91 protein-coding genes, 7 tRNA genes, 1 pseudogene and 1 riboswitch (2 of these 100 cut by a window edge) are annotated in these 115,343 nt (G+C 44.6%); of the genes and pseudogenes, 73 read left to right on the plus strand and 26 right to left on the minus strand.

Going from position 1 to position 115,343, the window contains the following annotated elements; all coding sequences use genetic code 11:
* Positions 1–358: the 5' portion of an IclR family transcriptional regulator gene (locus tag F461_RS0107840; protein WP_020000605.1), read on the minus strand. Its footprint begins 422 nt before the window's first position; 358 of the gene's 780 nt are visible here — the first part of the coding sequence; its start codon is at positions 356–358; its stop codon lies beyond the left edge, outside the window.
* A gap of 692 nt (positions 359–1,050) precedes the next feature.
* Here F461_RS0107840 and F461_RS0107845 point away from each other — a divergent pair.
* The 11 genes from F461_RS0107845 to cobI all read left to right on the plus strand — a co-directional run bounded on the left by F461_RS0107845 (position 1,051) and on the right by cobI (position 15,649).
* Positions 1,051–2,076: a sigma-54 interaction domain-containing protein gene (locus tag F461_RS0107845; protein ID WP_020000606.1), complete on the plus strand. Its 1,026-nt coding sequence runs from the start codon at positions 1,051–1,053 to the stop codon at positions 2,074–2,076.
* Positions 2,077–2,169: 93 nt separating this feature from the next.
* Positions 2,170–5,094 carry a tetratricopeptide repeat protein gene (locus F461_RS17445; RefSeq protein WP_020000607.1) on the plus strand — a complete coding sequence of 975 codons (2,925 nt, stop codon included), beginning with the start codon at positions 2,170–2,172 and terminating at the stop codon, positions 5,092–5,094.
* A 44-nt stretch (positions 5,095–5,138) separates the two neighbouring features.
* Positions 5,139–5,972 carry an AmmeMemoRadiSam system protein B gene (amrB, locus tag F461_RS0107855; RefSeq protein ID WP_020000608.1) on the plus strand — a complete coding sequence of 278 codons (834 nt, stop codon included), beginning with the start codon at positions 5,139–5,141 and terminating at the stop codon, positions 5,970–5,972.
* A 53-nt stretch (positions 5,973–6,025) separates the two neighbouring features.
* Positions 6,026–7,621, plus strand: a complete 1,596-nt coding sequence (locus F461_RS0107860; protein WP_073020993.1) for a hybrid sensor histidine kinase/response regulator — start codon at positions 6,026–6,028, stop codon at positions 7,619–7,621.
* 3 nt (positions 7,622–7,624) lie between these two features.
* Positions 7,625–9,316, plus strand: a complete 1,692-nt coding sequence (locus F461_RS0107865) for a sigma-54-dependent transcriptional regulator (protein WP_020000610.1) — start codon at positions 7,625–7,627, stop codon at positions 9,314–9,316.
* Positions 9,317–9,823: 507 nt separating this feature from the next.
* The gene (locus F461_RS0107870; RefSeq protein WP_020000611.1) at positions 9,824–10,906 is read left to right on the plus strand and encodes a hypothetical protein; all 1,083 of its coding nucleotides are present in this window, start codon (positions 9,824–9,826) and stop codon (positions 10,904–10,906) included.
* Positions 10,907–10,941: 35 nt separating this feature from the next.
* Positions 10,942–11,118: riboswitch (cobalamin riboswitch) on the plus strand.
* A gap of 173 nt (positions 11,119–11,291) precedes the next feature.
* Complete coding sequence (locus F461_RS0107875; protein WP_020000612.1) at positions 11,292–12,176, plus strand: sirohydrochlorin cobaltochelatase; 885 nt, start codon at positions 11,292–11,294, stop codon at positions 12,174–12,176.
* Positions 12,177–12,179: 3 nt separating this feature from the next.
* A complete protein-coding gene (locus tag F461_RS0107880) occupies positions 12,180–13,247 on the plus strand; it encodes a FecCD family ABC transporter permease (protein ID WP_020000613.1) in 1,068 nt (355 codons plus the stop codon).
* Complete coding sequence (locus F461_RS0107885) at positions 13,247–14,044, plus strand: ABC transporter ATP-binding protein (protein ID WP_020000614.1); 798 nt, start codon at positions 13,247–13,249, stop codon at positions 14,042–14,044. The genes F461_RS0107880 and F461_RS0107885 overlap by 1 nt, the downstream gene beginning before the upstream one ends.
* The gene (locus tag F461_RS17450) at positions 13,956–14,936 is read left to right on the plus strand and encodes an ABC transporter substrate-binding protein (RefSeq protein ID WP_235633759.1); all 981 of its coding nucleotides are present in this window, start codon (positions 13,956–13,958) and stop codon (positions 14,934–14,936) included. Before F461_RS0107885 ends, F461_RS17450 begins: the two co-directional genes overlap by 89 nt.
* Positions 14,936–15,649 (plus strand): precorrin-2 C(20)-methyltransferase, encoded by a 714-nt coding sequence (cobI, locus tag F461_RS0107895; protein WP_020000616.1) that lies wholly within the window; start codon positions 14,936–14,938, stop codon positions 15,647–15,649. The genes F461_RS17450 and cobI overlap by 1 nt, the downstream gene beginning before the upstream one ends.
* A 242-nt stretch (positions 15,650–15,891) precedes the next feature.
* On the opposite strand, the gene F461_RS0107900 is transcribed toward cobI, so the two are convergent.
* Both F461_RS0107900 and F461_RS0107905 read right to left on the minus strand, forming a co-directional pair.
* Positions 15,892–17,190 (minus strand): Y-family DNA polymerase, encoded by a 1,299-nt coding sequence (locus F461_RS0107900; RefSeq protein WP_020000617.1) that lies wholly within the window; start codon positions 17,188–17,190, stop codon positions 15,892–15,894.
* Positions 17,187–17,627, minus strand: a complete 441-nt coding sequence (locus F461_RS0107905) for a LexA family protein (protein ID WP_020000618.1) — start codon at positions 17,625–17,627, stop codon at positions 17,187–17,189. Before F461_RS0107905 ends, F461_RS0107900 begins: the two co-directional genes overlap by 4 nt.
* Before the next feature lie 127 nt (positions 17,628–17,754).
* Here F461_RS0107905 and F461_RS17455 point away from each other — a divergent pair, with 127 nt between their 5' ends.
* From F461_RS17455 to F461_RS0107920, 3 genes are all read left to right on the plus strand, one after another.
* Entirely contained in the window at positions 17,755–18,480 is a 726-nt protein-coding gene (locus F461_RS17455; RefSeq protein WP_020000619.1) for an energy-coupling factor transporter transmembrane component T family protein, read from the plus strand.
* 152 nt (positions 18,481–18,632) lie between these two features.
* The gene (locus F461_RS0107915) at positions 18,633–19,532 is read left to right on the plus strand and encodes a sulfite exporter TauE/SafE family protein (RefSeq protein WP_020000620.1); all 900 of its coding nucleotides are present in this window, start codon (positions 18,633–18,635) and stop codon (positions 19,530–19,532) included.
* Between the two features lie 12 nt (positions 19,533–19,544).
* Positions 19,545–19,958 (plus strand): MarR family winged helix-turn-helix transcriptional regulator, encoded by a 414-nt coding sequence (locus F461_RS0107920; protein ID WP_020000621.1) that lies wholly within the window; start codon positions 19,545–19,547, stop codon positions 19,956–19,958.
* Between the two features lie 271 nt (positions 19,959–20,229).
* On the opposite strand, the gene F461_RS0107925 is transcribed toward F461_RS0107920, so the two are convergent.
* Together F461_RS0107925 and F461_RS0107930 are read right to left on the minus strand one after the other, a co-directional pair.
* Positions 20,230–22,542, minus strand: a complete 2,313-nt coding sequence (locus F461_RS0107925) for a methyl-accepting chemotaxis protein (protein WP_020000622.1) — start codon at positions 22,540–22,542, stop codon at positions 20,230–20,232.
* A 206-nt stretch (positions 22,543–22,748) separates the two neighbouring features.
* A complete protein-coding gene (locus tag F461_RS0107930; protein ID WP_020000623.1) occupies positions 22,749–23,492 on the minus strand; it encodes a TlyA family RNA methyltransferase in 744 nt (247 codons plus the stop codon).
* 342 nt (positions 23,493–23,834) lie between these two features.
* On the opposite strand from F461_RS0107930, the gene rpmE reads away from it, so the two are divergent.
* From rpmE to F461_RS0108050, 24 genes are all read left to right on the plus strand, one after another.
* Positions 23,835–24,044, plus strand: coding sequence for a 50S ribosomal protein L31 (gene rpmE, locus F461_RS0107935; protein WP_020000624.1), 210 nt, complete (start codon positions 23,835–23,837; stop codon positions 24,042–24,044).
* Between the two features lie 110 nt (positions 24,045–24,154).
* Complete coding sequence (locus F461_RS0107940; protein WP_020000625.1) at positions 24,155–25,165, plus strand: DUF1385 domain-containing protein; 1,011 nt, start codon at positions 24,155–24,157, stop codon at positions 25,163–25,165.
* Entirely contained in the window at positions 25,165–26,235 is a 1,071-nt protein-coding gene (gene prfA / locus F461_RS0107945; RefSeq protein ID WP_020000626.1) for a peptide chain release factor 1, read from the plus strand. The genes F461_RS0107940 and prfA overlap by 1 nt, the downstream gene beginning before the upstream one ends.
* 14 nt (positions 26,236–26,249) lie before the next feature.
* Entirely contained in the window at positions 26,250–27,128 is an 879-nt protein-coding gene (gene prmC, locus F461_RS0107950; protein WP_020000627.1) for a peptide chain release factor N(5)-glutamine methyltransferase, read from the plus strand.
* A 145-nt stretch (positions 27,129–27,273) separates the two neighbouring features.
* The gene (gene lpxC, locus F461_RS0107955) at positions 27,274–28,188 is read left to right on the plus strand and encodes a UDP-3-O-acyl-N-acetylglucosamine deacetylase (protein WP_020000628.1); all 915 of its coding nucleotides are present in this window, start codon (positions 27,274–27,276) and stop codon (positions 28,186–28,188) included.
* Positions 28,189–28,643: 455 nt separating this feature from the next.
* Positions 28,644–28,719: transfer RNA gene (locus F461_RS0107960), tRNA-Thr, on the plus strand.
* A gap of 5 nt (positions 28,720–28,724) precedes the next feature.
* Positions 28,725–28,810, plus strand: a tRNA-Tyr gene (locus F461_RS0107965).
* Positions 28,811–28,865: 55 nt separating this feature from the next.
* A tRNA-Gly gene (locus tag F461_RS0107970) sits at positions 28,866–28,941 on the plus strand.
* A 40-nt stretch (positions 28,942–28,981) separates the two neighbouring features.
* Positions 28,982–29,057 (plus strand) — tRNA-Thr (locus F461_RS0107975).
* 50 nt (positions 29,058–29,107) lie between these two features.
* The gene (tuf, locus tag F461_RS0107980; RefSeq protein ID WP_020000629.1) at positions 29,108–30,301 is read left to right on the plus strand and encodes an elongation factor Tu; all 1,194 of its coding nucleotides are present in this window, start codon (positions 29,108–29,110) and stop codon (positions 30,299–30,301) included.
* Between the two features lie 3 nt (positions 30,302–30,304).
* Positions 30,305–30,454 (plus strand): 50S ribosomal protein L33, encoded by a 150-nt coding sequence (rpmG, locus tag F461_RS17460; RefSeq protein ID WP_020000630.1) that lies wholly within the window; start codon positions 30,305–30,307, stop codon positions 30,452–30,454.
* 15 nt (positions 30,455–30,469) lie between these two features.
* Positions 30,470–30,546 (plus strand) — tRNA-Trp (locus tag F461_RS0107985).
* Positions 30,547–30,579: 33 nt separating this feature from the next.
* The gene (secE, locus tag F461_RS0107990) at positions 30,580–30,816 is read left to right on the plus strand and encodes a preprotein translocase subunit SecE (protein WP_026364691.1); all 237 of its coding nucleotides are present in this window, start codon (positions 30,580–30,582) and stop codon (positions 30,814–30,816) included.
* A 12-nt stretch (positions 30,817–30,828) separates the two neighbouring features.
* A complete protein-coding gene (nusG, locus tag F461_RS0107995; RefSeq protein ID WP_020000631.1) occupies positions 30,829–31,383 on the plus strand; it encodes a transcription termination/antitermination protein NusG in 555 nt (184 codons plus the stop codon).
* Positions 31,384–31,443: 60 nt separating this feature from the next.
* Positions 31,444–31,866, plus strand: coding sequence for a 50S ribosomal protein L11 (rplK, locus tag F461_RS0108000; RefSeq protein ID WP_020000632.1), 423 nt, complete (start codon positions 31,444–31,446; stop codon positions 31,864–31,866).
* A 107-nt stretch (positions 31,867–31,973) separates the two neighbouring features.
* Positions 31,974–32,681, plus strand: a complete 708-nt coding sequence (rplA, locus tag F461_RS0108005) for a 50S ribosomal protein L1 (RefSeq protein ID WP_020000633.1) — start codon at positions 31,974–31,976, stop codon at positions 32,679–32,681.
* 166 nt (positions 32,682–32,847) lie between these two features.
* The gene (gene rplJ / locus F461_RS0108010; protein ID WP_020000634.1) at positions 32,848–33,369 is read left to right on the plus strand and encodes a 50S ribosomal protein L10; all 522 of its coding nucleotides are present in this window, start codon (positions 32,848–32,850) and stop codon (positions 33,367–33,369) included.
* Positions 33,370–33,424: 55 nt separating this feature from the next.
* Positions 33,425–33,802 carry a 50S ribosomal protein L7/L12 gene (gene rplL / locus F461_RS0108015; protein WP_020000635.1) on the plus strand — a complete coding sequence of 126 codons (378 nt, stop codon included), beginning with the start codon at positions 33,425–33,427 and terminating at the stop codon, positions 33,800–33,802.
* A gap of 476 nt (positions 33,803–34,278) precedes the next feature.
* On the plus strand, positions 34,279–38,382 hold the full coding sequence (gene rpoB, locus F461_RS0108025; RefSeq protein ID WP_020000637.1) for a DNA-directed RNA polymerase subunit beta: 4,104 nt from the start codon (positions 34,279–34,281) through the stop codon (positions 38,380–38,382).
* Between the two features lie 101 nt (positions 38,383–38,483).
* Entirely contained in the window at positions 38,484–42,641 is a 4,158-nt protein-coding gene (gene rpoC / locus F461_RS0108030; RefSeq protein ID WP_026364692.1) for a DNA-directed RNA polymerase subunit beta', read from the plus strand.
* Between the two features lie 143 nt (positions 42,642–42,784).
* A complete protein-coding gene (locus tag F461_RS18625) occupies positions 42,785–43,315 on the plus strand; it encodes a GAK system XXXCH domain-containing protein (protein WP_020000639.1) in 531 nt (176 codons plus the stop codon).
* Positions 43,316–43,581: 266 nt separating this feature from the next.
* Entirely contained in the window at positions 43,582–44,775 is a 1,194-nt protein-coding gene (locus tag F461_RS0108040; protein WP_020000640.1) for a GAK system CofD-like protein, read from the plus strand.
* 24 nt (positions 44,776–44,799) lie between these two features.
* Positions 44,800–45,399: an amphi-Trp domain-containing protein gene (locus F461_RS0108045; protein ID WP_020000641.1), complete on the plus strand. Its 600-nt coding sequence runs from the start codon at positions 44,800–44,802 to the stop codon at positions 45,397–45,399.
* The gene (locus F461_RS0108050; protein WP_020000642.1) at positions 45,393–45,641 is read left to right on the plus strand and encodes a hypothetical protein; all 249 of its coding nucleotides are present in this window, start codon (positions 45,393–45,395) and stop codon (positions 45,639–45,641) included. Before F461_RS0108045 ends, F461_RS0108050 begins: the two co-directional genes overlap by 7 nt.
* A gap of 89 nt (positions 45,642–45,730) precedes the next feature.
* On the opposite strand, the gene F461_RS0108055 is transcribed toward F461_RS0108050, so the two are convergent.
* Positions 45,731–46,876, minus strand: coding sequence for an amino acid permease (locus F461_RS0108055; RefSeq protein ID WP_020000643.1), 1,146 nt, complete (start codon positions 46,874–46,876; stop codon positions 45,731–45,733).
* Between the two features lie 1,006 nt (positions 46,877–47,882).
* On the opposite strand from F461_RS0108055, the gene F461_RS0108060 reads away from it, so the two are divergent.
* From F461_RS0108060 to F461_RS0108105, 10 genes are all read left to right on the plus strand, one after another.
* Complete coding sequence (locus tag F461_RS0108060) at positions 47,883–50,075, plus strand: hypothetical protein (RefSeq protein WP_020000644.1); 2,193 nt, start codon at positions 47,883–47,885, stop codon at positions 50,073–50,075.
* 270 nt (positions 50,076–50,345) lie between these two features.
* Positions 50,346–52,265, plus strand: coding sequence for a cache domain-containing protein (locus tag F461_RS18630; protein WP_020000645.1), 1,920 nt, complete (start codon positions 50,346–50,348; stop codon positions 52,263–52,265).
* The gene (locus tag F461_RS0108070; protein ID WP_020000646.1) at positions 52,237–53,661 is read left to right on the plus strand and encodes a sigma-54-dependent transcriptional regulator; all 1,425 of its coding nucleotides are present in this window, start codon (positions 52,237–52,239) and stop codon (positions 53,659–53,661) included. The genes F461_RS18630 and F461_RS0108070 overlap by 29 nt, the downstream gene beginning before the upstream one ends.
* A gap of 276 nt (positions 53,662–53,937) precedes the next feature.
* Positions 53,938–54,591, plus strand: coding sequence for a succinate dehydrogenase/fumarate reductase transmembrane subunit (locus F461_RS0108075; protein ID WP_020000647.1), 654 nt, complete (start codon positions 53,938–53,940; stop codon positions 54,589–54,591).
* Positions 54,592–54,620: 29 nt separating this feature from the next.
* Positions 54,621–56,516, plus strand: a complete 1,896-nt coding sequence (locus F461_RS0108080) for a fumarate reductase flavoprotein subunit (protein ID WP_020000648.1) — start codon at positions 54,621–54,623, stop codon at positions 56,514–56,516.
* A gap of 11 nt (positions 56,517–56,527) precedes the next feature.
* Positions 56,528–57,316, plus strand: a complete 789-nt coding sequence (locus F461_RS0108085; RefSeq protein WP_020000649.1) for a fumarate reductase iron-sulfur subunit — start codon at positions 56,528–56,530, stop codon at positions 57,314–57,316.
* Positions 57,303–58,139, plus strand: a complete 837-nt coding sequence (locus tag F461_RS0108090; protein WP_020000650.1) for a fumarate hydratase — start codon at positions 57,303–57,305, stop codon at positions 58,137–58,139. The genes F461_RS0108085 and F461_RS0108090 overlap by 14 nt, the downstream gene beginning before the upstream one ends.
* Complete coding sequence (locus F461_RS0108095) at positions 58,139–58,684, plus strand: FumA C-terminus/TtdB family hydratase beta subunit (RefSeq protein WP_020000651.1); 546 nt, start codon at positions 58,139–58,141, stop codon at positions 58,682–58,684. The genes F461_RS0108090 and F461_RS0108095 overlap by 1 nt, the downstream gene beginning before the upstream one ends.
* Before the next feature lie 24 nt (positions 58,685–58,708).
* Positions 58,709–60,025, plus strand: coding sequence for a malic enzyme-like NAD(P)-binding protein (locus tag F461_RS0108100; RefSeq protein ID WP_020000652.1), 1,317 nt, complete (start codon positions 58,709–58,711; stop codon positions 60,023–60,025).
* Between the two features lie 110 nt (positions 60,026–60,135).
* Positions 60,136–61,488, plus strand: a complete 1,353-nt coding sequence (locus F461_RS0108105; RefSeq protein ID WP_020000653.1) for an SLC13 family permease — start codon at positions 60,136–60,138, stop codon at positions 61,486–61,488.
* A 176-nt stretch (positions 61,489–61,664) separates the two neighbouring features.
* On the opposite strand, the gene F461_RS0108110 is transcribed toward F461_RS0108105, so the two are convergent.
* The gene (locus tag F461_RS0108110) at positions 61,665–61,967 is read right to left on the minus strand and encodes a hypothetical protein (RefSeq protein WP_020000654.1); all 303 of its coding nucleotides are present in this window, start codon (positions 61,965–61,967) and stop codon (positions 61,665–61,667) included.
* A 347-nt stretch (positions 61,968–62,314) separates the two neighbouring features.
* Between F461_RS0108110 and F461_RS17475 the strand changes: the two genes are divergently transcribed.
* The 3 genes from F461_RS17475 (at position 62,315) to F461_RS0108130 (ending at position 65,791) form a co-directional block, all read left to right on the plus strand.
* On the plus strand, positions 62,315–64,372 hold the full coding sequence (locus F461_RS17475) for a GAF domain-containing sensor histidine kinase (protein ID WP_082208194.1): 2,058 nt from the start codon (positions 62,315–62,317) through the stop codon (positions 64,370–64,372).
* An 11-nt stretch (positions 64,373–64,383) separates the two neighbouring features.
* Positions 64,384–65,037 carry a response regulator gene (locus F461_RS0108120; RefSeq protein ID WP_020000656.1) on the plus strand — a complete coding sequence of 218 codons (654 nt, stop codon included), beginning with the start codon at positions 64,384–64,386 and terminating at the stop codon, positions 65,035–65,037.
* A 193-nt stretch (positions 65,038–65,230) separates the two neighbouring features.
* Positions 65,231–65,791, plus strand: a complete 561-nt coding sequence (locus tag F461_RS0108130; RefSeq protein ID WP_020000658.1) for a flavin reductase family protein — start codon at positions 65,231–65,233, stop codon at positions 65,789–65,791.
* Positions 65,792–65,896: 105 nt separating this feature from the next.
* On the opposite strand, the gene F461_RS17480 is transcribed toward F461_RS0108130, so the two are convergent.
* From F461_RS17480 to F461_RS18635, 7 genes are all read right to left on the minus strand, one after another.
* Positions 65,897–66,220 carry a putative quinol monooxygenase gene (locus tag F461_RS17480; RefSeq protein WP_020000659.1) on the minus strand — a complete coding sequence of 108 codons (324 nt, stop codon included), beginning with the start codon at positions 66,218–66,220 and terminating at the stop codon, positions 65,897–65,899.
* 378 nt (positions 66,221–66,598) lie between these two features.
* The gene (gene sstT, locus F461_RS0108140) at positions 66,599–67,837 is read right to left on the minus strand and encodes a serine/threonine transporter SstT (RefSeq protein ID WP_020000660.1); all 1,239 of its coding nucleotides are present in this window, start codon (positions 67,835–67,837) and stop codon (positions 66,599–66,601) included.
* A gap of 613 nt (positions 67,838–68,450) precedes the next feature.
* Positions 68,451–69,404 (minus strand): ABC transporter substrate-binding protein, encoded by a 954-nt coding sequence (locus tag F461_RS0108145; RefSeq protein WP_020000661.1) that lies wholly within the window; start codon positions 69,402–69,404, stop codon positions 68,451–68,453.
* Positions 69,405–69,484: 80 nt separating this feature from the next.
* Entirely contained in the window at positions 69,485–70,966 is a 1,482-nt protein-coding gene (betB, locus tag F461_RS0108150; RefSeq protein ID WP_020000662.1) for a betaine-aldehyde dehydrogenase, read from the minus strand.
* Positions 70,967–70,984: 18 nt separating this feature from the next.
* Positions 70,985–72,622 carry a choline dehydrogenase gene (gene betA, locus F461_RS0108155; RefSeq protein WP_020000663.1) on the minus strand — a complete coding sequence of 546 codons (1,638 nt, stop codon included), beginning with the start codon at positions 72,620–72,622 and terminating at the stop codon, positions 70,985–70,987.
* A gap of 21 nt (positions 72,623–72,643) precedes the next feature.
* Entirely contained in the window at positions 72,644–73,426 is a 783-nt protein-coding gene (locus F461_RS0108160) for a FadR/GntR family transcriptional regulator (protein ID WP_020000664.1), read from the minus strand.
* 457 nt (positions 73,427–73,883) lie between these two features.
* Complete coding sequence (locus tag F461_RS18635) at positions 73,884–76,844, minus strand: EAL domain-containing protein (protein WP_162139292.1); 2,961 nt, start codon at positions 76,842–76,844, stop codon at positions 73,884–73,886.
* A 1,041-nt stretch (positions 76,845–77,885) separates the two neighbouring features.
* Between F461_RS18635 and F461_RS0108170 the strand changes: the two genes are divergently transcribed.
* Positions 77,886–80,585, plus strand: a complete 2,700-nt coding sequence (locus F461_RS0108170) for a cation-transporting P-type ATPase (protein WP_020000666.1) — start codon at positions 77,886–77,888, stop codon at positions 80,583–80,585.
* A gap of 874 nt (positions 80,586–81,459) precedes the next feature.
* On the opposite strand, the gene F461_RS19570 is transcribed toward F461_RS0108170, so the two are convergent.
* A complete protein-coding gene (locus tag F461_RS19570) occupies positions 81,460–81,891 on the minus strand; it encodes a polysaccharide biosynthesis protein (protein ID WP_020000667.1) in 432 nt (143 codons plus the stop codon).
* 64 nt (positions 81,892–81,955) lie between these two features.
* Between F461_RS19570 and F461_RS0108180 the strand changes: the two genes are divergently transcribed.
* The gene (locus F461_RS0108180) at positions 81,956–82,156 is read left to right on the plus strand and encodes a hypothetical protein (RefSeq protein WP_020000668.1); all 201 of its coding nucleotides are present in this window, start codon (positions 81,956–81,958) and stop codon (positions 82,154–82,156) included.
* A 115-nt stretch (positions 82,157–82,271) separates the two neighbouring features.
* On the opposite strand, the gene F461_RS0108185 is transcribed toward F461_RS0108180, so the two are convergent.
* From F461_RS0108185 to F461_RS0108205, 4 genes are all read right to left on the minus strand, one after another.
* Positions 82,272–82,535: an acyl carrier protein gene (locus F461_RS0108185; protein WP_169376343.1), complete on the minus strand. Its 264-nt coding sequence runs from the start codon at positions 82,533–82,535 to the stop codon at positions 82,272–82,274.
* A gap of 6 nt (positions 82,536–82,541) precedes the next feature.
* Entirely contained in the window at positions 82,542–83,684 is a 1,143-nt protein-coding gene (locus F461_RS0108190; RefSeq protein WP_020000670.1) for an MBOAT family O-acyltransferase, read from the minus strand.
* Between the two features lie 157 nt (positions 83,685–83,841).
* Positions 83,842–85,035, minus strand: coding sequence for a D-alanyl-lipoteichoic acid biosynthesis protein DltD (locus tag F461_RS0108200; RefSeq protein WP_020000672.1), 1,194 nt, complete (start codon positions 85,033–85,035; stop codon positions 83,842–83,844).
* 29 nt (positions 85,036–85,064) lie between these two features.
* On the minus strand, positions 85,065–86,501 hold the full coding sequence (locus F461_RS0108205) for an AMP-binding protein (RefSeq protein WP_020000673.1): 1,437 nt from the start codon (positions 86,499–86,501) through the stop codon (positions 85,065–85,067).
* A gap of 179 nt (positions 86,502–86,680) precedes the next feature.
* Here F461_RS0108205 and F461_RS19175 point away from each other — a divergent pair.
* A pseudogene (locus tag F461_RS19175) lies at positions 86,681–86,839 on the plus strand (transposase); the annotation flags it as partial.
* Here F461_RS19175 and F461_RS19575 read toward each other — a convergent pair.
* Complete coding sequence (locus tag F461_RS19575) at positions 86,786–86,911, minus strand: hypothetical protein (protein ID WP_268874349.1); 126 nt, start codon at positions 86,909–86,911, stop codon at positions 86,786–86,788. The pseudogene F461_RS19175 and the gene F461_RS19575 overlap by 54 nt on opposite strands.
* 1,073 nt (positions 86,912–87,984) lie before the next feature.
* On the opposite strand from F461_RS19575, the gene F461_RS0108210 reads away from it, so the two are divergent.
* The 4 genes from F461_RS0108210 (at position 87,985) to F461_RS0108225 (ending at position 91,985) form a co-directional block, all read left to right on the plus strand.
* The gene (locus F461_RS0108210) at positions 87,985–89,052 is read left to right on the plus strand and encodes a phage integrase N-terminal domain-containing protein (protein WP_073020987.1); all 1,068 of its coding nucleotides are present in this window, start codon (positions 87,985–87,987) and stop codon (positions 89,050–89,052) included.
* Between the two features lie 244 nt (positions 89,053–89,296).
* Complete coding sequence (locus F461_RS0108215; RefSeq protein WP_020000676.1) at positions 89,297–89,482, plus strand: hypothetical protein; 186 nt, start codon at positions 89,297–89,299, stop codon at positions 89,480–89,482.
* A gap of 23 nt (positions 89,483–89,505) precedes the next feature.
* A complete protein-coding gene (locus tag F461_RS0108220; RefSeq protein ID WP_020000677.1) occupies positions 89,506–90,645 on the plus strand; it encodes a tyrosine-type recombinase/integrase in 1,140 nt (379 codons plus the stop codon).
* A gap of 239 nt (positions 90,646–90,884) precedes the next feature.
* Positions 90,885–91,985, plus strand: coding sequence for a tyrosine-type recombinase/integrase (locus F461_RS0108225; protein ID WP_020000678.1), 1,101 nt, complete (start codon positions 90,885–90,887; stop codon positions 91,983–91,985).
* A gap of 97 nt (positions 91,986–92,082) precedes the next feature.
* Here F461_RS0108225 and F461_RS0108230 read toward each other — a convergent pair.
* A tRNA-Glu gene (locus tag F461_RS0108230) sits at positions 92,083–92,160 on the minus strand.
* 53 nt (positions 92,161–92,213) lie between these two features.
* A tRNA-Gln gene (locus F461_RS0108235) sits at positions 92,214–92,288 on the minus strand.
* Positions 92,289–92,698: 410 nt separating this feature from the next.
* Between F461_RS0108235 and F461_RS17490 the strand changes: the two genes are divergently transcribed.
* From F461_RS17490 to F461_RS0108310, 15 genes are all read left to right on the plus strand, one after another.
* Positions 92,699–94,729, plus strand: coding sequence for a methyl-accepting chemotaxis protein (locus tag F461_RS17490; RefSeq protein ID WP_020000679.1), 2,031 nt, complete (start codon positions 92,699–92,701; stop codon positions 94,727–94,729).
* Positions 94,730–95,193: 464 nt separating this feature from the next.
* Positions 95,194–96,507: a [FeFe] hydrogenase, group A gene (locus F461_RS0108245; protein WP_020000680.1), complete on the plus strand. Its 1,314-nt coding sequence runs from the start codon at positions 95,194–95,196 to the stop codon at positions 96,505–96,507.
* 9 nt (positions 96,508–96,516) lie between these two features.
* Entirely contained in the window at positions 96,517–96,867 is a 351-nt protein-coding gene (locus F461_RS0108250; RefSeq protein ID WP_020000681.1) for an iron hydrogenase small subunit, read from the plus strand.
* Positions 96,868–96,963: 96 nt separating this feature from the next.
* The gene (gene hydG / locus F461_RS0108255; RefSeq protein ID WP_020000682.1) at positions 96,964–98,373 is read left to right on the plus strand and encodes a [FeFe] hydrogenase H-cluster radical SAM maturase HydG; all 1,410 of its coding nucleotides are present in this window, start codon (positions 96,964–96,966) and stop codon (positions 98,371–98,373) included.
* Between the two features lie 157 nt (positions 98,374–98,530).
* Positions 98,531–99,586, plus strand: coding sequence for a [FeFe] hydrogenase H-cluster radical SAM maturase HydE (gene hydE, locus F461_RS0108260; protein WP_020000683.1), 1,056 nt, complete (start codon positions 98,531–98,533; stop codon positions 99,584–99,586).
* Position 99,587: 1 nt separating this feature from the next.
* Positions 99,588–100,787 carry a [FeFe] hydrogenase H-cluster maturation GTPase HydF gene (gene hydF, locus F461_RS0108265; protein ID WP_020000684.1) on the plus strand — a complete coding sequence of 400 codons (1,200 nt, stop codon included), beginning with the start codon at positions 99,588–99,590 and terminating at the stop codon, positions 100,785–100,787.
* Positions 100,788–101,297: 510 nt separating this feature from the next.
* Positions 101,298–101,717, plus strand: coding sequence for a D-ribose pyranase (gene rbsD, locus F461_RS0108270; protein WP_020000685.1), 420 nt, complete (start codon positions 101,298–101,300; stop codon positions 101,715–101,717).
* A gap of 14 nt (positions 101,718–101,731) precedes the next feature.
* Entirely contained in the window at positions 101,732–103,225 is a 1,494-nt protein-coding gene (rbsA, locus tag F461_RS0108275) for a ribose ABC transporter ATP-binding protein RbsA (protein WP_020000686.1), read from the plus strand.
* A 12-nt stretch (positions 103,226–103,237) separates the two neighbouring features.
* Positions 103,238–104,188: a ribose ABC transporter permease gene (gene rbsC, locus F461_RS0108280; RefSeq protein WP_020000687.1), complete on the plus strand. Its 951-nt coding sequence runs from the start codon at positions 103,238–103,240 to the stop codon at positions 104,186–104,188.
* A 26-nt stretch (positions 104,189–104,214) separates the two neighbouring features.
* A complete protein-coding gene (rbsB, locus tag F461_RS0108285; protein WP_020000688.1) occupies positions 104,215–105,090 on the plus strand; it encodes a ribose ABC transporter substrate-binding protein RbsB in 876 nt (291 codons plus the stop codon).
* 89 nt (positions 105,091–105,179) lie between these two features.
* On the plus strand, positions 105,180–106,103 hold the full coding sequence (gene rbsK, locus F461_RS0108290; protein WP_020000689.1) for a ribokinase: 924 nt from the start codon (positions 105,180–105,182) through the stop codon (positions 106,101–106,103).
* 277 nt (positions 106,104–106,380) lie between these two features.
* Entirely contained in the window at positions 106,381–106,968 is a 588-nt protein-coding gene (locus F461_RS18640) for a DUF4390 domain-containing protein (protein WP_020000690.1), read from the plus strand.
* 18 nt (positions 106,969–106,986) lie between these two features.
* Positions 106,987–109,194: a sensor histidine kinase gene (locus F461_RS0108300; protein WP_020000691.1), complete on the plus strand. Its 2,208-nt coding sequence runs from the start codon at positions 106,987–106,989 to the stop codon at positions 109,192–109,194.
* A 55-nt stretch (positions 109,195–109,249) separates the two neighbouring features.
* The gene (locus F461_RS0108305) at positions 109,250–110,188 is read left to right on the plus strand and encodes a TIGR01777 family oxidoreductase (RefSeq protein WP_020000692.1); all 939 of its coding nucleotides are present in this window, start codon (positions 109,250–109,252) and stop codon (positions 110,186–110,188) included.
* 43 nt (positions 110,189–110,231) lie between these two features.
* Entirely contained in the window at positions 110,232–111,617 is a 1,386-nt protein-coding gene (locus tag F461_RS0108310; protein ID WP_020000693.1) for a sigma-54-dependent transcriptional regulator, read from the plus strand.
* 313 nt (positions 111,618–111,930) lie between these two features.
* Here F461_RS0108310 and F461_RS0108315 read toward each other — a convergent pair whose 3' ends face one another.
* The 4 genes from F461_RS0108315 to purB form a co-directional block, all read right to left on the minus strand.
* Positions 111,931–112,626: a hypothetical protein gene (locus F461_RS0108315; RefSeq protein WP_143154779.1), complete on the minus strand. Its 696-nt coding sequence runs from the start codon at positions 112,624–112,626 to the stop codon at positions 111,931–111,933.
* A 3-nt stretch (positions 112,627–112,629) separates the two neighbouring features.
* Positions 112,630–113,883 (minus strand): L,D-transpeptidase family protein, encoded by a 1,254-nt coding sequence (locus F461_RS17500; RefSeq protein ID WP_162139293.1) that lies wholly within the window; start codon positions 113,881–113,883, stop codon positions 112,630–112,632.
* Positions 113,884–114,070: 187 nt separating this feature from the next.
* Complete coding sequence (pyrE, locus tag F461_RS0108325) at positions 114,071–114,643, minus strand: orotate phosphoribosyltransferase (protein ID WP_020000696.1); 573 nt, start codon at positions 114,641–114,643, stop codon at positions 114,071–114,073.
* A gap of 32 nt (positions 114,644–114,675) precedes the next feature.
* A protein-coding gene (purB, locus tag F461_RS0108330; protein WP_020000697.1) for an adenylosuccinate lyase crosses the window boundary here: on the minus strand, positions 114,676–115,343 show its 3' portion. It continues 628 nt past the right edge of the window; only the last 668 of its 1,296 coding nucleotides appear in the window; its start codon lies off the right edge, out of view — the gene reads right to left on this strand; the stop codon is at positions 114,676–114,678.

Below are 115,343 nucleotides of genomic sequence, written 5' to 3' on the forward strand. Positions count from 1 at the left end.
ATTCCTGATGATCCGTGCTTAATGTCGTTAAAATGGCATTATGGTACATGACCCCAACCCTGCCAATAGTTTTGGAGTGCTGGGCAAGATACGTAACCGGAGTAGCAGACTTACGGTTAAGCTCATACGTAGCAGATTGCAATGAGCCAAGCTCCATAAGTTTCAATCCTAACTTATATTCCTTAGTCGCAGGATCCTGTGCTAAATAGTCGTTGCTAGCTAAGGCTTTTACAATGCCATGTGTAGTGCCAATTGCAAGATCAAGAGTCTTTGCAATATCACTCACACGCCAGCTTGAGTGTTCAAATGTGAATAACCCAAGTACTCGGGTTGCGCGTTCAATAGATTGTTGGGACATCGTCTATTCCTCGACATTATCGAATTATTTTTCGGATGAATTTACATTCCATTAAGATTCTGTCAACGCAACTACTGTATCAAATATATAACCAATGCCCATAGATTATCATCAGACGATACCTATAAACATACTTTTTTTGAACAACGTTCACTAACAAAAAAACTATTCATAAATCCGAGTAATAAACAACATCGTTTATAACCTTCAGACTAAAATTTATATTTTTACATTTAAATTCCAATAATTACCTACTACTTTTCTCATAAATTCCATAAAAAAAGAAAATAAAGAACTTTTAAAAAAAGTAATACATCACATTTTGACACAACCACTCCTACAATACCCCACCCCTCATCACAATATAGACCAACCAACTATTGTTCCAACAAGTGCCTATATAACTTTTCCAATTCACTCTATGCAATACATTCTAAATTTCTCTTAAAAAAAATTAGTGCATTTATGTTACATTTTATCTTTGCTTTTTTTTACATCAAAAGTGGATAGTGCGCATGCTGCCTAGCGAAATTTATGACTACTACAACAAAAAACTTGCCTTACTCACATTTTTAAATAGAGTAAGCTTCTATATACGTTGGGAAGTTTTCTATTGACTAAACGTCATAAAGTTGACAGTCATTAGTCCAAGGGGATGCGTTAGCAGGGGGACGTAATTAACTGGAGAGGAAATGAGCCTGAACAAACTTGGAACGATTGGACACTCATCTGTCATGCAGGATGTCTTCAGCGTTCTTGCTAAAGTAGCCCCAACAGATAGTACAGTGCTTGTAACAGGTGAATCTGGTACTGGTAAAGAATTGCTCGTACGTTCCCTACATGTAAACAGCACACGGAAAGACGCACCTTTTGTCCCCATCAACTGCGGTGCAATCCCACGCGACCTTCTTGAATCCGAGCTCTTCGGACATGAAAAAGGCGCATTTACACATGCCATCCGTTCACGTCCCGGCCGCTTTGAATTAGCAGACGGCGGCACTATTTTTCTTGATGAAATCGGTGAAATGGACCTGACTCTTCAGGTCAAAATTTTGCGAGTCCTTCAAGAAAAAGAAATTGAACGTGTCGGCGGTTCATCTATTAAACATGTTGATGTACGAATCGTTGCTGCAACCAACCGCGATTTAGAAGCTGAAGTGGAAGCCGGTCGTTTTAGAGAAGATCTTTACTACCGATTGAATGTTATCCCTCTTCAGCTGCCTGCTCTACGGGAACGCGGTGGCGACGTATTGTTGCTTTGTGACCATTTCTTACAAAAATTCAGCGAAAAACAACAACGCCCGCGACTCACGCTATCTCCTGACACCCGTAAAATCCTCGCAGCCTACAGTTGGCCTGGAAACGTGCGAGAACTGGAAAACTTTATGGAACGCATGACTATTTTATGCGATTCCAACACTATTACTCCAGCAGACCTTCCACACAAGATTCTTGATCAAGTTGGTATCGTCGCAGAACTTCCGGAACCTGCAGCGCCGGAAAAAATTCGACCGCAGCAGGCGGGATTCCAGTGGCCATGCATCAAAGATTTGAACGATCAGAAGCTTCCACTTAAAGATTTCCTTGATATTGTTGAAGAAAAACTGCTACTGGAAGCCCTGCAGCAAGCAAATGGTATTAAAAACCAAGCAGCAGAAATCTTAGGTGTAAAGCGTACCACTCTGATTGAAAAACTTAAGAAGAAAAAAATTGATTAATACTTCTAGTCAATTACATTCAAAAAAATACGACACTAAGTTTCCTGGGTGCATTGCGTCCGTTTCTTGCACATTAATTGCAATGAGATAGCTGTGATAAAACATATTAGTTCCAGACTTATCTGGCTCATAGTGGCAGTGGGATTTGTGTTGCCGGCATTACCCGCAGAAACACAGGCTGCATCTTGGTATTGGGGCGAACATTCAAAGTTTGAACGCCTTGTTATTGCGTTTGATACCCCAGTCAAAAATTTTACGCTCTCCCGAACAGGGAAGAATGAGCTTACTTTTGTCACGCCTCAAAAACAGCAGGCTGTCAAATCTTTCAAGCCCATAAAAAATGGGCGCCTTATCAAATCTTCAAAATACCTTGCTGCTCCTAAAAATACAAAAAAATCATTGCGCATCCGTACTAAGCTCAATGGTTTCCGTTTTAAAACAAGCAGAGCCGCTAACAACAAAATAGCAATTGATATTTACCCAGACCGCAAAGGGAAATTTACACCTGTTGCTAAAAAGAAACAGGTTCCTGCAAAAAAAATTGCTACCGGGAAAAAGCCTTCAACAAAAAACAGTGCTGCAAAAAAAACGGCAACTGTTAAAAAAACGGCAAATCCAAAGCAGCAACCCGTAAAAACTGCTTCATCTGTTGCGCAAAAAACGACCTCTCCAGCTGTAAATAAAGTCTCCAGCAGTAAAGAAGAAAAACGGCCCTTTTTCTCTGCCGACAATACATTCCGCTCCCCTGTAAACACTGGTGGACCTGAAAAATGGGTTGCCAAACAGACAAGTTCTCCAGCCATACCGCCTGTGCAGAACACAACACCTGCGGATGCCCCTCTTGCTGCTCAAGCCACAAAGAACAAGGCTGGCCAACAACCCCAACAGACTGCATCGAACACAATGAAAGAACCTATGCCTCCTGTAGGCAAGGTAACTATCCCAGAGAAAAAACTGGAAAAAGTTGTCAGTTCCGATGAAGCAAAAACGGAAATCGTGTGGGTGGATAAAGATGGTAACGAAGTCCCAGCGCCACCGAGTCCGGAACGACTTTTAAACGTTGCGAAAACCGCACTTAACAACGGCACCTACACAGAAGCTCTGGACATTTATAAAGAGCTCAAGCGTATGCCGACCTTGACTAAAAAGCAGCGCTACGAAGTACTTAACGGCATTGCCGACACACTTTACGCAATGGGCAAGGACAACCTTGCCAACAACTATGAAAGTATTATTGCTGCCACCACAGAGGCTATGAACTTTGATCTAAAAAGCCCTAAAGTTCCAAGCCTGTTATTACGACTCGGATACACCAACTTAAAAATAGGGAATGTTCGAGAAGCAGGAGCGTACTTTAACATCCTGCGCCGTAACCATCCTAAAGATGATCTTGTTCCGTCAACGTACTATTACTGGGGTGAACACTACTTTAAAGAAAAAGACTGGCAGAAAGCAGCGGGTAACTTCCAGTACATTGTACAGAAATATCCAGATACTAGCTTCGTACGTGAAGCTGGTGTCGGCCTTGCAAAGTCACTGTATCAACTCGCCTATTACGATCAGGCATACCAGATTGTAGACTACGTAGGAAAACGCTGGCCTCGTTTTTACCTCGACTATCCTCCGTTCCTCAGTCAAATGGGTGACGTAGCATATCGTCTTGGCAAAGCAGATGAAGCCCGTACGCATTACTGGACGTACTACAACATCGACCCTGATGGTGATGATGCAGACATGGTGCTTGCACGCCTCGGTGACATCTATCTTGAGACGGATGAGTTTGAAGCTGCACGGGAAATTTATGAAGAAGCAGTTCGTAAATTCCCTGACCGTGATGGCGGGTTAGTATCACTGATGCGCCTTGCAGAAGAAGGCAAATATGATACTCCGACCATTTCTGACATGTTCTCAGTGTTCGACAAGCCGTACAGTTTAAAACCTCTTGAAATCTATTCAAAAATTATTGAGGAACATCCGGACAGCCGACTGGCACCACTGGCACGATTGAAAAAATCCATATGGTACCTGTGGAACAACCAGCATCCGGAAGCACTGGCAACAGCCTCTTCCTTTATGGAAAAGTACCCGTCTCACGAGCTGGTACCAAGAGTAAAAGAAGTCGCGATGCGCTCTTTCAGTGTGCTGACAGCGAACAATATTAAAGAAGAAAACTACGAGAAGATCCTTCAAATATGGGATGACTTCCCTATCGTACACAATCAGGAAACAAAACTAACACCTGAAAGCCGCGTAGCGCTTGCTCTTTCTATGTGGAAAAAGAACAAGCCTTCCAAAGCACTGAAGGTTCTCGATCCGTTTTTCCAACAACTTAAAATCCCTGAGTACTCAGAAATGGGACTGAACCTTGCCCTTTCCGTGTACGTAGACAACGAACGTTGGAGCGACATTATTGACCTTGCCCACAGAGTTGAACTTTGGGAGCTTAAGAAAGAAAGCAAGAACCAACTCGACTATGCTGTAGCTCTGGCATACGAAAACCTCGACAAACCAGACAAAGCCGTCGATTTATGGAACCGTTTAAAAAGTATCGAAGACATGCCACGCGCCAAGGAAGCATACGTTAATTACTTCCTTTCCCGCGATGCTGAACGCCGTGAAGAATTTGAACCGGCGTACAAGCTTGCTATAGGTGCACTTCGCTCCTTTAAAGAACTTGCTGCAAAAAATCCTAAAAAAGCAGATAATGAAAAAATAAGAGACCTTTTGAGCTCTCTTGTAGATATTACAGAGCGCACGGGTCGAGCTGACGAGGCTCTTGAATGGGCTCGCGAACTGTCACTTGCTGTGACTGAAAACGATCCGGGGTATGCGGCAATGCGTTACAGAATAGCGTCCCTCTACAAAAAGAACGGTGACACCGAAAAATGGAGAGATATTCTGACCCAATTAGCGACAGCCGATCCTCAGTCCCTGTATGGAAGAATGGCAACGTCTGACCTGACAACACAAGATTTGTCTAAAGATGCATCATCATTCTCACCGACAGGACGCCTGTAACAATTCGGAGCCATAGAACATAAACGCCATCCAAGGGGAATATCATGGAAAAAGCAGACACAACCGCTGCCAGACGTTCACCTGTTGTCGCAGGCCAATTCTACACTGCAAGCCCTCAAAAATTGCGGGCAGAAGTAGAGGCGTTCCTTCAACGCGGCACAAAACGTAGTAATCGTACACTCCTTGCGATGGTTCCACATGCCGGATACATGTACTCCGGCAACACAGCCGGCTATACTTTCGGCTCATCTAATCTTTGTGACACAATTTATCTCCTCGGCCCGAATCATACGGGCCGGGGAGCTCCTGTTTCAGTCTGGAGCGGCGGAGACTGGGAAACACCACTCGGCATTGTACCTGTAGATATTGAAGCCAGAGATCAACTTCTTGCAACAGGGCCTTTCTTTGAAGCGGACACCCTCGCCCATATAAATGAACATTCCCTTGAAGTACTTCTACCTTTCATTCAGGTTGCCAACCCAAACGCGAAAATAGTTCCTATCTCCATTGCCACAAGCAGTCAGGAAACTCTTGCTTTTGTCGGAGCAATGCTGGCAGAAGCCTTAAAGCAAAACCCAGACAGCAGTATTGTTGTCAGTTCCGATATGAGTCACTACATTTCTGCTGATGCAGCAAAAAAACTCGACTCTCTTGCCCTTTCATATGTCCAATCTGTTGATGCACAGGGACTTCTCTCTACAGTTGCCCATAACAACATCAGTATGTGTGGGGTGCTCCCAATGACCGCAGCGCTCATTGCCTGTGAAGCCCTTGGTGCAGCTAGGGCTGATATTCTTGAATATACTTCGTCCGGTGCTGTTACCGGAGACCTGTCACAGGTTGTTGGATACGCAGGAGTGATTATAGACCGCCCATAAAACCTCGCAAGAACGCCATTGCCATGTGCTTGCAGGGTGCGTATTGTGCGCCTATGCCTACATCCGCTTCCACCCAATCTTCCCGCCATATTCATGTCCGTCCTTCACAGAAGGACGAAACTGACGTGCGTAGTTTTTTTGACAATGCCGTTGAAGGTATGTTTCGAAAAGCTCGTAATGGCCGTTTTATTCTAGTCAATCCTGCTCTGGCTAAAATTTTTGGATACGCATCTCCCGGAGAAATGCTCCGCAACTTTCCTATTGATCAAGACAAAGTTACCCTTGATGCCAGTCGATTTTTAGATCTGCTGACAGAACTCAAAAGCAAGGGCGAAGTTAAAAATTTTGAGATGCAGTTCCGCAGGCGGGACGGACTCCTTATGTGGGTACTCATCAATGCCCGCACGGTGTACACAGTAAAAGGTTCCATAAAATTCTACGAAGGCACCCTTGTAGACATCACCGAACGAAAAGACTCTGAAACAGAACAGGCGATTATTGATGAGCAGATTCGTCAGTCGCAACGCATGGAAGCCATCGGCATTCTTGCTGGCGGTATTGCCTCCGACTTCAGCACCCTGATCCGGCCTATTGTCAGCAGTACAGAATCTGCACTCAAGCAAAGCTCCGGCAACGAACAGGTTCAAAGCAATCTGAACACTATCCTTGGTGCTGCGAACAGTGCCATGGCTCTCATCAAGCAATTTCAGACTATCAGCAGACAAGGTCTGGGTGAAATGCGCCCAACCACCTTGCAACCCGTTCTTGCAGAGGCAGTAGGGGATTTTCAATCCTCTCTTCCGGAACACATTCAGCTTCTGGAAGAGATTAGTGCTAATAACCGGACTGTGTTAGCTGACGTTGGACAAGTTCGACAAGTTATCGATAACCTACTAGAAAATGCAAGGCAGTCCATTGACGGTAGTGGAAAAATCACCGTACGCATGGCAGAAGTCGAATTTGATGAGCGCACAGGAGCATTCCGCGCAGATCTTATTCCCGGAAAATATCTCCGAATAACGATTCAGGATTCAGGCGTAGGGATTCCAGAACAGTTTCTTCCCCGCATTTTTGATCCATTTTTTACCACTCGTGATTCAGAAGACGCCCAAGGTCTTGGACTTGCTGTTGCCCATGGCATCGCCCGTGCCCACGACGGAGGAATTACAGTCCTGTCAGAAGAAGGACTTGGCTCTACTTTCTGCTTTTACATTCCGTTCTATGAACAGGAGATTGACCAGTCACAGCCAATTGCCCCTTCTCCAAGGCTTGGTAGTGAACGTATTTTGCTTGTATCCCCTGAAGAACAGGAAATCCGGAAGTGGCGCAGCCTGCTTGTTCCTCTCGGCTATCGTGTAGAAGCAGTTTCCGGCAGTGTTGAAGCATTACGGTTGTTTCTTGAATCACCGGATTCGTTCGACCTGATAGTTTCAACATTTGCTATGCCGCAAATGAACGGTCTGGAGTTTGCCAGAATCCTTCTCGGGGTTCATCCAACAACCCGTCTCGTTCTCTATGCTGATCCAACAGACCCGATTACAAGCGAAATTGCCCTTGGTGCGGGTGTTCCTACCCTCGCGTATAAGCCCCTCGACACCAACAGTATTTTCAAGCTGGTGCAGTCTGCACTCGAAGACCATCAGGAGTAGGCGATGGCTCGCGTTCTCATTATCGATAACGACCCTGTTTTTTCTGAAACTCTGGCTTCAATTGTTACCGGCCTCGGACACCGCAGCAAACAGGTAAAATCACTTAGAGAAGCTTTTATATCCGGTCGCAAGCATTACACGGACATTGTATACCTCAATACACAGCTTCCGGATGGAAGTGGTCTGCTGGCAATTGCACAACTTAATGCCATGCGTGGACACCCTGAGATTATTGTTATGACCGGAACCCCGACACCGGACGGTGCTGAGAAAGCTATCCGGAACGGTGCATGGGATTACGTCGAAAAGCAAAGTTCCGTTGACCGTTTAGTACTTCCGCTTATTCGCGCTATCGACTACAGGGGCAAGCGCCCGACTAAAAACGGAGCTGTTAAGCTTAAACGCAGCGGCATTATCGGTGACAGTGCCGGTATCAAAAAATGTCTGGCTCTCGTGGCTGAAGCTGCTTCTTCTGACGCCTCAGCGCTGCTGCTCGGTGAAACCGGTGTAGGTAAAGAAGTCTTCGCCCGTGCTGTACACGAAAACAGCCTTCGAGCTACCGGCCCGTTTGTGGCTGTTGACTGTGCATCCATGTCACGCACGCTTGCCAGCTCCATCCTCTTCGGTCACCAAAAAGGTGCCTTCACCGGAGCAGATAAAGATCGGGAAGGCCTTGTCGCACAGGCAAACAACGGAACCCTCTTCCTCGATGAGGTGGGCGAACTCCCCCTTGCTATGCAGAAAATTTTTCTGCGAGTTTTACAGGAGCACAAATTCCGCCCTGTTGGTGCGAGAACTGAAAAAATATCGGACTTCCGTCTCATCTGCGCCACCAACAGAAGCCTTGATGAAATGGTTGCACGCGGTACATTCCGCAGTGACCTGCTGTTCCGAATCCGTACCGTTGTAATGGCATTGCCCCCCCTACGAGAAAGAGCCGATGACCTCCCACGGCTTATTGAGCACTATGTTAAACAACTGTGCGGAAAATATGGTATGCCGGCCAAAGGGATTTCGCCAGATCTGCTTGACCTTGCTAAAGAGTATTCGTGGCCGGGAAACGTGCGCGAATTGATTCATACTCTGGAACGCGCGGTGTTGGCAGCAAAAGATACTTCCAAGATTTTCAGCCGGCATTTACCAGATCATATACGTATTAATATTGCCCGGGCGGCTGCGGACAAAACACAGCGTGAAGAAAAGCAAGTCTCCGAGCATAACGGGGCATTCTGCGCGTTATCTGAAGCTGAAAACAACACTGAAAACTACACAGCACAACTTGCCACCTCACCTGTAGAACAAGAATCACCGCGTCATCTGCCTCCGCAGTTTGCGATTACCACACCTGCGCCCATGGTCGTGCCCCGGCAAAACAGTGACGGTCGTTTTACAAGCAACGTACAATGGGCAGAGGACATCCCACCAACATCTATATCGTCACAGTTTGGCACAGGCTATCAATCTGAAAATTCCGTGATCTCGGACAAAGAGTCGACAAATTCCGCGATCGAGGACGTTCAAATCTCTGCGACATCTATTAAGCCATTTTTTGAATTCAGAGACGAAGCTTTCTCACAATATCTTCAGAATCTTATGGCATTATCTGAGGGAAAAGTAGCAACAGCCTGCAAATTATCAGGCCTTTCCCGTTCCTATTTATACGACCTGTTAAAAAAGCACTCAGTCAAAAAATAGCATCTGGCAACAGAATTCATCCGCGTCCTAATACATACTCCCAACTTTAATCCGCTATTCAGGACATCTTATCCGCTATCACGGACACTTTTAGCAACTTTGATGGCGCGCCTCGACGAAATCCATTCTCATTTATAACTATAACTAATTTTCTTTTTTATTATAAATAGGTTATGACAAATGGCACATTTCTTGGTATAGAGTCAGCAGTGCAGGAGAAATGGTCTGCTCCTGAAAAGAAATTTCCCCGAGTGTCGGACAAAGTTAGGGGAAGCTACTTTTTTTCGTACCGGCGAAAACTACCCGGTTTCCTTGATCGCTTAGTCGATTGAAAAATACGCGCTGCAGCTTGCTGTAGCGCGATTTTTTTTACACAAAACTGTTCCACCGTTTTCATCACAATCAACAACTCTCCGGAAAGTCATCAAAAGAGATTCATACTCCAAACATAGCACCTCTACTTGAAATTACTTTTTGTGTGACGTACCACCACCCCAAGGAGACTTCATGTCACACGCATCCATCAGTACCTCGTCATCCACATCCCGCAAACGTAAATCCAAGAGCCCGATAAAGGCACTTATTATTGCAATTACCTGCTCACTTACAGCACTGGCAGTAATTCTTACTAATGACCCGAGCCTGATTTTATGGGATAAAGCATGGCCGGGACTTATACGTCCCCTTTTGCGCATGCTCGGCTTCCTTGGAATCGGGCTTATTGTTGGTATTACGGTTGAAGGCATGGGTTGGGCACCACTTCTTGCAACCCTTGTCCGCCCTGTTATGCGTTTCGGAAATCTTAAAGATGAATCCGGTGCGGCATTCACTACAGCTTTTTTTTCCGGCACAGCTGCCAATACAATGCTCATGACATTCTGGAAGGAAAAAAAAATCTCCCTGCAGGAAATGAAGCTAAGTTATCTCATTAACACAGGCTTACCTGTCTTTCTCCTGCACCTTCCAACCACTTTTTTTATTATTGTACCGATGACACGCACAGCCGGAGCCATCTACCTTTCTCTTAATGGGATAGCTGCTCTACTGCGTACTTTTCTACTGCTCATCTGGACCCGCATAAAGCTGGCTCCACATGCTGCGACATCTGCAGCGGAAAACCAACCGGCACACCGCAAAACATCCGCAGCAAAAGTTTTAGATGCGTTCCGCAAACGCTTCCTCCGCATCTGCACTATCACCGCACCTGTGTACTTTCTCATCTATGCATTAAACCAAGCCGGTATGTTTGAATACCTGCGCACCACAGCAGCCGGATGGATCACATCTGCATACCTCCCTGTTGAAGCTGTCAGCGTAGTTGTTTTTGCCGTTGCTGCAGAATTCACTACAGGCATTGCTGCTGCAGGTGCATTACTGGATGGCGGGGCGCTTACCACTGAACAGCTTGTCCTTGCCCTTGTGCTGGGAACCATTGTAGCAACACCAATTCGTGCTTTGCGTCATCAATTGCCATCACAGACCGGTGTTTTCTCCTTTAAAATTGGCTTCCCTATGCTGCTTATGAGTCAAGCCTTACGCATCAGCTGCCTTATCTGTGTAACATCCTTATATATTTGGATTGCGGGATAATAATATCACTTCTTGACCACTCAATTTTATTACGTATATTGTACCACACTTCAGGTGCTCAATGAGCCTAATAGGGAATCCCGTTAAAATCGGGAGCGGTCCCGCCGCCGTAAGTTTTATTCAATTTTTCTTCATATTATACCACTGGGTTTACCGGGAAGGTCGGAGAAAAAGAAACAAGCCGGAAGACCTGCCTGAGACTTTGTGGATATTCACACCACGTCTACCTTCGAATGCCTATCACCCTTCTTTTCGGCAGACTGTGAATATCAGGCACGTTTTGCAAGCACGGGGCCTTGTTCTGCAAAATACACTTCGCTATCAGTGCGTGCTATGCACTGCCAATGCGTCATACTCCCCGCCCCAAACGTTGGAGGCTTTTGCCATGATCCGCAGTCGTTCTTTACGACTCATGCTCGCTGTTGTCTTTGTTTTCGCTTTGTCATTCCCTGCTTTTGCCGGACACGGACAAACCGAAACCCCTAAAAAGGGCATCCTGCTCGTAGCATTCGGAACTTCCGTACCTGAAGCTCGTGTGTCATTGGAAAATATTGGTGAAGAAGTTGCCAAAGCTTTTCCTGATACTGAAATCCGCTGGGCATACTCTGCTGCTATCATCCGTAATAAAATCAAGCGCACAGAAAACATGATTGTTCCTTCCCCTGCCACTGCCCTTGCGCAAATGGGAGATGAAGGCTTTACCCATGTTGCAGTTCAGTCTCTGCACACAATTCCTGGACAGGAATTTTCTGACATCAAAAAAACTGCTTCGGCATTCAACGGCATTCCAAAAAGTATCAGCCACATTGCTGTTGGCGCACCGCTTTTAAATTCGCCTGCTGATGTAGCTAACATGGCGAAAGTACTCCCGACCCTTATTCCTGCTGAACGCAAAAAAGACGAAGCAGTGATCTTTATGGGACATGGCACACACGATCCAGGCAACATCTACTACCCAGGTCTTGCCACCTACTTACAGGAACAGGATCGCAATATTTATGTAGCTACTGTTGAAGGCTACCCAGCTCTCGACAATGTTATTCCTAAGCTCAAAGCTAAAGGAATCAAAAAAGTATGGCTTATGCCGCTTATGTCTGTTGCAGGCGACCACGCCCGCAACGATATGGCCGGCCCGGAAGACGACAGCTGGCAATCCATCCTTAAAAAGGAAGGATTCAAAGTACAGCCTGTACTTAAAGGCACTGGCGAGTATGACATTGTTGTTGCCCAATGGGTTGCACATTTGAAAAAAGCATTTAACTCACTGTAAGTTATGACTCGAACAGCAGACATTGCACAGCGTCGTACCCGCCGCTGCGTTCTATTCGCCAGCATCACGGCTCTGACCTGTGTGGTGTCTGCAGTTTTGGCTTCTGCATATGGTCCGTTAGAAATACCTATTCAACAGACATTCCGAACGCTGGCACATCACATTTTCTTCAGTACACAAAATGCTGAAACAGCCAACTCCATTGTTGTGTGGGAAATCAGATTCAGCCGGATTGTTCTTTCTCTGCTCATAGGAAGCGGCCTCGCCATTTCAGGTACAGTCTTTCAAGGAATTTTACGCAACCCGCTTGCAGACCCTTTTACAATAGGCGTTTCAAGCGGCGCAGCATTTGGTGCCTCTGTCGCTATTTTCTTTGGATTTTCAGGAGCTATCCCGTATCTAGCCGGAATAGGAATGGTTCCCATTGCCGCCCTTATAGGTGCTCTGCTCGCTCTTGGAGCAGTTATCACCCTCGGCAGCATGGGCGGCCAGCTCAAACGAGATGCGCTTGTACTTGCCGGTGTTGTTGTTGCAACATTCCTTGCCGCGCTCATATCTCTCATCAAGTCACTTGATGAAGATTCCGTCGCTTCAATAGTATTCTGGATTATGGGAAGTTTACAGGGAAGAAGCTGGCAACACGTTCAGCTTATCCTGCCGTGGTACGGATTAGGCGTCGCTATTATCTGGCGATTCTCCCGTGAGCTGGATATCCTTTCACTTGGTGAAACCCAAGCGCAACAATTGGGAATGAATGCAAGCCGCGTTCGACTATGGTTGCTCGTTGGTGCCAGCATGATCACCGGTGCGTCTGTTGCTGTTTCCGGTGTTATCGGATTTGTGGGACTTGTGGTGCCGCACCTTGTACGTCTTGTACAAGGCGGGGAACACAGACCGTTGCTCGTAAGTTCTGCCCTTATCGGTGGATTGCTTCTACTATGGTCAGATGTGCTTGCCCGCACCATTCTACCGGAAGGTGCCGAACTGCCTGTCGGTGTTGTTACAGCACTTCTTGGTGGGCCTTTCTTCTGCCTGCTCCTACATCGTACCATGAAGCGGAGCAGCCGGTAATGTCCGCAAGCATCACCGTAAAAAACCTTTCTGCGGGCTACTCAAAGACTCCTGTACTACATGATGTTTCATTGTTGATTCAGCAAGGAGAAATGGTAGGCCTTCTAGGGCCAAACGGAAGCGGTAAAACGACGCTGCTCATGTCGCTTTCAGGGGTAAAAAAGCCACTACAAGGTTCAGTCACACTGAATCAGACGAATCTATTACAAATACCGCCCAAACTGCGTGCAGCACAAATTGCATCCGTACCGCAGTATACAGGTGAAACGCCGGATATAGAGGTTCTCTCCCTCGTGCTTATGGGACGATACCCTTACATATCAGCCCTCGGAGGGTACAGTGCTGAGGATAAAAAAATTGCCTTAGCCTGTATGAAAGAAACAGCCACCGACAATTTTGCTTACAGGTCAGCACGTGATCTTTCCGGTGGAGAATTCCAACGGGTTTTAATTGCACGGGCACTGACTCAACAAGCACAAACAATACTGCTGGACGAAGCCACATCCGGCCTCGACGTAGCACGTACCATTGAAATATTTGATTTACTGAAACAACGGCACCACACAGGAACGACCGTAGTTGCAGCAATCCATGATATCAACCTTGCAGCCCTCTACTGTACACGGCTTGTGTTTCTCAAACATGGACGAATTGTACTGGACGGCACTGTTGAAGACGTTTTTACTGACGACAATCTGACGACAATTTATGACACACCAATTCACACATTCAAGCATCCGGTTACCAATGCGCCTCAAGCATTTTTTACTCCCGGCTCTACTGCTACTCATCGCTAGTACAGCCCTTGCGAGTGAAGCGTTACCGGAAGCCCGCCCCGCACCTGTCAGCATCATTGACGATCTAGGCAGGACTATCGTTTTGCAACGCCCTGCAACTCGAATCATTGCGCTGTATGGAGCATTTAACGAAATACTGGCAGAGATGGGAAAAGAAGATACCATCATCGCCCGCACAAAGGCTGATGCACTTCCCCCTTCTATTCTTGCAAAGCCTTCCATTGGAACACACATGCGGCCAAACCCTGAGCTGGTAGCTGGGTTGCGCCCGGACATTGTACTCCAACTGGGTGGAAGGAAAAAAGCACTGGAATCAGTTCACATGCTCGAACAACTCGGCATTCCCGTCGCCTTTTTTTCCATAACAACCTTCAAGGAACTTTTTTCCGTCATCAAGCGCCTCGGCACGCTTACCAATGCCGAAGAACAGGCAACGCGTGTTTGCAACTCCTTGCAGGCACGTCTCGATCTCGTCCAAAAGCAACTTGCGATGGTCAAACACAAGCCAACAGTATTCTTTGAGGTGCGATATCCAAACCTGCTCGGTGCAGGTGATGCGTCTATTGTTAATGATATAATCAACCATGCAGGCGGCATTAACGTTATGGATGCCTCTGTAAAATTGGTTCGCATAAACGAAGAGGAAGTCATTAAACGCGATCCGGAAGTGTACTTGATTCAAAAAGGTGCCATGAATCCGCAGCCACTGCCTATACAAGAGCGTGCCCATTTTCGCACCCTTAGGGCTGTAAAAAACAACCGCGTCTATATTATCGATGAATCCAGTTACTCTCGTCCGGGGCCACGCGCCGTATCCGCCGTAGAAGAACTTGCAGCGCTGCTGCATCCAAACCTAATGCAACCTACTTCTCATATTTCAGGAGATATATAATGCCCGCTTCCCTAGGCACACTATACGGTATCGGGGTTGGTCCCGGTGATCCGGATCTGCTCACCATCAAGGCCACCAAAGTTTTAGCAAACGTTGATATCGTGCTTGCTGCGTCTTCCACGAAAAACGATTACTCAACCGCGCTCTCCATAGCGCAGCCGCATATGCAGGCAGATGTCGAAGTTGTGCATCTTAGCTTCCCGATGACCCGTAACGAAAAAATCTTGATGAAAGCATGGGAACACAACGCAAGAATCGTTGCCGACCTCCTCAAGCGAGGCAAAAACTGTGCGTTTCTTACCCTCGGTGATCCGCTCATCTATTCGACATTCGGATATCTGAAACGAACTCTTGAAGCCATCGACACACCTTTCAACATATCAATAGTGCCGGGCATCACCTCCTATCAGGCAGCAGCAGCACGCACCGGAACAATCCTTTGTGAATCCGGCGAAAACCTACTGCTGGCATCTGGAGTACGTGCAACCGAAGACACAAAAAATCTCCTGCGCCACGTGGATAACGCCGTTATCCTCAAGACATATAAAAACTTTGCGGAACTTAAAAATCTTCTCCACGAAACCAACAGAAAAGATTCCGCTATTTTTATCTCACGGCTCGGTATGGATGGAGAAATCATTGCCCGCAACATCGACGATGCACCGGACGAACCGCACTATTTCTCACATATGCTTATACCTGTGTGTAAATAATCAGGTTGTGTTTTCGGCAAGTCTGCAATGGTTGCGCCTCCGGCAGCCAAAGAACCTTTCTGTAGAAAGATTCTCTGGACTTCCCAAAGACTTTTACCTGTGAGTTCAGCCAGTTGCTCATAAAAGATTACGCTTATGCTCCACAATTTTCCATAACACAAGAAAAGGCTGCCCTTCATATATGGGACAGCCTTTTCTTTTTCAAAGACGAATGATTACGTCACAGCAGGTAACCCAACGGCTTAAAAAATTTCTCTCAACTCACCCCATTTCGTAGTGTATCTGGGCGACAGATTTTTCTGTTTCATTTTCCATGGTTGCCCTAATCCTTCTCCTGCATATTGGACAGTACCGCGTCCAAACTTTTTATTGATGGCATCCGTTACACACATAAGCCGCGCCTCTGCTTCTATTTGCTGCTGTGTAGCGGGTGAAGTTAGCTCCAGAAGCGAGCCTTGCTGATTATGTTTTGATTCCAGACCGGAAAGAAGCACACCAACTTTTTGATACTGATGCCCGTTACGGAATATTTTACAGAGCATTTCTGATGCGTGATGTACGAGCAGCGGCGTATAGTCTGTGGGTTTTTCCAGAGTGTAGGTACAGTATTCTGCATGTTGATCACCGGGACGATGCTCACTTGTTTTAATGAAGACAGAAAGAGTTGTGGCCAGCAATCCTTCACGGCGCAATTTTTCTGCTGCACGTACCATATAGGCTACGGCTGCCTCCTGTGCGTCTCTTTTTTCTGTGACCGGTTGACCAAATGATCGTGAAGAACGAATGCTGCGACGGGCTGGGGGGGCATCATCTAAAGCAATAGATGGTATGCCGCGCAGCTCCAACGCTGTGTATAGTCCTGTTACTGTCAGCATTTTTTGCAGCCATGCATTATCCCTGTCGCGCAACTGTCTTGCTGTAGTAATACCATAGTTAAAAAGCTTTGCCGAAGACTTACGCCCTATTCCCCATATTTCATTTACTGGCACCTTTTCCAACATGGCATTTATCTGCGATGAATTTCCCCACTGGTCATTCATGTTATAGACACCGGATGAATTGGGATTTTTTTTACAAATATGGCTGGCTATTTTAGCGAGAGTTTTTGTAGGCGCTATACCGATGGAGACAGGAATACCTGTCCATTTATAGACTGTATTGCGGATATGCTGCCCATATGCTGTCAGATTGTACGTGGAAAATCCATCAAGACGAAGAAATGCTTCGTCTATAGAGTAAATTTCCATGTCAGAACAAAACGCTCTCAATGTATTCATTACACGTTCAGAAAGATCACCGTAAAGAGGATAGTTAGATGAAAAAACAGCCACCTCATTACGCTCAAGAAACCGCTTCTGTTTAAAATAGGGCGCAGCCATCTGCACACCAAGCTTTTTTGCCTCGTTGGAACGTGAAATAATACAACCATCATTGTTTGAAAGAACGACAATGGGCTTTCCTATGAGATCGGGTCTAAACACCCGCTCACAAGAGCAGTAAAAATTATTACAGTCTACCAGAGCGTAGGCAGCTAAACTCACATTTTTATCCTGAGCGAATGGATAACGGATGTGGCAACACCCCACACTTCAAAACTTTCGTTGTGTGTTACCTCAACAGCTTTATACCCCGGGTTATCCGGTATAAGGCCAACACGCCCATCTTTTTTCCACAAGCGTTTTACAGTGAGAGTACCGTTGAGCATTGCTACCACAACCGAGTTATGGGACGGCGACACAGAACGGTCTACAACAAGAATATCATCAGTATGAATTCCTGCACCAGTCATAGAATCACCTTTAACGCGCAGAAAAAATGTTGCCGGTGCGTTGTGCACGAGCAACCTGTTTAAATCGAGCGCCCCATCCAGATAATCATCAGCCGGAGACGGAAAACCTGCATGCACACATGATGTGTGCATCTGACCATTTCCATCTGTAGATGCAGTATTTTCTGGAAAAACTGTTTTTCTTCTCATATAGGTACCTCGCTTCACACGCTGCGATTGCAGCCTGCTTCTATGTACCGTAGACTACGCTAGTGTTAGCAACCATGCGAGTGCAACGGCGCCACATGTACATATTCACTTTTACTCAACTGTAGTTATGGAAAATTTATCTCTTTCAACGTTTGATCCCCGCTTAAAAATTATTCTTGTTGCTGTCATAGGAATACTCACATGGCATGTCCCTGTGTACGCTCTCTGTGCATATACGGCCGCAATTCTTTTTATTGGAGTCTCCAATCGTGTACACATTACTCTCGGAAAGCGTACCGTCGCTACCTATATCTACTTCGTTATAGCATGGGCAGGAATAAAATTCGCGCTGGATTGCACCCCGCTGCTGCAAGGCATAACTCCAGACTATCAAAGTGCCTTACTGGCAGCTGGCACACTGGCGCTAAGGCTTAGCGTCCTCATAGGAGTAGGAATGCTACTCGCTGTAACAAGTTCCGCACGTCAACTCGGACTTGCGCTCTCATGGTTTCTGCGCCCCGTTCTTGGCAAACGCAGTTGGGAACCAGCCGTAAGTCTAGCTCTTATGATTCATTTCATTCCACTTGTTCAGCGCACCTTCGCGCAAGTGTTGCAATCTATGGAATTGCGAAACCCGCCACGCTCTAAATGGCAACGCTTAATTCTTGTTCCTCAGGCCGTTCTACGCATCTGTGCACAAAAAACATGGACACAAACCGTAGCCGTAGCCGCTCGAAAACTAGACTCTCCAGAAGCATGGGAACCTCACTTTTCGTTATCTTATCAGGAAGTTATTATTTTTCTTTGTCTCCTTTTCTCCGCAATACTCCCACTCTGTCTAATGTGGTCATAATTCACTATTCACCGTAACCCAATTTACCTTAAGCTACTTTTTTCTCCACACACGATTTATTCGGTATCACATTAATTTGAACACATTTTAGTTTGACACTCAAAAAGTATACGTATAGTTCTTTTTTTAACGGAAACAAAAAGGACCTTCTTATGCTGTTTGACTCTGTTTTTACCATGGCGCTACAAAGCGCTCTCGCGCTTGGCTTCATTCACGGAATTAATCCATGCGGTCATTCCTGGTTGGTACTTGCCCCATTTACATACGGTGCAAAAGATGGAAAACACGTCTTTTCAATCACTTCAGGCTTTATCTTAGGCACCACTATTGCGTGTATTACTATTGGATTTTCATTAGGATCCATCTCATTAGCTATTCCGGCGTCGTTCAAAACGGCTGTTGACCTTTCCACTGTCGGAATTTTGATTATTCTTGGACTCATCCTTATCGTAAAACCACACCTACTCCACAGTCACGACCATGATCATGATGAACATGCTGCAACCCGCTGCGGAGATCACGCATATGGATATCCCGTCTGCTATGAAAACCACGGTCACCACAATGGACATCAACCGCTAGTCGTTGAAAATACAGCTGTCGCTACAGAACCTGCATATACATTAGGTCAACCTGTGAGCAGTACCGTGAAATTTATACCGGGGAAAAAGAAAAGCACGAAGAGGAAAGAGCATGGGCACAACCATCATAGCTGCGGGTGCTCAACTACCAGTAAACTTACAAAAGTTACATTTTGGGGGCTGACAGTCTTTGGCTTCCTTAATATGATTGTGCCCTGTCCGACAGTTGCGATCATGTACACATACGGACTGGACTCAGGGAGCATTCTGAAAAGCACGTTGGTATTTTTATGTTACGCTGTTGGCACAGGATTAACACTCTCTGCTGTCATTTTTTCAATCTACAAAGCAACAAATGCATTGAATACACTCAATAAAGCGTGGATTGAACCACTCGTCATGCGGACCGCAGGGGTGCTGACAATCGTGTTTGCTGTATATTCATATTTAGCTGACGCAAATATGATCTAAAGGAGATCAGTGATGGAACTTGATGAACTGAACCACTCCGTAGTGGAGTTCTACGAAAAGCTATCCTCTTGGGAACATGATGTTGTGCGAGAAAAGGGACTTACCCTGCCACAAATTCATGCTCTGGAGATTCTCGGTATACATGAGTCCATGCGAATGAAAGAACTCGCACATTGGATGGGTACCACAACAGGAACCCTTACTGTACTTATCGATCGATTAGAAAAAAAGGATTACGTGCGCCGCTGCCCACATAAAACAGACCGTCGTTCCATTATTATTGAACTTACTGATACAGGCAGACAAATGTTTTTAGAACATGACAAACTGCATATGCAATTAACTGAAACCATGGTTTCAGAACTTTCATCAGATGAACAGGAATGTTTACAGCGCTGTCTTGAGAAGATGAATAAGACATTTTAATATGTTGGATAGAGCTTATTGCTATCGCTAATGTACAGCCCTTGATACCTTAGTCATGGGAATTGTGCAGGAGGGGGGGGCGTTTAGAGGGAACCGACAAGCAAAGCAGGCATGTTCACACTTTCAAGGTTACACACTGGAAAGCTTATCGGTAGTGCAGCATACCTAGTTACTATGCTGAAGTTTGCGATATTTTTTGTTCTCATCATCAGCGTCAACATTTTGATATAAATAAAAAAGGGTGGAGTTTTTAACTCCACCCTTTTTTATTCTATCCTTTCATTTCTTCAGTCAGTGATCGTAATTCCAACACCATCTTTTGTAGCTCTTCTACAGCAACAATTGCAGCACCCAGAGTCTCTACTCCTTCGTCCGTAATGGTACTAATCTCTGACGAAGCCTTGCTAATCTGCTCAGAAGTTGCAGACTGCTCTTCCGTAGCGGTCGCAATGGCGGTTATCTCACCAAGAGCATCGTCCATCATATTCTTAATAGAGACAAGCAGCTCGCCTGAAGCCTCTGCTTTGGCAGTTCCTTCACCGACAGCAGCAACGGCCTTTTCAAAACCTTCAGCAACGCTCAATGTTGAACTTTGAATACTGCTGACAGCCTCACCAACCTCACGCGTTGCTGTCGTTGTTTTCTCTGCAAGCTTGCGGACTTCATCTGCAACGACGGCAAAGCCTTTACCGGCTTCACCGGCACGAGCCGCTTCAATAGCTGCGTTAAGTGCCAACAAGTTAGTCTGATCAGCAATATCTGAAATTACGCGAATAACATTCCCAATGTCATCAGCATGTTTCCCAAGATCCACCATCTGCTCATTCAATTCTCTGGCTTCATTGTTTACCTTACTAATCGCTTGAATCGTCTCGCTCACTACGGACGTACCTTCATCAACACGATCACTGCAGGCGCCTGTACTTGAGGCCGCATTGCTTGCATTCTTAGCAACTTCCAGAACGGTTGCATTCATTTCTTCGACTGCGACAGCTGTCTCAGATGCCCGTTCCTGCTGAATATGTGCACCACTTGTCGTTTCATTTATCCGAGTAAACAGATTCCCTGCTGCTGACTCCAGCGAAACAGCTACCATATCGACTCTGTTAGCAACTTCGAGAATGGCATTATGCTGTTCCGAAATTCGATGTTCGGTGGCTCGTATTTCGGTTAAATCATAATACAAACCAAAGGCCCCAAGAAGGTTTCCGGAAACATCATAAATAGGTGTCACAGCATAATAAACAGTAAGCTCTTTCCCGTCCAAACGTGTAACAGCTCTTTCTTCGTGAGTTTCTGTGCCTTCGCGTGCGGCCTGCCCCAACACTGTATCTATAGACGCATCTCCATAGAACACGTCGCCTGATGCTTTACCGAGATACTCATCTGTACTTCCACTTCTTCCAAACAACTCAAGAAGTTCTTTGTTCATAAATGAGAAGCAGCCGTTTGTATCCACAACGCCGCACGGAAAGTTTATCCCCTGCAACACACCTTGCGACATACCAAGCTGTTCTTTTAACTCTACGGACATTTTGCGGAGATGCTCAGCCAAAACATTTAGTTCGTGCCGGAAATTACCTTCAAGCTTCGCTTCAAAATCACCGGATGCAATTTCTTTGGAATATTCACCAAGGGATGCCAATGGATTAGCAAAGACCTTCCGGATACCAAACAAAAGAATGATAGAGGCACACAACAGAGTAAACACGCCGATACATGTAATGATAAGCTGCTGTCTGTCAGCAGTGGCCACTAACTCCTTACGAGGAACAGTTGTGCTGATATACCAGCCAGTTTCCTTATTCTTTACAAACCGCTGTAATCTTTCAACGCCTTGATAATTATAGCTAAAGAAGTTTTGACCAGCTGCTTCTGACTGAATAATTTTGTCATAAACAGAAGAATGCTTAAAAATAACCTTTTCATTAGGATGCGCTACAATTGTACCCGAAGCGTCAATTAAATAAGCATATCCCGATTGCCCAAAGGAAACTGGGTCAATATAGCGTTTGCCAAATTCCCCAATATCAGCAAACACAACAACCCCTCCAATAAGCGAATTATCAACAAAATCATATAATCGGGCTCCCATACCAAGAAGACGTTTCCCGATCACATCATTCGAAAGAACTTTCTGCGTTACGTATAGCTCATTTTCTTGATCCAGAAGCATTGATTTCCACAGTGCTGCCGGTTCCGTATTACCATTCAATGAAGGCCCGCTACGAGTAACACCGGAAGTAATTTCACCTTTTTTGTTAAAGACAAAAACAGCTTGAACATCATTATTAAGCTTAAGGATATTCTCCAAAAGCTTACGTCCCTCTTCACCTTCTACCCATGCACTGTTTATAACATCTTCATGACCTGCAAGGTAGACCACTAACGAATGGAGGTTGGCTGTAAACTGTTTTAATGAAGTGTCTGCCAACACTGTTTCTCGATCCATTGCTCCTAACTGAACGTCTTCTACAATTTCACGTGTAGATGAAGAAACGTAAAGAACGATGCAGATAACGGAAATTGAAACGATGAGTAAAACTGTAGCAACAAGCTCAGTAGCAATACTTTTTATACGCACATTAGCCCCCTATTTTCCCGAAAGACAAAGAACCCCAACTGAGAGCCAGTCTCTATGTTAGCAAATCTAAAAACCACAGAGAGCCTTATTCACCACAACAAATTATTGCACAGCCAGAAAGCCGTATTGTTTCTTATCGATCAATAGATGTAAAACTTTAAACAACAAAAGCAATAACCTATACTATAAAAAAATACGCACAGCATCTATTTCTTAAAATAAGCTATGAACTCCTGATTTCCTTTGGGCCCTTTGATGCTTGACGGTACAACACCCAGCAATGTGAGTTTCAACTCATTCACGGCAAAATTTGTTACGTCATCAATAGCCTGTTGATGCAAAGCTGGATCACGGACAACACCTTTGTCCGTCATGCCCGGTCCCAATTCAAACTGCGGCTTAATCAGCATCGCAAGTTCGCCGCCTTCTCGTAACAAAGCCACACAAGGAGGAAGAATAAGCTTCAGAGATATAAAGGAAACATCCCCAACAACAAGATCTACCTGCTCTGGAATAATGGTATCATCAACATTTCGCAAGTTGGTACGCTCAAGATTAATAACGCGGTCATCCTGACGGAGCTTTTCATGCAACTGCCCATATCCAACATCCACAGCATATACTTTTTTTGCACCGTGCTGCAGCAGACAGTCAGAAAAGCCGCCAGTTGACGCACCGGCATCCAGCGCAATTTTCCCTGCAGGGTCAATTCCAAAATGCTCTATAGCAGTGAGCAACTTATAAGCGCCACGACTGACAAAACGCTCTATCCCTTTAACTTCGAAAAGAGATTCCAAATCCATTTTTTGGCCCGGCTTTATCACCGGTTCCGGATTTCCATTACGGATAACGTAAACTTGACCCGCCATAATCAGGCGTTTCGCCTTCTCGCGGCTGTCAGCCAGACCCGCATCAAAAACAAGTTGATCGGCTCGTTCTTTTTTTGCCATGTTATTTGCCTTGACATTGGAGCAAGGGAAGCATACGCACTCCTTGCCGGTTATAATTACAAGATGGCGCAGGACATCTTAGACTGCGACGAGCCTGCTATGTATTTAACCATAGCGTGGTTGGCTCGGTAAAAATTTCTTTGCACCTCGGCAATGTACGAAAAAAATCATTCATCCTGAGGCATGCAGACTAGTTAAATGCATTTTTATGATGCCAGCGCTTATAAACTAAAGCGAACTGTCAACTACATCATCGTTTGTGGAGACTCAATATATTTTTCTTGCCTTCCAAACGCAACTGACGTAAGAAATTCCGTTCTGCATCTTCGTGAGGAGTTTAATATGAAAAAAGATACCCATCCAAAAGTGTTTAAGGCAAAAATTTCTTGTGCATGCGGCTACGAATCCGAAGCACGTTCTACTAAAGGTGAAACAGTAGCTGTTGAGATTTGCTCTCAGTGCCACCCGTTCTACACCGGTAAACAGCGCTTCGTTGATACCGCAGGTCGTATCGATCGTTTCCGCAAGAAATACGCCAATTTCCAGAAATAGCACTTTTCTCGCATTTTTTGAGGCCGTCGCCAGACCGGCGGCGAATCTTCCTCCCCTTAAAGGTTTTCTTTTTGGGGAGGAGTATTCTTTAGCTCGACTGCGAGGAACAGATGACTACTCTCCGCAAAAATTTCCGCTCCGTTTTATCAACCATACTTTCTGCAGCCCGATGTAACGTCGGTGGTCAGGCAGTCATGGAAGGCGTTATGATGCGCAATCAGGATCGTCTAGCTATTGCAGTTCGCAAAGCTGACGGTTCAATTATTGTAGATCAACGCCCATGGTTCACTTTTTCTAAAGCTGATTTTTTTAAGCGTCCTTTCGTACGCGGCTTTCCTATCCTTATAGAAACACTGGTCAATGGCATTAAGGCTCTTAACTTTTCCGCGACACAAGCTGTAGATGCAGAAGAGGAAGAAGAACTTAAGCCGTGGCACCTCACCCTTACACTGATCTGCTCTGTAGGCATTGCATTATTTCTTTTTGTCGTGCTGCCTCACTTGTTCTCCATCGGGATGAACTACTTGGGGATTGGCGGTGATGTAAACGGGCTTTCATTTCAGATATGGGATGGTTTCTTTAAATTCAGCATCTTTTTGGGATACATCATTAGTATCTCATTTATCCCTGATATAAAACGCGTTTTTCAGTACCATGGCGCAGAACATAAAGTTATCTGGGCGTTTGAAGATGGAAAGGCTGTAAGCCCGGGCTCTGCAATTCTTCATAGCAGACTGCACCCACGCTGCGGCACAACGTTCATGCTTTTTGTTCTATCTGTTGCCATTATCCTGCACACAATCCTTGTTCCAATAATGCTTATGATCTGGACACCGGAATCTGCAGTCGTAAAACACAGTTTTATTATCTTTTTTAAGTTATTGCTTATGGCGCCTATCAGCGCATTTGCATATGAACTTATTAAATACAGCGCAAAAATTAATGATACAATCTTAGGCAAAATCCTCAGCGCACCGGGTATGATGCTGCAAATGCTCACTACCCACGAACCAGATTCACAGCAGCTTGAGGTTGCCATTGTTGCACTTAAGGAAGCTCTCGGAAACGAGGCTCCTGACGATATATATACCCCTGAGTATACAGTAGCGGAGAAAGCATAATGTTAGCCAAGTTAGAACATCTTGAGCGCAAATTCGAAGACCTTGAACAGCAGCTCAGCTCTCCTGAAGTATTTGGTGATCAGGAACGCTATCGCAAACTGACTAAGGCTCATTCTGATCTTAAAGACGTTGTTGAAGCATTCCGCAAATACCGCACCATGCAGGAATCTCTTGAAGAAAACAAAGAGCTCATGCATGACAGCGATCCGGAACTTGCTGAAATGGCAAAAGAAGAAGTGAAAGAACTTGAGCGCCAACTTCCAGAAATGGAAGAGCAGCTCACTATCCTTCTACTTCCTAAAGATCCAATGGATGAAAAAAACACCATCCTGGAAATCCGCGCCGGTACCGGCGGTGACGAAGCTGCACTTTTTGCTGGAGACTTATTCCGCATGTATTCCCGCTATGCTGAACGCATTGGCTGGAAAATAGAACTGCTGAGCACAAGCGAAACAGGAACCGGTGGCCTCAAAGAGGTTATCGCACTTGTTAAGGGCGACAAAGTTTACAGCCGCCTCAAGTTCGAATCCGGCATCCACCGCGTGCAGCGCGTACCAGCCACAGAAACTCAGGGTCGAGTTCATACTTCGGCTGCCACAGTAGCAATTATGCCTGAAGCTGAAGAAGTTGACGCAAATATTCGCAATGAAGACCTTCGATTCGACGTTTTCCGTGCTTCCGGCCCTGGTGGTCAGTCCGTTAACACAACTGACTCCGCTATCCGTGTGACACATATTCCAACCGGCCTTGTTGTTTCCTGTCAGGACGAAAAGTCCCAGCACAAAAACAAAGCCAAAGCGCTTAAAATTCTTTCATCCCGCTTGTTGCAGAAAGTGCAGCAGGAACAGCACGATGAACTTGCAGAACAGCGCAAATCACAAGTTGGATCTGGTGACCGTTCCGGTCGTATCCGCACTTACAACTTTGGGCAAGGTCGCTGTACAGATCACCGTATCAACCTGACCTTGTACAAACTTGACGCCATTATGGACGGCGACATTAACGAGTTGATTGACGCTCTTATTACGGCCGATCAGACTGAAAAGCTTAAAGCTCAGGCTGACGCATAAGACACGAGGGCATTATGGCGGTACAAAAACCCGCACAGCTCACTATTCAGACGATACTTACAGCCTTCTCGGGATACCTTTCCGGGAAGGCTGTTGATTCTCCTAGACTCTCGGCTGAACTAGTGCTCCGCAAAATACTAGGCATATCCCGCCTCGACATCCTTATTCACTCCCACCGTGAGGTTTCCCATGAAGCGTACGCTGAGATGGAAAAACTCATCCTGCGGCGCGGAACCGGAGAGCCGGCGGCATACATCATGGGTGAGCGAGAATTTTATGGGAGACCGTTTCAGGTCAATCCACATACCCTTATTCCGCGTCCGGAAACAGAGCATCTTATAGAAGCTGTTCTTGAACGCTTTGCTCACAAAGGGCCATTCCGCTTTGCAGACTTAGGCACAGGAAGTGGATGCATTGCCACAACTATTGCTGCTGAATTGCCAGAGGCATACGGCGTTGCAGTCGACCTTTCAGAAGGGGCACTTGCCACAGCAAAGCAGAATATAAAAGACAACGGAGTTGCCAGCAGAGTTACGTGCATTCGTGCCGATTTCACCACACCGTTGTTCAAAAACAACACATTTGACCTGATTGCCACAAATCCGCCATATGTCAGCCAGTCAGAATATATAAAGCTAGACCCCGAAGTTCAGCAATTTGAACCAGCTTCTGCGTTAGTTCCGGGCACAAGCGGACTTGAACACGGAACACTACTCATAGAGCTTGCCTCCAAGTGGCTTAACCCATCAGGATTCTTCATTATGGAAATGGGCTTCTGGCAAGGCCCTGATTTACTGAAAGAATTTGATAAGAATCCTACAAAATGGGCCGAAACGGCTATCATTAAAGATCTATCCGGTCATGATCGTTTCGTCTGTGGATATAAAGTATAGCACTGTGCTAAAAAGTCACACTGTGCTAAAAGCACACAGTTAGCCGAGGTAGCCTCAGTATAAAAAAACTATTAATTCCAATATAATAAATACAAAAACACCTCTGGCACATTCTTTGCTTATACCATGTTGGAGGGAACTTTTAATGCTACAAAAGACAATTAACAAATCAATCGGATGCTCAGGTGTTGGCGTACACAGTGGTAAAATAGTAAAACTTACATTACACCCTGCCGCTGAAGACACAGGCATCATTTTTCATATACATGGCGAAGACGGCGTAAAGGTTATCGCACCTACACCGCAACTCGTAACTGCTACCCAGCTTGCAACAGTTCTCGGAGTTGGCAACACCTCAGCCGCAACAGTAGAACACCTTCTTGCAGCAATCCACGGAATGCAGATCGACAACATCCGTATCGAAATCCAAGGCGGAGAAGTTCCAATCATGGACGGCTCAGCTGCTTCTTTCATCTTCCTGCTTAAAGATGCCGGACTGCGCAAACAGGCTCGCCCCCGCACAGTGAAACGCATCAAGAAAGAAATCAATTTCGAACGCGATGGCAAACGCATCAGCGCCAAGCCACACAAAGGACTTTCCATCGACTACACCATCGACTTTGCACACCCTCTCATTGGCGTGCAGACGATGTCCGTTGAAGTCACCCCGGAAACATTCGCTACAGACATCGCAAAAGCACGAACTTTCGGTTTCTTCCGCGAAGTTGAATACCTGCGATCTAAAAAGCTCGCTCTTGGCGGTTCCCTTGAGAACGCAATTGTACTTGATGACTACAATGTACTGAATGAAGACGGATTACGCTTCCCCGACGAATTTGTTCGCCATAAGATCCTCGATTTCATTGGTGATATGACCATGCTTGGCGCACCTCTCGAGGGACACTTTGAAGTTTACTGCTCCGGTCACGCGCTGAACAACCAGTTCCTGCGCACAATCGATGAAAACGCAGACATCTACCTTGAAAGTGTCACCGCAGAAGCACCAGCACCGGTAGAAGTTCCTGAAGTTGCTGCTTCCGCAGCAACAGCTGTGGCATAAACAACCTCCTCCCTCTTTTGTATACATGACCGCCCATTGGGCGGTCTTTTTTTTCGCCTTACTATATATAAAGCTACTCACCTCTTCTCACACGTTCTATCACCCCCAGCCCCCTCAATTATATTCACCAGCAAAAGTAAAAAGATATAAAACACCAGCAATCAATATTCGACTATAGTGTGTCCGCACCACCATGCAGCAGTAATTTTTTTTAAAGATCAAATCCACGGCTTATCAAATTATAGTGGACAAATGCCGTAAAAAGAACGAGTGTCGATCCTTGTTGCTCAGGCAACGACTGTCTAAGTGGCTAAAATCTAGAGATTAACTACAGCTTTTGCTTTTTTTCAACTGTCTGTTTTTTTTGCCTTTTTTAAAAAAGACAAAAAAAAGATCTAAAAAAGTGTTTTTTTACTTGCCAAAACGTTGGGGGGTATATAAACACTCTTCTCGTTGCTGGCGTAGCTCAATTGGTAGAGCAGCTGATTTGTAATCAGCAGGTTGCGGGTTCAAGTCCCATCGCCAGCTCCAGAACAGGTGGGGTTCCCGAGTGGCCAAAGGGAACAGACTGTAAATCTGTCGGCGTACGCCTTCGGAGGTTCAAATCCTCCCCCCACCACCAGTTGCTAAGTAGCAGGCTGTAGGAGACTCAAGTCGGAGAACTACGGCGCTTATAAGCGGGAATAGCTCAATTGGTAGAGCATCAGCCTTCCAAGCTGAGGGTTGCGAGTTCGAGTCTCGTTTCCCGCTCCAACTAGCCTGAGTTCTCCCTATAGCTTTTTGAATAAGAGAAGCTCTCATAGCTCAGTAGGTAGAGCGCATCCTTGGTAAGGATGAGGTCAGCAGTTCAATTCTGCTTGAGAGCTCCATTAATTATTTTCGGATAACCGAGAAAATTCATTGCCAGGGAGATTTACTCATGGGTAAACAAAAATTTGAACGTAGTAAGCCGCATGTAAACATCGGCACCATTGGTCACATTGACCACGGTAAAACCACTCTCACCGCAGCTATCACTAAAATTGCTGCACTCAAAATGGGCGGCGTTGCTGTAGCTTTTGACGAAATCGACAAAGCTCCAGAAGAAAAAGAACGCGGTATCACCATTGCAACTGCTCACGTTGAGTACGAAACTGACAGCCGTCACTACGCTCACGTTGACTGCCCAGGTCACGCAGACTACATCAAAAACATGATCACCGGTGCCGCTCAGATGGACGGTGGTATCCTCGTTGTTGCAGCTACTGACGGTCCTATGCCTCAGACTCGTGAGCACATCCTGCTCGCTCGTCAGGTTGGTGTACCTTCCCTCGTTGTATTCATGAACAAATGCGACATGGTAGACGACGAAGAACTGCTTGAACTCGTTGAAATGGAAGTTCGTGAACTTCTTTCTTCTTACGATTTCCCAGGTGACGACATTCCTGTAATTCGTGGTTCTGCACTTAAAGCACTCGAAGCAGATTCTGCTGACGATGCTGATGCAGCTCCAATCCTCGAACTCCTCGATGCTTGTGACTCTTACATTCCTGAGCCACAGCGTGATATCGACAAACCTTTCCTTCTTCCTATCGAAGACGTGTTCTCCATCTCCGGTCGTGGTACAGTAGTAACTGGCCGTGTTGAACGTGGTGTTATCACTGTTGGTGAAGAAGTAGAAATCGTTGGTATCAAAGATACTCAGAAAACTACTTGTACCGGCGTTGAAATGTTCCGTAAACTTCTCGACCGTGGTGAAGCTGGCGATAACGTTGGTCTTCTTATCCGTGGTATTAAACGTGATGAAGTTGAACGTGGTCAGGTTCTTTGTAAACCTGGTTCCATCAACCCACACACCAAGTTTAAAGCAGAAGTATACGTACTTTCTAAAGATGAAGGCGGACGTCACACTCCATTCTTCACTGGTTACCGCCCTCAGTTCTACTTCCGTACAACTGACATCACCGGCGTAATCGCTCTTGACGAAGGCGTTGAAATGGTAATGCCAGGCGATAACGCTGTATTCAACGTAGAACTCATTCACCCAATCGCTATGGAAACTGGTCTCCGCTTCGCTATCCGCGAAGGTGGCCGTACCGTAGGTGCAGGTGTTGTATCTGAGATCGTGGAGTAATTCATGCGCGTTAATATCCAGCTCGCTTGCACAGAGTGCAAACGACGCAATTACGCGACCGTAAAGAATAAGAAGACCACTACTGGTCGTGTTGAATTGAACAAGTATTGTCCTTGGGACAAGAAACACACTCTTCATCGCGAAACTAAGTAGTTGTTATAAAAACGCAGGGGTGTAGCTCCAACGGCTAGAGCGCCGGTCTCCAAAACCGGATGTTGCGGGTTCGAATCCCTCCACCCCTGCCATTTTCTTCTTCCTTCTTTCACGGCGAGGCGACAATGGCAAAAAAGCACTCCAAAAAAGCTGAAGCGAAAGCTAGCGAAGCTAACAAAGCAACTCAGCTTAAAGAGTTCTTCGAAGAGTCCCAGGTCGAAATTAAAAAAGTAGTCTGGCCCTCCCGAAAAGAGACAGTGACAACCAGCATCGCAGTGCTGGCTCTTGTTGTTGTCATGTCTCTATTTCTAGGCTTTGTAGATTTAGGTCTTACAAAGCTTGTAGAATACATTCTTTCCTAAACGGATATTCCTATGACCGAGGAACAAGCACCCGTAAGAAAAGCTCGTTGGTACATTATCCACACCTACTCAGGTTTTGAGCAGCGTGTTGAGCAGACCATCTCTCAGATGATCCGCACCGGCGAAGCACAAGGTGAAATTGAGGAAGTTGTTGTACCTACTGAGAAAGTGGTAGAACTTGTAAAAGGTGAAAAACGCACCTCTACTCGTAAGTTTTACCCAGGTTATGTTATGGTCAAAATGATCATGACTGATCTCTCTTGGCATCTTATTTCCAACATTCAGCGGGTAACTGGCTTCATCGGCGGCAAAAACCGCCCTACCCCTATGCGGGATTCAGAAGCAGCACGTATCCTCTCTATGATGGAAGCTCGTCAGGAACAGCCTCGTCCTAAGTTCAACTTTGAACGCGGTGATGAAGTACGCGTTATTGATGGACCGTTCGGCGGTTTCAACGGCGTCGTGGAAGATGTAAACTACGACAAGGGTAAGCTCAGAGTATCCGTATCTATTTTCGGCAGACAAACACCTGTCGAGCTGGACTTTGTTCAGGTAGATAAGGGATAAACAAGCACAATAAAGCACCTATCGCCACGCAAGTGGCGTTTGCTATAGAGGTATAGTGGTATGGCTAAAAAAGAAATTGCAAAAATTAAGCTTCAGATTCCTGCTGGTGCGGCGAACCCGTCTCCTCCAGTAGGTCCTGCTCTTGGTCAGCACGGCCTGAATATCATGGAGTTCTGTAAAGCGTTCAACGCTAAGACCATGGATCAGAAAGGCATGATCATTCCTGTAATCATTACTGTATTCCAGGATCGTTCATTCACTTTCATCACCAAAACTCCACCTGCATCTGTGCTGCTTATCAAAGCTGCAAAAGTTGCTAAAGGTTCTGGCGAGCCAAACCGTAACAAAGTTGGTTCCGTTACCGATGCACAGATCGAAGAAATTGCTACACTCAAAATGCCTGACCTTAACGCAGCAGATATTGATGCAGCTAAAAAGATCATCGCAGGTACTGCTCGCTCCATGGGCATTGATGTTAAATAGCATTCTGTAAATCAGTTGGACTGCCGTTCGCCGTGCATAACGCCCGGCTCTTTTTATCTTAGATCGAGCGGCAGGAGATTAACACAGAGAAGAAAAAGGATATTACTATGCCTAAGCATGGGAAAAAATACCGTAAGGCAGCTGAAGGCCTTGAGCTTACCGCTCGCTTTGCAGTTGAAGAAGCGATGGCTAAAGTAGTTGATTCTGCTTTTGCAAAATTTGATGAAACTGTTGACGTTGCTATCAACCTCGGCGTTGATCCTAAATACTCTGACCAGATGGTTCGTGGCGCATGCTCACTTCCACACGGTCTTGGTAAAGACGTGCGCGTAGCAGTATTCTGTAAAGGCGAAAAACAGGCTGAAGCTCGCGAAGCTGGCGCTGAAATCGTTGGTGCAGAAGATCTCGTAGCAGAAGTTAAAGCTGGTAACCTCAACTTTGACAAAGCTGTTGCAACTCCTGACGTTATGGCTCTCGTAGGTCAGATTGGTCGCGTACTCGGCCCTCGTGGTCTTATGCCTAACGCAAAAACTGGTACTGTTACTTTTGACGTAGCAAACGCAGTTAAAGAAATGAAAGCCGGCCGTGTTGAATTTAAAGTAGACAAAGCTGGTGTTCTTCACGCTCCTATCGGTAAGGTTTCCTTCGGCGCTGAAAAGCTCATGGATAACCTTAAAACCGTTCTTGAGAACGTGAACCGTCTCAAGCCATCATCCGCTAAAGGTGCTTACATGAAGGCTCTGTCCCTCTCCAGCACCATGGGTCCTGGCTACAAAGTAGACCCTACCCTTATTCGCAAGTTCATCGAAGGTTAATTCTTCGGTATCATATTTGAGTTGGAGCGAAGCATTAGTTTCGCTCCAGCTTTTTGGCAGAGGACTGGAATTCTGAGTCGAAGACAGTAGGCATTTATAAGTCCTACCGAGACAATTTGGCTTGGTTTTCCATTGGCAAATCCCCCTTAGTCTAAGGAGACTGAACGTGAACAGGTCTGAAAAAGCCGCCATTATTGAGCGCCTGAAAGAAAAAGCAGAAGGTGCTTCTATTGCGGTTGTGACTGACTTCAAGGGCTTGCCGGTGGAAGAGATGACCGTGCTCAGAAGTGACCTTCGCAATGCAGATGGTGAATACCATGTTGTGAAGAATACTCTGGCTCGCATCGCAGTCACCGGTGGTGATCATGAAGTTCTCGCTGATACATTCAAAGAGAACACTGGTATCGCCCTTGGTTTCGAAGATCCCGTTGCAGTTGCTAAGGCTGTCGTTGATTTCGCTAAGAAGAGCAAACACCTCGTTGTTAAGCATGCTTCTCTTGAAGGCAAGCTTCTCACCGAAGCTCAGCTTGGTGAACTCGCAAAGCTCCCTGGCAAGCAGCAGTTGCTTGGTATGGCGCTTGGCACAATGAACGCCGTTCCAACAAACTTCGTTGGCCTTTTCGCCAACATTCTGCGCAACTTCCTCTACGCTCTGAATGCTATCAGAGATCAGAAAGAAGCTGCATAAGCAGAACTTGTATTAATTAAACAATATTAAGCCAAAATTATTTTAGGAGACTACCATGTCCGTGACCAAAGAACAGGTTGTAGAATTTATCTCTAACATGACCGTACTCGAACTTTCTGAATTCATCAAAGAACTCGAAGAAACCTTTGGCGTTTCCGCTGCAGCTCCAGTAGCAGCAGTAGCAGCAGCACCTGCAGAAGGTGGCGCAGCAGCTGAAGAAAAAACCGAATTTGATGTTATCCTCAAAGCTGCTGGCGGCAACAAAATTGCTGTTATTAAAGCAGTTCGCGCTCTCACCGGTCTTGGCCTCAAAGAAGCTAAAGAAGCTGTAGATAGCGCTCCTAAAGCTCTCAAAGAAGCAGTATCTAAAGAAGATGCTGAAGCTGCTAAGAAAGCTCTTGAAGAAGCAGGCGCAGAAGTAGAAGTTAAATAATTCTACTTTTTACTGCTGAAGCAAATTCAGGCGCGGGCGGGAATTTATTTCCGTCCGCGTTTTATTAGCTCTGATGTACAGGGGAAGATCAAAAAAAAGCTTGCACAAAATCTAGTAGTGAACTAGATTACGCATTTGGTCGACTTGTCTTTGTTACGTAACGCTAATTAACAATTGGGCGACACGTTGCTGACCATTTCCGAACGTTTACCATCCAGAATTTTTTCACTTAATACAGAACATGACCGAGCGGACATGTTCTGCTTGCTGCTGCTGAATTTGCATGCCTTCAGCAACACCTACCCGCTGCCCAGTCTTTTCGGACACCTAAGTCCACCGGGCGCCCTTTTTCGCATGCTTATGTATCCGTTTCGGAGATAATCCGCCGACTTTGGTTAAGCAAACGCGCCATTTTCCGATGCTTCTTAGCCGCAGTGGCATCATCTTTGGCAAACCGTCTCTTTTGAGGTGTAAATATGAGCCAACTTTATAAAAAATTTGGTAAAATCGAAGTAACGCTTCCTATCCCGCATCTTCTCAACTTGCAGGTAGACTCCTACAAGAAGTTTTTGCAGGAAGGACGTACTGACCGACTGCCTGACGAAGGTCTTGAAGGTGTATTCCGTTCTGTCTTCCCTATTGAAGACTTTAACCGCACTGCAAGCCTTGAGTATGTTCGCTACGATATCAGTGAACCAAAATACGACCAAGCAGAATGCATTGCAAAAGGTCTTACCTACGAAGCTCCAATCCGCATTACCGTGCGTCTTGTTGTATATGATGTAGATGAAGAGACCGAAAACCGCACCATCCGTGATATTAAAGAACAGGATATCTACTTTGGTACCCTGCCATTAATGACCGAGAAAGGTACTTTTATTGTCAATGGTACCGAACGAGTTATCGTTAACCAGTTGCAGCGTTCTCCTGGCATCATCTTTGAGCATGATTCAGGTAAAACGCACTCCAGCCGTAAAGTACTTTATAGCTGTCGCATTATCCCGATGCGTGGTTCCTGGCTCGACTTTGACTTCGATCATAAAGATATTTTGTACGTACGAATTGACCGTCGTCGCAAAATGCCTGCCACAATTCTCTTTAAAGCAATGGGTATGTCACGAGCTGATATCCTCGATTGCTTCTACGAAAAAGAGTACTTCCGCCTTGAAGACGGCAAAGTGATGTGGGAAGTGCACAAAGACATGTACCGCAAAGAAATTGCGTACGTGGATCTTGGCGATGGTGAAAAAGTATTCGTAAAGCAAGGCAAACCAATTACCAAGCGTACTTGGCGTCAGCTTCTTGAGGCTGGTATCGAGACAATTGAAGTTGCTCCTGATACACTTACCGGTCTTTTCCTTGCCGAAGATCTTGTTGATGAAAACACTGGTGAAGTTCTTGCTGATGCAGCAGATGAACTTACCGAAGATACCGTAGAACGCATTCGTGAAGCTGGTGTTAAGCGCCTGCCTGTTCTTCACACTCGCGGTGCTGACGTATCCTCTTCCATGCGTGACACTCTTCTTCTTGATAAAACAGAAGACTCTGAGTCCGCCCGTGTTGAAATATATCGTCGTCTGCGTCCAAGTTCTCCTCCAACTCCGGAAATCGCAAGTACATTCTTCGAAAACCTTTTCCGCAGCGGAGACTACTACGACTTATCTCCAGTAGGTCGTTATAAAATGAACCAGCGCCTCGATCTCGATCGCGAGAACGACATGCGCACTTTATCAGACAACGATATTTTCACAGCAATTAAGATTCTGTGTAACTTGAAAGACTCTCACGGCCCAGCAGACGATATCGACCATCTCGGTAACCGTCGCGTACGTCCGGTAGGTGAACTGGTAGAAAACCAGTACCGTATCGGTCTCGTACGTATGGAACGTGCTATCAAAGAACGCATGAGCCTGCAGGAAGTCGCGACTCTTATGCCGCATGACCTCATCAACCCAAAACCGGTTGCTGCAGTGCTTAAAGAGTTCTTCGGTACTTCCCAGCTTTCTCAGTTTATGGACCAGACTAACGCGTTATCCGAGGTTACTCACAAACGTCGTCTGTCTGCACTTGGACCTGGCGGTCTGACCCGTGAACGCGCAGGCTTTGAAGTTCGAGACGTACATACTTCTCACTACGGCCGAATCTGCCCAATTGAGACTCCAGAGGGTCCAAACATTGGTCTGATCGTGTCATTGACTACATACTCCAAAGTTAACGATTTCGGTTTCATTGAAACTCCGTACCGTGTAGTTAAAGACTCACGCGTTACTGATGAAGTTATCTACATGGATGCTACCACTGAACAGGGTCATGTTGTTGCTCAGGCAAACGCAGAACTCGCAGATGATGGCAGCTTTGTGAATGAATTTGTTACCACTCGTTACCTTGGCGACGTTCTCATGTCTCCACGTGAAGATGTTACCCTTATGGACATCTCACCAAGCCAGATGGTTTCCATCTCTGCTGCGCTGATTCCGTTCCTCGAACACGATGATGCGAACCGCGCACTTATGGGTTCTAACATGCAGCGTCAGGCAGTTCCACTGCTCCGCTGTAATAAACCTATTGTTGGAACCGGCATGGAAGGCCCTGTTGCACAGGACTCCGGAGCATGTATTATCGCTGAAGCCGACGGCATTGTCCGCTTTGCTGATGCAGACCGCATCGTTGTATCATACTTTAACGGCCTCTACCCTGAGTCTGGCGGAGTACGCAGCTACGATCTGCAAAAGCATCACAAATCTAACCAGAGCTCTTGCTTTGGTCAGAAACCAACCTGTCATCCTAACCAGCAAGTTACTCGCGGTACTATTCTCGCTGACGGCCCTGGTATTGAAGATGGCGAACTGGCACTGGGTAAAAACCTCGTAGTAGCGTTTATGCCTTGGTGTGGTTACAACTTCGAGGACTCCATCCTCATCTCCGAACGTACGGTTAAAGAAGATGTCTTTACCTCCGTACACATTGAAGAGTTTGAAGTTGTTGCTCGTGACACCAAGCTTGGACCTGAAGAAATTACCCGTGATATTCCGAACGTAAGCGAAGAAATGCTCCGCAACCTTGATGGCAGCGGTATTATTCGCATCGGTGCAAACGTATGCCCGGACGATATCCTCGTAGGTAAAATTACTCCTAAAGGTGAGACTCAGCTCTCCCCTGAAGAGAAACTCCTCCGTGCGATCTTCGGTGACAAAGCACGTGACGTTAAGAACACCTCCCTGAAAGTTCCTCCTGGAATCGAAGGTACTGTAATTGACGTTAAAGTGTTTAACCGTCGTTCCGGTGAAAAAGACGAACGCACTAAAAATATTGAAGATTACGAACTTGCTAAGCTCGATCGTAAAGAACAGAGCCACATTGCTGCACTCACTATGTCTACCATGACTAAAGTTGTGGAAGAAGCAGAAGGTAAACAGCTTGCTTACAACATCCCAGGTAAGCGTAAAGGCGAAGTTCTTGCTGAAGCAGGTCACGTAGTAACAGCTGAAATTCTTAATGAAATACCAGTTAAGAAACTTTCAGGTCTGTTTAAGTCTAAAGAAGTAAACGAAGCCATTGAGCACATCATTGAAGAATATGATAAGCAGGTTTCCTTTATTAAAAATATCTACGACACCAAGCGTGATAAAGTGTCTGAAGGCGACGATCTGCCTCCAGGCGTGCTTAAGATGGTTAAATGCTACATCGCAGTTAAGCGTAAGCTTAGCGTAGGTGACAAAATGGCTGGCCGTCACGGTAACAAAGGTGTTGTTTCCCAGATTCTGCCAATTGAGGACATGCCGTTCTTTGCAGATGGTTCTACTGTAGACATCGTACTTAACCCACTGGGTGTACCGTCTCGTATGAACATCGGTCAGATCATGGAAACACACTTAGGTTGGGGCGCACTCAAACTTGGTGAACAGCTTGCAGCACTTCTTGAAACCGGAGAACATCTCAAAGATGTTCGCGCCCGAGTTAAAGAAGTATACAAGTGTAAGACTATCAACCGCATGGTTGACGAAATGGATGATGATGAATTCACCCAAGCAGTTCGTCGACTGAGCACCGGTATCGTTACTAAGACTCCGGTATTTGATGGTGCACGTGAAGAAGAAATCTGGTCATGGATTGCCGATGCAGGCATGCCGGATGACGGTAAGAACGTACTGTTCGACGGCCGTACTGGTGATCAGTTTGAGAACCGCGTAACTACAGGTGTTATGTACATCCTGAAACTGCACCACTTGGTTGATGAAAAAATCCACGCCCGTTCAACTGGTCCTTACTCACTCGTTACGCAGCAGCCACTGGGCGGTAAAGCTCAGTTTGGTGGTCAGCGTCTTGGTGAGATGGAAGTTTGGGCACTGGAAGCGCATGGTGCAGCTTACATGTTGCAGGAATTCCTGACCGTTAAGTCCGATGACGTAACTGGTCGTGTAAAAATGTACGAGAAGATCGTAAAGGGTGACAACTTCCTTGAAGCTGGCATGCCTGAGTCCTTCAACGTACTTATTAAGGAATTGATGTCCCTCGGTTTGGACATCACTCTGCATCAGGAAGAGGAACAAAAAGGTCCGCGCACCTTCCTTGCTGACTAAATAGAACGGGTTTGCCTTGTAAGCCAAGGCAAACCCGATTTTAGGATACTGTTACAGTTCCCAAAACCCGCATGACAACCTTTATGGGTGGGGTAACAACTATGACTTTAGATGATCTTTTCTCTGCACGAAGCAATACAGCTCAGGCTGCAGATATTCACAATTTGAAGGCTATTCAGATCTCAATTGCTGCTCCGGAAGCAATTCGTGAGTGGTCTTTCGGTGAAGTTAAAAAGCCAGAAACCATTAACTACCGTACGTTCAAACCAGAACGCGACGGTCTTTTCTGTGCGAAGATCTTCGGCCCAGTAAAAGATTACGAGTGTAACTGCGGAAAATACAAACGCATGAAGCACCGCGGCATTGTCTGCGAAAAGTGTGGCGTTGAAGTAATTGCTTCCAAAGTTCGTCGTGAACGTATGGGTCACATTGAGCTTGCTGCTCCTGTTGCACATATCTGGTTCCTGAAGACTCTGCCTTCCAAGATCGGTACACTGCTCGACATGACCATGTCTGATCTTGAAAAAGTATTGTACTTTGACTCTTTTGTTGTTCTTGATCCGGGTCAGACTTCCCTTGCCAAGAATCAGGTTATCTCTGAAGACCATTACTTCCAGGTAATCGACCACTACGGCGAAGACGCAATCGTAGTAGGCATGGGTGCAGAAGCTATTCGCGGTCTCATTGAAGAGCTCAATCTTGAGACTCTGCGCCATGAGTTACGTGAAGAATCTCAGACTACCCGTTCTCAGACCAAAAAGAAAAAACTTACAAAACGACTAAAGATTGTTGAGGCTTTTCTTGAGTCCAACAACCGTCCTGAATGGATGATTATGGAAGTTGTTCCGGTAATTCCACCAGAACTTCGCCCACTCGTTCCTCTGGATGGCGGACGTTTCGCAACATCCGACCTCAACGACCTTTACCGTCGTGTTATTAACCGTAACAACCGCCTGAAGCGTTTGATGGAACTCGGTGCTCCTGAGATCATCATCCGTAACGAAAAACGTATGCTTCAGGAATCTGTTGACGCACTCTTCGACAACGGTCGCCGCGGTCGCGCAATTACCGGTACTAATGGTCGCCCACTCAAGTCCTTGTCAGATATGATCAAGGGTAAACAGGGTCGTTTCCGTCAGAACCTTCTCGGTAAGCGTGTTGACTACTCCGGTCGTTCCGTAATTGTTGTAGGTCCAAGCCTTAAGCTGCACCAATGTGGTCTCCCTAAAAAGATGGCCCTTGAGCTCTTTAAGCCGTTTATCTACTCCAAACTTGAAGAAAGAAATCTCGCCTCTACTATTAAGAGCGCGAAGAAAATGGTTGAGCGTGAAGAACTGGTCGTTTGGGACATCCTTGAAGAAGTTGTACGCGAATATCCAATTCTCCTTAACCGTGCGCCGACACTTCACCGTCTTGGTATTCAGGCATTTGAACCTACCCTCGTTGAAGGTAAGGCTATTCGCCTGCACCCACTCGTTTGTTCCGCATACAACGCTGACTTCGATGGTGACCAGATGGCTGTGCACGTACCTCTTTCTGTTGAAGCACAGATCGAAGCACGCGTACTTATGATGTCTACAAACAACATTCTTTCTCCAGCTAACGGTTCTCCAGTTATCGTTCCTTCTCAGGATATCGTTCTCGGTCTGTACTACATGACCGTCGAACGTTCTTTCGAGAAAGGCGAAGGCATGGAATTCTGCGGCCGCTGGGAAGTTATCTCTGCATATGACCACGGACAGATTTCTCTGCACGCCCGCATCAAGGTTCGTCTTGATGATGGACGCATTGTTGAAACTACCCCTGGTCGCGTAATCGTTTCTCAAATTCTGCCGGAAGGCATGGACTTTAACCGAGCTAACGAAGTTATGACCAAGAAAAACATTGGTAAACTCGTAAGCTCTGCATACCGCGAATGCGGCATTAAAGCCTCTGTTCTTCTCTGTGACCGTCTCAAAAACTTAGGTTATGAGTTCGGTACCCGCGCTGGTGTTACCATTGCGGTTAAAGACCTTGAGATCCCGGATAGCAAAAAAGGCATTCTGGAAAAATCTCAATCAGAAGTTGACGAAATTGAACGCCAGTACCGTGAAGGTATTATTACCCGCACCGAAAAATACAACAAAATCGTTGATGTTTGGACTAAGACTACTCAGGACGTGTCCAACGAAATGATGAAGCACATCTCACGTGATATCATCAAAGACGAGAAGACTGGAAAAGAAGAGTCTAACCTCTCCTTTAACTCCATCTTCATGATGTCCAACTCCGGTGCTCGAGGTAACCAGGATCAGATGCGTCAGCTCGCAGGTATGCGTGGTCTGATGGCGAAACCGTCCGGTGAAATTATTGAAACACCAATTACATCTTCATTCCGTGAAGGTCTTTCCGTGCTTCAGTACTTCACCTCCACTCACGGTGCTCGTAAAGGTCTTGCGGATACCGCGCTTAAAACCGCGAACTCCGGTTACCTTACCCGTCGTCTTGTTGACGTTGTTCAGGACGTTATCATTGGCGAACATGATTGTGGTACTGTTGACGGCCTTGAGCTCGGTCACCTCGTTATTGGTGGTGAGATCAAAATGCGTCTTTCAGAACGTGCAATCGGCCGTGTTGTTCTCTATCCGGTTCTTGATCCAATTACCAAAGAAGAGATTATTCCGGCAAACGGCCTCATCAACGAAGAACGCGCACAGCTTCTCGATGATCGCGGCGTAAACTCCATCACCATCCGCTCTGCACTCACCTGTTCTTCCGAACACGGTATTTGTGCTTTATGTTATGGTCGTGACCTTGCTCGCGGTCGTCTCGTAAACTGCGGTGAGACTGTAGGTATTATTGCTGCACAGTCAATTGGTGAACCTGGTACTCAGCTGACAATGCGTACCTTCCACATTGGTGGTACCGCATCTACCCAAATTGAGAAATCCAGCATTGAAGCTCAGCACACAGGTCGCGTTGTGACCTCCCGTGTTAAAGCTGTTACAAATAAAAATGGTTACCAACTTGTACTTGGTAAATCAGGTCAGGTTTCCATCGTTGATGAACAGGGTCGTGAACGCGAAAAATACATCCTTCCTAACGGTTCCCGCTTGAACGTAACCGATGGTCAGGAAGTAACCAAGGGCGATGTTATCGCTGATTGGGATCCATTCAACGAACCATTCGTTTCTGAAGTTCCTGGTACAGTTAAGTTTACCGATATTATCGATGGCAAAACTTTCCAGGAAACAACTGACCTTGCGACTCAGATGGCAACACGTACCATTATTGAGTACCGTACAACCAACTTGAAACCGTCCATCTCCATCTGTGATGAAAACGGTGAGCCTAAATTCCGTGGCGATACTTCCATCCCTGCGGTTTACCAGCTCCCTGTTGGCGCGATTATCATGATTCAGGATGGTCAGGAGCTTGAAGCGGGTGATGTTATCGCTCGTAAACCTCGTGAAACATCCAAGACTAAAGATATCGTAGGTGGTCTTCCACGAGTTGCGGAACTCTTTGAGGTTCGCAAACCTAAAGACCTTGCAGTGGTTACCGAAATCGATGGTATCGTATCCTACGCAGGTGAAACCAAAGGTAAGCGTAAGCTTATGGTTACACCTGAGGTTGGCGAAGCTAAAGAATACCTCGTACCAAAAGGTAAGCATATCACCGTTACCGAAGGTGACTTCGTTGAAGCGGGTGAACAGCTTACTGAAGGTCAGCCGGAACTGCATGATATCCTTCGCATTAAGGGCGAGAAATTCCTCGCTAACTACTTGTGTGAAGAGATTCAGGAAGTTTACCGCTTCCAGGGTGTAGGTATTGACGATAAGCACATTGAGATTATCGTTCGCCAGATGCTTAAGAAGGTATCCGTGCTTGATCCGGGCGAAACCAGCTTCCTCGTTGGTGAACAGGTGGACAAGCAGGAATTCCGCGATGAAAACAGAAAAGCTGTTGCTGAAGGTCGTATGCCAGCTAATGCAGAACCTCTGGTTCTCGGTATTACTCAGGCATCCCTTACAACATCTTCCTTCATCTCTGCGGCTTCCTTCCAGGAAACTACAAAGGTTCTCACCGAAGCATCCCTGCGCGGTAAACGCGACAGATTGCGCGGTCTCAAAGAGAACGTTATCGTTGGTCGTCTCATTCCGGCTGGTTCCGGTTACCGCGACTTCGTTTCCGCAAACATCGAAGTTCCTATGCAGGAAGAACGCGCCGACAAGTTCCTCGATGAACTCGACGAGCCTGTTTATCCTGTAAACGCATAAGCGTTTATTCGTATTCAAAGCCCCCGCATCTATTGCTGCGGGGGCTTTTTTTATTGATAATTCTTTTTGTCATTTGACTCTCAATACAAGTCGTGGTTTTCTAATAATACATGCGCATTCCACTTCAAATTTCAGGAGACTTCATGGCTGAAAAATTCACGCAAACATTAACTCGTAATGACCTTCCTGCGTTTTTAAGAAAACTGGCTGATGCCTGTGAATTTGCTCCAGAGTATGATTTTCCTGACTGTACTAAAGCAAAAAAAATTCGTCTCGCTATAAAAGATGAGTATGGACAACTGACGGTAAAGCTAAAAGTAAGTGCCTACGCTGATGAGTGTGAACTCTGCGGAAATTGTGAATGTGAAAGCAAAAGCACAGAAGGTCTACCGCCATACAGCCGTCTAAAAAAGCGTATGGCAACAAGCTTCAAAGTTATATTCAAATCTCTGCACCAGAATTCCATTCCGCCCGAAGAAGCCGTGCATGACTTTATTACTGATTCCAGACTGATGACAAAATATCCGGGGAACGGTGACCAGTTATATGCTGAGTATAATAAACTCACTGATACTCTCGAAGAAGCATGGCAACAGAACAACCTACAAAAGTTTCATGAAACGGTAGATGCCCTGAACCACATGAAAACGGAATGCCACCATAACTTTAAATAGAATATGAATAATTGCGACCACAGTAAGACAGTAACAGCTTATAAAAAAACTCACTGCATCATATTCCTCTGACTCTCTTACTCATGTAATGAGAAAAAACAGTCTGTTATATGTACTTAACATTAGGGCTATACAATTTGACACCCAACGCCTATATACCAGCCCATAATGGTAAACCCATTTTTACGCGGCGTGGCTATTTGGCTACACCCTTTCAGAAAACAATCTTACCCATACCAACAAGATTAGCGGACGCATAACGAGTAATGCAGCATATTGAAATCACCCGTACGGTCACAATACCGGACCAACATAAGATAGAACGGTACCGCTCTGCGCCACAAAACGGTCCACGCATTCTCTTTTTTAGTGGCGGGACAGCATTACGAGAAGTTTCACGTGATATAATACAATACACACATAACTCGGTTCATCTCATTACCCCCTTTGACTCCGGCGGAAGTTCAGCTGTTCTTCGCAACGAATTTTTCATGCCAGCGGTTGGTGATATCCGGAACCGACTGATGTCTCTTGCTGATATGTCTGTCCTTGGTAATCCCGAAATTTATGCTTTTTTTACATACCGGTTAGATAAAAACGCCTCACAAACGGAATTACGTAAAGAGCTTGAACAACTTGCCACCGGCCATCACCCGCTCATTAATGCAGTGCCGTCTCCAATGCGAAAGTTTATTCAATCAAGCATGATTTCAATACAAAAAAGTATTTCCGATTCATTTGATCTTCGCGGTGCAAATCTTGGTAACCTTGTTCTTGCGGCAGAATACATTAATCATGATAGACAGTTTTCCCCTGTCATATACCTGTTTTCCAAACTGGCAGAAGTACGCGGGATAGTACGGCCTATTGCAAATGTTACTGCAGATCTTGCTGTCTCATTAGAAGACGGTAAAACAATTGTGGGGCAGCACCTCATTACAGGAAAAGAAACCGCCCCTCTTACGAGTAAAATAAAAGACATTTGGCTTGTAAAATCACAACAGGACCCTTTACCTATTTCAGTGTCCATTACCAAAAGTACATGCAACCTCATCAACAGAGCAGAACTTATCTGCTATCCGATGGGTAGTTTTTACTCCAGTCTTCTTGCTAACTTGCTGCCGCAAGGTGTCGGAACTAGTATTGCAAAAACAAAATGCCCTAAAGTATTTATTCCCAATACAGGAACAGACGTTGAACTTTTCGGTCACACCCTCTCTGAACAAATCGAACTCCTTCTTTTTCATTTAAAAAAAGACTCTCCCGCGGATATTTCCACAAACGACATACTTAATCTCATCGTGCTTGATTCCGATACTACCCAGTATAATGGCTCACTCAACAATGATATGCTGTCACGCGAAGGCATTACTGTGGTATCCTGCGATCTGATCACAAAACAAAGCTCACCATACATTGATGCCGCAGTGCTGAATCGCATTCTCTTATCTCTATGCTAGCACTGCCAGCATGAGGAGAGACACATGGAAAAAAAGAAAATTCACATTTCGGGAAAGGTGCCAAGTAACCTTGCTATGTCACATGTTGAATGCTTTTTAGAAGGCTTACGCAACGGGAACGTAATTGTAGAACAAGATGAAGAAAAAATTATTCTACAACCGCATGCAGAAATCGAAATGAATATCGAGGCGAGCGTCAAGCACGACAAGCAGCGGCTAGTTATTACATTAGAATGGGATACCCCTGAAATCGAAACCGAGTACGATGAAGAATCATTGCACGAACACCCGCACTGGCACATGCATTCTCCAAGGCACTATGATGAGATGCACCACATGCATCAACATGGGCAACACGCAGTACATTATCCTCCTACCCGCCATGATGAACATAATTTCCATTCCCACTACCATTGCCATGGAAAGGGCGAATATCAACTTTGCCACACCCATGATCATGCAGCAGATCACCACCATTATCATTATGAGCAAGGGAGCCACGTGCACGGATACAGAGGGTGTTGTGAAGAGACACCCCATGTTCCGCACCCTGGGTGCTGCGCTGCACACAACTACGGCGTAGACTTTAAGAGTAAGCGAGGAGAACACGGAAAAAAGTGGTAGCCGGTCAACCCGGCACTCCTGTCCGTCCATCCGGCGTAATTCATGGTGATAATTATACCGTTTGGCATGCAAAACACGAAGCATTCTTCGACCATAAGCATCCACAGCACTTTACAACGCATAAGATGTTTCATGGCACCCAGACTCACCATAAACCGCATGGCAAAGGTGAAAATTACCACCACAAAAGCCATACGGCGGTGCCTCCACGGCAACGACATCAGCCTGACAAAGAGAAATAAAAAAAGCTCCCTCTACTTTGCAGAGGGAGCTTTTTTTTATTGTCTAGTTAACAAGCCTAGCTCCTAGTCGTGCCTGCTTGTTGCATGTACTAAAGATAGCTTGCTGTTACAATTACAAGCCCGCAAACAAAGCTCAACGCGATAGCAGGTTTTCCGCCGAAGACACGATATTCTTGATTCTGTCCTGCTGAACGCATTTTCCAAGCCATCACGCATGGAATAAAAATCGCGATGATCGTGAATACAGCACCAGCATGGGCGAGGGCTGCGATAAAACCATTCGGAGCTAGTAACGAAGCCGCAAGCGGTGGTAAAAATACCATAGCTGTGGTTCCGGCACGGCTTTTTTTGTCATCCTTACGGCGAAATGTTTCTGCCACAAGATCAAACAACGCAAACGAAACTCCGATAAAAGAGGTGATCAGCGCAAAGGCAGCAAACAAAGAAAGAATGGTAGAGATCAAAGTGGAACCACCACTCATCTGGTTAATCAGATGATCCACATTAGCCATAGCTCCAAGCTGGTCAGGAGTTGCGCTCCCCAAAGCAAGGGTTAGCCATATAAAGTAACAAATAAACGGAATTGTACTGCCGATTATAAAGATACGGACAAGCGTCTTCCTGTCATCGCCGATGTAGTTAACGATACTAGGAATACATGGATGATAACCGAAGGATGTAAACAATACAGGCAATGACATTATCAATATCTTTGCCTTAGGTTGCCCCAAAGCAAGGTTGTCCATGGTCAACTGTCCGCCAAGAGTGGCGAAGCATACAACCATCGCCACAAGCATGCCGATAAACAGATATTTATTTGCTGTTACAACAAAGTCGGTTCCGGAAAAAAGCAATACAGCACTTATGCATGCAAATATTATAGTAGCAATGCGGGGATCCAAACCGATTGTGTTGGCAATAACGCCCCCCATACCGGTAAGATATGCAACAAGCAAACAGTAGAACAAAAAGAAAACGCTGCCTGTTCCCAACAGCTGACCGGGACGCCCGAGAATTTTGCGGGTCATGTAGTTTAAGTTTACGCCCTTGCCAAACTCAAGATTGATTTCCAGCAAAAGCAGCGCAACATAAATTGCCACAAGCCACATAAACAACAAAACCAGCGAGCCTGTTGCAAAACCCAGACTTCCGATAGCCATTGGAAGTCCAAGCATTCCTGCCCCGATAGCAGTACCAGCAACAATACTTATTGCACCTAAGTTCTTTGAAAGCATACCTCTCCCTTTTTCGTAGTACAACATCACACTCTAACGGCCGCTATAAACAACAAGGCAATACGTATCAACGAAATACCATGATGCTACTTCCTGAGGCTGCAGTCACTCTACGCACTCAACGTGTATCTTTTAACATTTTTGTATACAGAACTAGCTGTAAAAACAGATTCCTTTTATAACGGAGACAACTCCTACACATGCTGTTCATGTAAATCAAGTGCATTTCGCCATAATTGAAGTTCACATTATTGTAACAACACTACTTACTACAGTATTTAACACATCATATTTACAAAACAATACAAGCTATTACAGGCACAACTAATAGTTGCAGTATTTACATCAAAAAATGAGATCACACTACAACATGCCTATTTTACTTTTCTTTTTTTATTCACCTTTTTATATGAAAAAATCTACTTCTCTGAGTTGTAGAGAAGTAGATTCAGTCATGTAGTTGTTCAGTAACCTTCTAAAATAGGTGGGAGATGAAAATCTGCTGTAAATCCCCACATAGTCATACGCACCCAACCAATTATGCCATACGTATTGTCAATAACGAATGGGAATTCCATTCCGGTATAACACCGACATGTGTAATGGGTAAAAAAACATGTAGCGCAAGACGGTACAGAAAAAGAGAACGTTGTAAAAAGTTTGACGTTACAAAGATACTTACTCTTTATAAACTATTTGTGATGTAAAAAACACTCTAACAACTTCAATGTTAAACTCATATTCCTTTCATGTATAAAACAGCAATGCAACATGCTCATTACAAAAATATTTGTTACGCAATCCTTTAGCAATTATCTTTTGTACTGTTACAACACATCACAGTTTACACTGCGTACATACTCTTTACTGAATCATGCATAACCATTCTTAAACATATTTCTTATTAAAAATAGAATCATCTATTTGTATAGCATTTGCATAATAAAAAGATATGTCAAAATAACTGCAATTATGTAATTATGCTTTGAGATTTTGGGGGGACTCCATGAGAAATATAGTATGCAACATACCTCTTCTACTGCTTATGCTGCTTTTAGTAGCTGGATGTGACTACAAAATTAAAGAAACAACAAAAGAATATACATCTGAAAACCAAGATATCGTAGCCGGTGCGGTTGTCGCTGCGCCACTTGATAACGCTACGGTTGAAGCCTTCATTAATAATATATGGATGCCAGTTGGCTTTACTAAAAATGGAAATATCCATTTCACAGCCATAGACGAAATTAAAAAATATCCTGTAATGTTACGAGCAAACGCTTACGGAAAAGGTCGCAACACAAAAACAGGCTTACTCTTTAAAGCAGAACTTCGTGGCATCATGATGTCCCGAGATGACACAGCATACCTTACCCCTGTTACAACGCTTGCTGCACTTTTATTCCAAATAGATGGAAGCACCACGGCTGCGGCATACAAAGCAAAAAGACAAGTCACGTCTATTGTCCAAAAGGCACTGGGGTTCTATTCATTTGATCCATTTACAAATCCTCTTGGAGACAAATTACTCAAACATGAAGTTCTGCAGCAAGCATTCATGGTGGCCCTTGGCCTTGGGGAAGAGACTGACAACAGTTCTATGCTAAATTTTATTACCACCCTCGCTACGGTCGCTCAAACCATGCAGAAAGATACCTTCTTAGGTGCAGCTAAAAAAGTTAATCCTAAGTTAAATTCCAGCATCGTTGAGTACATAACAACCCAGCAGGCTAGGATCGTACAACGAGCCTCTGCTCTACTTTTTGACAAAGACAAGGATCCGTTGGAACAGGAAAAGGAACACATTGAACTCTCCCAAGAAATGAACAAGATCATGGGAAACGATATCACTCGTACAGAACTTGCAGAGTGTTTTGTTCTTACCAAACTCACTGATGGATGCGATTCTTTCACACCGCTTTCAACTCAAATAGCTTTACCTCAAAAAACTGCTACAACCCCTCTCCATTTCCGGGTTTCTCTGTTAAGTAACAAAAACTCAGTCACAGAACTTACTTCCAATGGAACTAAGGGTCTTGTTCCAACCTATTCTGGCAGATTCAAAATATCTGCGACGACATCAGCGGGTACACTAAACGAAGGAGCCCCGATCTCGCCTAATAATGATCAAAGAGTTACTGCAGGAAACAAAACATATACTAACGGAACCGAATTCAGCTTCTTTCCAAATGTTACAACAGCAGCAATTGATTCAAAACACATCATAACATTTACAGCTGCTGACGATTCAAGTGTGGCGACCACCATTACCTTCACCGTCAAAGGTCAAGATGACGTTGTTATCGAATCCGTAACTAGCTCAGGTACGTCAAAGCTTTTTGCTTTTAATGAAGGCTCCAGCTTCGCTATTCCTATTGGCGCTACTGCCACCATAACTGAAGGACAACTAGCCGCAGACGTCACACCTGCGTTTGGAACTGCTACCCCAGAAGAGGTTTTTGATACTGTTATGGTACAATTCTCAGCCCCTGCTGGTTTTGCATTTCGTGGAGAAAACACGTCCCGACGAACTGCTATTGTTGCAGTAATTCCCACATCAACGGACAACACATTCACATTTGCCCTGCCGAGCACTATCGACATAGTGGCCACGGCTCCTTCTGATGTCGGGAAAAAAATAATCGAAATAGAGGTGCTGGATCAAAAAAACAAAAAAGTGGTCGCGCGCACCAGTAGCACCGTATATTTCGTTCCTCAAAACGCACTTGGGGATATTGCAAGTGCAGTCATGACTAAACATCCCTCTTCAGTTATTACATACGATAAAAAGGCTGCCGGTTCAGACGTCCTCCTTGATTCTTTCATCAGCTGTGAATTAAAAACATGGTATGATCTTGCAGAAGTACCAAAAGAGGAACAGCCAATATCTCCCATTAATCAGTACCCTTCTATATGGAAACTTCGCTTTGACAACATCGCGACGGGAAACAACGGCTTCAAAAAAGCTGATGGTTCCTACAGCACAGAACTTGATCTGCAACCGTTTGCTTTTTCACAGGCAGGAACTCCGATGGAATTCGGTTTATCGGATTTTAGCAATGAAGGCGGCACAGACTGCCGACAAACGATCACCCCATTTTCCACATCAGATATAATCCGTTTATATTACGCGTTCTATGAAAACCCGCAAAAAGAGTACCTTACATCAGGCAGCATCATCGTAATGGAGCAACCATAGCAACATGTTACGAACACAACCGGGTACTGTACGTAACGCAAGCGTATGATCCTTAAAAGAATACCTAAGAGAATCTACTGTCTAACTACTTTACAATATATAACATAACATTCTATAAAAACTTACTTTATAAAAAAGGATGCTCCAACTCTCCTGAAATTCACACCACTCTTTGGTGTTAAACTGCAAAGTTGCCTCTCCCCCTTTTCCTTTTTTCTAGCTTGTCCTACAGTCGATCTATGTTCTTTCATCAAGACTGGAGTTAGTGCTGTGTCAGACCAACCGACAATCACAAACAGAGTCACTTTGCTGTTGCTTTTTATGTTCTTTTTCTCTGCGAGTATCGGCATCACGTATATCTACTACATGAATAAGGTGAAGCAGGACGCAATAGAAGAATCCCAATCAGCCATGCTTACAGGTTACAAGCGAAGCATTGCTTACTCCATCCACACCATTTCAGACTTGTTGAGCAACCAACTCAAAAATATCCCCAAAGAACAACAACAGATTCAAATTCAAAATGCCGTTAAGGACCTACGCTACGACTCTGACGGATATTATTTTGTGTACAACACAAAAGGCATTAACATCGCGCATCCGCTTCATCCTGAATTCGTCAATACTCATCGCCTCACCCACGAAGACCAAAACGGTCACAAATATATTGCTGATCTTGCAAAGGCTGCACAAAACGGAGGTGGATACACAACATATTGGTTCTCCAAACCAAAAGAAGACATCCCACTTCCAAAACTTGCCTACGCACAGATGATTCCCGGAACTGACTTCTGGATAGCCACAGGTGTTTACATTGACACTATTGATGCCGAACAGAACTCACTTGCCAGAAAGCTGGAAACGCACGTTCAGAAGGCGATTATAATCGTGTCCGTGGGTACCACCTTTGTACTTTTCTTCTTAGTTGTCCCCGCTAGTTTCTACATGATCAACACTATCGTGCAGCCATGGAAACAAATGGAACGCGAACTGCGCCATGCACAGAAGATGGAAGCTATCGGCATTTTTGCTGGTGGAATTGCGCATGACTTCAATAACATTTTGGGGGCAATAATATCGTGCAGTGAACTGGCGTTGATAGATCTTAAAAAAAATATATCGGCGGATGAAGATTTACGAAGAATTCTCCAAGCGGCAAATCGAGGCAAGGCACTGGTGCGTAAAATAAAAGCTTTCAGCACCCGAAACAGTACGCACGTACAACTTATGCGACCTTCTATTGTTCTGCAGGAATGCATGCGCCTGCTTGAGTCTTTTATCCCTGCTACCATTGATGTTTCAGTCCGCAACAAATGCGACTCCGCTCTTATTTATGCCGATCCTGACCAATATCTTCAGATACTTATGAACCTGTGCACCAACGCTGTTCAAGCTATGGACGGAACAAAGGGGAGCCTGCTTATTGAATTGTCTGTACGTGAAATAAGTCTGCCTGAAGCCAAAGAAATGAAAATCGCAGCATGCCATTATGTGGCTCTGACCGTACGCGACACAGGCACGGGCATTCCTCTGCACTTACTCAATCAAATCTTTGATCCCTTCTACACAACGCGAAAAAAAGCTGGAGGAACAGGACTTGGGCTTTCTGTAATCTCCTCTATTATAAAACAAAACAAGGGACATATCAGCGTTGACACCACCCCGGGGGTGGGCACGGCCTTCACAGTGCTCCTGCCGTATGCAGGAATTTCTGAAGAGGAAATTCCGCACCAACTCAACACTATTCCGGTTCAGGGCGGAACAGAATCTATCCTCTTTGTGGATGATGACAAAGACCTTGCCTACCCTGTGGAAAAACTATTTTCCCATTACGGCTACAATGTATCGCTTTACACCAATAGTCGGGACGCACTGAACGCTTTTAAAGCAGCCCCTGAAAATTTTGACCTACTGTTAACAGATCAGATGATGCCGCATTTAACTGGAACAGAACTCATAAAAGAAATTCATTCAGTTAAGCCGGACATGCCGACAATTCTATATAGTGGATTAGAAGGAAGCGATCTATGCGCTGAAACGCCCTCAGAATGGGAAGACCTCGGTGTAACCAGATTCTTCTCAAAACCGTTTGAGCCAGCACTACTATGCGAAGCAGTACGACAGCTGCTCAACGAATCCTGCTCAACAGATAAGGAACCTCATGAATACTCCAGCAATACTCATAATTGATGATGATCCTGACGTAACGTACACGCTCAGCCGTGCAGCACGCCACCTCGGGTATGCTGCAGACTCAGCAGCTACGATTCATGATGCCCTGCTAAAAACAACACAGAAAGAATTTGATGCTGTTTTTCTTGATGTCCAACTGCCGGACGGCAACGGTATGGACATCCTCACCGACATAATGGATCAACCAGCCCATCCGGAACTCATAATTATAACGGGTAACGGTGACCCTGATGCTGCAGAAACAGCAATCTCTAATGGGGCATGGGACTATGTAGAAAAAGGTGATTCCATCCATACAATTATGGATACCCTTTCCAACGCCTTAGAATACCGGTCCGACAAACTTGCCTCCCGAAGAGTACGCCAAGTTCAGGCTTTACGGAGAGAAAACATTATCGGCGAAAGCAGCGCCATAACTCGGTGTCTGGAACAAATTGGAAAGCTTGCTGATAGTGATATGAACGTACTGCTTTCCGGCGAGACCGGAACAGGTAAGGAACTGTTTGCACGCGCCCTGCACAACAACAGCGCACGTAACAAAGGACCTTTTGTTGTAGTAGATTGTGCCGCCCTGCCCGAGAATCTAGTCGAAACAATACTCTTCGGGCACGAGAAAGGCACCTTTACCGGTGCAATGCAGGACAAGGAAGGTCTTATTCTGCAAGCGAACAACGGTACTCTTTTTTTAGATGAAATAGGCGAGCTACCACTTTCCACCCAAAAAGCCTTTTTGCGCGTTCTGCAAGAACGTACAGTGCGCCCCTTGGGCAGCAAAAAAGAAATACCCTGCAACTTCCGTCTTATTTCTGCCACCAACAGAGATCTTGATGCAATGCAGACAGAAGGCACTTTCCGTACAGATTTAGCATTCCGCATCTGCTCTGCAACAATAACGCTTCCACCACTACGCGAACGCCGCCAAGATATTTCATTACTGATTGATCACTATATGACGCTCTTCTTCAAAAAAAACAAACTGTCCTCCAAGGCATTTAATCCAAGTGTTCTTACTACACTGGAAGATTACGACTGGCCTGGGAACATCCGTGAACTTGTGAATGCTGTCGAGTTTATGGTTTCAACATCCCGCAATGAATCACGGATTTTCATCAAGCACCTACCGCCTTCTCTTCGTGCACGCCTTGCCAAGAACAGAATCACCCCGCAGGAATGCACGAAAGAAGAACTGCCTTCTAATTTTTCCTATGAAGCAAACAATGACGACCTGCCAACCATGCAGGAACACAGGAATGCCGTAATTGAAAAAGCAGAACACAGCTACCTTACGCAATTGCTCAACTCTACCAAAGGCTCAATTAAGCAAGCTGTGGAACTCTCTGGCCTATCCCAATCCCGCCTATATGCATTGCTGAAAAAATATCAAATTAAATAACGCTTAGTACTGTTTTCTTACCAAACAAGAGGGTTTTCCTGTCAGGCAGGAAAACCCTCTTTCTACTTCATCGCTCAAACAGCCATAACAGTCTGTTTTATATAACTTTAAGCTTTTATATCTTTTGGCATACTCCATGCTTTTAGCAAAGTACTCGACCCCATTTATGGGTCACCGCTTAACACTAACGGTGCAAAACTAAGCAGAGCTGTTTGAACGTTATCATCACCAGTTCTCTTATCCGCCCGCACCACAAGTACCTGCTAAGGAGAGACCATGGATGCCAGTACGCTCACGCTACATGTAAGAAAAACCGGAGCCGGAGTCGGCCGCCTGGACGTCATGCAAATGTTGTCAGGAGTTCTGCTCATACTTTTTCTCTGGGCACACTTACTGCTCGTCTCAAGTGTTATCATAAGTCCCAAACTAATGAATGCCATTGCATGGTTCTTTGAGACCACCTACATGGCTCAGGTTGGCGGCCCGATTATCGGCCTACTCATTTTTACACACTTTCTTCTTGCAGCCCGCAAAATGCCTTGGCGTGCACAGGAATCAAACGCTTTCATAAAACATAGCGTAATGATGCACCATAAAGACACCTGGCTCTGGCTTGCTCAGGTTGTTACTGCTCTTCTTATTCTTGTCATGGCCTCCATCCACATGTGGGTTGTTCTCACAGACCTTCCTATCACGGCAGTAAAAAGCGCTGCACGCGTCCAGAGTGGAACATGGCTTCCTTTCTACCTCGTTCTGCTTCCTCTTGCCGAAATTCATGTTGGCATCGGCTTCTATCGTATTGGCGTCAAGTACGGATACATTACCAAAGCAAACCGCAAGTGGTACCAGCGTCTTGAAAACTACATGATGGGCGGCTTTATCACTATTGGTCTGATTACACTTATCCGCTTTTTGTTCCTTACGGTTTAACGGCCAACTAGATTAACAGGATTTATCTCATGCAAATTATTTATAGTGATTTACTCTGTATAGGCGCAGGACTTGCCGGGGAACGCGTTGCTGTAGAAGCAGCCAAGGCCGGTTTTAATGTAACTTGTCTTTCTATTGTTCCACCACGCCGTTCCCATTCTTCAGCCGCTCAGGGCGGTATGCAGGCGGCACTCGGTAACGCAATTATGGGTGAAGGCGATAGTCCGGACATTCACTTTGCCGATACCGTAAAAGGTTCTGACTGGGGGTGCGATCAGGAAGTTGCACGTATTTTTGCAGACACAGCTCCGATTGTAATGCGCGAGGTCGCTCACTGGGGTGTACCTTGGAACCGCGTGGAAGCCGGCGTTCACACTTACTACAAAGGTGGTAAGCCATTTGAAGCTGAAGAAAAACGCGAAAAACACGGACTAATCCACGCCCGTGCATTCGGTGGCACCGCAAAATGGCGCACATGTTATACAGCTGATGGTACCGGACGTTCTGTTCTAAACACGCTTGATTCCATGTGCTTACGCTACGAAGTAGGTATTCATGACCGCACTCAGGCCGAAGCACTCATCCATGACGGTGAAAACTGTCTCGGTGCAATAGTCCGCTGCCTGAAAACCGGTGAATTGAAAGCATATCTTGCCACCGCAACTCTTATTGCAACCGGCGGTTATGGCCGCATTTACAGGGCCACTACCAACGCTGTTATCTGTGACGGTGGCGGCCAGATTGCAGCACTCGATACCGGACTTGTACCAATGGGCAACATGGAAGCTATTCAGTTCCACCCTACCGGCACAGTACCTACTGATATTCTCGTAACAGAAGGCTGCCGCGGTGACGGTGGTACCCTGCTGGACGTAAACGAATATCGATTTATGCCGGACTACGAACCGGAAAAAGCAGAACTTGCTTCCCGTGACGTTGTATCCCGTCGTATGCAGGAACACATCCGCAAAGGACTCGGCGTCAAATCTCCATATGGCGACCACCTCTGGCTCGACATTCGTCATCTCGGTGAAAAACACATTACCACTAAACTGCGCGAAGTTTACGATATCTGTACGAACTTCCTTGGTGTTAACCCGATTCACGATCTTATCCCTGTCCGTCCAACTCAACATTATTCCATGGGTGGCATCCGTACAAACAAAGACGGTGCAGCATACGGCCTTAAAGGTCTGTTCTCTGCCGGTGAATCAGCATGCTGGGACATGCATGGATTTAACCGCTTAGGCGGTAACTCCCTCGCAGAAACCGTTGTTGCCGGTCGCTATGTTGGTAAAAAAATTGTTGAATTCCTGCAGGGTCACACTGTTGATTTCAAACAATCTGCCATTAACGATGCCCACACGAAAGTGGCAGCACGCATTATGGAAATGACCAAGCGCAGCAGCAAACAGGAAAGCGCTATCCAGTTACGTGATGAAATGCACAGCACTATGATGGATAATGTTGGCATTTTCCGTAACGGTAAAGACTTGCAGGCAGCTGTTGATAAGCTCGATGAGCTGATCGACCGCGCCAAGAACATTAAGCTTCAAGGCACTGCTATCGGTTTTAACCCTGAAATCTCACTGGCTCTTAGAATACCGGGCATGCTCAAACTTGCTCAATGTACTGCATACGGTGCTCTCATGCGTACTGAATCCCGCGGTGCACATACTCGTGAAGACTTCCCTGAACGAAACGATAAAGAATGGCTCAACCGCACACTGGCATACTGGAAAGACGGTGAAACCCGTCCGGAATTGAAATATGAAGAAGCCTCTCCATACTTTGAAATTCCTCCGGGCGAGCGTGGATATGGCGGCGGCAAAATCATTACTGCTGACATTCCAGAAGAAAAGCTTCGTGTGCCCAACAAAGGTGCAGACAAAAAGAAAGCAAAACAGACCAAAAAAGCTAGCTAAGGAGCTATGATATGAGCCGTCGTCTACATATTGAAGTATTCAGATACAACCCGCTTGATCCTAATTCCCAACCACACATGCAGTCATTCTACGTCAATGAATATGACTCTATGACTCTTTTCATCGCGCTTAATATTATCCGTGATGAACAGGATCCGACCCTTCAATTCGACTTTTGTTGTCGAGCAGGAATCTGCGGTTCCTGCGGCATGGTAATCAACGGCAGACCGAGTCTGGCCTGCCATACACAAACCCGCGATCTTCCAGATCATATAGTTCTCCACCCTCTGCCAGTGTTCAAACTCATCGGCGACCTTTCCGTTGATACCGGAACATGGTTCCGCGATGCAGGCTCACGCATTGAAGCATGGGTACATAACGACCATGAAAAATTCGATGCAAAAGCAGAAGAAGCCCGGATGGAAAACGATTTAGCCAACGATATTTTCGAACTTGATCGTTGTATAGAATGTGGCTGCTGTGTTTCCGCATGTGGTACCGCCCGCATGCGCGATGACTTCCTCGGTGCCACATCTATTGCCCGCATTGCCCGCTTCTACCTTGATCCCCGCGATGAGCGGAATGAAGAAAATTACTATCAGGTTATCGGTAATGATCAAGGCGTGTTCGGATGCATGGGTTTACTTGGTTGTGAAGATGTTTGTCCTAAGCATATCCCGCTTCAGGATCAACTTGGCATTATGCGCCGCATGCTTGCCATCCATTCTGTAAAAGGAATTCTTCCAAAACGCATTCTCGAAAAACTTCAACACAAAGGATGCTGCCATGAAAGTCATTAAGGCTGAACAGATTCATGACGCTGTTGTCGATCTGGTTTTAAAAGCTGCGCGCTACCTTCCGGAAGACGTAAAAACCGCCATCCGTGTTGCACGTAATACTGAGACTTCTGATTCCGCAAAAGAAATTCTCGGGCAGCTTTTAGAAAACGCAGACCTTGCCAAAGAGTCCGGACTCCCGCTTTGTCAGGACACAGGATTAGGTGTTTTCTATGTAGAAATCGGTGACGAAGTCCAAATTGAGGGCAACATTACCGAGATCATCAATAATGCAATGATCGACGGGTACCAAAAAGGTCTGCTCCGCAAATCTTCCTGCCATCCGCTTACCCGTAAAAACACCATGGATAACAGTCCGGCAGTTATTCATTTCACTCATGTTGCCGGTGACAAATTAACCATCAAGCATATGGCTAAAGGCGGCGGTTCTGAAAACATGTCCCGCTGCACCATGCTTACTCCGGCTCAGGGATGGGAAGGCATTAAAGAGTTTGTTGTCCGCCGTATGGCAGAAGCAGGCCCTAACCCTTGCCCTCCAACTATTGTCGGAGTGGGCATTGGCGGCACATTTGATCTGGCACCGTCACTGGCAAAAGAAGCACTTTTCCGTCCTCTTTCTGCTGAAAATCCAGACCCTGAACTAGCTGCAATGGAAAAAGAACTACTAGATGAAATAAACCAGCTTGGCATCGGCCCTATGGGGCTTGGCGGTAAGACAACATGCCTTGGTGTAAAAATCGCCATGCATCCATGTCACATTGCCAGCTTGCCACTGGCTGTAAACGTTCAGTGTCATTCTTCCAGAATTAAGGAGGTTACACTCTAATGCCTACCTACAATATGACAGCACCATTGAAAGACGAAGATGTGGCAAAACTACACGTTGGCGACGTAGTTAAGCTTTCCGGAACTATCTACACGGCCCGTGACGCGGCCCATAAACGTCTATGCGACATGTTGGACAACAATGAAAAGCTCCCTTTTGAATTAAAAGGTGCTGTTATTTATTATGTTGGTCCAAGTCCGGCTCCAGAAGGTAGACCAATCGGCTCTGCTGGCCCCACCACCAGCTACCGTATGGATACATATGCTCCGCGTTTGCACAGCCTTGGGGTTAAAGCAAGCGTTGGTAAGGGAAAACGCAGCCCTGAAGTTCGTAAGGCACTTCAGGAACACACCGGTGTTTACTTTGGCGCAACCGGCGGCGCTGGGGCTCTCCTCTCCCAGTGTATTACAGCAGCTAAAGTAATTGCGTTTGATGATTTAGGCCCTGAGGCAATTCGAGAACTGACTGTTGAGAACTTCCCACTGCTTGTGGTGAACGACAGCCATGGCGGCGAACAGTACGCTAAACCGAACTTTGAATTTTAACTCAACTGAAAAAGGAAAACGATAATGGCATTGTTCACTAAAGAAGAAGCGCTTGAGTATCATAAACTCCCACGTAGAGGTAAAGTTGAAGTTGTTCCTGTAAAGCCCTGCGTCTCACAGAAAGATCTTTCCATGGCATACTCTCCGGGTGTTGCAGAAGCATGTAAAGCAATTCATGCAGATCCCGCTGCAGCAGCTCTGTACACAGGCAAATCCAACCTTGTAGCAGTTGTTTCCAATGGCACCGCAGTTCTCGGCCTTGGTAACATCGGCCCTCTTGCCGGCAAGCCGGTAATGGAAGGTAAGGGCGTTCTCTTTAAAACTTTCGCGGACATCGACGTATTCGACATTAACCTTGACGTCAGTGACTCAGACGAACTCATCAAAATTGTTAAAGCAATGGAGCCTACCTTTGGTGGTATCAACCTTGAAGACATCAAGGCTCCTGAGTGTTTCTACATTGAAGAAACACTTAAAAAAATGATGAACATCCCTGTGTTCCATGATGATCAGCACGGGACAGCGGTTATCTCCGGCGCAGGCCTTATCAGCGCATGTGAAATTACAAACCGCAAAATGGAAGACTTGAAAGTTGTTGTCGTTGGCGCTGGTGCAGCAGGTATTGCATGTACCAAGTTCTACGTACAGATGGGAATCGACCCTAAAAACATCTTCATGTTCGATTCCCGTGGTCTTATTCATAAAGGCCGTACAGACCTCAATCCATACAAGGCTGAATTTGCTCAAGCAAAAGATTTAGGTTCACTCGAAGAAGTTATTAAGGGTGCAGACTGCTTCCTTGGTCTCTCCACTAAGGGTCTTCTTTCTAAGGATATGGTTCGCTCTATGGCTAAAGATCCTGTTATCTTTGCAATGGCTAACCCAGACCCTGAAATTACCTATGATGATGCTAAAGAAGCCAGTCCTGCCTGCATTATGGGTACCGGACGTTCTGACTATCCTAACCAGATCAACAACGTATCCGGCTTCCCTTACATCTTCCGTGGTGCTCTTGATGTAGGCGCAACTATCATTAATGAAGAAATGAAAGTTGCAGCTGCACAGGCTCTTGCTGATCTGGCAAAAGAGCCGGTTCCAAGCGAAATCTGTGATGCTTACGGTGTTAAGTCCCTCTCCTTCGGTATTGATTACATTATTCCAAAACCACTCGACCCACGAGTCCTTGAATGGGAAGTCCCTGCCGTAGCCCAGGCAGCAATGGATACTGGCGTTGCAACAATGCCTATTCAGGATATGGAAGCATATAAGAATGATCTCAAGCAACGTATCACTGCTTCTCATGACCGAATCGCCCCGTTCGTAGCAAGTTACTACAAATAATCAATGCCGCAGAAAACCGCCTGCAGCGGCAACTGCAGGCGGTTCCTGAAAGCGCGACGTCTACATATACGATTCGCGCGATATCGTTCCCCCTTAACAGAGGATACGACATGAAAAAGTTTATTATTCTTCTCTCAATTTTCGGAGCTATCCTGATTATCGGATGTTCCCTTGCATTCGCTGCTTCTGCCCCTGCCGCAGCACCTATGAAAGCTTATATCACCCTCGGCATCCTGTTGGTTGCCGCTGTGCTCTTCTTCTCAGACATCATCCCGCTCCCCGTAACAGCAATGCTTGTTCCTGTTTCATTGAGCATGTTTGATATTATCCCCGCAACAGCTGCGTTTGCTAACTTTGGTAATAAATGGGTTGTTATCTTCATGGCAATGTTTATTGTCGGTGAATCTACCTTTATTACCGGTTTTGCAGATAAAATAGGTCAAGCAACAGTAAAACTCTCCAAAGGCAGCGAAATTCGTCTGCTCGTACTGGCAATGTGCTCTGTTGGTATACTCTCTGCGTTCCTTTCCAATACAGGTACAACAGTTGTAGCCATTCCTATGATCATGGGGATGTGTGCTTCTGCCAACATCCGCCCAAGTAAAATTCTTATGCCGGTTGCGTTCGCTGCGTCTCTCGGCGGTACCATGACTCTTGTTGGTACACCACCTAACGGTCTGGTTAACTCCGTACTCGAAAAAATGGGCCCTGCCGGAATCGAGCCATTCGGTTTCTTCGAATTCGCAAAAATAGGCGCTATCCTGTTTGTTGTCGGCATATTATACTACACGGTTATCGGACACAAATTCCTTCCGGACAACACAACTGAATGTGAAATTACAGAAATTGCAAAACCTTCCCGTCCAGAAAAAATGTGGTGGTCCCTTATCATCTTCCTCTTCGTAGTTGTTGCTATGGCTACAAAGATTATGCCTCTGGTTACCGCAGCTATGCTTGGTGCATGTCTTGTAATCATCACCGGCTGTATCACTATGGAAGAAGCATACAGGTCTGTTGACTGGACAACCATATTCCTGTTCGCAGGTATGCTGTCTATGTCTACCGCGATGAAATCATCCGGTGCTGCTCAGCTCATCGCTGACACCGTAGTACATTACGTAACAAGCCCATACGCACTGTTAGCCGTTGTCTGTGCGGTAACAGCTCTGGTAACCAACTTTATGTCCAACACAGCAACCGCAGCTCTTATGGCTCCGCTTGCTATTCCTATCGCGGTTAACAGTGGGCTTTCTCCACTACCATTAGTAATGGGTATTGCAATGTCTGCCTCGGCCTGCTTCCTGACGCCAGTTGCTACCCCGCCAAACACCATCGTGCTTGGTCCGGGTAAATATACCTTTACTCAGTATCTAAAAGCCGGTTGGCCGCTTCAGGTCATCAGTTTCGTTGTTATTGTTGCGGTTGTTCCACTTATCTGGCCATTCTTCCCTACAGGACAATAATGTATAGATATGCAAGCGGAACACCGCATAAACCGAAAAAACGGTACAAGTTTAAACCTCCTTAACGTTTCAAATAAAAAAAAAGCTCATCTTGCAGCAAGGGTGAGCTTTTTTTTTGGTCTACGGATATGATAGGATCTTCTCTTACTATAAGGAATAGTTTGAATACGCTGTTTCTATCTCACAATTGCAGCAGAATGACTCTCCAGCATATGCCTGTATGCCCTTTGCCGTTTCATCATCGCTTTTATGCCGTTAGACATAATAACATCATCTGCAGCCAACAGGTCATAACCGACCGTAGCAGTACTATCTTTTACTCCAACATGCCTATTCGAGACAGACAAAGATGATATCGTTGCCTGTGTGTCAACTGCACCACCCCCATCAACAAACATGTTCTGCTGCTCTTCCAGCTGTTCTGCCATAATCTCGGCAAACGATTTTTGAGAGTGCTCTGTGGATCCTGCAACCTGCATCTATTCCTCGCATTTACTGTAAGTTCCAACTCTCATATCGTCTGCATTTTGCTGTTGCTTAATAATAACTTCAAAAATTGGTATATTAAGTCCATAAGACTCATCATTACGATCAACTGCTTACATTCTACTCAAATCAATTTGTTTTAAAGCAACAGGAACCAACAACCCCCTCCCTCCGTTGTAGCGCTTTCTTGTAAGCACGGAATTGCGCGCTTCTTCATATTGCTTCTTTTTCCAAACTAAGTAATTTGTCTGATGTTGCCCTACAGAAAAAGCAATATACATCTAGATGTAAAAGAAGGCACAGCCCCCTCTTCTTAACGACAGGACGCACACCGGACAGTATGATGGACACCAACACCCTGCTACAACATGCCGCTGCGGCTATACGCGCGCAAAAAGACTCAGCAACCATTGAGCTTGCTGACCTTTTTTTAAAACGACTCCCTCAATGGCATAGCAAAGGAAATTACCCGGAACTTATTACTCATTTTTCATACTTCATTGAATTAATTTGCAGTTGTATGCATGACAATACGCTGGCACCACTTGCAAAATTTTTCGCTGCGTCTGCCAAAGAAAAAGTCGAACAAGGCGTTCAACTTGCAGACATTCTCGAAGGGATTATGCTGGGCAAACTCTGTTTATCAGCAGCAATAGTACGTCAACTGCCTTCCGGTAAAGAGCGAGAGAATATTCTCGCCGCCGTTGACTTACTCTACGTTGATATAAATAAAATTACCGGCGCAAAATATTCCAAACTCCTCACCCAACAGCGCGATGCAGAACACGAACGCACAAAGTTACTTCTGGAAGCCACGCGTTCCATTACAAATTTCACAGACTCACAAGCTGCACTGGAACATTTGGCGCAAGTCATTAGCGAAACGCTCTCTCAGGGGTTCTGCATCATTTTCCTGCGCAACGCAGGAACACAAGGGCTTGCTCCGCAAGCAAGCTGGGGACACGTATCTGAAGAATACAAACGTTGTTTCGATGGTGTCCGGCTTTGCCCTGAAGGAAGCACCATCACAGCCATTGGTGGAAAGAGTTTTGGAATCTGCGCACTCAATTCAGAAAGCTTTGCTATAGCACAGGATATCCCGAGACAAATCATATCTGAAAACATGGCAATGTTTCCAATTTACAGCAATACAAACTGCCTGCACGGTATTGCAATGGTAGGCTCTGCCGTACCCGATTATATTATTGCTCCTAAGCAAAAAGAACTGATAGAAGGTATCCTGCATACAGTCTCTGCAACCATTGAACTCGCCGCCAGTGTTAAAGAAAAAGAGCGACAGCTCAAAGAGAGTGAAAGCCTGCGACGAGTTTCCAACCTGCTTTTGCACCATCCTGAAACCAAAATACATGACGTGCATACTGTCATTTGCAATGAGGCCAGAAGCATCGTGCAAGGCACAGGCAGCTCAATCCTGCTTAAGGATGGTGAATACCTCCGCCATTCCTGCGGTACAGGCTTTCCACAGCCACCAATTTCCACATTTCCCATCGCGACCAGCAAGTACGGGGAAATTCTTCAGCAAGGCAACGCTACCATCATCAAAGATGTTCAAAAAGAAATCCCCGAAGACCAGAGAAGCGACAAGATACGGACCATGCTGGTAGTCCCGCTCATTGAATGCGGAAAACCTATCGGCTTGCTTCTTATTTCTAATAAAGAAAGCGGGTTCGACTTTATCGATAAAAATATTATGGAACTCTTTGCCAGTCAGGCCTCCATGGCACTAAGAAACGCCACTCTGGCCGAGCAAAGTGATAAGCTTGTTGTAGCTGAAGAACGTCAACGGCTGGGACGAGAATTACACGACTCAGTAACACAGGCACTGTATGCGGTAACCCTCTGTGCGGATGCAGCAAGCCGTTCCATGTCGCTAGGGAAAGAAAAAGTGGCAACAGAACAACTGCATGCCTTACGGGGGATGGCGCAACAGGCGATGCGCGACATGCGCTCTCTCATCTTTGACCTTCATCCGCCTGAACTGAAAAATGAAGGCCTTGTGGGTGCTATCCAGGCTCGAATGAACTCGGTAGAAATTCGTTCCGGTCTTAATGCCAACATAATTGTGGACGGCACAGAGCGACGGCTTGCCCATTCTACTGAAGAAGAAATGTTTCGCATTGCCATTGAGGCTCTCAGCAATGCAACAAAACATTCACATGCGCACAATGTTTCTGTCTCACTTGCCTATAAGCCGGACTACGTTTCCATGTCCATTACTGACGACGGAAAAGGCTTTGCTCTTGATCAGCTCCCAACTGGTGGCATGGGACTTCGGAATATACGGGAACGTGCCAACAAGTTGTACGCAACGTTGCAAATTGACAGTACTAAAAATAACGGAACAATTATTTCGCTTGTAGTTCCGGTAAACTGCTAGGAGCATTGAGCATGACTGCACCAATTAGAGTTCTTATTGTAGATGACCATGACCTTGTACGTATCGGGCTGAAGGGCTTTCTTTCAGGCTATGATGACATAGAAATTGTCGGAGAAGCTGTGAACGGGCAGGAAGCTGTTGAGCGTACCGCCGAACTTTCCCCCGACATAATTCTTATGGACATGGTTATGCCAGTCATGGATGGTATTCAGGCCATTCAGGAACTTCGTGACCGAAAATTATCAGGAAAGATTATTGTACTCACAAGCTTTGCAACTGACGACAAAGTATTTCCTGCTATAAAGACTGGTGCAATGGGATATCTATTAAAAGATTCCGCACCGGAAGATCTTCTCAACGCCATCCGGAAAGTACATAGTGGAGAGCCTTCTCTTGCACCGGATATTGCACGCAAACTTCTTGCAGAGCTTTCACTACCGGATGAACCGGCGAAGCCCACACCTGACCCACTTACCCCACGGGAAGTTGATATACTGCGCCTCGTTGCTCAAGGGATGAGCAACAAAAGCATTGCAGAAGAAGTCTTTGTAAGTGAAGCAACAGTGCGTACACACATGACTAACATCCTCTCCAAATTACACCTTGCTAACCGTGTGCAAGCGACACTGTATGCATTACGAGAAGGATTGGCATCACTTTCATAGACAAAATTATGTAATAGTTATGTCCAGAGCAATACAACTTTTATTGTACATAGCTCTAAAATTTTAGTTTCGGAAAATTTGCCGCTTTGTTCAAACTTCCTTCTGATAAAAAAACAGTCTGTATCACATATTGTTTTAGCATCTGGAAGCATTATTCCCTGCTTCCCGTGAACATTACAGCAGGAGAATACGGGTGGAAAAAATTAATATAGGGCCACAAGGTTTTACTCTCCCAATGCCTTTGGCAATATTAGGAACTCATTATAACAGCAGCCCGAACTATATGGCACTTGGCTGGAGCACGCGAGTAAACTTCGAACCCGCATTGCTCGGCATAGGTGTTAATAAAAGGCACGCTTCACACGCCGCAATTTTAGAAAACGGTGAGTTCAGTATCAACTTCCCTTCCACAGAAATGGTGAAAGTTACAGATTACGTAGGTCTTGTTTCTGCAAAACACACTGACAAATCTGATCTGTTTGACCGCTTTTACGGTACACTGCAATCTGCCCCGCTTATCAAAGAATGCCCGCTGTCTCTCGAATGCAAATTGTACGATACCGTAGAGCTGCCGACCAACACATTCTTTATTGGTGAAATCATCGGAACCTGGTGCGAAGAACGATTTATGACGGAAGGCCTTCCTGATATATCTAAAATCAAACCTTTTGTTTTAACCATGCCGGACAACTCCTACTGGGAAGTTGGGCGCTGTGTCGGCCATGCATGGAAAGACGGAAAAGCACTTACATAAAATACTCCGCTACACACGGACATCCAACATAAGAAAGAGCCTCTGAATTACTTCAGAGGCTCTTTCTCGCACAGTATGCTGACATAAGGCCACAGCATAAAATACTTACTGGCATATTTCACCTATTCTGGCAGTCATTCGCCAAGTCTCAAGTTGAGCTTCGCCTTCCGTAAGGTCATTAAACATCTTCTGTGCCTTCACCAACTCATCGCTGGCAAGATGTTCCTTAAATGCCCGTTCAGACAAGTAATGCTCATAAAAAAGAAATGTAGTCGGATCAGATGCATCCTGATGTACACTGTACAGCAAAAGCCCCTCATGATGCCCGCAATCCAAAACCAGCTGTTCAAGAGCTGTCCGCAACTCGCCTTCTTTTCCCTGCTTAGCCCGTAGCCGAGCTGTCACAACAAGAATTTCTTTAAATCCCATGGCTAGTTCCTCTAAATAAAGTCTGACATCTATCGGGTGATGAGATATGCCTTCTGGCTGCACGATATACTAACCTGCAGTGTGGTCAAATAAAAGGGCAGGCATTCGTCAGACCTCTGTTGAATTACATTGATTGACTGTATCCAAACCACCGAGCAGGTTCCATCGTATAAAAGAGGGAACCGGTGAACTAAGCGTCCAACTTTTAGTCAAGAAGTCTATACGAGTTTTGCTGTACAGCACAACAAACACCAGCTCACAACACATAAAAAAAGGCCACGTATTTCTACGTGACCTTTGAACAACCTGTTGTCAAGGTTCCCAATTGTCCAAAACACCGTCTAGCAAAAAGCTTCCGGCTTTTTTGAAGGCAGAGAACTAAGCTGCAGCAGTAGTGCTGGATTCAACAGTTTTTTCAGGGGAAGCAGCAATATCTGCAGCAGCGGTAAACAGAACGTCTGTAGAGCTGTTAAGTGCAGTTTCTGCGGAGTCCTGAATTACACCGATGATAAAACCAGCAGCAACAACCTGCATGGAAATATCGTTTGGAACACCAAAGAGGCTACAAGCAAGTGGAATAAGAAGCAGGGAACCGCCGGCTACGCCGGAAGCACCACATGCGGAAATAGAAGCAATAAGGCTTAACAAAAGAGCAGTAGCCAAATCAACTTGAATACCCAAAGTATGAACAGCAGCCAGTGTCATTACAGTAATAGTAATAGCAGCTCCGCCCATATTTACTGTAGCGCCGAGTGGGATAGATACGGAATAAGTATCTTCATGAAGATCAAGACGCTTACAGAGTTCCATGTTAACAGGAATGTTTGCAGCAGAACTACGGGTAAAGAATGCGGTAATACCACTGCCCTTAAGGCAGGCAAATACGAGTGGGTAAGGGTTCTGTCTAGTTTTGAACCAGACGATTGCAGGGTTCACAATCAATGCAATAATGACCATAGAAACCAGCAGAACCATAATGAGATGGCTGTAGCCAGCAAGCGCCTTGAAGCCGGTAGTTGCAACGGTGTTGGCAACAAGACCAAAAATACCAAGAGGTGCAAAGCGAATTACGAGCTTTACAATCATGGAAACGCCATCAGAAACGTCGGTGAGAACAGTTTTGGTGGTCTCTCCGGCATGCTGGAAGAAGAAACCAAGAGCAATAGCCCATGCGAGAATGCCGATAAAGTTACCGGAACCAAGTGCATTGATTGGGTTATCAACAATTTTAAAGAGCAGAGTATTGAGAACTTCACCAATGCCGCTTGGAGGAGTTGCACCGGTCTCGGTGGCAACAAGAGTAAGGGTCGTAGGAGAAAGGAAGCTCATTACAACCGCAACTAATGCAGCCATAAATGTGCCTACAAGGTAAAGGGCGATAATAGAACGCATATTTGTGTTTGCGCCTTTCTTCTGATTCGCGATAGACGAAGCGACAATTACAAAAACGAGTATTGGCGCAACAGCCTTGAGTGCTTTAACAAATAACTGACCCAAGACATTCACAGATTTTGCAGCGTCCGGAGCAAACATTGCTACGAGAACACCGGCACAAATGCCCATCACGATCTGCAGTACTAAACTGCCTGATGCAATCTTTTTTATGATATCCATCATTCGACTCAATCCTTCCAAAAAATTTAAGAACGCTTTCCACCTAATGTATGGCTCATAGAAGAGAGATAACAAACCAGTCAAACCATTGTTTTCTATCTATAATATGCAGAGTTATTGGTCTACAAATAAAAAAAGCTCTTACTATTTCCAATAGGGGCTTTTTTTTATTCAAAAAGTACTAAAATTTGTACATATAGTACTAAAAAAACCTTTTTTTCTCTTTGCCATTCACTAATCATACATTTTTTACCGAAAAATACAAATTTCGTAAAATATGTTTTTTTACCTTTTTCTCATAAAAAATTACAAAAAAGTTCCGCATTACAAATTTAATCATGCAAAACTAATACGGCAAAATAGGAAAATCTATTTTGATCCCAGAAGCATAAAAAGCTCAGAGACAAGATTGTTTCCATACCGAATAATCCAAAAATTCAAAATGGTTAAAAACGCACGAGGAAAAATAAATTCCGCGCGTAAAAAAAACTTATGGAATCATGGTGGGTAAACCATGTTGCAGAATCACCAACTACCTAACTGAAAATTTTTTGTAAAAAAGGCACAAAAAAGGGGCGCACAAATGCAGCCCCTATTATTGTTATGTCAGCTATGATTAAAACTGGGAATCAAGATACGCTTTAAAAGCGACATCACCAGGCTTGCCAGCAACAGTGGTAACGCCTTCAAGCCATTTTTCATAAGTGTCTGGGTTAGCTTTAAGCCATTTAAGTCCAGCCTTCTTCATACCAAGTTTCGGATCTTCGTGAAGAGATGTCATAATCTGGTTCATCATGGAGACAGAGAAAGTCATATTACTGAACAACTTAGCTGCGTTAGGATTATCCTCTACAAACCCCTTACGAACATTGGTCCAAACGGTTGCAGTGCCGTCGTTGCCACCAAACGTCTGGTCAGTGCTACCGGTGAGGTAGGTCATGTCTATGCGTTCATTCATACTATGAGGAGCCCAGCCTAGAAAAACGATCCACTTGTTACTCTGGGCATACGCCTGTACCTGAGACAACATAACCACTTCACTGGATGCTACCAGTTTGAACTTGCCCAGCCCGAACATGTTCTTGTCGATCATGTCCTGAATAATCATGTTGCCATCGTTACCGGCTTCGATGCCATAAATTTTCCAGTCCAGCTTGTCGCCAAACTTAGCAATGTCTTTGAAATCCTTGAGGCCAGCTTGAGCGCAGAAGGTGGGAGTTGCAAGGGTATATTTTGCACCGGGCATGTTGGCTACGTATTTGACCACCTTGCCGCTTTTAAAAAATTTGTTAGCAATGCTGGCCATAGAAGGCATCCAGTTACCGAAGAAAACATCCGCATCGTCATTAGCCAAAGCAGTATAGGTGATAGGCACGGACAGCACCTTTATATCGGTCTCGTAACCAAGACTCTTCAAAATAGAAGCTGCAACTTCTGTTTTGATGGTCACGCCCGTCCATGACACACTGGCGATTGTGATTTTGTCCGCGGCGTGCGCTGTAATTGTCGCACAAAAAAGAGTTGTAGCTATGAATAAGGCGAAAACAATTCGTCTTAGAGAAGAAGACATGAAACCTCCTGGGTTACAATTACAGAGGCGGCTGCGGGTCTGGCAACAGCCCCTTGCGCACGAACATATGCGCCTGTCCGCTATTCTTCGCCTCCAAACCAATTAATGGCCTGAGTAGCATGATTGCGGTATATATGTTTGACCTCGGTGTATTCTTCGAGACCAATTTTTCCCAACTCGCGGCCCAGTCCGGATTGCTTGTAACCACCCCAGGGGGCCTGAACGAAGTACACGTTAAAATCATTAGCCCAAACTGTACCAAAACGCAGCGCCTTAGAAACGCGTTCGATCCTGTCAGAATCACACGTCCAGAATCCGGCAGACAGTCCGTAAATGGTATCGTTAGCTCGCTCAATCACTTCATCTTCGGTGGCAAATCGTTCAATGGTGATAACGGGTCCAAACACTTCTTCCTGAACAATACGCATGTCATTTTTGCATTCGCTAAACAGAGTAGGCATGTAAAAATACCCATTCTCCAAAGCAGAATCATTCGGGCGCGTACCGCCCAGCATGAGTCTAGCTCCTTCTTCCTGAGCAATTTTCACATATCCCTCGACCTTGGACAGATGGTCGGCAGAGATGAGTGGTCCCATCTGGGTGTTTTCATCAAAGCCGTTGCCCACAACAATCCGTTCCATGCGAGTACGCAGACCTTCCACGAAGCGATCATGAATACCGTCCTGCACCATAACCCGTGCTCCGGCAGAACATATCTGACCGGCATGGAAAAACACACCGTTGAGAGCATAGTCCACCGCAAGATCGAAGTCTGCATCATCAAAAATGATATTGGGGTTCTTGCCGCCCAGTTCCAGCGCAACCTTTTTCACGTTCCCCGCAGCAGCACGCATAATAGCTTTGCCGGTTTCGATTCCGCCAGTGAACGAAATAAGATCAACCTTATCGCTTTCGGCTAGTTCTGCACCAACTTGAGGACCGGCGCCGAGCACGGTGTTGACGACACCTGGAGGGAATCCGGCCTCTTCAGCCAATTCCGTCACTTTAAGAGTCGTAAGCGGGGTAATCTCACTCGGTTTCATAACTATGGTACATCCAGCGGCTAAAGCCGGAGCCATTTTCCACGAAGCCTGAAGTAATGGATAATTCCACGGAGAGATCTGTCCGCAGACGCCCACTGGTTCACGAACAACAATGCTGGTCGAATCCGGATTAGGTGAGGCAATAACCTCACCACCATCTTTATCGGCCAAGCCGGCGAAGTAGCGGAAAATACCCGCGATGTCGTCCATGTCCCACCGGCTTTCCTGAACAGTCTTGCCTGTATCGAGGCTTTCCAGTCGAGCCAGTTCCTCATGGTCACGTTCGATAAGGTCAGCAAGCTTGAATACAAGCCTTGCGCGTTCCGTCGCCGGAGTTTGCGGCCACCCTCCCTTATCAAAAGCGTGTCGGGCAGCTTCAATGCCCGCTTTGGCATCCTCACGGTTTCCTTCCGAAACAGAGGCAATGACCGATGCGTCAAACGGGTTCAGTATCTCGCGCGTCCTGCCGGAACAGGACTCAACCCACTGTCCGTTAATATAATGTTTGCCTTGCAGCATGATTCCCTCTAGTTCGAATTACTTTTCATGTTTGTAATAAGGCACGTTTTCAGGAGCCAACGGAGTGTTACCAAGGATAATATCTGCAGCTTTTTCTGCAATCATCATAACCGGAGCATAGATGTTACCGTTGGTAACATACGGCATGACAGAGGCGTCTACCACACGCAGTCCTTCCACGCCATGCACACGTAATTCAGAATCGGTAACAGCCATGTCATGGGTACCCATGGCGCATGTGCAACTCGGGTGGTATGCGGATTCGCCTTCGTTAGCCACGAAGTCGAGAATTTCCTCGTCGGTCTGCGCCTGTTCCCCCGGAGCCAGTTCCTTACCTCTAAATTCATCAAACGCTGACTGGGTCATAATTTCACGAGTTTTGCGGATAGCTTCAACCCATTCACGCTTTTCCTGCTCAGTAGAGAGGTAATTAAAGAGGATGCTTGGATGTTCATTCGCATTAGTGGACTTGATCTTTACATGACCGCGTACATCTGTGTTCATCGGACCAACATGAACCTGATATCCATGTCCCTCATTAGGGGCCGAACCGTCATAGCGAATGGCGATAGGCAAGAAATGGTACTGGATATTAGGGTACTCAACTTGATCGTTGCCGCGAATAAATCCACCTGCTTCGAAATGGTTGGTCGCTGCTGCGCCTTTTCCGTTAATGAGCCAATTCAAACCGATAGCAGGCTGATTGTACCACTTAAGCGCAGGGTACATGCTGACCGGTTTCTTACATGCATACTGAACATAAAGCTCAAGATGATCCTGAAGATTTTCGCCAACACCAGGAAGATCCTGCACCACATTAATTCCTAAAGCGGATAATTCAGAACCATTACCCACACCGGAGAGCTGGAGCAACTGAGGAGAGTTGATGGCACCGCCGCAGGAAATAATCTCACCTGCGTAAGCCTTGTGGGTGCTATTGCCGCGAGTGTACTCCACACCAACAGCCCGCTTGCCTTCAAATATAATACGCGTGGTCATGGCTTTGCATTTTACTGTCAGGTTCTCGCGATCCTTGACCGGATGGATATATGCACGAGCGGCATTCCAGCGACGTCCCTTATGCGTATTACGATCGAACTTACCGAATCCTTCCTGCTTATAGCCGTTGACATCCTTGGTCACAGGATAGCCTGCCTGCTGAACTGCACTGAAGAATGCATTGAAGAGCGGGTTGTCGCATTCCGGTTCTGTTAGATAGAGCGGCCCCACTGCGCCCTGATATTCATCAGCTCCGGCAGTACGGCATTCAAATCGTTTAAAGTATGGCAGACAGTGTGCGTAAGACCAGTTCTCAAGTCCGTCTTCCTTGCTCCACTTTTCATAATCCATCGCGTTGCCACGAATGTAGATCATGCCGTTAATGCAGCTGGACCCGCCAAGAACCTTGCCGCGTGGCTGGTAGATACGACGGTTGTTCATGTGCGGTTCCGGCTCGGATTCGTACCACCAATTGTAGGTTTTGCCTGCTAACGGATACGTCAATGCGGCTGGCATATGAATTCTAAAATCAAGCTTAAAATCCGGAAGACCGGCTTCCAAAACAAGAACCTTATTTTTAGGGTTGGCGCTTAAACGGTTTGCCAAAACAGAACCTGCGGAACCACCACCAACGATTATATAATCATATGTTTTCATAATTACTCTCTCTCTTATTTGTTACTGTTCATCTTCTTGAAGAAATGGGGCATCCGGCTCATTGGTCAGAGCGGCATTCTCGTCGATACACTGGCGCAAAAGCACATAGTGGTGCCCGACGAACGCCAATGCGCGCATAAGTTCACCTTTTGCGATGGCTCGGGCAGTGTCACTCCAGTTGGCTGCGGCCTTCTCACGAAAAACCTTATTATCATACAGAGCATAGTCGTAAGAGCTAAAGCCCCTTTGGATGGCGTGCATCACCCACTCAAAGAGTGGATTACGCCCCATACGTGCAAGCATGATATTTAACTGCCTATCAAGTTCACTTATCGCGATTAAGTCTGGCTCAGTTTCTTTAAGCATTGCCTCCAACCGGAAAGCTTCCTTCATCAGGTCGTCTCTTTCTCTTTGAGAAGCATGTGCGATAACGAGCTGCGTGATAGTCCGGTCCAGTACTTCACGAAACTCGATGAGCTTTTCTGGTTCCACCGGATGCTGTTTGAGGAATAACGCAAGAGATTCTGAGACATTATCAACCTCAATCCGCCGTATATAAGCTCCACCTTTGGAGCCTTTCTTGACCTCAAGGAGACCTTTTTGTTTCAGAACCTTGATGGCTTCACGTATGACTCCACGTCCGGTACCGAACTGTGATTGCATCTCCCTTTCACTGGGAAGACGCTCTCCTGGAGATAGACGTCCATCTACGATAGCCGCTTCAATCTGTAAGGCTACTTCCTCGCTGGCACGCCCGGCCTGTACAGGAATAAAAAGAGAAGGAGGATCATTAAAAATGGTCAATGGTACTACCTATAATGCTTTTTTTTTAAAAATTATTGTCTAATTTTGTATTTTATCGTCATTTGGTAGTACCATTCTACGCAGATTTTTCATAATCCGTCAAGGAGGGGTGGGCAAACAGCAGACCAACTCATTATTGTAACTTACAATTTTATCAGCAGTGCCACTCTTTGACGTTTCTGATAAGACAACAATACCAAACCATTAAACACAAAAAAGCTCCTACACTTTCGTGTAAGAGCTTACTTTGCTTTTGATGACCAAAATGAATTTGAAGACCTGCTTTTATGACAAAGGCTAATTCAAAAAATACCTATCCCGTTTGCTCGATTCACCTACACGTCACGAGAACCAGATTCACTCCAGATTCGCTGAAGATTTTTATTTTTAACTGGTACTACGCTCTCTCCCGCATCATGGGAGAGAAATCTATTATACCCGCAGGATGTCTTTTAGATTACACGACTTCTCGCTGAGGGCTATCTTGAAAACCGTCACTCTGAAAAGTCCTAATCCAAGCCAAAGCCTCTTCCTCAGGAAGTGGAGGTGCATAATAGTAACCTTGGATTCGAACACACTTATGTTTTACCAAAAACTCTTGCTGTTCCAAAGTTTCAACACCTTCCGCCACAACCCCAAGGCCAAGGTTATTGGCAAGACCGATTATGGACCTCACTAAAGAAGCGGCACCGGGATCGTCTACTCCCAAGTCCTTAATGAAACTACGATCAATCTTTAACGTCCGAATTGGTAATGTTCTAAGATAACTGAGTGAAGAATATCCGGTTCCAAAATCATCTAAAGAGAAACTTACGCCATACTCACGCAATGCTTTTATAGTGCTGAGAGAACGTGTTACATCATACATAAGAGTTGTTTCTGTGATTTCGATAGTCAAGTGATCAGCAGGAAAGCCTGTTTGTTCCAATATCTCCACCACACGTTCAACAATATCCTTCTGATGCAAAAGCCGAGTGGAAAAATTCACTGAAACACGAATATCCAAATTCTGTTGATGCCAGATTTTACCTGCTCGACATGAGTTTTCCAAGACCCACATATCCAATTGGGAAATGAGTCCTGTATCCTCGGCAACAGGAATAAAATCAGCCGGAGAGACAAGCGTACCATCCGGCTTCTGCCATCGAACGAGAGCCTCAACACCGAAAACTGTTTCCATTTCGAGATCAATTTGAGGCTGAAAATACACAACAAATTGATTAAACGCCAAAGCTTCGCGTAACTCAGATTCAAGATGCAACTTCTGACGCACTCCTTTATCCATTTCGTCAGAAAAAACAGCGTACGTATTCTTCCCCATATCTTTTGCACGATACATCGCTATGTCGGCATTCTTTATCAACTCGTCAGGAGTTATTCCGTCATTGGGATATGTCACTACCCCAACAGTCAAACCTGTATACAATGCCTTACCGCGAATTTGGATTGGCTTTTCAAAAAGCGAAATAATTTTTTGAGCATTAAGCACAAGTTCATCTACTGTTGAAATGTTCTCAACAACAATAACAAACTCATCACCGCCGAAGCGGGCAACAATATCTTGTTCCTGAACTGCCGCTTGCAATCTGTCGGCAACATGGACCAGAAGCTGATCACCAAGAGAATGACCAAACGTATCATTAATATGCTTAAAACGATCCATATCAAGCATTAATACCCCAGTAAGCATCCCAGTCCGGTCTGAGTTCTTGAATGACTCTAGAAGTCTTTCCTCAAGAAACGTTCTGTTCGGCAATCGGGTTAAGGGGTCGTGGTTAGCCTGAAATACCAGTTTTGTCTCAGCGGCTTTCTGTTCGGAAATATCAACCATGGAAACAACATATTCACTACTTTCTGGGAGCCGTGCCACCGTAACCATAACGTCACGGCTCTCTCCATCTTTTCTAACCACCTTGCTTTCATACCTTTTCGGTGCAGATGCAGGATCGACACGTCGTGCGCGATGAATTTTCCGTACTTGAGGAAGACTCTGTGGATCAATAATTTTCGACCACATTATGCCGGCCTCTAATTCACTAAGCTCATACCCAAGCAACTTGGCGCACTCAGGGTTCACAAAAACCACCGAAGAATCATCTGCCAAAATGGCTGTGGCTGTTCCCGTATTCATAAACAACGCTTGATATCGCTCTTTCGAAACACGCAGTTCTCTTTGTGTTTTTTCAAGTTCACTCAAGTCCACGAAGGACTCCAGCAGCATTGTTTTTCCGTCTTTTTCAAGCTTTCGTACTGACTTAAAAATCGGAATATGATTACCCTCAGAATCAACAATCCGGCATGTTCTTTTATAGCCGTTTTTATGCTGAGTCATAATAGGACAATTATCTGTTTTATCAGGACAAATAAATCCCTTACAGCTTTTACCAATAATGCTTTCCCGATCCACCTTTAAAATGCTTAAGGCAAAATGATTTGCATCAACAATAATACGGCGTTCAGGATCAACCATTACAATACCGACTCCAAGACTATCTAACGCTTCAGTAAGAAATTTCTTTTGCCTGCCAATAGACTGACGCATCTCACTAATAACATTTGCAAGATCGGTAAGCTCGTCTGCACCATCCAGAAAAATAGCTGTTTCACTCGGTTGACCTTCAGCTAACACAACTCGTTCACGAAGAGTTTTTAACCGCCAAAGAATGTGTTTTTCCAGAACATATATGATGAACGAGGCTAGAATTGCTCCCACAATTAACAACAAAATAAGGGTAAAAACCGTTGTTTTGTCACCAAGTTTACTCACATTTCTTGGGGAATTAATTAAAAGCTGGAAGGCATCATGCCCGAGGTAATCCGAAAAAAACAATTTCGACTGAATATAGTCTTTAGAATACGCAAAGCTAACAGGAACATTGTTTTTGTGAAGAGTAGGCGGCAAAGTTGGCTCAGGAACCTTCAAAGAAAAGTCGACTCCCGTTGCAGTGACAAGCGATTTTCGGAGCGCATTATCGAAAGGTTTGCCCATTACGAATACCCCGTTAATCGGACCAGTAAATTTACTGGTAAGAATAGGGTGTGCAACAAACAAAAAAAGCTTTCCCGACAGGTTAATAATCCCCTTATGAATAGTTCTGATTGTAGGCACTGACAACAAAGGGGAATCTGGTTTAAAATGCGCTAACAACTTAGGAGATGGTTCTACAAGCTTCTTATGTTGAGAATCATAGCTGCGGGCATATATCGCCTTTCCTTCTTTATCAAAAAAAAGAATAAAGCTAAGCCCGAAGTTTGCAAAACTCTCTTTCGTTAAGTTTGAAGAAATATATTCATCATTTGCATCAAGAACAAAACCATACGTATCATCCCAGCAAGCCCAATCGATCACATACGATGCCAATTTTTCAAACTCGTTCGTCACCGATTCGCGAACCCGCTCAACATCGTTTCTAGCCAAATCATCTTCTATAGACTGAAATCCTTGCATTATTACATAACGCGAAGAATATGCTGTCATATACAATGTTATTGTAAAAGCTATAAAAAGAAGCGTGAAAATTCGAGATCGAATTGTCGAAAAAAAAGCATGTTGCATATCAGTCCTACGCAGTTCGGTGGCTTTTAAAATAAACTATGAGCTGTCCGGAGTAACTATTCACAGCTCAAATACCGCCTTCTGCGGCCAAAATAGATTTCAAATTGTGCAAATCGAGCCCTGCTCATGCTAAAAAGTAATTTATCAACGATGTCAGTATCGTAATGCAATCACATGCACGTTGGTAAGTCTCACACGGGGGGTACTCTTAATTTTGCACTGGCTTAGTTAACTATAATTTGAACTACATTTTTGCAGTATTCATTATGAAATGTAGTAGTGTTATTAGACAACTAGAAAGCATACTACATTTTTCTACATAACAAATGCTTAAAGCCAGAATACGGTTACTATAATGTATAATAAAATTTTTCAATCAATGTTGGCTATGGCAATTAAATGTAAAAAGGCACAGAAAGACTTTTTAACTGGATGTGGCTGTGCAAATAAAATTCAAAATACTAAAAACGATACCTTTTCAAATACACTTAATAGGACAATCTCTAGTTAGTCCTGCCCCCAACATTTACAATTTCAAAACAATGCCCCCCCACGGCCAACCTGCAAATCAAATAAACATGACCAGATTGTAAGCGGACATCAATACTATTTTATTCTGTTAAGTGCAGCCTGCTACCAAAGTTAACTACTGAATCATTCGTTTTCCCAGATATAAAACAACTGCCTCATGAGTCTGATACAACCTTTGACCACTTTTTCGTCGTAGGGTCGGTTTAAGCTTTCTCCTGAATGAAATAAAAGTAGCACAAACAGTTAACTGTTATCTTTTACCGTACTAGTATTCATTATCTCAACAATCTTCACCCGATCGTTCAGGCTGTAGACATCTGATAGTTTAATACTTTTTCAACAAACTTATTTTCTCTTAACTATGGGGAAGTAATGGAAACTTTGCTTGACAAACATTGGCACTATTTAGACGGAGAGGAAGTGGCTCAACTTCTCGATGTACCACCCTCAAAAGGGTTGGACAAATTTGAAGTAGAACATCGCCTGTCCCACTTTGGCGAAAATGTTATTTCAGTCAAAAAAAGTAAAACAAGTCTGGAGAGATTTCTTCTCCAATTTCATCAGCCCCTCGTTTATATTTTGATTGCAGCAGGTATGGTGACTGCTTTTTTGGGAGAATGGGTTGACTCTCTCGTGATCCTTGGTGTTGTCCTTATTAATGCTTTAGTCGGCCATTTTCAGGAATCCAAAGCAGTGAAAGCTCTTGATTCTTTGTCCTCGAGCATGAATACCGAAGCCACAGTATTAAGGGCGGGAGAATCACTGAGGGTTCCTGCAGCACTAATCGTTCCCGGTGACATCGTGATTCTTAAATCTGGTGACAAGGTTCCCGCCGACATCAGACTTCTTTCAACCAAGGAGCTGCGAATTGATGAGTCAATGTTAACAGGCGAATCTCTTCCGGCAGACAAAAATTCCTCGTCTCTCCCGAAAGAAACCATACTGGCTGAAAGGCACTGTATAGGATATGCCGGAACGTTAGTCAGTTTCGGACAAGGCACTGGTGTTGTTACAGCAACTGGTAACAACACTGAGATTGGACTCATCTCCGGCCTCATAGACACAGCAGACGAGCTTGCTACTCCATTGACCCGAAAGATTACACAATTCAGTCACATACTCTTGATCGCTATACTCGTCACGGCCAGCACTTCTTTCGTATTCGGTATATTACGCTCACAACCTGTGAATGACATGTTTATGGCTGCAGTTGCTCTTGCTGTAGGAGCTATACCTGAAGGTTTACCAGCTGCTATAACCATTATTCTGGCCCTTGGCGTATCACGGATGGCTGAGCGCAAAGCAATCATTCGCAAACTTCCTGCCGTTGAAACACTTGGTGGCACCACTGTCATCTGTTCAGATAAAACTGGAACACTCACTGAAAACCAAATGACGGTTCAAGAAATTAGAAGCGGCAATCTAGCATACACTGTTTCCGGAACCGGATACGGTAAAGAAGGAACCATTATAGCCCCTGAAAACAGTAACACTGCTCCTGATGCAAACATCGCTCTCCGCGAATGTGTACGAGCAGGATTGTTATGCAACGACGCTAAGATACTTCATAAGAAAGAGCGGAACATTGTTGAAGGAGACCCTACCGAAGGTGCTTTAATAATCTCAGCAGAAAAGTTCGGTCTGAATCACGAAGAAGAGAAAAAACGTTTCAGACGTATTGATGAACTGCCTTTTGAATCTGAAAGGCAATTCATGGCCACTCTTCATGAACATGACCACTCCCGAGTCATTTACCTTAAAGGAGCTGTGGAAAAAGTACTTGAATGTTGTACGGAGAGCATGCTTCCTTCTGGAGAAACTACCCTTCTGGACAAAGAAGCGATCACATCAGCGCAACATGAAATAGCATCAAAGGGTCTCAGAGTGCTGGCCTTTGCATGCAAGCACGCATCGTCAGATGCAACCATCGATCAAACTAATATATGCGTAGAAATGACGTTCCTCGGTCTACAGGGAATGATTGACCCCCCAAGAGAAGAAGCAATGTCTGCTGTAGCAGCGTGTCAGGAGGCAGGGGTAAAAGTTAAAATGATAACTGGAGACCACGCCTTAACAGCCGAAGCTATCGGAAAAAAACTCGGACTGCGTGGCAGTGCCTGCAATGTTGGTGACGACTGTCGGGTTATGACGGGAAAAGAAATCGCCGAGCTCTGTGATGATGAACTTACTCAACAAGTTGAGGACATACCTATTTTTGCCAGAGTCTCGCCAGAACAAAAGCTTAGACTTGTCATGGCACTGCAATCGAATGGAGAAGTCTGTGCGATGACCGGTGACGGTGTAAACGATGCCCCCGCACTAAAACAAGCAGACATTGGCATCGCCATGGGAATAACTGGGACCGAGGTAGCAAAAGAAGCTGCAGATATGGTACTGACTGACGATAACTTCGCATCAATTGAAGCAGCCGTAGAAGAAGGACGAGGGGTTTTTGCCAACCTCTTAAAATTCATCGCATGGACGCTTCCAACAAATGCCGGTGAGGGACTTGTCATTCTTACGGCAATACTATTCGGAGCAACTTTCCCAATTCTGCCACTTCAGATTCTGTGGATCAACATGACTACTGCAATGTGTCTCGGAATGATGCTCGCCTTTGAACCTAAAGAACCGGGGATTATGCAGAAGCCTCCTCGTAATCCGAACCATCCCATTTTGGACAAGGTAATCCTGCGTAGAATTGGTATTGTCAGCGTCTTACTGCTTTTGAGTGCACTGGGGCTTTTTGAATGGGAATTAAGTAATGGCGCACCTGTCGGGAAAGCCCGCACTATAGCCGTTAATGTCTTCGTTGTGATTGAAGCCTTTTATTTATTTAACGCCAGGTCGTTCTCCCGTTCTCCATTTGAACTAGGACTGACAACAAATCTTTGGGCAATTGGCGGAGCTGCTTTTATGATGGGCTTGCAGCTGTTATTTACTTATGCCCCCTTCATGAACAACATATTTGCGACTGCCCCGATAGATTTACTCGACTGGGGAAAAATATTGGTTTGCGGTCTTATTTCCTTTAGCCTTGTAGAATTTGATAAAAAGCGGCGACCACAATAGTAAGGTAAATAATTTTACATAATTCTATTATTCGTGTGGCTTTTAGCCCAAAAAAAAGCACCTACCGGTGCAACAATGAAACATTATATTTAAAAAACTTTCTTGGATTCAACTCGCCAGTGTAACATCAACCGTACTACTTCTTCAGAAGCATAATATCTCAGCCCGCTACGCAGATGCTGATTCAAATCTTTCGTCATAAATTCAGGCTATTAGAACGTCGATAACCATGCTCTGTGACCTGTTTTACAGCTTCAACGTTAAATTTATCCGTATCCCCCCTGTCGATCATCGTATCCACTTACAGTTACAACCCAAAACTCAAGAGTGTTTACGCAACTGGCGGCGATTCACTCTACATCAGCTATACCACCTTAGACGCTCTTGATCATAACCATTACATTCCAACATGTTACAATAAAAACTATACAGTTTCCCTATTATAACAAGTGCCAAAAATGAACTATTCTTTAGCTGAACGCGATGAATACTACATTTTCTTTTGCGGTGATGAATATACCACTCTGCTTACGGCTTTTCGCCACTATTAATTTCTTTCCGCTTGCCCGTTCGTAAATGAAATATGGGCGTCCAAAAGAAATCGCGTTTTTGGGCCACGAATATACACGGTGCATACACCGCTGTGGTTGTCGGATTGAACATTATCCGGGAACAATGGTAAGCATAACGAGGATAGGAACGATGCAAGTGCAGCCTAAAAATAAAAATTCAAAAACTTACACTTTGCGGGAGAGAATAATAAAAAAAGCACTTACATGTGCATGTAAGTGCTTGATATCCGTTGGCGTCCCCAAGGGGATTTGAACCCCTGTCGCCTGCGTGAAAGGCAGGTGTTATTTCTAGCGAAAGCTGCTTATTCCTTTATTTGCAAGGCTTCACCAGAAGCACAAACGACATTAGCGACATGATAATCAAGCGAATTTACACCCGATTTACACCTTTCACTAAAGTAGGCAACTTGCTTAGTTGGGTTATACAGCGAATCAACAATCGGGGAATTAGGAGTGAAACCACTGACAATTTCTTGGAGCAAGTTTCGAGCGGCTAAACAGTCATTCTCAACTTCAAGCAATTCAAACTTTGACAGTTTTTCTTCTAAAACTTCAAGTGAAAGAAAGATCTCGTGTGCTTGCATTATCTTAGGATGTTCAGTTTTTTGAACATCCTCACCAACCAGCAATTCTTCATATAGCTTTTCACCAGGACGCAACCCAACTACAGAAATTTCAATATCACCATTAGGATGTTCAGCATCCTTAATAGTCTTTCCCGAAAGCAACACCATGATCCTGCTACAAACTTGTGGATACGTAGTTAAGCCATTATCCTGAATCAAAGAGGAGATGGCGATGAGTGTCCACAAGTTTGTAGCAGGATCATTAATACAGAAAAACGTCTTGGATCATCTCTTTATCTTTAGATTCTCAAGCATTGACGGAGAAGCTTACGAAGTGAACGGGCAATTTCTCCCGCACCAGTTTGGTTCCATCGCTCTAAAAATCGAACAAAACCTTCATCAATTCTGTATGTTGCGCTACCGATCCATGTAAACAACTTCCTTGAAAAACACCGTACACCTTAACTAACCATAACTTATTTAAGCTTGATCACAATAAGAACATTATTGCTTAACTGCATGAGTCAAAGGGAACTAAATCCCAAAAATCATGAAATTCTATTTGTTATATAGTTGGTTAGTTTTTCTATACTATCAAAGTTAGGCTCTATTATATCTTCAGTACCTATTTTAATATTAAATTCATCTTCCAACATTAAAGCAAGATCAACTGTTCCCATGCTATCTATTAAATTAGATGTATACAAAGGTTCATCGATTGATACTTTTTTAAATGTCAATTCCTCAACCAGTTTTTTTATTCTCTCATTCAAAATCACAATAATACCGACATGTTGAAGATTTCGCAACAAACCGCACTACAGCGGCACTCTCCCACTAAATACATACAAGGCTAAAACAACTGAATTAACCATAAGTAATCTTTTCATACATAAAGACAATATATTCGGAGTAACTGAAAATATATCCGTTCCCCCTTTCCTTACATAATGAACATAACAATTGTGGATGGAAGAATATAATCCAAACAACAAACCCGAGAAAATATAATGCCAAACTAGACCATTCCACATTCCCATCAATAAGAAGGTCAAAGTAATTGAAATATTTTGAACAAGAAGACGCCGCCCTCTGAAATATGAAAAGCGTTGTAGATACATATATATTGGTTTGAAAAAATAATCCGTTAACCACGAACCCAACGTTATATGGAATCGTCGCCAAAAATCTTGAGGGTTTTTAGCTAAATAAGGTTTATCAAAATTCCTCGGAACACTTATTCCAAGCATAATTCCAACGCCCATAGCCATTGCACTATAACCTGCAAAATCAAAATAAAAGAACAGGGTATAAGAATATGCACTATTAATCATAGTAACAATAGAGGTACTAGATGCATCGATCTCAGCTAACCAAAATTTAGCGACAAACTCTGCTAAAACAAACTTATATAAGCCTCCGATAACTAACAACTCCCATCCACTAACGAAGTTACTAGTCGATATATTAGCATACCCATTGTCTAAGTCACTCTTAAATCTATATGATCGATCTATTGGTCCAGCTAATAAAGTCGGAGGAAAGAATAAATATGATGTGAATTCAAAGAAATCAAGACTACCATAGTTTTTTTGATCAGATATGGCTTGGATAACTCTAAAAGTTATGTATGATATCCCTATAATTTTATACATACCATCGACATCTAATTTAAATAAAATCATAGGCAATGATACTAAAACGATAGGGAGCAGAGTCTTACGGTACCCACTATAGGAAAACACATAATATATCAAATAAATATAAAGTGAGAATAATAAGATTCCTATAGTTGCTTGAAACGGCAAAAAGAAGGCAATATAAACAACAATCAGTGAAAAAAGAATGTATTTATATTTAATGTAGCTAGATAAAAAATGTTTACAAAATAACAAGATCGCAACTGATGCGAACGACAAAAGAAAAAAACCAATTCCAGAGAAGGGTAACGCTACATCCATCAAAATGCCTCATAAACAAACTTCACAGTAGACTGAAGGTTACTGCTTAAATATTCAGCCATTTCATTCTCAATATATAAGATTCTTAACCCAAGTATGATTAAAAAGTAGACCACAAACCATTTAGCAAAACTCATAAATCACCCAAAGTTAAAACTTAGTTCAGGTTAAAATGTTCAATAATTTTTTTATTAATCTTCACCCAGCCTAATTCCCCTAGATGCATTTTATCTTTTAATTTTCCATTTACATAATCTGCTTCACGATAGGACCACATATCCAAGTATTCAAATCCTGCACCAACAACTGAAGCTTTAATAGTAGCCAGTAACGGCAATATTTCTTCTCTACCCTCGGTGTATATGGATGGATGGAGATCTTGCATGACAAATAGTGGCTTTATTTTATATTCCTTAAGTAACGCTAGCAAATTCATCAAAGCATCATATTCGCGATTTTCAGACATATCTCTAATTTTCCCAACGCTTGAGAATCTAATGCTCTTATCTTTTCTTATAACATGTCTATTAAAGTAACCATTTCTGATTCCATAAACATTGTTAGTTGATGCTTCCTTGTTATATCTTTTTGCCTGTTCATATAAAACATCATAGTCTAGCGAAGGAAAATCATACTTAACCATTCGCCCAACTTGATAATTATCTTTCTCATTATAAAAATCAATTTTAGAGAAAAGCAAAAATTTTTCTGAAAGATAAGACAACAATGCGGCATTATAACTAGCAGATGAGGATTTCTTACCGTAGTTCTTAATCAGATCGTAAGATTTACTACTACCTGACATTTCTTTTTCATTAGCAGTTATGTATTCACTTACTAAAAATTTATAATGATCATCTATCTCGCTATTAGTATATAGTTTATACATCATATCATTCGTCATATACTTCAGAAAAACAGACATCTTTGCACCATTTGCATGCTTTCCGGTAAACCATGTAGGACTTAACAAAACTACTATCCGAGCTTGGTCTACGGTCTTAGAGCTATGCAACGCTGCTAATTCGGACAAAATAATAAAAAGTTGATGCCCTCCCTTTCCAATAGTCTTAATAGGCTGATTGTTATCACTAAAAAAATTGGATACCATAAATCTTAATATCCTCTTGCTGCCAGCTGAAAGTTCAGAGGAGCCAAAAACTACTACTTTTCCTGTTTCTAAATCATTTCTTAATGTTTGAGATTTAAGTTCGGATTTAAGTTGAGATATTTTTTGGGGATTATAATCTAAAAGATTAAAAATAAGGTTCTGACCACCAAAAACCAAAGCTATCTCTATTATAAAAAAAGCCAACAAAAAAGACACAACATGCTTCGGCACTGAACTCACAAGCCACCTAACTTATTTAACATAATCATTTAAGATGAAGTATAGAATTGAACTAACTTTTTTTTATCGATTTTGTGATTAATTGTCTTTGGGTAATCGTCTACAAATACAATGTCTGAAGGCATCATATAATATGGTAAGTTATTCGTGATTTCCTTCTTAATTCCATCAACAGATTTTCCGGTAGAAATTACAAATGATACCAACTTAACTATTTCATTACCTCGTTTTAATGGAATAGTAACGGAGCACTCAACACCATGAACATTCATCATTGTACTATCAATTTCACCCAGTTCAATTCGATAGCCATGTAGCTTAATCATGTCATCTGCCCTATTGGCAAAAAATAACAACCCATCTTTAATATACCCAAAATCTCCAGTGTTAAATGACCTCATGCCGTTAACACTTTCAAACTTCTTCTCGTTTAAACTAGGATTATTAAAATAGCCTATAGAAACATTCTCTCCAAAAACTATAATTTCACCTGTAGTTGAGTGTTCAAGACTATCGATACGAACCTTTTTATTCCCCCTGACACGCCCAACGGGCAAACTCTCATTAGAAAAAGCATCAAGTATTTCATTATCAATATTAACCATCGTAACGGCCACAGTTGCTTCAGTTGGTCCATACGAATTTATAAGTTGACTTTCAGGAAAAGCGCTTACAATTTTCTTTGCAGTTTTAACAGGAAGCACCTCTCCACAAAAAATAAATTTCTGTAACTTATCAAAACCAGATTGATTAAAGTCTGACGACATTAAATACTTACTGATAAAAGAGGGAGTTGAAACCCAAGTATTACACGCATAGCTCTTTACCCTATCAAAATAGCTTTTGAGATCTTGAATATTCTCTCTGCTATTTAATACAACAGTGCCTCCATAGGACAAGAAACCAAAAAGCTCATACCCAGACAAATCGAAACTAAGAGGCGCTTGATTCATAAAAACACTTTCACTGGATATATTAAAATCACTCCTAAGCCACTTCACAAAATCGGCAACAGCACCATGTGTGATTTGAACCCCTTTGGGTTCGCCTGTACTCCCTGAAGTAAACATGATGTATGCAATTGGATCATTCTCAGCATAGGAGACAAGAGTCTTACTTGAATCCCTACTTATTTTTCCAGTAATTGTATTAATCACTATTGAAGATTGCACCGTCTCAATAATTTTATTTAACCTTTCTTCAGGATAGATGGTGTCAACTGGAATATAAGGTAACTGTAAAGAGAGGCAAGCAACAATGCTTGCTATGAATTTAACTTCTTTGTGCCCGTAAATTACAATCGGATGACCAGTCGGTAGGTTGTATGACCGAAGCGTTTCAATCAGTTCCTCGACCTCAAATTTAAGCTCCTGCCAAGTGAGATCACGGTCACTACCAGACACTGCAATTTTATCTTTTTCTATATCACATTCTTTAAATCTTAGTTGTTCAAAACAATAGTACATTTTAATCCTTGTACGCTAGCTAGCAAACTCATCTCAATTGTAATTACCCAATTCCCCCGCAAAACAACAGAAATGTGAAACGCACCACCTTTACTGGAAAACTAAGTGTGGAGCTCCCCTCACATCGCATAGGAAGATTGCACATAAGCCATTTTAATATTTCTGTAAATATATCGTAAAACAAGACCAGCCAAGCCATGTACTACAAATGGAAATCAAAACACGGCGGGATGGAAGCGTCTGACATTCGCCGGTTGCGTGACCTGGAAGCTGAGAATGCACTTTTAAAGCGAATGGTTGCCTATTTGAGCCTTGAAAACGAGACGCTCAAGGATGTAACTTCTTCCTTCAACCATAGTCGGAAAACTATTCTCTGCAGCATCCACGACTTCACACGTCATAGCTCCCACTGTAAATCTCCCATAGTTAGTTCCATCCAAACGACATCGGAGAGTGATTACCTTGCTGACATTATATTCAATTATATGAACATTTTATTTCAAAACATCTCAGACTTCCTGATTTTTTAAAATTAATTAGCAAATTAATATTTTTCTCATAAAAAATGTCATTTAATGTTGAATGGTTCTGTCAATTTCTTTTCCTTAAGGTGATTATGTCATATTATCACTAGAAGCTTTTACTGTTGTAGTTCGACATTGCAGTCTGTAGTCAACATAAAAGTCATTCATTTATTCTCATAAAAGAAATCCCAACAGAAATGTTCGCTTTTTATGTGAACATTCCTGTTGGGATTAAATTTCTAACACATACACTAAATACAAATATTTTTCTGTACACCTTACAATCGGTTTAACGATGTTGTATATAACAAACAATAACGGTGCCTGTTTCCACGTGCTTTTTAGCGGCTGATGTCAGGTTCCATGCAGCATAACAGTTGTTATCTGCAAAAATCTTTTTTTAACTTAGGGGGCGTCCTTTTCACAGGACACATTGTCGCTCTGTCTGTTTCAAAGTGAAACAGACAGAGGGTAATCTACCAGCTGAACGCTGATGAATACTACATTTTATTTTACGGTGGTGAATATACCACTCGACTTACGGCTTTTCGCCGTTATTCATTTCTTCCCGCTTGCCCGTTCGTAAATGGAATACGGACGTCCATATAAAATTGCGTTTTTTGGCCACGAATATACACGGTGCATACACCGCTGTGGCTATCGGATTGAACATTAATGGCTGTGTTGTTGCTGTCACACAGCACGCAATAGTAGTAAATATGGTGTGTTGATATATATAGGGAAATTTTATTATCTACTTACTTTCTTAAAGTAATTCTTTTGATCCAACAGGATAACTACGGGCAGCTTATTACCAATTTTTAAATTCAATGTCAGAACAATAAAAAAGGCCATGCAATCTATTTGCATGGCCTTTTTACTTTTATATCAAAAAAAATGATTCACGGCCTAACATTCGCTCTTGCAATGCAGTATAGGAAAATAAAAAGGAATTTTTAATGAGTAAAAACAAACTACTATATGGAGCAAAAATAGCACACCTAACAGGATCGAGTAAAACGCAATACAACAACCGTGGACAATCCATAAGATTCGCGAAGAGACTTCATCAGCTGGGTTACCGAGTACAGCATTGTAAAAACATCTCGAATCGGCACGTGGGAGTCGTGGTAGAAGATTGGCAGCAACAAGGTCTCGCAGTATCCACCATCAAAACATACCTTTCAAGCGTACGCCAAATGTGTCGTACATACGGTAATGAAAAGATACACAAAAACAATAGTGAGTTTGGGGTAGAGAAACGCTGCTATATTGCAACACAGTCAAAAGCAGTACCCAAAATTGTCTACCATGCGGTTCTTGACCAATTCCTTTCAGGATCAGAACGATTTCAACGAATTGGACGTCAACTAACCGTAATGCGCGAACTGGGATTGCGCCATGAAGAAGCACGCAAAATAAACCCAGCGACCGCACTACTTCCTGATGGTCGCATCTATATATCTGATGGCACCAAGGGGGGGCGGGACCGCATCCTGCACGAACCTTCCCAAAAACAAATCGATGCCGTTAAGGCGCTGGCACCCTTCATCGGAAAAAATGACAACAGCTGGCCTGATGGTGTCTCAGAAGCATCATGGGAAAAATACGTCTATAAGATTGTTGGTCGGATGGGGTTATGCATTAAAACCTGCGGCGCTTCCTTACATGGTCTGCGGCACGCATACGCACAAGCTCGCTATGAAGATCTAACGAATCTGTTAGCCCCTTGTCTTTATTCATCACCATTGGATTATCGAGAAGCGGCATACCAAAAACACGGTGAAACTTGGCGCAACAGACATGACCAAGCAATCAATATTCTTGCCCACGAATTAGGGCACAACCGTGGCGAAATCACCGAAACATATCTTGGCACCATTCATGGACAAATTTGTAAGTATTTTAAGCTGACATACTGCAATTTATTATTTCTACCATGCCGTGTCAGGATAAATTGTAATTTTATTTACTTATATTTCAACGCATTAAAAACAAAAACATCTTTTTTCAAGCTTTACCCTTGAAATTAACAAGAAAAAGTAATCTATGCTAATTGGTTGGGGTTCATTTAAACAATTTTGTTTTGGAGGCGAGAGCCCCGTAACCATCGGCAAAGGAGTTTTTTAAAACGCAGGGCAAAGTTGTCCACCTGCATAAATAAAGGGCAACAAAGGTTTCAGGATTTTCATGGGTAATTCGAAAAATTTAACAACGAGAGAAGTAGCAAGGTTATTAAACTGTTCAGAAAGCCTTGTAAGACGGAAGGATATGAAAGAAGTACTTGGCGCATTTTACATCGGTAAAAAAAGCCTTCGGTACCCACAACAAAAAGTGGAACTGTATCTTCTCAATCAACAACATTCTGCATCTGACAGTACTGCGACCCCCACCGATCTGAACAACACATCTTCAGACACCAAACGCAGAAAAATTGATTACGGCGTTTTTCGCTAATTGGCATCCAAGGTAGGTCATATATGTATTTTGACAAATCAAAAAACCGATGGATTGCTCAAGTGTATCTTACCAAAGAGAATGGTAAAATTTATCGAAAAACAAAACACTTCAAAAGGAAAAGGGATGCCAGTGAATGGCAAACAATCCACAGAAAAGAAATCCAACTAGCAGATTCTTTAAGCAAATCAATCCCTGACGATGGCACCGACCTTCGGGTGGTAGAACTCGCAAACTGTTTTTGGAAACACAGAACGCAGTCAGGAATTTCTAAAAAAACGTGCGACGAAACATTTCGTTGCTTCAAAAGACTATTCCAAACAATAGCAGTCAGAAAAGAAGACCATGTGTGTCACGTAACCCGTGCCACAGCCATACGTATTGTTGAAGAACTCAAAACAATATGCCCCGGAAATGGTTCTGCAGTCGATGCCTGTGTAAAAACGTTCAAGGCAGCGTGGAACTGGGCAATCCTAACATATGATCTTCAATGCAAAAATCCGTTTAGCAAACTGGAAAACGCTAAAAAAGCTGCATCTATACCACACTATATGCCTCCGATGGAAGATCTTATGAAAGTCGCAAGCATTGCACCATCTTCATACAAGGCAGTTCTTTTCTTTTCATTATTTGCCTGCGGTCGCAAAATTGAAGGGCATAGATTGCAAATTTCCGACATAGATTTTGCGCACAATAGAATTGGGCTGCGCACACGCAAAAGGAAAGGCGGCATTGAAGAAATTGATTATATCTACATGAACGAGGAGTTAGCAGCTATCTTAAAAAAACATATAAAAACATCCGGCTGCACAGAAAGGGTATTTGAAGGCATGCAACTCCAGAATGGTTCTCATATGCGCTGGCTGGAAACCTTGTGCAAAGATGCTGATGTAAAAAAATTTGGTCTTCATGGACTTCGTTCACTAGCTGCCAGCACAGCACTGGCAAAAGGCGCCACCATATATGATGTGCAAGCGATGCTGCGCCATCAATCACTTCAGGTAACAGATAGATATATCCGTCGTATCTGTTCTTCGCCAACTGCACCGCAGATCTTAGGAAAAGTTTTTCACGAAATAAAAAAACAAAGCACAGACAAGCTTCTTACAATTAACGAAGCACCAGCAAATCAGTCCCAAACAGATTGGGGATCAGCAGCGTAACCTGCGTCTCACCTGAGCACTAATACATATTGTTTATAAAACCTTACTAAAGATTACAGTAAATCCTTATCACTTTTTATTTACACACGTTCATGGGCAGGGCTTATACATTTATAAACCCTGCTTTCTTGTTCACACCACTACAACATACTCATTTTAAAAAGATATTGCCGAAAAATACCATTTTATTGTAGGCTGCAGAACAGGAATAAGCAGTTTTTCATATAAGGAACATAGCTATGGCGTTTCAAATGGAAAACGGCAAATGGAAAGGACAAATTCGTTTTACCGACAGCAAAGGAACTGTGCACAGGAAAACAAAAAACTTTTCCAGAAAGCGTGCTGCCCTGCAATGGCAAAGTGATGAACGTAAGCGTCTTGAAGAAGCTGACAAAGGAACCCTGTCGGCCCCCGACAATTCCAAACTTACGATTCAAGAATGGCAAACACAGTACTTGGAGTATGCTTTTCAAAAGTGGCCCCAAAAAACCGCGGATGAAAAGAAACGTGCGTTCGAAAGGCTGCTTGCAACGGGTATCATCAAACCGGAAAGCCAAGTTTCTCAAGTGCACAAAAAACTTGTGCTGGATGTAATTAACAAGCTTAAAAGGCAGCATTCAGGCTGCAACGTAGATCGACAGGTAAAAAACCTTAAGGCTAGTTGGAACTGGGGAATTGATTTTTTGGACATGCCTGCAGCCAACCCGTTTAATAGGCAGCCCAAAGCTAAAACCAAGAAAGCTGTCCCACACTACATGCCACCAATGCAGGATATAGTAAGTGTTTTGAAATTGGTTACCAACCAAGAACACAACCTAATCTTGTACACGACGCTACTGACAGCAGCACGAAAAGTTGAACTGCTTCGTCTAACTTGGGATGACATCGATTTCGCAAACAATAGAATAGGGCTACGGACAAAAAAGCGTAAGGACGGGGTGGAGCATTTAGACAACATCCCACTTGCCCCAGAACTTGCAAAGCTTCTTAAGGAACACAAGTTACGAAGTGGTGCCCATGGAAAGAAGGTATTCACAGATCCCCAACTACAAAACGGGGCAAAAATGCGCTGGCTGCGCAAACTATGTGATGAAGCCGGGATAAAACGGTTTGGTCTGCATGGAATACGCGCACTGGCTGCCAGCACCGCCCATGCAAATGGATCTAGCCTTGTAGAAGTGAAAGAGCTACTTCGGCATCAATCTACACAACAAACCGATCGGTATTTACGGAAGATCACTGAAGCAAATAAGGCCGTTGGAATTCTCAATTCACTGGCATCATCATTTCAGCAAGCTAGAAGTTTTGAAGAAGAAAAGAAGACCCAAAAAGTAGGGTAAAAATCTTTTTCAAAAAATTTACACCTTTCGTTTACACCTTTTGGCTTTTGGACACAAAAAAAGCACTTACATGTGCATGTAAGTGCTTGAATTTGCTTGGCGTCCCCAAGGGGATTTGAACCCCTGTCGCCTGCGTGAAAGGCAGGTGTCCTGGGCCAGGCTAGACGATGGGGACGCTTGAAAACTTGCATTTTTCTAACGAAGCAAAGTGCAATGTTAAGAAAAAATTGGCTGGGCTACAAGGACTTGAACCTTGATTAACGGAGCCAGAACCCGTCGTCCTGCCAATTGAACGATAGCCCAGCAAGTGAGATGTGTAACTATTGAACTCTTCGATTTTTGTCAACGGGAAAAAAATTTCTTCTCTGCCCCCTTGTCACAACTCAGATTTGAAAGCCGATAACAGTCCAATATAACAATTTAAACACTTTCGTATTCTTGTCGATAGTTGAATATGGAACATAATTGCTCATTGGGGGCTGTTCATCTCTTGCAGAACGGAATTTATAACGGTGGAGAATGGTTGATTTCGGCTTTTCTTGCTCAATTTTTGCGGGACGATATATCAGGACTAGTATCCCCTAATAAAATGCAGGCCAATACCGACCAGACAGTCCTCGTTTGAATTCCAAGTAATCGTCTCCTAGCCAGGACGGTAACTGACGCCATTCCTTATGTACCTACCATAAGGAATACAATTTTGGGGGAACTATATGTCAATTAAGAAGTTGTTACTGTTGGGTTTCAGCGCGACTATCGGGTTGTCGCTGCTGATTGGAATCATTGGCTATAAGTCTGCATTCAAATCGACAGAGCAGATCAAAGAGTTGATCTACTCTGATGTGGCACTGAGAGAGCAGGCTTTGGAAATCAAAAATGTCCTGCTACAACACCGCCGCTATGAAAAAGATATTTTCCTTAACACTGGCAATAAACAGAAACAAACAAATTATCTTCAAAAACTAGAAATATTAAGTGTTACCACACAAAAGAAAATTTCAGAAATAATAGAATTAGAATCTAAAGTTAACGATCTAAAAAATAATGAACGAGATGCAATACAAAACTTTCCCACAATATATACTCAATACCTCAATGGTGTTAAGCATGTTGCGCAGTTAGCTATGAACTCTGACCTCACTCCTGGTGCTGCCAACAAGCTTATGATTCAATATAAAAAACCAGTTCATAATTTGGAAAAGATGTTAAATATATTGGGCAAATCCAGTCATGAGTATTTAGTTCTGGAAGGAGAAACGTCGTTAGCACTGTTAAATAGATCTCAAACTATAATTATGGTAACTTGTACCGTTGCTGTTCTATTTGGAATCATTCTCGCTTTCTTTATCTTCCGAGCTATCAACACGCCTCTTTCCGAACTGACGACCTTTGCCAACAAGGTTGCTGACGGTGACCTTAACGCAAAAACAAACAGCACTTTCTCCGGAGAAATAAAGATTCTCCATGAGTCTATCAATCGCATGATATTTGAACTCAAACATAAGTTAGGATTCGCAGAAGGAGTTCTGAATGCTATCCCAACCCCATGCGGAATTGTTGGCCCTGATTTCAAAATGCTCTGGGTTAACCAACAAATCTGTACTCTGCTGGAGAAAGAGGGAACTCCTGAAAGCTACATAGGAGTCCGTTCCGGAGAATTATATTGGAACGACAAAAACAAAGAAACGCTCTCCGACAGAGCGATTAAGGAACGGACACAATTACAGTCCACATTTGAATGTCCTCTTCCTTCTGGACGCACTCTGTTTGTTGATGTCACAACAACTCCTATTTACGACCTTAATAAGAAAATTATCGGTTCAGTATCCTTCTGGTATGATCTCACTGAACTGAACAACCAAAAAATAGTTATCGAAGAACAAAATAATCGAATCAGCCGGGCAGCACATGATGCCAGCGCTATTGCAGAGCAAGTAGCACTGGAAGCAGGCCAGCTGGAAGCGCAAATAAACCAGACAACACACGGTGCTACTATCCAGAGTGAACGAATCAGCGAAACCGCAACCGCAGTTGAACAAATGAATGCAACAACACTTGAAGTTGCCAGTAACGCAGCACGAGCGGCAGAAGGGGCTGACACGGCACAAACCATTGCAGCTGATGGCTCAATACTTGTACAAAAAGTGGTTCAATTTACTGAGGAAGTACACCAATACGCAGAAGATATGCGTAGCACCATTACAGAACTTGATACACAAGCCGATTCAATCGGCAATATTATCAATGTAATTAATGACATTGCTGACCAGACAAACCTTCTTGCACTTAATGCCGCTATTGAAGCAGCACGTGCAGGTGAAGCTGGTCGTGGATTCGCTGTCGTAGCTGACGAAGTTCGTAAGCTTGCAGAAAAAACCATGCAGGCAACAAACGAAGTTGAAAGCGTTGTACATGGAATTCAGCAAAGCTCAAAATCGACACAAACTCAGATGGAAAAAGTAGCGACACATATTGGTCAAAATACCGAACTGACCATTAGTGCAGGGACTGCCCTTGAACAAATTGTCGACGCCGGTACAGAGACTGCCGACAGGGTCCGGTCCATCGCTACCGCATCTGAAGAACAGTCTGCCGCGTCAGAACAAATTGCCCGTGCTTCAGACGAGGTAAATACACTCACTCAAGAAGCATTACACGACATGAAGGAAGCAGCAGATGCAGTCAAAACGCTCGCTGCCCTTTCCCAGAAACTTGAGACTGTTATGCGAGAAATCCAGCAATAACCATAACAAACAGGTAAAATCTACGTTCACAACTGTAACGCACAATTGTGTTCTAGTTTCAGCGCTGCTCTGTAAGAGCTGTCCCACCTTGTTGTTATAATTAATCACGCTAGACTCAAAAAACCTCTGAATAGCCATATTCAGAGGTTTTTTTCACGTTCATTTTGCCTTTTCCCACCTCTATACTACAATTTTTTTTCAATATTATTGGAATGTTAGTTGTATCTTTTTTCACAACCTAATGCCTTGACTACCTAGCTATTAACAAAAACTATTTGTAATTGTTGGATAAAAACAATAGTTACCTAACCGTAATTTGCTTTTCCGACTACTCTGGTACGGGATACTCCGACCTCTATGCAGTGGGCTCTGTATAGCAACAGTAGTCAGATTTTACGTTGTGCCCGCACGGCACAACGCCCGACACAAAATCTACTTTTCACGACCCTTAAGGAGTTGCTTTGATGGCAGAGAAAGCTAAAAGTCAGCCTGCGTACCTTGCAGATATTCAGACCATGATTCATGGGGAAAAAGTTTCCATGGAAGGTATCACCTACAAGGTTAACGCACCGACAGGAAATGACCCTGCTGACATTTTTTTTGTACAAGTAAATAAAGACGACTGTCAGGCATGTGGTGAGTGTGAAACTTACTGTCCAACCGGCGCCATTCAGGAAATGTATGAAGATGGCGAACATGGCGTTGTAGACCCGGCTGCATGTGTAAACTGTGGCCAATGTCTTGCTAACTGCCCATTCGGTGCTATTCACGAAGAGGTTTCTTTTGTAGGTGAGATTCTGGAAAAACTTAAGGACCCGGAAACGATTGTTGTATCTATGCCTGCACCAGCAGTACGCTATGCTCTTGGCGAATGTTTTGGCGGAGCAACTGGCACCTATTCCGGCGGTAAGATGCATGCAGCTTTGCGCCGACTCGGCTTCGACCACATTTGGGATACAGAGTTTGCAGCGGACGTAACCATTATGGAAGAAGGTACTGAGCTTATCGAACGCGTAAAGCATGGCGAAAAGCCTCTTCCGCAATTCACGTCCTGCTGTCCTGGTTGGGTTAAGTTTGCTGAAACCTTCTATCCAGATCTAAACGAACATCTTTCCACCTGTCGCTCCCCTATTGGCATGCTCGGTTCACTGGCAAAAACGTATGGTGCTCAGGAAACCGGTGAATTCAGCAAGAAAATCTACACCGTTTCCATTATGCCTTGTATCGCAAAAAAATTCGAAGGAATGCGCCCAGAGCTTCAGTCCAGCGGATTTAAAGACATTGATGCGACCATAAACACCCGTGAGCTTGCATGGCTTATTAAAAAAGCCGGTATCGACTTCAACGCGTTACCCGACGAAGAAGCAGATCCTGCACTGGGTCTGTCCACAGGCGCTGCTACCATCTTCGGCACATCCGGCGGCGTAATGGAAGCAGCACTTCGCCTTGCATACGAAGAGCTTTCCGGTGAAAAACTTGCAGCCCCTGATCTTAAAATGGTTCGCACAAGCAGTGGACTTAAAACCGCAGAAATCTCGATTCCAAACTTCGGCACTGTAAAAGTTGCAATTGTAAGCGGCTTGAAACAGGCGGCAGAACTTTGTGAACAGGTACGGGCAGGTAAGTCTCCGTACCACTTCATCGAAGTAATGACCTGCCCTGGCGGTTGTGTAAACGGTGGTGGCCAGCCGCTTGAACCGGGCATCCTTGAAGCATCTCTTTTCAAGTCTACTATCGCAAAAATCAACCGTCGCTTCACCAAACGCAAAATTGCATAGGGAAAACGCATGAAGAAAAAAAGCATCGGCACCATCAGTCGTCGTGGTTTTATTAAACTTGCCGGAATCACCTGCGGTTACGCTGTTCTCGGCTTGAATGTTGCTAAAGAAGCAACAGCTGCAACTCTCAACTTCGTAGGTATCCGACAGGCATCTGTCTACAACGCAGACAAAAATCTGTACAACTTACGCAAGTCTCAGGACAACCCGATGATTCAAAAGCTTTACTCCGCCAAGGACGGCTTCCTCAAAGAAGGCCCTTGCAGCCATAAGTCTGAAATGCTTCTGCACACACATTATGCAGACCGCAGCGCAAGACTTACAGCGTTAAAAGAAAAAGGCATCGAACTGTCCTTGTAATTATTTGTACACAAAGCAAAGAAGGCATCCCTGCATTACTGCGGGGGTGCCTGTCCTGCAGGGACACACCTTTGCGCAGCTGATATTGGAATACGTATGCAGCACGATATCCCCGAACTAGAAAATTTCATCGATGAACAAGCAATAAACAACACGCTCAAACATGCAGCAAAACCGGAACGCGCCAACGTTCTGGAAATTCTCAGCAAAGCCCGTAACGCAAAAGGGCTGACTCTTGAAGAAACAGCTACTCTGCTTCAAATAACCGATCCTGAACTTGACGAAGAGCTTTTTGCAGCGGCCCGTGATGTTAAGAAGGCAATTTACGGCAACAGACTGGTACTCTTTGCCCCTATGTACATCACCAATGAATGTGGCAACAGTTGTCTGTACTGCGGGTTTAACGTTACCAACAAAGATCTCACCCGCCGCACCCTTTCCAGTGAAGAAATACGAAAAGATGTAATCGCACTGGAAGCACAGGGGCATAAGCGCCTTCTTCTTGTGTACGGTGAACATCCGAAACTCAAAGCAGACTGGATTGCAGAAACAGTTCAGACTGTCTACGACACTGTCTCTGAAAAAAGTGGTGAGATTCGACGTGCCAACGTCAATTGTGCTCCACTTTCCGTAGACGGTTTTCGGAAACTTCAGGAAGTAGGTATTGGTACTTACCAATGTTTTCAGGAAACCTACCATCAAAAAACGTACAGTTCCGTGCATAAGGGCGGTGTGAAGAAGAATTTCCTGTGGCGGTTATATGCACTGCACAGAGCAATGGAAGCCGGGATTGAAGATGTCGGAATGGGTGCGCTTTTTGGTTTGTACGACTATAAATTCGAAATGCTGGCATTACTTACCCATGCTCAGGAATTAGAAAAGAACTTTGGGGTTGGGCCACACACAATTTCTTTCCCACGACTTGAACCCGCTCTCAATGCAGATATGGCATACAACCCGCCATGCCCTATCAATGATATGACATTCAAACGAATAGTTGCCATTCTGCGTCTCGCCGTGCCATACACGGGATTGATCTTGAGTACCCGCGAATCGGCAGGGTTACGCCGAGAATTACTTGATATCGGTGTATCACAAATTAGTGCCGGCTCGCGTACCTATCCTGGCGCGTATAGCGACCCTGAATATGACCGTCCGGAAGTGCAACAATTTTGCATCAGTGACAACCGAAGTTTAGATGAGGTTATCCATAACATTGTGGATGCAGGTTATATTCCTTCATGGTGCACTGCATGCTATCGCCTTGGAAGAACAGGCGAACACTTCATGGATCTGGCTAAACGGGGATTTATTCAGCAATATTGCCTGCCGAATTCACTCCTTACCTTTCAGGAATATTTAGAGGACTACGCAACAGAATCTACCAGAAAAGTAGGCAAAGCCTGCATCTCCAACGAAGTAGAGAACTGTCCCGAAGACAGACGCACTGTTGTGGAATCACGTCTAAAACGCATAGAACAGGGAGAACGTGACCTCTACCTGTAGCAGACTGATATTGCAGCCATTATCCAGCATATAGTACGGAACCTTATTACTATATGTGCGCAGCACTTCAGTTACATACTTCAGCCGTCACCTTATATTTTAGGGTGACGGCAACCCTAGCAGCGCGCAACTGCTATTCTTTAAGGAAGTTTTGTACATGTCTTTAACACGTAATGAGATTATTGAAATTTTAAAAAACCCTGTCGCGGAAAGTACATCCTTCAGCGACGTAGACAACTCACTCTTCACCGCCGCAACAGCTACAGCTCGGGCATTGTTTAACAATACCGTATACCAGCGTGGTATTATTGAATTTTCTTCATACTGTAGAAAAAACTGTCACTATTGTGGTCTCAGAAACAAAAACACAGACCTTGTGCGATACCGCCTGACCCATGACGAAATAATGCAGGCAGTTGATAATGCTGCTTCCATTGGGATGGGAACCATCGTTCTTCAGGCCGGAGAAGACGAAGACGTAAACCCCCATTTTATCTATACTATTGTTCGAACCATTAAAGAAAAATACAATCTGGCAGTAACACTTTCTATTGGCGATCATCCGGATGATGTTTATCGACTATGGCGTGACAGCGGTGCAGACAGGTATCTGCTAAAAATTGAAACCACCGATACTGACCTGCATAGCCTCTACAGACCTGGCCAACAGCTGTACGACAGGCTGAACCGCATTGAATCACTTCAACGTCTAGGCTACGAAGTCGGCTCGGGGATTATTATCGGGCTCCCGGGAATGACGGAAGAAAACCTCACAGATGATCTTTTGCTCCTTAGTACAATGGGACTGGATATGATAGCCTGCGGGCCTTTTATCCCTCACCCGCAAACACCACTGCGTCACGCAAAACAAGGCTCGCTTGTCGAAAGCCTGCGCGTTACCGCACTCCTTCGTCTTTTAAATCCGGCAGCCAACATTCCAGCGACAAGTGCTTTGGACTCCTTGCCTTCCGGATGCAACAACAACGGACGCATAATGGGCTTAAATGCAGGCGCCAACGTTATTATGCCTTCCATTACTCCAGATGAAGTCCGAAGCCGTTATTCCATCTACCCCGGCAAAAACAGTCCGGCATCAACACAACATTCTGCCGTTAAGCAACTCCAATCTAAAGTCCAACAAGCTGGTTTTACCTTGAGCTCACAAGCTGGCTCAAGTATGCGACGCACGTTTGGGACTCAATCAGCAATTTAATATGAACACATCCACTGCTCCAAGAGGCGTACGTCTCATAATTACACTCACTGGTCGTCGTAATGCAGGTAAATCTGCTCTTATTAACGCACTTGTAAATCAGGACGTTGCGATTGTTTCCGGACATCCCGGCACGACAACGGATCCTGTCGGCAAGCATTACGAATTACATCCAATAGGCCCTGTGACTTTTTTCGACACTGCAGGGCTTGATGACCACGGCGCTGTCGGTCAGCAACGCATGGCAGCCACTCGCAAAGTACTGCGCCGTACAGACATCGGTATACTGGTCGTAACGGAAGAAGGCATGCAGCAGGAAGAAAAGCGTTTGCTTAACGAACTTACTGAAATGAATCTTCCTGTCATCGTTGTTTTCAATAAATCAGATCTTACAACGCCGTCACAGGCTGATTTAGAAGCATGCTCCGGTCACTCCATAGTAACGGTTTCTGCCACCACAGGTGAAAACATTGATGAGCTAAAGCGGTTCATTGTTGCAACAGCACCTAAAGAACTTATTGAACCTCCCCTGCTGGTAAGCGATTTAATCGAACCTTCTCAGACAGTTGTCCTAGTTGCCCCTATTGATGGAGCAGCCCCTAAAGGCCGTCTTATTCTGCCACAAGTTCAAGTTCTGCGTGACGTATTGGATGCTAATGCCTTAGCGCTTACAGTAAAAGAAACAGAGCTTCCTGCGGCCCTTAGCGCACTTGCAGAACCTCCGGCTCTGGTTGTGACTGACTCACAGGTTATTCATGAAGTAGCAGAGATTGTGCCGGAAACTGTTCCACTCACAACCTTCTCCACCCTCTTTGCCCGGTACAAAGGTGACCTGCCCAAACTTGTAGACGGAGCAGCATCAATTGATGACCTAAAAGACGGTGACACGATTTTAATGTACGAATCCTGCTCACATCATGCAGTGGATGACGACATCGGACGCGTTAAGCTCCCGAACTGGATCAAACAGTACACGGGCAAAGATCTGACCTTCGAGCTATTCGCAGGGCACGACTTACCGGATAACCTCAATCAATACAGCCTCGCTATTATGTGTGGGGGATGCATGTCCAATCGGTCTGAAATGATGCGCCGTATCCGTGATCTTAACGCACATAATGTACCGACCACCAACTACGGTGTTGCTATTTCCAAAGTACAGGGAGTGCTCGACAGAGTAGTCCAACCGCTTGGCATATAGAGTTAGTCCCTAATATCCCCCGCAGACTATATCAGTTCACTACGCGGGGGATTTTCTATGTCAAAACATTCCAGCTTGTATTCTGCACAAGAACCTTCCCCGCCTGCTTAAGAACTCCTCCAGATATTAATCTGGCTAGCGCCAACAAACATCCTGATACTACACAGTATCAAAGCACTTCCAGATTACAGCCAGCCTTCTGCTTCACCCATTGTCACCAAATGGCACAGAAACAGACAACGTCCCGAAACTGTTTATAGAAAAGCATATCCACCACCCTAGCCTAGCCGCCCCAACACACAGAACCACTCATTCAACCAGCTGCATTTTCTGTTTTTTCATAAAATATACTTTTCGCTTTTTTATTTGTAATGTGTTATATTTTTTTGTACCAGTTACCTCCAGTGAGTCCAGCTCACTTTTTTAATGTTCAACTAGCAAATATGATTTCACCACATCTACAATGTAGATATAACATTCAGATACCTCCATTGGTCTATTGGAGCGCCCATGAAAAAAGCGACTCTTATCAATTCTGAAGTTTCCTATGTTATTGCCAAATTAGGACACTTTGATGCGATTACAATCTGTGACGCAGGTCTTCCCGTTCCTAACAACATACAAAGGATAGACCTTGCAGTATCCAAGGGCATTCCGTCATTCATGGATACCCTCAAAGCTGTTTCTTCTGAGATGGAAATTGAATCTATAGAATTGGCAAACGAACTCCCCAACATCAGTCCCCAACTCCATACTGAACTGACGACTTTTATTGATGCTCTTGCGGCCGAACGCAAAAAGGAAATTACTGTCACCTATGTGACTCACGAAGAATATAAGGGAAATACCCAAAAAAGCGTTGCCATTATTCGAACTGGTGAGTTTACTCCATATGCAAATATCACACTGAAATCCGGCGTCGTATTTTAATGGAGCCAGTAGTTATGGATAACGTGCTACTCAGGTTGGAAGGTATTGAAAAAAGCTTCCCCGGTGTAAAAGCACTGGATGGAGTTAATCTTACAGTCACAGCCGGACGCGTCATGGCGCTCATTGGTGAAAACGGCGCGGGTAAGTCTACACTTATGAAGGTGCTTACAGGCATCTATAAACGTGATGCCGGAACCATGACCTACCTCGGGGAAAAGACCGAGTTCAAAGGCCCTGCTCAGTCTCAAGCCGCTGGAATCTCTATTATCCATCAGGAATTAAACCTCCTTCCGGAACTCTCTATTGCTGAAAATATTTTTCTCGGTAGAGAACAAACCGGAAGACTCGGCAATATTCGATGGGATCGAATGTACCGGGATGCAGACGAACTGCTGCAACGTCTAGGTGTCACACGTTCTTCAAAAACTCGACTCGGCGAACTTGGTATCGGCGAACAACAGATGGTAGAAATTGCAAAAGCGTTATCGTTTGAATCGCGTGTTATCATCATGGACGAACCAACCGATGCTCTGACAGACACAGAAACACAGGCTCTTTTCTCCGTAATTAATGAACTTCGCGACGCAAACTATGGCGTCGTGTATATTTCCCATCGCTTAAAAGAAATATTCGAAATCTGCGATGACGTTACAATCCTGCGTGACGGGAAATTCATTGCGGAAATGTCGGTTAACGACATCAACGAAGAGACGCTTATTGAACTAATGGTTGGTCGCAAATTAGAAGAACAATACCCACGAATCGCGGTTGCAAAAGGTGATGTCCTTTTACGGACAAAAGAGCTTTCTGCCGAGGGTGTGGACAAGGTCAACCTTGATATATGCGAAGGCGAAATTGTCGGCGTTGCCGGCCTCATGGGAGCTGGCCGTACAGAACTTATGAAAGCAATCTTCGGTGCAAATCCTGTCACTGCTGGCGACATCACCTTAAAAGGTAAAAGAATACACATCCGCAGCCCCAAAGATGCTCTTGATGCAGGAATTGCTTTTATCAGTGAGGATCGCAAAGCGGACGGGCTCATCCTTGGCCTCTCTGTAAAAGAAAATATGACGCTCTCCGCCCTCAAACATTTCAGTAATGTCTCAGGGTACGTGGATCACTCTAAAGAACGTGAAGCTGTGGACGACTACATTGGGACATTCAACATCAAAACTCCAAGCCGGAGGCAGCCTGTCGGGAATCTTTCCGGAGGAAACCAGCAAAAAGTTGCCATTGCCAAAGGCCTTATGACCCGTCCTAAGATACTCATCCTCGACGAACCTACCCGCGGAGTTGATGTAGGCGCAAAAAAAGAAATCTACCAGATCATCAACACATTTAAAAAAGAAGGCATGAGCATTATTCTTGTTTCCTCAGACATGCCGGAAATTCTCGGAATGAGCGACCGTATTGTTGTAATGCATGAAGGCCGTATCAGTGGTGAGTTTGCCGCTGCCGAGGCTACTCAGGAAAATATTATGGCCTGCGCTGTAGGCAAGAAGCGTTAGGATAACATCCGTATGACAACTCAAAAGAAAACACTCACCACAAAACTTATTGAGCAGAAAACACTTATCGCACTTATCATTATGATTGTGGTAGTATCCCTGCTGAATCCACATTTTTTCACCACTGGCAACATTCTGAACATTCTCAGACAAACCGCGGTTAACGCCATTATCGCCGTGGGAATGACCATGGTTATTCTTACAGCAGGAATTGACCTCTCAGTTGGTTCTATTCTTGCCCTGTGCGGAGCCATAGGCGCATCCCTTATTGCCAGCGAGCTTCCAGTACTTGTTGCAATCGGCGCATCTCTTACGGCTGGCGCCATTGTTGGAGGTGTCACTGGTATTATCATCGCAAAAGGCAAAGTGCAGGCATTTATCGCCACACTTGTTGCCATGACTCTGGTGCGCGGACTCACACTTGTGTATACAGACGGCCGTCCTATTTCCACTGGATTTACAGATGTTGCAGATAATTTTGCGACTATAGGAACCGGCTATCTGCTCGGTGTTCCAGTCCCTGTATGGATTATGGCGATCACCTTTCTTACGGCATGGTACCTGCTCAACCATACCCGTCTTGGCCGGTACATCTATGCACTTGGTGGCAACGAAGCAGCCACACGTCTTTCCGGCATAAATGTAGACCGCATTAAAATTACTGTTTACGCACTCTCCGGCCTGCTATCCGCACTGGCAGGCCTTATCGTCACATCCCGTCTTTCCTCTGCACAGCCTACAGCAGGTGCAGGCTATGAGCTTGATGCCATTGCTGCCGTTGTTCTTGGCGGCACCAGTCTTATGGGCGGCAAAGGCTCCATTATTGGTACCCTTCTCGGGGCACTTATCATCGGTTTTCTTAACAATGCTTTGAACTTGCTTGATGTTTCATCGTACTACCAGATGATCGCCAAAGCACTGGTAATTCTTCTGGCTGTCCTTATTGATACAAAAAGCAAATAAGATCCTAATTCTAAGGAGAATCTGCAATGAAAAGACTGTTTGGTTTTACTGCGACGTTGGTACTTACTTTGGCTCTTTGCATTCCTGCCCACGCAAAAGATACCATTGCACTTGTTGTTTCCACGCTAAACAACCCATTCTTTGTCGCCCTGAAAGATGGTGCTGTTACCAAGGCAAATGAAATGGGAATTGAACTCATCGTGCTTGATTCCCAGAACGACCCGAGCAAAGAGCTCGCTAATGTTGAAGACCTCACAGTACGCGGCGTTAAAGCTATCCTCATCAATCCTACTGATTCTGATGCGGTCTCCAATGCTATCCGTATGATCAACAACGCAAATATTCCGGTTATCACACTTGACCGTGGCGCAACTCGCGGAAAAGTGGCAAGCCACATTGCTTCTGATAACGTGGCTGGTGGTAAAATGGCTGGCGATTATATGGCAGAACTCCTTGGTAAGGGCGCTAAGGTAATCCAGATTGAAGGTCTTGCCGGAACCTCTGCAGCACGTGATCGTGGTGAAGGATTTGCTCAGGCTGTTAAAGCAAATGACTTTAAGCTACTTGCAAGCCAACCGGCAGATTTTGACCGTACAAAAGGTCTTAACGTGATGGAAAACCTCCTCGCAGCACAGCCGGATGTTCAAGGCGTATTCGCACAGAACGATGAAATGGCTCTCGGCGCGGTACAGGCTGTTAAAGCCGCAGACAAAAAAGTGGTCATCGTTGGGTTTGACGGTACCAAAGACGGCATGGCAGCTGTAAAGCGCGGCGACATGGCAGCAACCATCGCCCAGCAGCCTGCGCTCATCGGCTCCCTCGGTGTCGAAACCGCTGGCAAAATCCTGAAAGGCGAAAAAGTAGAAGCAAACATCCCTGTCCCGCTCAAAGTTGTTAAATAGTATTTATGTGTGCCTCCGGCGGAGGCGGGAAACCTTGTGTAATGCAGGGGCAAGCCCCGCCCGCCGGAAGCTGACGTTGCGGAGTACGTATGGCTACGAAAAAACTCGTTGTTCTTGGCAGTGTTAATGCTGACCACATTCTACAGGTCGAATCTTTTCCCCGTCCTGGAGAAACTGTTTCCGGTCACGGTTACCGTGTTGTCCCCGGCGGAAAGGGGGCAAATCAGGCTGTCGCTGCTGGACGTCTTGGCGCAGAGATTTCTCTTATTGCCTGTGTAGGTGATGATGATTTCGGCAAACACATGATTGACGCTTTCGTTAAAGACGGAGTTCAAACAGGCGCAGTGACGACCATTCCGAATACCCCTACAGGTATCGCAATCATCTACGTTGACGCCAACGGAGAAAACTCCATTGGAATTTCTGCGGAAGCCAACGCACACCTGCTTCCGGAACTTGTAGAACCGCATCTTTCTCTCTTAAACAGTGCGCATACCTTGCTTATGCAATTGGAAACACCACTCATTACAGTTGAAATGATGGCAAAAGCTGCTCACTTGGCAAACAAGGTAGTTATACTCAATCCCGCACCTGCGCGCCCGCTTCCAGATTCTTTACTGGCGAATGTAACTATAATTACCCCAAATGAAACGGAAACAGAAATACTAACAGGCATTACAGTTAAAACAGAAGAAGACGCTCATAAAGCTGCTAATGTGTTCCATGCAAAAGGCGTGGACAAAGTTGTTATAACACTGGGAGCTGGAGGAGCATTTGTAAGTGATGAGTCCGGTACTCGAATTATTACTGGCTTTACTGTAAGTCCTACTGATACAACTGCTGCTGGTGATGTGTTTAATGGAGCTTTGGCTACTGCACTTCTTGAAAATAAAACAATGAACGATGCTGTTCTATTTGCACATGCTGCAGCTGCTATATCCGTCACCCGTCTCGGAGCGCAAACATCTATTCCGACACGTAAAGAAGTCGAAGATTTTTTTGTTAAAGAATGATGCTTTACGTCACACTAGTGAGTCTTACAGTACTATTGTAAGCAACTAGGTAGCTTCGTTTACACTAATACATCTAAAAACTGTGTCCTTCCTCATCTAATAGGACACAGTTTTTTCCATTTTTCTTTCACTATCTGTGGTAAAAATCCATCTGCTATCACTTTGAAATAAATAGTAGTCAATATTCCTCCAGACAGCTTGCCAATAACAAAACTGTATGCCAAAATTCGGCGTGTTTTGATGCGATCAAATTGACCCTAACTCAAGCAGAGACGCTATGACTCGAATATCAAATTCTATACGCACATTCCTGTTGTCCGCCATGGCGCTCTGCCTATTCTGCGTGACTGTCCCCTCCACTGCTCATGCCACATCGCAAGAAATGCGGCTAACCTCTTTTCGTCTTTCTGAAACCGATGGCGCTTTGATGCTCAATTTTGGAGTAGGAGTTACTCAGCTTGACCAGCTCCGGGTATTGCTGACAGAAGGCGCACAGGTTGAGCTTAACTGCCAAGTGCACCTATCCAGACCACGCTCATACTGGTTCAGAAAAAGCTTAGCCGAAACAAATATCACAAGTCATCTTTACTATGACACGCTTACAAAAGAGTACTACCTCACCCTCCCTGACACCAAAGCACCACAAAGAAATAAGAGCTTACGCAAATTGCTCGATGGGGCATGGAAGTCTATCACGCTTCCGGTAGGGAGTACGACATTATTGACTTCCGGTAACGAATACAGGGTTACTCTTCATATCGAGATGATTAATACTGACGTACCTGAATGGCTCACAAAGTCGTTCTTTTTCTGGTCATGGGATCCTGCTCCTCCAATACAATACTCAACGGACTTTACGTACTGATAGTACGCTGGAACACCTATGACCCCTAATGATCAGGGCACAATTATAGTAAACGCAATCGACGCACGCGAAAAAAAACGTCGCAAGCGCGAACTCATTCTTGCGGCTGTTGTCTTTCTCGTCATCATAACCCTTACATGGATAGAGCTTAAGTACCTCGGTGTGGATTCCTACTTTTTCCTTGCCTTGTTCAACTTAAACTTTATTCTCGTTCTTCTTATTCTCTTCATCGTACTGCGTAACGGGGTAAAACTTATCCTCGAACGCCGCCGCAAGGTACTTGGCTCTCATCTACGAACACGCCTTGTCCTTGTCTTCATGTGCCTTTCGCTTATCCCGACAGCCCTTATGTTCGTCATTAGCACACAATTCGTGCAAACATCTGTGGACTACTGGTTTAAAAATCAGGTTGAAACGTCTATGGAAACAGCGCTGGATATTGGACAGGCTTTCTATGCAGACTCACTCAATGATTTGGAGCATTTCAGCAATAATATCATCGAAAAAATCCGTGACCGGAAGTTTGCATGGGGCGGGAAGGGGATGGACAGCTTCCTTGAAGACAAACGTTCTGAATACAACTTAACCGTTGTGGGCGTTATGAGCCCTAAGCATGCAGAACAGAATTGGCACGGCAGAAAAGACATTGAAAAAGTTTGGGAAGAAACCAAAAGCCGTATCAATTGGGGAAATCTGGAAAAAAATCCACGCTTCTGGTCACTCATCTGGCCTGGTGCCGCTTCTGACTATGCGGTAGGCGTCATGCCTGTAGATGAAGGAAAAACAGGCTATCTCGTACTCGTTCGCAGTATAGGCAAGGACACCATGTTCAAGCTTGACCGCATTGTTCGAGGTCTGGACGAATATAAAAAACTTCGTACCCTCAAACGTCCGCTTAAAGTTACGCTCTATTTCATTCTGGGCGTGGTTACCCTGCTTATCATTCTTGGCGCCATGTGGTTCGGTTTCCGTCTTGCTAAAGAACTTGTTGAACCAATCCTTGCCCTTGGCAAAGCCACCGAACGAATTTCCAGAGGCGACCTCTCCGTACGCCTTGAAGATACGTCTAATGACGAACTGGGCGTTCTAGTTGCTTCATTCAACCGTATGGCTGAGGACTTGGAACAAAGCCGCAACAGCATTACTGATGTTAATACAAAGCTCGAAAAACAAAATCTCGAAAAAGAACAACGTAACCGTTATATTGAAGCAGTTCTCGACAACACGGCTGCCGGCGTAGTTTCCGTTGACTCTCTCGGACAAATTTCTACCATCAACAAAGCTGCTGCAAGCATGTTCGGTGTATCTGCTCAGGCTCTCATTGGCTGGAACGTGCGCTCTCTTTTGCGAAACCGCGTTGAAGGCGAACTTGTGGGCGAACTTGTAACACATTTCCAGACCACACCGGAATCACCATGGAAGCGTGAAATTGCCGTGAATATCGGCGGCAGAGAACTTAAGCTACTTCTCAGCGCTATAGGTCTCCCCGCGCATGACAGCAATCAATTTGGTTTTGTAGCGGTAATCGAGGACATTACTGAACTTGAAAAAATGCAACGTATGGCGGCATGGCGCGAAGTTGCACGGCGCATTGCGCACGAAATCAAAAACCCGCTCACTCCGATCAAGCTTTCCGCCCAGCGTCTGCAACGCAAATATGGCAAACAGATTGAAGAGCCTGCATTCAGCCAATGCACTAATCTTATTGTAAAAGAAGTCGAAGAACTGCAAAACATGGTTCAGGAGTTCTCCGCTTTTGCAAAACTGCCGGAAGTTATGCTTGCACCGGGGACAATTGCCCCGCTGCTTCAGGAACTTGTGACGTTGTACAAAAACTCCCACAGTAATATCAGCTGGAATTACCAACGGATAAACGACATTCCGATTATACAGATGGATAGTTCTGCCCTAAAACGTGTATTCATGAACATAATGTCCAACGCAGCTGAAATTCTTTCAGGACAAAACAACGCAACAGTTACTGTTACTCTTGAGCATAAACACGAATTAGGGCTTGTACGCGTTGATGTGGAAGACAATGGCCCGGGACTTACTCAGGAAGAGCGTTCGCGTCTGTTTGAACCATATTTCTCTCACAAGAAAGGTGGTACCGGACTTGGTCTGACCATCGTAAAATCTATCATCAGCGACCACCGTGGGTACGTACGCGCCAACAGTCCAGAACATGGTGGAACCATTGTCACAGTGGAGCTTCCTGTGGTATAATATTATCTGAATATTAATAAACGTTCCAACCCAGAACAAGAGGGAGCCAAAAACAATGCGCGCTGTACTTCTTGGTGGTTCGGGTTTTATTGGCAGAGCACTCACAAGCCGTCTGCTTGAAAATGATGTTCATGTAGTGGTCACATCACGTAATCCTCAACATGGTCGGTACCTTATTCCTGAAGGACACTCTTTCCATGTTGATTTTGCACTTTGGGACGGAAAAGACCCTGAACAACTCTCAACACACATCAAATCAGCCGATGCAGTTATCAACTTGATCGGTTCTAACATTGCTGCCGGACGCTGGACAGAAGAACGAAAGGAAGAAATTCGGAATTCCCGTATTTCAGCCGGAAACGCGCTATGCAGTGCTATTTCCATGCTGGAGGACAGACCGAAAGTAGTCATCCAAAGTTCGGCAATAGGTTTTTACGGAGCACACCCGACCTCCCCTGAAAATAGCTATGTGACTGAAGACAGTTCTGCTGGTCAGGGTTTTCTTGCATCCGTTTGCAAAGAATGGGAAGATTCAACGGCTTGCATGGACACTAGTGGAACCCGAAGAGTCATCATTCGTTCCGGCCTTGTGTTGGGCAACGGCGGTGTCTTGCATAAATTTCTTCCACCGTTCAAGTTCGGTGTCGGAGGCCCACTAGGAAACGGTAAGCAGGTAATGTCATGGATCCATATTCAGGATCAAGTCGACGCAATAATCCACATAATTAAGACTTCTTCTTGCACAGGCGTATTCAACCTTACTTCACCGAATCCTGAAACAATGGATACATTCTGCCGTACTCTCGGGTCAGTTCTGGGAAAACCGTCATGGTTACGTGTTCCGGCTCCGCTGTTACGCATAGCACTCGGAGAAATGGCTGAAGAACTCATTCTGCAGGGGCAGCGTGTCTTACCAGAAAAATTACTTGAATCCGGTTTCTGCTTTTCATATCCATCTCTGGATGACGCACTTGCCAACATCCTTCGTCCTTAGGCTCACACATTTCGTTTCTGTTTAATCACCTTATGGAGCTTCTATGCCTCAGTCCAAGGCTCGTATATTAATTATTGATGATGAAGAGGGAATCCGCTTTTCGCTGCGCGGTATTCTAGAAGACGAAAACTACATTGTGGATGAAGCAGAGAGTGGCGAACTTGGACTTAAGGCTGTTAAGGAATTATCGCCGGATCTCGTCTTCCTCGACATCTGGCTGCCCGGTATGGACGGCATGGAAGTACTGACCAATATCAAGCAGCATGACAAGACTCTCCCCGTCATTATGATCTCAGGACACGGCAACATCGAAACCGCCGTTAATGCCATCAAATATGGCGCACATGACTTTATTGAAAAACCGCTCTCTTTAGAAAAAGTCGTCATTGCGGCTGACAAGGCTCTAGAATTTCAGAACCTGCGTAAAGAAAACATAGCACTCAAATCCAGAATCCGCACTGAACAGACAATAGAAATCACAGGTAATTCTGCTCCGGTTGTAGAACTACGCGAGCAAATTGAACGAGTAGCTCCTACTGATACCTGGGTACTCATCACAGGTGAGAACGGAACGGGCAAAGAAATTGCCGCACGTTCCATCCATGCGCATTCTCGCAGGTCAGAGCAGCCTCTAGTTGCAGTAAACTGTGCCGCAATACCCGAAGAACTTATTGAATCAGAGCTGTTCGGGCATGAACGTGGTGCTTTTACCGGTGCGGATCAATCCAAAACCGGCAAGTTTGAAATGGCTGACAACGGCACGCTCTTTCTCGACGAGATCGGTGACATGAGCATGAAAACGCAAGCAAAAATCCTGCGCATCCTGCAGGAACAGTCCTTCGAGCGTGTCGGCGGAAACAAGACCATCAAAGTAAATGTTCGGGTCATTGCGGCGACAAATAAAACACTCGAGGATGAAATTCGTGAGGGAAACTTCCGGGAAGATCTTTATTACCGCCTGCGAGTATTTCCAATTTACGTCCCGCCGCTCAGAGAGCGTGGTTCCGACATCATCCTGCTTATTCAAAACTTCATCACTGCTCTTGTTGCAGAACATGGCTTTAAGCCACTCTCATTCGACGATGAGGCTACCACAGCGCTGCTTCAGTACGGTTGGCCGGGTAATGTACGCGAGTTAAAAAACTTTGTGGAACGTATGCTCATTATGTACGGTGGAAAAACAATTACTGCCAAAATGCTACCACCTGAATTCTCACAATTTGTACAGCAACCATCAGCCAGCTGCGAACAGCTTATCTCTGGTGGCTCTGTTGATTTTAAAGAAGCACGCAACCACTTTGAAGCAGCATTTCTTGAAGCCAAGCTCAAAGAATACGAAGGTAATATTACCAGACTTGCAGAAGCCATCGGTCTGGAACGCAGTTATCTCTACCGCAAGTTGCGATCATACAATATTCAATCAGAATAGACTTTTTTTCTTTATAGTTGCAGCATACTGATTTTTTTATGCATCCCGACACACAATCCATTCTACTAAGTGTGCAGGCTGGGTAATCTTCCGTAAATAAAAAAGCTATCGTCAAAAAATTATAAAAAAAGGGTGGAGTTTGTAACTCCACCCTTTTTTATTCAGTAATTAAAAACGGAAACAAAATTTTGTAAAAAATATTCGAATAATCGCAACCTAAAAGAATGTTCTCTCGCAGCGATTGTAAAGGAAAGTCCACTTTCTCTGTCGAAGGTCATAACCAAATGAGAGATAAGGCACTTTACAGACGAAGCTACATTAATTCCTTAATAGGATAAATTCGTTGCAGCAGCGTGGTTTTATTTTTGCTGATGGTCAGTTGCAATGCATATACTTCACTAAAAAGCATAGATTCCGGTACAGCGAAGGTTGTAACAATTCGCTTAAATCGGTTTATACTAAAGTCCATATCCTTATCATTCGCATCAATAACGACCACTTTTCCTTCTCTGGAAATAAAAGAAAGCGTGATTGTGCCACGAATAGTTCCCTTAGCATTTTTATTGTCCAATTTAAGCGACAATCGCAGGTTTCCACCTGTAGCTTTTTGCAATTTGAGGTTGGACACTTCAACGAGGTTGGTATCAACTATTTTCAAAATAGAAGAAAGATCAATCGGCGGTGGTAGCTCAGTTGAGGCTGACACACTCATAGAGGAGAATAGAGCCTGAAGTTCTTCAGGATCATTAGATTGCAAAATTTGTTCTATATTTTCAAGGCGTTCAACATACACTTTTAAATCGCGTAATTCTTTTTGCACGCCATGCCGTTCATTCATAAGAGCGGTATTTTTTTCCCACAATGAAAAGCTCGTAAAAATTCCGCATGCTGCCACTAACACCACGCAGAACAAAACGACCAGAAGCATTCGTAAACTAGACGAACTCACTCTGTATCGCCGTACGTTCGTATCATCACGCATTATGAGGACACTATACTTTTCACTCATCTATCAGGATCTCCACTCTTCACTTACAATGACCCATTGGTCACCTTGGGGCTGTAAAACCAGTGTCTTTTGTCCTTGGTCTGCATATCCTGTACTATCTGCATAATCTTGCTTCATACGCACTACAAGCCCCCGTCGGGACATGGACATTTTAATGTCAGAAAGTACAATTCTTACAGGCTTACTTTGCTGCCAGATCTCACGCTTATGTTCCGCGATGGCCTCAACACCCCGCCGCGAACCTTGCACCGCATTGTGTGCATATCTGCTGAGATACGCATCAACTGACTCATTTTTCCAATCTTTGATCCAACCATCAAGAAAGTTATGCACATTTGAGGCGATAGCGTCAAGATACGCCTTTTCTATACCTATTTTCCTCTCTTTCCACTCCATACCAACGATTACAAACTCTCCAGCACTATTTTTTTGCCAGTACAAACGTCGGACACCTTGAGAAACAAGGTTCGGGGCTCGATAGTATTGATCGAACCATGTTACCCAGTAATCGGGGCCTTGGAGTACATTGACATTATTTGTCCATGTAATGATCCAGGGAAGTCGAACAAAAAGACGTTTCTTTCTTTGAGCAAAAGCCGAAAAAGATTCACTCATACTCTTAGTAAAAGCCTCGGATGAGAACATTTTCAAAAAATCAGGAGATTTATTCCGCCATGCGGCAAGCCACTGCTGAGCTTTTTCTTTCAACTCAACAAAGTCTGAACCTGCTTTAAAGTACGGTGCAACCTGTTCGGCTAAAATTACAGGCGTATTAATTGTTACCTTAGAATCTAGATCGGCAATATCTGGATTATTTAAAGCAATACATCCTTTTGTTTCTCTTGGAACAATAGGAGTCCCTCTTCCGTGGATCCAAATACCATGGCCGTCTTTTTCTTTAAGCTTGTCCACTGGGTTGGGGTAATTAAGAGTATACGCTTCTTTTCCGTACAAGGCGTAGTCTAACCCACTGGTACGACGATTCTCTACAAAGTAGATACCCTCAGGAGTTTTTTTGTCTCCCTCACGCTGCTTATCGCCTTTAACCTGTCCGGAACTGCAAGGAATTTTACTGGAAGAAAGTTCACTGGCTTTCTGACCAAAAAACTGAGCAAATTGTTTGGATTTATCAACCGTAACAAGCATGGGGAGCTTTGCAGCATCTTTAGTAACAACAGCCTGCCAACCGGAAAAAGCCGGAACAACTGAAATGCTAAGCCAAAGGCAAATCAAAAAAAAGTACGAAAGCAAACGCATGAACATCCTTATTCCGGGAGAAGCGCCCCCGCATGCCGTAAGTAATTTGAAAGCAATAGTAATTATAAATCCAAACTGACAAAGGACATGAGAGAAGCAAACTTGTCAAGAAGTTGCGACCTAATGTCTCAGAAAAAAAAGAGTGCTTCCATACAGAAGCACTCTATACCATCTAATTTAGAACGTGCTAGTTTGTAGCAAGCGCTACAAGTTCTTTACGATCAAAGATAGATACAAGTTTGTATCCACGCTCTGCAAGTGCTTCTCGTCCACCTTCATCGCGGTCAAGCACTGCACATACGCAAGACACTTTGAGGCCGGAAGCTTCAATGCGTTCAATTGCAGTAATTACAGACCCGCCAGTGGTTACCACGTCTTCAAGCATAACAACCACGTCGCCCTCTGCAAAGTTTGCAAGTCCTTCTACACCCTGTCCGGTACCATGACCTTTAGGTTGTTTACGCACGATGAGTGCAGGAAGGTGCCCGCCCTTTTCATAAGAAATAACAGAAGTAGAACTTACAAGGGGGTCTGCACCAAGGGTCATCCCGCCCACGCCTTTTACTTCCGCAGCATTCTCAAGGCCGCAAATCAGTTCATAAAACAGGTTACCAATCAACCAAGCACCTTCAGGGTGCAGAGCGGTCTGACGGCAGTCGAAGTAGTAATCACTCTTTTTCCCAGAGGCGAGAGTGAAGTTTCCTTCTTTATAAGACTTCTCATACAGAAGTTTTGCAAGACGTTGTTTAAGATCTGCCATTTTCCGCTCCATAACGTATGTTAACTATAAATCTAAGAGTTGAATACACGGTCGAAAATCAAATCTTCGTGACGCAGGTAATAACTTGCATCAAAGATTTCATCCATCTTTTCAGAGGCAATACGCGCACTGATCTCTGGATCTTTACGAACGAGATCTTCAAAAAGCTGCTTTGTATCCCAGCTCTCCATAGCACATTTCTGTACCATTACATATGCATCCTGACGGCCCATACCGCTCTCAACGAGTCCAAGAAGTACACGCTGCGAAAAGAAAAGTCCCATTGATCCAACAAGGTTGCGATCCATATTCTCAGGGATGACGCGCAGGTTGGAAACAAGGTTGGACAAGCGATTCAGCATATAGTTCATGAGGATAGTAGTATCCGGCATAATTACACGCTCAACAGAAGAATGACTGATATCACGTTCATGCCAGAGAGCCTGGTTTTCCATAGCGGAAACAGAGTTGGTACGAATGAGGCGGGAAAGACCTGTCAAGTTTTCAGCAGAGATAGGGTTCTTTTTATGCGGCATTGCGGAAGAACCTTTCTGACCTTTGCGGAAACCTTCCTCAGCCTCTAGCACTTCGGTGCGCTGCAGGTGACGCAGTTCAACGCAAAGACGTTCAATACCACCTGCCGCAACAGCAAGAGCGGTAAAATAAGCAGCGTAACGATCACGGTTAATTACCTGTGTGG

Origin of the sequence: Halodesulfovibrio aestuarii DSM 17919 = ATCC 29578 (genome assembly GCF_000384815.1) — a bacterium.
GTDB classification, from domain to species: Bacteria; Desulfobacterota; Desulfovibrionia; order Desulfovibrionales; family Desulfovibrionaceae; genus Halodesulfovibrio; species Halodesulfovibrio aestuarii.

Bases quoted from the DNA above. Each gene is read 5' to 3' on its own strand.
- F461_RS0107845 (WP_020000606.1), top strand. From the start codon at position 1,051: ATGAGCCTGAACAAACTTGGAACGATTGGACACTCATCTGTCATGCAG.
- amrB (WP_020000608.1), top strand. From the start codon at position 5,139: ATGGAAAAAGCAGACACAACCGCTGCCAGACGTTCACCTGTTGTCGCA.
- F461_RS0107860 (WP_073020993.1), top strand. From the start codon at position 6,026: ATGCCTACATCCGCTTCCACCCAATCTTCCCGCCATATTCATGTCCGT.
- F461_RS0107865 (WP_020000610.1), top strand. From the start codon at position 7,625: ATGGCTCGCGTTCTCATTATCGATAACGACCCTGTTTTTTCTGAAACT.
- F461_RS0107870 (WP_020000611.1), top strand. From the start codon at position 9,824: ATGTCACACGCATCCATCAGTACCTCGTCATCCACATCCCGCAAACGT.
- F461_RS0107875 (WP_020000612.1), top strand. From the start codon at position 11,292: ATGATCCGCAGTCGTTCTTTACGACTCATGCTCGCTGTTGTCTTTGTT.
- F461_RS0107880 (WP_020000613.1), top strand. From the start codon at position 12,180: ATGACTCGAACAGCAGACATTGCACAGCGTCGTACCCGCCGCTGCGTT.
- F461_RS0107885 (WP_020000614.1), top strand. From the start codon at position 13,247: ATGTCCGCAAGCATCACCGTAAAAAACCTTTCTGCGGGCTACTCAAAG.
- F461_RS17450 (WP_235633759.1), top strand. From the start codon at position 13,956: ATGACACACCAATTCACACATTCAAGCATCCGGTTACCAATGCGCCTC.
- cobI (WP_020000616.1), top strand. From the start codon at position 14,936: ATGCCCGCTTCCCTAGGCACACTATACGGTATCGGGGTTGGTCCCGGT.
- F461_RS0107905 (WP_020000618.1), bottom strand. From the start codon at position 17,627: ATGAGAAGAAAAACAGTTTTTCCAGAAAATACTGCATCTACAGATGGA.
- F461_RS17455 (WP_020000619.1), top strand. From the start codon at position 17,755: ATGGAAAATTTATCTCTTTCAACGTTTGATCCCCGCTTAAAAATTATT.
- F461_RS0107915 (WP_020000620.1), top strand. From the start codon at position 18,633: ATGCTGTTTGACTCTGTTTTTACCATGGCGCTACAAAGCGCTCTCGCG.
- F461_RS0107920 (WP_020000621.1), top strand. From the start codon at position 19,545: ATGGAACTTGATGAACTGAACCACTCCGTAGTGGAGTTCTACGAAAAG.
- F461_RS0107930 (WP_020000623.1), bottom strand. From the start codon at position 23,492: ATGGCAAAAAAAGAACGAGCCGATCAACTTGTTTTTGATGCGGGTCTG.
- rpmE (WP_020000624.1), top strand. From the start codon at position 23,835: ATGAAAAAAGATACCCATCCAAAAGTGTTTAAGGCAAAAATTTCTTGT.
- F461_RS0107940 (WP_020000625.1), top strand. From the start codon at position 24,155: ATGACTACTCTCCGCAAAAATTTCCGCTCCGTTTTATCAACCATACTT.
- prfA (WP_020000626.1), top strand. From the start codon at position 25,165: ATGTTAGCCAAGTTAGAACATCTTGAGCGCAAATTCGAAGACCTTGAA.
- prmC (WP_020000627.1), top strand. From the start codon at position 26,250: ATGGCGGTACAAAAACCCGCACAGCTCACTATTCAGACGATACTTACA.
- lpxC (WP_020000628.1), top strand. From the start codon at position 27,274: ATGCTACAAAAGACAATTAACAAATCAATCGGATGCTCAGGTGTTGGC.
- tuf (WP_020000629.1), top strand. From the start codon at position 29,108: ATGGGTAAACAAAAATTTGAACGTAGTAAGCCGCATGTAAACATCGGC.
- rpmG (WP_020000630.1), top strand. From the start codon at position 30,305: ATGCGCGTTAATATCCAGCTCGCTTGCACAGAGTGCAAACGACGCAAT.
- secE (WP_026364691.1), top strand. From the start codon at position 30,580: ATGGCAAAAAAGCACTCCAAAAAAGCTGAAGCGAAAGCTAGCGAAGCT.
- nusG (WP_020000631.1), top strand. From the start codon at position 30,829: ATGACCGAGGAACAAGCACCCGTAAGAAAAGCTCGTTGGTACATTATC.
- rplK (WP_020000632.1), top strand. From the start codon at position 31,444: ATGGCTAAAAAAGAAATTGCAAAAATTAAGCTTCAGATTCCTGCTGGT.
- rplA (WP_020000633.1), top strand. From the start codon at position 31,974: ATGCCTAAGCATGGGAAAAAATACCGTAAGGCAGCTGAAGGCCTTGAG.
- rplL (WP_020000635.1), top strand. From the start codon at position 33,425: ATGTCCGTGACCAAAGAACAGGTTGTAGAATTTATCTCTAACATGACC.
- rpoB (WP_020000637.1), top strand. From the start codon at position 34,279: ATGAGCCAACTTTATAAAAAATTTGGTAAAATCGAAGTAACGCTTCCT.
- rpoC (WP_026364692.1), top strand. From the start codon at position 38,484: ATGACTTTAGATGATCTTTTCTCTGCACGAAGCAATACAGCTCAGGCT.
- F461_RS18625 (WP_020000639.1), top strand. From the start codon at position 42,785: ATGGCTGAAAAATTCACGCAAACATTAACTCGTAATGACCTTCCTGCG.
- F461_RS0108040 (WP_020000640.1), top strand. From the start codon at position 43,582: ATGCAGCATATTGAAATCACCCGTACGGTCACAATACCGGACCAACAT.
- F461_RS0108045 (WP_020000641.1), top strand. From the start codon at position 44,800: ATGGAAAAAAAGAAAATTCACATTTCGGGAAAGGTGCCAAGTAACCTT.
- F461_RS0108055 (WP_020000643.1), bottom strand. From the start codon at position 46,876: ATGCTTTCAAAGAACTTAGGTGCAATAAGTATTGTTGCTGGTACTGCT.
- F461_RS0108060 (WP_020000644.1), top strand. From the start codon at position 47,883: ATGAGAAATATAGTATGCAACATACCTCTTCTACTGCTTATGCTGCTT.
- F461_RS0108070 (WP_020000646.1), top strand. From the start codon at position 52,237: ATGAATACTCCAGCAATACTCATAATTGATGATGATCCTGACGTAACG.
- F461_RS0108075 (WP_020000647.1), top strand. From the start codon at position 53,938: ATGGATGCCAGTACGCTCACGCTACATGTAAGAAAAACCGGAGCCGGA.
- F461_RS0108080 (WP_020000648.1), top strand. From the start codon at position 54,621: ATGCAAATTATTTATAGTGATTTACTCTGTATAGGCGCAGGACTTGCC.
- F461_RS0108085 (WP_020000649.1), top strand. From the start codon at position 56,528: ATGAGCCGTCGTCTACATATTGAAGTATTCAGATACAACCCGCTTGAT.
- F461_RS0108090 (WP_020000650.1), top strand. From the start codon at position 57,303: ATGAAAGTCATTAAGGCTGAACAGATTCATGACGCTGTTGTCGATCTG.
- F461_RS0108095 (WP_020000651.1), top strand. From the start codon at position 58,139: ATGCCTACCTACAATATGACAGCACCATTGAAAGACGAAGATGTGGCA.
- F461_RS0108100 (WP_020000652.1), top strand. From the start codon at position 58,709: ATGGCATTGTTCACTAAAGAAGAAGCGCTTGAGTATCATAAACTCCCA.
- F461_RS0108105 (WP_020000653.1), top strand. From the start codon at position 60,136: ATGAAAAAGTTTATTATTCTTCTCTCAATTTTCGGAGCTATCCTGATT.
- F461_RS0108110 (WP_020000654.1), bottom strand. From the start codon at position 61,967: ATGCAGGTTGCAGGATCCACAGAGCACTCTCAAAAATCGTTTGCCGAG.
- F461_RS17475 (WP_082208194.1), top strand. From the start codon at position 62,315: ATGATGGACACCAACACCCTGCTACAACATGCCGCTGCGGCTATACGC.
- F461_RS0108120 (WP_020000656.1), top strand. From the start codon at position 64,384: ATGACTGCACCAATTAGAGTTCTTATTGTAGATGACCATGACCTTGTA.
- F461_RS17480 (WP_020000659.1), bottom strand. From the start codon at position 66,220: ATGGGATTTAAAGAAATTCTTGTTGTGACAGCTCGGCTACGGGCTAAG.
- sstT (WP_020000660.1), bottom strand. From the start codon at position 67,837: ATGATGGATATCATAAAAAAGATTGCATCAGGCAGTTTAGTACTGCAG.
- F461_RS0108145 (WP_020000661.1), bottom strand. From the start codon at position 69,404: ATGTCTTCTTCTCTAAGACGAATTGTTTTCGCCTTATTCATAGCTACA.
- betB (WP_020000662.1), bottom strand. From the start codon at position 70,966: ATGCTGCAAGGCAAACATTATATTAACGGACAGTGGGTTGAGTCCTGT.
- betA (WP_020000663.1), bottom strand. From the start codon at position 72,622: ATGAAAACATATGATTATATAATCGTTGGTGGTGGTTCCGCAGGTTCT.
- F461_RS0108170 (WP_020000666.1), top strand. From the start codon at position 77,886: ATGGAAACTTTGCTTGACAAACATTGGCACTATTTAGACGGAGAGGAA.
- F461_RS19570 (WP_020000667.1), bottom strand. From the start codon at position 81,891: ATGGTGTTGCTTTCGGGAAAGACTATTAAGGATGCTGAACATCCTAAT.
- F461_RS0108180 (WP_020000668.1), top strand. From the start codon at position 81,956: ATGAGTGTCCACAAGTTTGTAGCAGGATCATTAATACAGAAAAACGTC.
- F461_RS0108190 (WP_020000670.1), bottom strand. From the start codon at position 83,684: ATGGATGTAGCGTTACCCTTCTCTGGAATTGGTTTTTTTCTTTTGTCG.
- F461_RS0108205 (WP_020000673.1), bottom strand. From the start codon at position 86,501: ATGTACTATTGTTTTGAACAACTAAGATTTAAAGAATGTGATATAGAA.
- F461_RS0108210 (WP_073020987.1), top strand. From the start codon at position 87,985: ATGAGTAAAAACAAACTACTATATGGAGCAAAAATAGCACACCTAACA.
- F461_RS0108215 (WP_020000676.1), top strand. From the start codon at position 89,297: ATGAAAGAAGTACTTGGCGCATTTTACATCGGTAAAAAAAGCCTTCGG.
- F461_RS0108220 (WP_020000677.1), top strand. From the start codon at position 89,506: ATGTATTTTGACAAATCAAAAAACCGATGGATTGCTCAAGTGTATCTT.
- F461_RS0108225 (WP_020000678.1), top strand. From the start codon at position 90,885: ATGGCGTTTCAAATGGAAAACGGCAAATGGAAAGGACAAATTCGTTTT.
- F461_RS17490 (WP_020000679.1), top strand. From the start codon at position 92,699: ATGTCAATTAAGAAGTTGTTACTGTTGGGTTTCAGCGCGACTATCGGG.
- F461_RS0108245 (WP_020000680.1), top strand. From the start codon at position 95,194: ATGGCAGAGAAAGCTAAAAGTCAGCCTGCGTACCTTGCAGATATTCAG.
- F461_RS0108250 (WP_020000681.1), top strand. From the start codon at position 96,517: ATGAAGAAAAAAAGCATCGGCACCATCAGTCGTCGTGGTTTTATTAAA.
- hydG (WP_020000682.1), top strand. From the start codon at position 96,964: ATGCAGCACGATATCCCCGAACTAGAAAATTTCATCGATGAACAAGCA.
- hydE (WP_020000683.1), top strand. From the start codon at position 98,531: ATGTCTTTAACACGTAATGAGATTATTGAAATTTTAAAAAACCCTGTC.
- hydF (WP_020000684.1), top strand. From the start codon at position 99,588: ATGAACACATCCACTGCTCCAAGAGGCGTACGTCTCATAATTACACTC.
- rbsD (WP_020000685.1), top strand. From the start codon at position 101,298: ATGAAAAAAGCGACTCTTATCAATTCTGAAGTTTCCTATGTTATTGCC.
- rbsA (WP_020000686.1), top strand. From the start codon at position 101,732: ATGGATAACGTGCTACTCAGGTTGGAAGGTATTGAAAAAAGCTTCCCC.
- rbsC (WP_020000687.1), top strand. From the start codon at position 103,238: ATGACAACTCAAAAGAAAACACTCACCACAAAACTTATTGAGCAGAAA.
- rbsB (WP_020000688.1), top strand. From the start codon at position 104,215: ATGAAAAGACTGTTTGGTTTTACTGCGACGTTGGTACTTACTTTGGCT.
- rbsK (WP_020000689.1), top strand. From the start codon at position 105,180: ATGGCTACGAAAAAACTCGTTGTTCTTGGCAGTGTTAATGCTGACCAC.
- F461_RS18640 (WP_020000690.1), top strand. From the start codon at position 106,381: ATGACTCGAATATCAAATTCTATACGCACATTCCTGTTGTCCGCCATG.
- F461_RS0108300 (WP_020000691.1), top strand. From the start codon at position 106,987: ATGACCCCTAATGATCAGGGCACAATTATAGTAAACGCAATCGACGCA.
- F461_RS0108305 (WP_020000692.1), top strand. From the start codon at position 109,250: ATGCGCGCTGTACTTCTTGGTGGTTCGGGTTTTATTGGCAGAGCACTC.
- F461_RS0108310 (WP_020000693.1), top strand. From the start codon at position 110,232: ATGCCTCAGTCCAAGGCTCGTATATTAATTATTGATGATGAAGAGGGA.
- F461_RS0108315 (WP_143154779.1), bottom strand. From the start codon at position 112,626: ATGAGTGAAAAGTATAGTGTCCTCATAATGCGTGATGATACGAACGTA.
- F461_RS17500 (WP_162139293.1), bottom strand. From the start codon at position 113,883: ATGCGTTTGCTTTCGTACTTTTTTTTGATTTGCCTTTGGCTTAGCATT.
- pyrE (WP_020000696.1), bottom strand. From the start codon at position 114,643: ATGGCAGATCTTAAACAACGTCTTGCAAAACTTCTGTATGAGAAGTCT.